Below are 114410 nucleotides of genomic sequence, written 5' to 3'. Positions count from 1 at the left end.
GGTCATGGCGAACAAGAAGAAGGTCAGCCGTTGGACCCCAGAGGACTATGCCTCCCTGAAGGTGTTCGGGTCCGGTGCCATCAAGCTGGCGGACTCCCAGGTCGCTCCCTTGGTCGCGCAGTCCCGCGGGTACTCGACGGTCGAGGACGCGGAGGGAGCCAAGAGCATCGCGTCGCTCGCGTACGCCGAGGAAACACAGAAGAGGGCCCTCACCCGACGGCTGACAACGATGACCCAGGACGCGAACGACTTCCTCGTGCTGCCCTGGTACTCCCTCGCTGCCGTTGCGTCACGGCAGACGACCGCTGACAGCGCCTGCACCCAGGTCCGTCCTGCTCGCCCCCTCATGAACGCGAAGACGAAGAAGGCGCCGAAGTACGAGCTCCTCGCCGGCCACGACTCCGTACTCGACGTCAACCCCGCCACACCACTCGAGTGGTTGACCGAGTCCCCGACGGTGTTGATCACCGAGGGCTGCATGAAGGGGGACGCGGCGCTCAGCGCGAAGCTGCTCGACGCCGGAATCGACCGGGATGCCCTGAGCGCGATCGCTGAGGGCACTCAGCACGAGGCCCGCCTCGCTCTGCAGGCGCTGATGACATCCCTCCCCCGGCGTGAGTGGGTCACCGTCATGTCCCTCGTCGGCGTCGGGAACTGGCACAAGCAGCCGGAATGGAACTCGGTACGGCTCACGAATCGCGATGTCTGGCTCGCCTTCGACGGCGACCTACGAACGAACCGTGCCGTCTGGGACCAGACGGAGCGCATGTGGGAGTTCATCCTCACCAGGAAGGGCGCGCCGAAGCTGCTCGACCTCGGCGGCGCATCCGCCGAGAAGGACGCGCTCACCTCCGGGTACGACGGCAAGGTCGGCATCGACGACTACCTTTCGCACGTCGGCACATGGAAAGACCTCGAGCAGCTGCTTGAGTCCGGCCTTCCGGGGGCACCTGAACGCACCAAGGGTGCCGGCGGATACCGGCCTGGTGACTTCCGCGTCACCGATGACGGGCTGTCCGTGGAGGAGTGCGTCAAGCGCACCGACGCGACCGGCGATACCGCGGTCATCTGGGAGCCTCGGCTGCCATATGGCGGCCGCGTCAAGCGCATCAGCTCGCTGCACGCCATCAGCGAGATCACCCCGACGACTGGCAAGGCGACGCCCCAGAACGTCATCCGCTCAGCGAAAAAGGGTCAGTGCGTCATCGAGATCAACTGGCGAGACGCCGACGGGGTCGAGCGCTCCGCGGAGATCACCGGCACGAGTGACCTCCTTCTGACGAGTCCCACGGACTGGAACCGCGCGAACGCGCACATCCCCGACGATGTCGCTGCTCTGCCTCGGTTCCCTCCTCGCAAGGGAGCGGAAGCGGACGGATTCCGTGAGGCTATCAAGGCCTTCCGTGCCGACGAGACGGAACGTGCCGACACGTGGGACGTGATGGGCTACGTACCGACGAGCAGTGGCTGGCCCGTGTACATCATCGGGAACCAGGTACTCGGCCGCACGCGTAGTGACGAGGCGAGCAACTTCCCCGGGGTGACTAACGAGGTCCTCGACGGCGCCTCGCGCTTCGGTGTCGTCGACACGTACTGGGAGCACCTGGAAGCCGAGGATCTGGACGGCTGGAAGGCTCAGATCCGCGCGGAAATCGAGACTGTGGTCCGCGCCTTCGTCGTCGAGTCGCCGTGGAAGGACCCTACGATCGGGCCGATCGCCGTCGCCGTCGGCCTCCGGGCGACAGCGCCAGCACAGAACGTCTGCAACCTCTATGTCTCGGGTGGCTCGGGCGCAGGCAAGAGCTACCTGGCGTCGTTCATCGCCAACTTCGTCGCCGCACCCGGTCGGGTCTTCACCGAGAACAGCCTCCCCGGCAGCGGCAATGACACCTTCGCGGCGCTAGAGCACAGCGTCAGCCGCACCCCGATCTTCTTCATCGACGACATCGCCCCGACAGCAAGCCGTCGTGAGCAGGAGAACCAGGCGAAGGCGATCGAGAACATCATCCGCGCGAAGACCAACGGAGGCGGCCGCCGTCGAGGAACCGCCGACGGCGATCAGAGGGCTGTGCAGCTGCCGCGTGCCGTCCAGGTGTTCACCGCCGAAAACGGTCAGACCACCCCGTCGATCCGCCAGCGACTGATCAACATCAACCTCGTCGCCGGGGACACCGACTCTGCACGTGCGAAGCACCTCGAGAAGCTGACGCGAAGTGACGACCAGCCACTGTCCCGGCTCACGGCTGCCATGATCCGGTTCTGGCTCAACGTCGACATCAACGAGACCGACCTCGCCCTGCGGGACGACATCCCGCTCGAGGGGCTCCGAACCTGGGCTGACCTGCACGACCTCGCTCACAACAGCATCGAGGAGGTCGCGGAAGATCTGGAGCGACGGTTCGAAGAGGAAGGCGCCCCAGGCGGAGTCGCATCGCGCCAGGCCCGCACATGGGCTGACATCCTGTTCACGCTCGACGTCCTGCTCGCGCTCGGGAAGTGGGCGGGTCTGAAGCATGACGACCCCGTCCTGCAGCCGTTCAGCGACACGAAGAGGCTTCGGACCTCCATCGTCCGTCGCGCACGGATCGATGTCAGCAACGCCCGGGCGGACACGATCGTTCACCGGCTCATGGCGGCGCTGCGTGACCTTCTCGAATCCGGGAAGGCGCACCTCGCACACCCGACCATCTCCGGCGCACGTCCAGTGGAGTCTGGAGAGAACGCCGACTGGCTCAACCGTTCCGTCGGCTGGCGAATGAACCCGCGAATCGACTCGTGGGAGCCACAGGGCGAGCAGATCGGCTACCTCGGCCGCGCGAAGGACGGGGACGAGCTGATCGCGCTGTTCTCCTCTCAGACCGCGTTCAACCTCGCTGCCCGGCACTTCCCAGACCTGATCCCTCAGGGGCAGCGGGCCACAGACACGTGGCGGCAGGTGTGGACCGAGGACGGCGGAGCATTCGTCTCGAAGGAGTGGAAGCAGAACGGCTCCCGAGACATCCAGGCCCGCGCCCGACTGCGTGGTTCCGGTGAGGACCAGGCGACCATGCGCGCTCTGGGGGTCCCCGTCCTGCTGAGCAAACTGCTGTCCATGGAGGACCCCGAAGCCACCGGAGAATGACGACGATGACCGTCTGAGGACACGACGCGTCCAGCACCGGGTATGCGCTCTGTGAACGCATCTTCCGGAAGGAGACGCCGTGGCTTTCGCCCATCTGCACGTCCACACCGAGTACAGCGCCCTCGATGGCCTGACTCGGGTCAGCGACCTGTTCCCGCACATCGCCTCGCTCGGACAGACCGCCGTGGCGACAACCGATCATGGGAACCTCGCAGCGTGCTGGGCGGCGCAGCAGCGCGCAGACGCCATGGGGGTGAAGTACATCGCCGGATGCGAGTTCTACCTCGCGATCGGCAGCCGCTTCGACCGGAACGTGCTGTGGGTCGACTCGGACGACAACAGCGCCGACGAGGACGAGGCCCGGCCCGATGAGGACACTGCGACCGATGACGAAGAGCGCAGCGAGGAGCAGCGCAGCGGCGCGGATGGCCGGAAGGCTCGACGGTACATGCACCTCACGGTGCTCGCCGCGACGTCCGCCGGCTGGGCAAACCTCGTCCGTCTGAACAACCTCGCCCAGGAGTCAATCTGGCAGAAACCCCGTATCGACTTCGATCTGCTCGCCCAGCATGCCGAAGGACTAATCGTCCTCACCGGATGCCTTGGCGGGCCGGTCCTGGGGCCGCTCAGTCGCCAGAGGGCCGCGGTCGAACGGATGGCGGAGCTCGAGGCTCAGCTGCAGGACGATGCCGCGAAGCAGGGCAGCGATGGGGCCCTGTCAGACGAAGAGCGAACGCAGCTGACGAATCAGCTGATCGACGCGTCCGCGGACGCGAACGCCGCACGCGAGAACCTCGAAGCCCTGATCGGCGCCGTCGGCCGCGAGAACGTATACGTGGAGCTCATGGAGCACGGCATCCCAGCCGAATCCCAGATCCTCGGCGACGCGGTCGCCCTCGCGAGGGAGTACGGCGTCGGCATCGTCGCCACCAACGACTCTCACCACACTCACGCAGAGGATGCCGATGCACACGCCGCCTGGCTGCTCGTGCAATCGAAGAGCACCCTCGACAACCCGAAGTACGCGTTCCACGGTGAGGGCTACTGGCTCAGGAGCGAGGAGGAGATGCGCGCCCTCCGCCCCGAGGACTGGTGGCAAGAGGCCTGCGACACCACACAGCAGATCGCTGACCGCTGCGCGCCGAGGACGCTTCCGACCTGGCGGAACCTCATGCCGTCGTTCGAGACACCCCCTGGCCACGACAGCAACCTGTCGTACCTGTTCCACATGCTCCGTGCCGGCGCGCACCGCCGCTACGGCGGGATCGATGCGGACACCCAGGCCCGCGTCCGCAGCGAGGTCGATGTCATCGCCGGCGCCGGCATGGTCGACTACTTCCTGATCGTGGAGGACCTCATCTCCTGGGCACGATCCACCCGTCCTGTCGCCCCAGGCGGTGAGCCGAAGAAGCCCATCCTCGTCGGGCCCGGTCGCGGATCCGGAGGCGGATCTGAGGTCGCGTACCTGCTGAACCTCACCCAGGTCCCGCCCCGCCCGAACGGTCTTCTGTTCGAGAGGTTCTACGAGCTCGGACGCAGCGAGCCGCCAGACTTCGACATCGACTTCCCGGAGTCGCGTCGCGACGAGGTGATCGAGTACCTCGGCCACCGGTACGGCCGCGCGAATGTCGCGTTCCTTGGAACCTTCATGGTCGACCGGACCAAGGCCGCGATCAAGCATGCAGCGCGCATCCTCTCGCTCGACGCCCTCGGCGCGAAGATGACCGATCTGGTCCCTCTGGTCAGCGCGAAGCCGATGGCGCCCGATGCGATGATGGACCCCGAGCAGCCCGCAGCAGCTGAGTATCGGCGGATGGTCGAGAACGACTCGAACGCCCGCCGGATCCACGAGTATGCGGCTCGGTTCCACGACGTCATCGCCGGCTACGGCATCCACGCTTCCGGCATCATCGTGTCGGCTGTCCCCCTCGCCGACCTCGTGCCGCTGCGCCGCTCAAAGCGGGGCTGGGTGATCCAGTGGTCCGGCACCGACGCCGAGCAGCTCGGCCTCCTCAAGGTCGACGTGCTCGGACTCCGTTCCCTGGATGTCGTCGACAAGGCCGTCGACTACATCCGCGAGTCCACAGGCGAAGACCTGGACTGGATGTCGCTGCCGGACCCAGCCGCAACGCACACCGGGGTTGAGGCGTCACGGGTGGCGGCCGCGTGGAAGGTCATGGCTGAGGGGCGCACTGCCGGCATCTTCCAGCTCGAATCCCCGGCCATGACGGAGCTCGCCATGAGCGTCGCCCCGAACAGCCTCAACGACGTCTCCGCACTCGTCGCGCTCTTCCGGCCCGGTCCGATGGCTGCCGGGATGCATGAGACGTACACCCGCCGCAAGCGAGGCGAGGAGCCCGTGGACTACCGGGTCTTCACCGCGGACCCGGCCGAGCAGGCGCAGATCGCGACGGTCCTCGGGGAGACCTACGGGGTGATCTGCTACCAGGAGCAGATCATGCAGCTCGGCACCGTCGTCGCGGGTATGGATGCCTCGGAGCGCTCGAAGCTCCGCAAGGCCGTCTCGAAGAAGAAGAAGGACATGATGGATGCGACCCGCGAGCGGTTCGTCTCCGGCGCCGTCGAAGAGATCCGGGACGCATCCGGCGCAGTCATCAAGATGGCGTTCGCAGAGACCACGGCGGTCACGCTGTGGGACATGATCGTGGGCTTCGCCGAGTACGCGTTCAACCGCGCGCACTCGGCTACCTACGGGCTTCTCTCGTACGTCACCGCTTACCTGAAGGGCAACTGGCCAACGGACTTCGCGGCCGCGACCCTCGCGGTGACAGACGGCGACCAGAAGCGGATTCAGATCCTCCGCTCGCTGCGGGAGGAAGGCGTTGAGGTCCTCCCACCAGATGTGAACCGTTCCCGCGCTGAGACGTTCCCCGAGCGTGCAGGCGCGATCCGGTTCGGGCTGTCAGAGATCAAGGGCCTGAACAAGGCGCTCGGTGGGCTGATCGTGACGGAGCGAGAGCGTTCCGGGAAGTTCGAGTCCCTCCACGACATCATCCGACTCGTGAACGTCCCCCGTGCTGACGGAGACAAGACGACTGCGGCAGCCGTGAAGTCGAACGACATCCGGAATCTGATCGACTCCGGCGCTGTCGACGCCTTCGGTCCTCGACTCGGACAGACGCTCACTGCAGCGGCGGCCGGGCTCGAGGCTTTCCCTCCTCCGCCGATGGAGTGGGGAGTCCTCGAGCGGGCCACTCGCCAGCGCGATCGCCTGCTGGTCTCCCTGGGCGAGCATCCGCTGCTTGCGCTATCCGACCAGGTCGACACGGTGACGATCCGAGCATCGGGTGCTTCCCAGTTCGATCGCAAGCCCGTGCGGGTCGAGCAGGTTCCGGACCGTCCCGGCGAGATCGTCCACGTGCTGGCCGTTCTCGGAGCGTGGTCGGAGCGTGCGTACTCGAAGGGCCGCATGGCGAACCTCCGAATCGACGGGATCGACCAGTCCATCCCGGGAACGATGTGGGACTCAGAGCTTGCCGAGCACAATCGCTCACCTCTGGCGCGCCCGCTCGTCGGTGACATCGTCACCGTGCACGGCAAGGTCCGGTACCGGGAGATCCTCACCGACCCTCGGGACCCCGACTCCGAGACGGTGAGCGTCAAGGAGATGCAGGTCTACAGCGTCCGGAAGGTCGACGTCACCGATCCGGCCATGGGATCCTTCCCGCCGTCTCCGTACCCCCGGATCGATTTCACCGCGCCGCCGGAGGCTGTACGGGAGCCGGTCGTCTATTCACCGCCGTTGTTCGTCGACGAAGAACCGGTGGCGCCTGCGGAACCCGAGCTTCCTTCGCCGAGCGCGGCCGGAATGCACATGCCGGTCGCCTCGCAGTCAGCCCCCGTGATGGTCCTCGAAGCACCGCAGACGACGGGCGTGTGGAGCATCGAACCCGGGATGACAGCCGGGGTGCCGGTCTCCGCAGGATGGGCGCCGTCTGCGGCGATCGCGAACGCTGGGGCCCTCATCGACCGAGCCTCCCAGCGAGAGCTGCTCGCGGCGCTGAAAGCGGCCCACGCCGCACACCAGGCCACCACGTACACCGCTTCCCGGGACGGCGATGCCGTGCTGGTGCTGCAGCTGGAGTGACGCATTTTGTCGACCGATGCCCGAGCTGATGCCTCTTATCAGGTAGCGGCGGCTTATCAGGAGGAACACCGCATGAGCATGCGAGACCCGTACACGCGACCAGCGACAGCGGACGACACCACGGCGTCCGCTGACGTCATCCAGGATGAACCCGCACGCGTCGCTTCGCCGTACGCTCGCCCCGCAGCGACCGACCAGCCGGCGGACCGAAACGAGCCGGCGGACCGAAACGAGCCGGCGTACTCGCCGCATGTAGAGCCGGTGATCCGGATCGATCACCGGCCCGCCCCTGACGGCACCGATCCCGCAGACGCGGCCAAGTACCGGCGCCCAGGAACCTCGGTCGCTGTCGAACGTCGCGGCAACCGGCGCTCGAGGGCAGAGCGAGGCGAACTCGTGATCGTCAGCTCCGGACGCGGCGGCGGCGGCAAATCCACAACCGCCCTCGGCCTCGCCGACAAGGCTGCGAAAGCAGAGCTGTCCTGCATCGTGATTGACGCGAACCGCGGCCAGCCGGACGTCCGCATCTACATGGCCATCCCCCGGTCGGCTCCCGTCCCGACGATCTACGACGCGCACGCGACGCAGGACGTGACCGCGGCCTTCATGTTTCCTGGCGACTACGCGACGTACCGGTCGGCGCAGGGCCTGAACACCCCCGACTTCGGGCTCGTGCTCGGGCCCCGCAGCGCTCAGCAGGCAGACCAGAAGTACTCGTCGCCGCGGGTCTACGGCGACGTGATCGATCATGCGCGGACGCTCGCGGATGTTGTCATCGTCGACACCCAGATGATGGAGCAGGAGCCCAGTGACCTCTGGCGTCATCTGTTCATTCCGCTGCTGCGTGCAGACGCATGGCTCGTCGCCGTCACGGACGATTCCCCTCCCGGCCGGTCGAACCTCGAAGAGCGGCTGCGCGCACTCCGCGAGGACGGTGTCGAATCCGGGCGGACGATGGTTCTCGCCAGCCACTACGCCGCGTACACGGACCGAGACGAGGCGCAGCTGAACCAGATCTACAGCGGACTCGGGTCCGTGATCGGCCACACCGATTACGACGAGAAGTATCGGCAGATGACCCACGACGGTCACCTGGATTCGAGCAACCCCGCCGTCTCTCCGGCCCTGAACGCCATCCTGTCCCGGGTCACGGGCCGCATCGACCTGTTCACCGAGCCCGACCACAGCCGGAACGGACTCCTCGGCCGGATCCGCCGCGGGAAGGGCCGCGCATGATTCTCCACCTCAGCGACCACGACCGCGGGCTGTTCCCCACCAGCGATACGCTCGCGCAGACCCTCACGCACGTCGCGAACGGTCACGCCGCGTCCCGCCTACTGGAGTCGGAGCACCCGACGATCGGACTGGTGGTCTCACTCCCCCAGTTCGCGAGGGCCGACTGGGCAGGGAAGACGAGCATCAACAGGGTGCAGTGGGGGTCCGACCCCGAGGGGGCCACCGGCACCGTCATCATCGTCCCACTCGAGACGGCGACCAGCTGCGAGTGGGTCATTGACGACACTTCGGCGGGGCGAACCACTGGCTCCGTGACCATGTCGGTGGATGGCATCTCAGGTCTTCTTCCGCCTCAGGCCGGCGAGGTCCCGCTCGCCGTCGTGCACGATGGCGTCAACGTCGACCGTGCACTGCGGCACATCGTCGAGCTCGGCTCCAAGGCACAGTTCGACCTCCTCTACAAACTCGGCCCCTACTCGAGGTCGGCGATCGCGACCGCATCCCGACGTATCTACCGCGACATCAACGACTCCGCCCCTGACGAAGGCGGCGACGTCATCGACCGCGCGGATGCGGAGCAGGTCCTGTCTCGGCTCATGTACGGCTTGGATGGCGAGACCAGCAGCGTCGTGATGCGGATGATCACTCGTGTTGCGACGACGGGGGCTGCGATCCGCACCTCCACGATGAAGTACATGGCCACGGCGATCTGGTCCGCAGCGGAGAGCATGGTGCGCTCGCACATCGGAGACCCGCCCATGGGCCGACAGTTGCGACGTATCGCCCGCGAGCTGAAGACCATCGACCCGCACCGGGTCCTGGAGACATACCGCGCGAACCACCCGAAGGCGCTGATCAGTGTGAACCGCGTCCAGGCAGCACTCACCGCAGGCGCCACGATCGGCACGCACAGCCTCGAACTTGACCAGCCGCGACCGGACGACAACTGGTGACGCGCAGCCTCGCGCCCCAGCGGAGAACCTCATGACGATGCCGAGCCTGAACTCAGCGAACCTCAGCCGTGCTGAAGCTGACCGGATGAGGGCGGAATGGCTCGTTCGTCTGCACACGGGTGAGACGACCGTGCCGGAGCTTATCCGGCGGTCCTGTGCCCCCGGCTATCACCCGCTTCTGAGGATCCCCCTGGTCCGCTTGCTTGCCGACCAGGACGGCTGGGGGCGAGCTCGAGCGTTCCGGGCGATCAACCGTTCTCTGGCTCTGCTCGGCAAGCCGCCGATCAGCAGAGCGGAGGCATCGCGCCTCCCGCTACAGTGGCTACTCGACGCCCGCTCCGGCGGACGTCGGTGCATGGCGCTGAGCGAAGCGGCGAGGCAGCAGACGCGGGAATCCCGCCCTTGGACGGGGTGGCCATATCTGCCGGAACCAGCGATCATGCACGAAGGGGAATGACAATGGCGACGGAACAGAACGACACGGAGCTGCGGGCCCTCCTCCAGGGCATCGCATCCAGCGCCGAGCCAGCACGCACCGTTCGCGTCAACGAGCTCATCGAACGTCTCGCCGCCGACCAGACGCTGGAAGTCTGGGGCCGGGCCATCGCCCGTCGCTACGCTTCCTCCGGCATCGACTGGGAAGACGCTACGAGCACTCTCACGATCGGGCTGATCCGCAAGCTGCACGATCTGACACCTGAGACGTTCAACGCCATCCGGATGCCGATCCTGTCGCGCCTGTACTACTGGGCGAAGGATGCCGTCAGCGACTGGGCCGATTCGTCGGCTGTCACCCTGGCCCAGGGGATGGTGGGGATCAGCCGCCGGCACCGTTCGGCGCAGAAGAAGCGGCAGGAGATGGTCGCCGCGCTCGGCCGCGAGGTCACGCCGGCGGAGGTCGTCGAGGCGTACAACTCCGATGTGCTCGCACACCGAACGAATGCGGCGAAGCAGGGCGAGATCATCGATGTCGGCGACGTGACCGGCGTGTACCTGCGCCGGGGCACGCTCGTCGAACAGCGCCCCGATGACCCGTATGCCGACGGAGACTGGTTCGTCTCCGAGGCCGACACCGGCGAGGAGGACCTGGAGACAGCGAGTGAGGTCGCTTCGACCATGCAGCTGCTTGAGCGGGACGCTCGCTGCCAGTTCGACCCACCGCGCTCCGAGACTGTGGTGCAGACGCTGCAGGTCTGGTCGCAGATCGTCCTCGCCGGGGAGACACCGTCCGCGAGGGCGGTGGCGAAGGTCATGCACGTCAGCCGTGACCGCGCCGGAGATCTGCTCCGAGATGTGAACGGGCTGCTCGAAGCGTTCCGCGAACGAGGCGCGGTCGACGCCTGACGGTCAGCGACGGTCGAACCAGAACCGGCCGTCGATGCAGATGAGCGCCGAGGTGCTCGTGACGGGACCGTCGGGGAGGAACGAGGTGATCCCCGGAATGTCGGCGCCGGCGGCCGTCCAGTCGAGGTGGTTCTTGAACGGCCACCGGTCGAGGAATGCTCCCGCATCCTCAGGGGTGATCTGCTCGGTGATCGCACGGGCAACGTCCGCGAGCTCGGTGAACTCTCCGAGGAAGGCCTGCTCTGCGCGCGCGAGCACGTTCCGGTCCACGGACGCCCCCGGGTAGATCGCGTCAAGGTACGCGACGAGAGCCGCGCGGGGGACCTTGTACGGCCGCCCGTTGAGGTCGAGCTCCGTCAAGGCGAGGGTGATCTCCTGTTCAGAAGTGCTCGTCATCTCGGAGCTCCTTTCCGTTCTCTGCGAGGAAGGCTCCGCCGACGACGACGGGCACCTCGGATGCCTGCGGGCCCGCCGATTCGTCGGCGGACTCCTCGATGGTGGCGAGCACGTGTCGCCAGTCCTCGTCCGGGGTCTCGGGCGGGCTTTCGCGCGTCGCCTCCGCCTCGCCCTCAACTTCCTCCGACTGCTCCACGCTCTGCTGAGTGCTGGCGTTCACGAACGCGAGGTGCATGACCTCCTCGGCAGCACCGAGTGCCGCCAGCGGGGCGAGAACGGCGATCAGGACGCCGAACCATGCTTCCATGCGGGAGAAGTCCCAATCCCAGAAGGCAGCTGCGTGTGCCGCGTTGAGGACCACTGACGCGAGCGTGTACGCCCAGAGCCGTCGCCGTGTCCGGCGACGGACCTTACGATCCTCGCCGCGAGACTCGTAGATGGCCAGGGCGAGGGTGTAGGTGACGATCGCCCCGTCGATGAAGAGCGGGGCGAGAGCCTGCACCCATCCGACCGCTCCAGCCCACCGACCGGAGTCCATGATCGCGACGTACGAGAACACGAAGCTCGCGACCATGATGACCGTGACGAGCACGATGGCGAGAATCGCCACCCAGAACCGATCGGGGCTGACGCGCGCGGTGCGATGTGGCCTGTTCTCAGACATCGGTCACCGCCGCGGCGATCTCCCCGAGGTGCTGAGCGAGGACTCGCCGTGCACGGTACTTCGTGGCCTTCTGAAGCCTGCTGGACGGGTAGGAGACCTTCGGTGCGGGTGCGGGGCCGAGTGAGACCCAGTCGACGATCTCGCCCGTCGTTGCGGTGACGAACTCGCCGTCCCCGATGTCGGCGAGATCCTTGATCAGCGCGGCTTTGTAGTCCGGGTCCACTTCCTCGACCGTGCGCACTCGCTCGGGAGCGTGCTCCTTCACCCAAGCGAGCAGCGCCTCCTGGTCGATGACACGCGGGCGCGAGCCGATCGTCAGGGTCACGTTGCCGTACTGGGACGGGATCGGGGTGGTCTCGGTGGCGCCGGCGAGCTGTTCGATGATCGCCTGCTTCTCCCAGTTCGCGCGCTCCTCGATGGCGTCGAGCAGTGCGGTCAGCATCGCGACCCTCTCGGCGCCCGTCATCGCCTGGAACCTTTCGGCTCCGACGAGCGCGGGCGGTTCGGTGATCTCCTTGGACTTGGTCATGATGCCTCCTTCATCTCCGCATACCCGGCCGAGGGCTCCGCGACCGTGCCACCGGCTTCAAGGAACCGCGGGAACCACTCGAGGCCGCGAGGATCCAGGAACCGTTTCGCGCGAGTGGCGGCCACGTAGGCGAGCCGGGCCTCCTCAGCACGCATCGGCTGCTGGATGCCCTTCTTTCTCGGCGGCTCGCGGAAGTCCTCCGCGATGTGCACCTGCGCCCATTCGAGACCCTTGGCCACGTGAGCGGTCGACACGGTCGTCCGCGCCTGATCGACAGGCACACAGGCGTCGATGGCCGCGACAACCTGGTCGGCGCCGACGCGGTCGACGAGGTCGACCAGGGGCTTCATATCCGCCCCATCGTCGCTGTCGGCGTGGACGCGGACGTCGGCCCACGTGTTGAACACGCTCAGTTCCGGGTGACTGGTCCAGCCACGCTGCTTCAGATCAAGAGCTGCCTGAGCGAGGCTCCGCAGCTCCTGGGACTTCTTCTCCCCCGCGATGCCGGTGTCCACACCTTGCTCCTGGGCGGTCACGATCTCTTCGATCGCCGCGGCGTTCGTCCGGGTGAGAACCGCATCCGGCTGTCGACCGGAACCTGGGGTGCGACGCCGGACGGTGGCGAGCTTGTCGGACCCGACGAGTCGCATGTCGTCCGGCGCGCCGAGGGCCTCCAGCCACATGTTCGCGTACTCGGCGATCGCGGGACCGAAGCGGAAGCTGCGGCGAAGCATAGTGCGCTCACCGCCGAAAGCATCCATGGCGTTGACCGCGCCCCGCCACTCGTAGATCTGCTGGCGGCGATCCCCGACCGCGATCACCTGGGCGTCCTGAGCAAGCAGCACCGCGGTGATGATGGGATCGGCATCTTGACAGTTATGCGTGACAATGCCGTCACCAACGTATGTTCGGTCAGGGTCGATAGTCATCGACCACACGTTGCCTTCGTGTGCCCTCCGCCCGACCCTGATCGGAGTCGCAGCTCCCCTGTTCCACTGTCCGTCTTGGGCAGCCATAACGTTCGCGTCCAGGACCAACATGCCGTCCATGAGATTCGACGCTCGGATCTCCCGCGGCCGCCAGTAGGTCAGGGAACGGAGCTCGCCCGTGCTTGCGAACGGATATCGAATGTCGCGACCGTGGGCGCGAAGTGCCTCGTCGGCACGATCGGAGTTGTCGGCGAAGTCCTCCCAGAACCTGTCAAGACGCTCCTGAGTCACGTCCAGGCGTCCAGCGCCAGAGATGAACCGAGTCTGCGGAAGCCCGAAACTGGCAGACGCATGCTCTTCGGCCAGTCGAGCTTCAGCACGAGACTCATGCAAGCTCAGAATCCAGATCGCTTCCGCCTTTTCCTCCGAGATTCGCGTTGCAAGTCCGAGCGGCATCGCGCGCCCCGACCAGTCGGCCGTCCGGGTTCGTGCGACCGTCCGGGGTCCGGTCACGCCGACGCGGTAGCTGTTGCCTCGTCGCATGAGGTAGACCGCGTGCATGCCGACGAAGGCGGGACCGAGGACGGCGATGCACCGATGGTTCGGGGTATACGTCGAGTGGAGCCCGGATTCCGTTTCGACCGTCACGAGGGAGCCAGTGAATCGGCGACTCGAGATGCCTGCGACCCGGGCGCCATGTGCCCGGAGCCGCCCCGTTCGGCTATAGGAGACGACGGTGTCGCCTTCTCGCAGAGATTCGATGGCGACGGATCGGATGCGGTCCGTGAAATGACCGTGCCCTGCGTCGAGGGCCCAGACCTGTGTGCCTTCGGGCTGGCATTCGTCGAAGAGCACGTAGTCCACTGGCAGTTGTGGTCGAGACAGTGCCCAGGTCTTCAGGTAGGCGTCGGGGACGTAACGGAGACGCCCGCCTGGGTCCTGCAAGTCTCGCCAGTACGTCTGAGCGAAACCGGCGATGGTTTCGCGGAGCTTCGCAGCTGCCGCTGGCTTCAGCTTGGGTTCCATAGTCGGGGGAAGATAGGCATTGTCAGCACTGACACGTGGATCCAGCGTGCGAAGAAAGGCATTGACCGTGTGCTGTGCGCAGGTCACGAGTTGCTGGCGGCTCAGAGCGCCAGGCAGCCCGTCACCATCTGCTGATGTCAGGACGTACTTATCCGTGATGCCGAGTATCTCCGCCTTCTCAGTCGGCTTGAGCGGTGGCTGCTTCCCGAGACGATGGCGCATTGGAACGCCATATTCGGCGTACGCCAGGGAGTGCATGGTCCGCGCGTTGACGCCTGTGCCTTGGAACCTGCGCTGAGCTTCTTGCGCGATGCTGCGGTTGAAAGCGGCATACAGGCCCCTGCGGTTCGGCGCGGCATCGGCCATGAACCTGAGGGCGGCGGTCTTGCCGGTGCCTGCGAGGGCTTCGACGACGACGTTCCCACCCGCTGTGAACAAGTCGACGGCGGCCTGCTGTTCTTCTGTCGGACGCACGGTGCCGGAACCTCCCAAGTTGTCTGCTTCGGCGACTGGTGCCGCTCAGATCGCACATACCCGGTGAAGCGGGACCGCGACGCCCTCGCGACCACGAGGTATGGAATCGCCAAGATGCCCGTCGCCCCGGCAATCTTCACCGCGCTCTCGCGTACATCGCTCCGATGTCTGAAGCTGGCGCTAGGGCGTCCGCATGGTCGACGTCAGCGCTCAGGCGCGCAAGCACGCCACAGACATCCGTCTCTTCCGGCGTGCTCTCTTCTCCGACTCTTCAGACTCCAGCGCATGGGTAAGCAGCGGAGCCCCTCAACTCATGCCCAGCCTTCGGCGCCTCGGGCCGATCAAGTCGGCGAGCGACCGCCACGCGGAGCTCGGCTCAGACGGCAGCATCGTCGACGAAGCGGCCTTCACTGCGAATATCAGCGCGACGATCGACGGCCTGCTCGAAGCAGCCAGCGTCGCTGCAGCCTGACGCCTGGCCCGGGCGCGACTCGAACTCGCGTTATGGTCGTCAGGTGACAGATGAACGTACCCGCGCTCACAGCGTCGTCGAGGAGGTGCAGGCGTGGACCGGCAATGCAGCGATGGCGGCGCTGGTGGCACTGGTGGAGCGGGTGCGCCCTCACGATGAGAAGCCGTGGCTGCAACTGAACGAGCAGCTTCCGGCCTGGCTCATCGAGCTACTCACCGCGCCGCGTGGACAGGCGACGGATCCGATCGTCCAGTGCCTGCTCAGCGTGATCGCAATCGAGAAGCGCGCTGCTGACAGCTTCGACTTCCGCGGCATCGATGGCAGCACGTACCGCGAGCGCTCCGAGGCTGCCAGCGCCGATTTCGACGTTGCCACTCGGGAGCGCGTGTTGGAGTACGCCGTCGCGCTCGGGCTCGTCGAGCCGACGCAGCCCGCTGGCGAATCGTACGACATGACGCTGGTGCTCGGCGGTGGATTCCGTTCGCCGCTGCTGCGGACGCGGTATGCCGCCCTGCTGGAGCAGGGCGGCACGGACCTCGGCGAAATCTATCTGCTCGGCAGCCCCCGCTTCCTGCTCACGAGCACGTTGGCAGAGGCCCCCATCACCTCGTCCTACGCGCCGAACGCCTCCGACGAGTTCGACCTGATGATCGCAGCGGCGATCGAAGAGTTCGGCTTCGTCGCCGGCCCGACCGTGTTCGAGTGCAGATGCACCGATGCGTCGACCATCTGTCCGCATTGGCTCCGTACGCACAGCGCCGACGGCGTGCCGCCCGCATACACGCACGAGCGGTCACTCAGTCTCTCCTCACCCGCTGGTCGGCACCGTGGCTCCGTGATCTCCGCGAGCACCAGCCGCCCACCGTACCGGCCGGACACTTCGGATACGTTCGCGCTGTGGGCTCGATGCGCAAATCCAACGCCTGGTGGACGGGCCCTCGTCGTGACGACTCAGGTCTTCGTCCCGTTCCAGCGTTTCGAGGGTCTCAGGCGGCTCTACCTCCCGCACGGGCTGCACGTCGATGCGGTGGGCTTCGGCGCTGATTGGGGCGACAGACCGCTAACCGCTGAATATCTTCTGCAGGAAGTGCTCTCGGCGATTCGGTCCGCGCGTCGACTGCTCGTCGATGCGGCCGAGATCCTCCTCGACCACTCCTGAAGCCTGCTCAGGTCCCCTGTTGCGGCGACTCCGTGTGCTGTTTCGCCCAGGTGAGCCACCGTCCGAAGTAGCCGCCGCTGTGCGCCTCGAACAGCGTGCCGACCGGCGACGCGCGATCGATCCTGTCGAGCCCACCGAAGTCGTATGACGCGTCCTTGATCCTCCGTGACAGCTTCTGATAGCCGACATCATCGATCGCCACGCGCGCGTTCCCAGCAGGGGAGAACTGACTGAGTTCTTCCACCTTTCGCAGCGCGATGGCGATCGATGCCCCGACATCCGGCAACGAGTTGCCCCGGAGGAAGGCGACCCATTGCGTGAGCTGGAGTACGAGGGGGAGGTTGTTCTCGGTGAGCTGTTTCGTCGTCACCAGATCCCGATACGCGATATCGATGCCCTCTGGCGTCGGGGAATTGTCATGCGCGGGTAGACCGAGCGCTCGCTGCATCGTGAACTCGGCGCACATGCACCGCAACCGGATCACGCGAGTCTGCACATGCCAACTGGCGTCTGCCAGGTAGCCGTCGCGATAGCGACTCTCGACGAGCGCCCCCATCTTGTCGAGCTCTGAGAGCGCACCGAGTGCGGCATCAGCCCATTGCATCGGCGCCCTGACACGTCGCACAATCGCCTGATTCACGCTCCCCGGCTTCTGCAGACGTGAATTACTCATGATCTGCTCTAGCACCTTCACGGTCGACCCTGCAGTCGCCAGGTCGAGTTGATGGCGGGTCTCGAGTTCGACCTGATATTCGCGACGGGAAGTCCCGTCGTCGAGCACCGCGTGACGCAGTTCGTGACGAGCTTCATCCAGGAAGACGAGCGACGCCTGCAGCGCGCTAAGCGTGTTGGATTTGCCGATTTCAATGCTGCGGTCGCGCATGAGGAACACCGCATACTCGACGCGAGCTTTGGACGACTCCTGCAACTGCGCGTCGAGCACGCTGCTCAGGCTCGGCCCCACCTTGCCGGCCGCGTAGAGGTGCACGCCATGATCCGCCAGCAGGATGGTGCGTCTGCTGTGCAGGTCGAGCGACGACAGGACGTCGTCGAGTTTCGCTCGATTCCTGGAGTAGGTATCGATGTCGGTGACGCCTGCACCTTGTCGGATGTCGAGCGACTGCTGAAAGAGGCTTCTCGCCTCGCGTGAACGTGCTGCCTGCACGAAGGGTGGGCCGTCTTGCGGCTGATGCTCCTTGAAGGATGCACCCTCCTTCTTGAGGAGCGCAGGAGCAGCCCGGGGGTACGCACCCCAGACCGACATGCGTTCCCGCAGGATGCGTGACATCGCCGCTTCCTGCCACTGCAGGACGACGCTGTAGAAGAAGAGGGCGGCGAGCGCCGCCTGAGAGCGCTGGATCGCCACGAGCTCTCTCGCCACATCGGTTCGCAGCACCGCAGGCGCGTACGCAAGGCCGCTTCGCAGGTCGAGTATGTCGTCCGCGAACCATTCGGAGGCGACCCTGTACGTCAGATGCTGCACGCGCGCCGTCGTTCCGATCCGCCTCGCTTCAGATGCCTTGGGTGTGACGTCGAGGTACGCGCGGTGCAATTCTTCCGCTCGTCGGCGCAACAGCTGCAGCGCCTGTTCCTGGGCGACAGGACCGGTTCCTGGGATTAGCTCCTCGCCGAGATACGCGGTCACCTCCCTCGTGAGCCATTCGCGCTCGGACTGCACTGGTGGCCATGCCGCTGGCTCATTCAGGTCCCACAGCGGCGCCGACGGAGATGTGCGATCTGACGGCTTCAGCAGCGCGCTCGGGGGCGCTGGGTCGTCATCATCACCCTGCACTCGGAATCCGCCGGCAATCGCCGCCACACACACCTTGTGTTCACGGTCCGAAAGACGTTGCCGCAATGCCGACTGCGTCGGCGATGCATCATCTGAAACGCCAAGCGCCTCGGTCCGCTCGAGCGGGTACGCATCGACGCCCCAGTACGCCCTGACAGCCTTCGACGCAGCTTTGCGCTTGTCCTGCTCTGACTCTGCACCAGGTTCTGGTGCGGTGTCCGCAGCAGCTTCGAAGCAGCGGACCAGCGCCTGGCGCGCTCGGTACAGGTAGTCGGGCCGCCACTGGTTCCGGTCGTCTCTGACGACGGCCTTCAGCGGTCCGAGCTCCTCGATGGTCCAGGTGCCTTCGCCGCGAACCATCCGTCGATAGCCCCGCGCCAGTTCGATCAAGTTCCCCACAACCACCACGGGTTCGCGTTCCACCGATCCCCCTCCCGGGTCTCCCTGCCGCAACAGTACTACGCAGCCCCGCAGCCCGATGTTCCCTGTACCAGACTTTCCCGCGCTTCGCTACTCGCACTGGTTTCTTCCTCCCGCAGGGCCGTCTCGGGGGTGGAAACCAGCGCCCATCGAGCAGCCGGAAGAACCCGAGCAAACTTGCGGCATTCCCCTCCACGGAGGGGCCACAACTCCACAGCGGAGGCGGGCTTCACCCCCGCCCAGGGGCTCCGAGGCATTGGGACCGAGAGGAGCCCCCCCTTCTCCCGTCCACACGCACGAAGTGCAGTACACCACCCAATTCGAAAGGAACGCACGTGACCCGCAACTCGAAGCCCCGCCAGCAGCGTCCACAGCGCAACGGCGCGCTCACCATCACCCGCCACACCCGCACCATCTGTGCTTCGACGGGCAAGCTTCGCCTGCGTGATTCACACCAGGCGGCACACGCCCTGCAGAGCGCCCGACGAAGCGCGGCCCTCGGGTTGTTCTTCGACGGACAGACCAACCGCCGCGAGGCGAGCTATTACAAATGCAATTCCTGTAAAGGCTTCCATCTGACGAGTGAGGTCTACCGCGACCCCGCCGAATGGGCCCGCTACTGCCAGGCCCGTTGGGAAGCGGAACGCGGCGCCGAAGCCGCTGCAGAAGCCGAACACACCATGCACCTCACCCGCACGCGCATCACGGCGATCGCTGCCGTGCACGCTGCGGCAGCACTGCGTGCCGCCTGATCGCATGCGATGCGCCCCCGCCCCTCCGCTGCGCGCGGATCTAAACCGAACCCGAAAGGAGGTGATCGACATGCCCCGCACACCGACCTTCGCGATGTACGTCTGTCGCGGCTGCGGCACTGAATGTGCCTACCCGAGCCGCTTCATCCGGTGCCCCTCTTGTGGCATCAAGTGGAGCTGATCGCTCCACTTCCCCGATCTGCCGGTCGCTCTCGGCGAAGACGCCGACACTGGCCGGCAGATCGAACTCGTCTCACCGCTCGTCTGCCCCACCGAACCGCAACCACCGAGAGGTAACTCGCCGTGAAGAATCCGTTCTCCCGCAAGCCGGTCAGCTCCGACATCCGCCCACTCGCGCTGACCGAGCAGTACGCCAAGCCCGACCGCTCCACCACGATCTCTAACCCTGATACGCGCATGCCGATGCCGCACAGCGCCAACCGGGTGGAACCGCATGCGTCAGCGGACCATTTCCGCGACCTCGTGCGCCAGAAGGTCGCAGCACTCGCCGCCTCGGGTGCCCTCGATCAGGACAACCTGCAGGCACTCTCGCACGAGATCGGCTCCTGGCACGCCACCTGGCGACAGAGGGTCGAGCAGGATGCCGTCAACCGCACCGAAGTCGCACAGCTGCTGCTCGCTCAAGCGGTGCAGGACAAGATCGTGTGCGCCGGCGAACTCACCGCAGCCCGCGCCAACCGCGCGGAAGTCGCAGATGCCCGCGGGCAGATCCTTCGCGGATGGGGTTTCACGCACCACGTGCACGCCACACCCGACAGCGTGCTCGCAACGCCGACACCGGTGATCGAATCACGCGTCCGCGCGGTCGCCGCACCAGAACCGGACAGCCCGTCGCCCGACGTCGAGACCACGGATTCCTCCGTGATCGACTTCCCGCTCACACCAGTCACCCGAGACCAGAACGGTCCCACCTTCGATTCCAAGGAGAACTTCGCGTGAACCGCACACCGACACCGGCGCCCGAGCGCGCCGAGTCCAACGTCGCAGCACCGAACCACGCCTCGCTCGCCGCAGCGACAGCCTCTCCCGCCGCGCGGGCTCGCGCACGCGGATGGGCTCTCGTCGTCCTCGTCTTCGCAGGCGGGATGGACACCTTCCTCGCCATCCCGGCGTTCAACGGCCTGTTGAGGGGCGAACCCTGGCAGTCCTGGATCTGCGCCATCGCGTTCGCCCTCATCTCGGTGAGCTCCGCGTACGCCGCTGGCGTGCTGTACAAGCAGAGCAAGCGACGGCTGAGCTTCGTGGCACTCGTGGCATCCGTCGTCATGGTGATCGCGCTCTGCATCCTTCGCGTCCAAGCAGCGTCGATCAACTCGTCGAGCACAGGCTACGAGGGAGGCGCCGCGCTGCACGACGAGGCCGCAGCCGAACTCGGCATCGCCTTCGTACTCGCGCTCGCGATGCTGGCGTTGATCGGGCTCGCGTGGATCGACGGGTTCAAGATCACCCTGGCCCCGGCGGAAGAGCTCTTCCGTGAACTGGAACAGAAGCTCGCCGCCGCGAACACCGAGGTCGCCGGGCTCGAAGGCGAACATGTGCGGCTGAACGAGAACCAGACGATCGCTGAACTCCGCCTTCAGCACCTCCCGGACGAGCGCAAAGAGGCCCTGCTCGGACTGCAGTCGTTTGCCGACGAGCTGCGCGAACTCAGCCGCACCGAGATCGTGATCCACCTCGGCAACCCGACGGCCACGAGCGGCCTCGACCTGCCGCTGACCGACACAGAAGAAACCAGCAACACCTCCTCACCGAACGAAGGAAACCAGCCGTGACCACTCCGAAGCTGCACCAGGCGGCGATGAATCTGCCGCTCGCAAGCCCTCTGCCGTACCCGCTCTTCCAGCGGCTCCGCGACGCCTGGATCGTCGGACGCCGCGACGGCCAGAAGAAGGCCGCCCACGATGTCACCGGCAGCGAGCAGCCCTCAGCATCGCTGCGCGGACTCGATGCCGAACTCACTGCTCGGTGCGAATGGGAACGTCTCGAGGCCATCCGCATCGCAAGCCCGCTGATCGACGAGCATCGCGAACACCTCACGGTGATCACGATGCTGAACCGTCAGATCATCGAGGCGAACGCCGAGATCGATGCCAGGTCTGTCACTGATCCCTCGGAGTACGACCGGGTTCCGAAGAGCGAAGCACACCTGACACCGGCGCAGCGCAAAGAGCGACGAGACCGCGAGGCGCGCAATGCCATCGCGCCGCTCATCGCCCGCCGCGATGCAAGCGATGCGCAGGTCAAGACGCGCGAGCTGCAGGCCGCCGAGATCGCCGGGATGCTCGTCACGCTCTTCGAGGCGTTGCAGACACGGGTGACCACCCTCGCGAACCACTACGAGCGGCGCGCTGCGAATCAGATCCGCAGCTACCTGCGCCGAGCGCCCGGCGACGCGGAGCACCCGCTCAACCGACGCGCTGCCTTCTCTCCGCCGGAATGGGCGTGCGAACCGAACCCGTGGCTTCCGGCGGAAGGAGGCCAGCGGTGAACCTCACCTTCCGCTTGCTCGCACTGCTCCTGGCCGGAGTTCTGCTCCTCACCGGCTGCACCGACAAGCTCGCCACGCAGGCGAGCGTCGACGGCAGCACGCCCGACGCGGTGGTCATCATCGCTGGCGCGCACGCCAACATGCCCGTCGCGCAGTTCCCTGTGGAGCTCGCGACGGTGCTCGAAGCGGCAGTCGGCGCGCAGTCTCCCGTCACGGTCATCGCGAACGACGGCACCCCCTCGGTGTCGTTCCAGCTCTCCGGCTACACCGTCAGCACGACCAATCCCGAGGCGATGCGCAACGACATCGACGGAGTGACCAGTCAGGTGATCAAAGCGGTGAAGAGCGTCGCCGCCGACGCGGACGGCAATGATCTCGGCGCGGCGCTCGCGGTGGCTCGCGACCAGCTCACCGCCAGCCAGGCTGTGACACCGATGATCATCGTGATCGACAGCGGACTCAGCGACCGTGGCTACCCGCTCATGACCACACCTGGCATCCTCAGCGCCGACACCAGCGAGCGCGTCGTCGAGGTCGCACAGGAGAACAGCTACCTTCCGATGATGCCGACGAACACCACCGTGACGTTCGTCGGGCTCGGCTACGGCGCCGCCCCGCAACCTGACATCACTCCCGCTCAGCGAGATAATGTGAAGAACGTGTGGCGCGCTTTCGTCGAGGCGAGCGGTGCCACTGCGGTGCTGATCGACAAGCCGCGAACCGGCGACGGACCGGAGACATCGTTCACCACCGGGATCGTCGCCGCCGATTCGTACGAGACGCTGTCGTTCACCACGACGGATGATGGAGTGGTGCAGGCGACCGTCGGCGCCGATGTGCTGTTCGCGAGCAAGAGTTCGGAGTTGAGCCCACAGGCCCAGGAGTCGCTGGAGGAACTGCGCGACTTCCTGGTCTCAACGCCTGGCTCGATCCTGATCACAGGGCACACCGATGCCACCGGCACCGACGAAGTCAACATCCCACTCGGCGCTGCCAGAGCGGAGGCGACGAAGGCGTGGCTGGCCGATCACGGCGTTGATCCGTCGCGCATGACCGCTGAAGGGCGCGGCTCCTCCGAGCCCGTCGTGCCGTATGCCACGACGCCTGAGCAGTTGCAGCAGAACCGCCGAGTGGTTGTCACGGTCACGCCGTAATCGCCGACCCTGCTACTAGCTCTTCGCCGCCGCGATGCGCCTGAGAAGGGTCCGCAGCGCTGCGGTGTCATCCTCGGTGAACTCGGTCATCGCGGAGGACACCGCAGCGTCGCGAACGGCGAGCGCTGCATCCAGCACGATCCGACCCGACGGCGTCGTCGTCGGGATCCGCCCCGCCGGTTCGCCGGGTCGTACAAGAGCGCCGGGACCTGAACGGTCAGCGCGTTTGATCGGCTCTGTGCGTGATCAAACCGAAACCCTGACCGAGGACAGGATCCATGCCGAAGACGCCTAACGAGATCTCCATCGAACCCGTATCCGAGGAGTATGTCGTCACGGTCGCCCGCATGCGCATCTCCTCTCCGAAGGCCAGGACCGGCTTGCTGAGCGCCCAGCACTTCAGGTAGGCCTCGGGGGGGTGTACGCGGCCGTCGTGAAGTCCGGCCCGGACGCCCATACGGGTTCGGCAAGTCCTTCCAGTACTCCTGCGCGAACTCCGCGATCGTGGCACGGAGACGTGCTGCTGCGGCGGGCTTCAGCTTCGGCTCGATCGTGGGTGGAAGGTAGGCATGCTCGGCGGTCACGACCTGTTCCATCGTCCGCATGAAGTCCATGAACGTCTTCGTTGCTCACATACCCGGTTCCAGAGCGTCTTCGCCGCCGACAGGCGAACCGTGTCGGGAGACAGCCGACACATTCAACTGGCGGAGATTTGAGGTCATCGCTGGCGGCTTTGCTTCGCGGGACGATGGCAGGATGGCAGAGTGGAGTACAACCCGTTTACCGCGCAGGTGCGTGAGCAGACCACGTTCATTGGCACCTTGCGTGCCGAGGCGGCCGAGCGCCGCGAACACCTCGACTGGTATGACAGCTTCGACCCACAGTCCGCGTTGCAGCACGCGGTAAACGAGGTTGAGCGCATTTCGCGGGAGCGAGCCGAGCTTCAGGAGACGCTCGATGACGCGCGCGCACGTATGCAACGTGCGCGTCCTCTGACGTGGTTTCGCCTGTACCCGCCAGCGTTGCTCGTGAAGCACGTGAGGGATTCCGGCAAGGAGTTCCACACATCGAAAGCCATCTTCACGACTAGTTCCGCGCGCATGCCGGAACTTGAGGCTGAAGACGCTCGCGCGATTGAGGCTGTTGCGAACCAGCGTGCGGAGGGTGAACGGCACGCCTCGTTCGACCGGCAGGCAGTGGTCGAGCGTCTGAGCGCGCTCGAAGCAGATATCGAGGCTAGAACACCTGGCCTTGAAATACTCAACGATCGCGAGGAACGCCTTCAGGAGAAGCTCGCGGAACCTCTGAAGGCGCTGACCAATGCTCAGGCCGAACTGCGGGAGTTAAGGCAGAAGGCTGATTTGGCACGTAGCTATCTGAATGATCTCGAGAACGCTCCGGATTCCCGGGCCAGAGCGAAGATCCACAGGAACTCGGAGACCGACCTCGGAGATGACAAACCTTCTCGGTTCATCGGCCAAACAAGGGGGAGGATAGTTCAGCTCGAGCGTCAAGTCCGGAAGCTGGAGGAGCGCGTACGAGGCATCGTGCGTCAAGGGACACTGGATGTGCAGACGCTAATCCTCGACGGGAGCAACCTCTGCCATTCAGGAGCCGAGAAGATCGGGCTCTTCGCGATAAGGGCACTCACGCCGTACCTCCTCGAGGGCAGGGAGGTGCAAGTCGTATTCGATGCATCGGTCGTCCGCTTGCTCAGCCTGAGTGTCGAACGGCTTGAGTCAGAGCTGTCAGATCTACAAGTGCACGTTGTCGATGACAAGGCGACCGCAGACAAGATCATTCTCCGCCTCGCGAGCGAACCGGGCTCCTACGTGCTCAGCAACGATCGGTTTGCGGACTACCCCGATATGCCCGCGGTCGTGGCGGGCAGAATCATTACCGTCGAGATCATCGGGGGACGCCGTGCGATTATCGATGACCTCGACATTGACGTCTCGTTCAGCAGGACTCGGTAGGGCTGCCAGTAGCCAGGTTTCTACCCGGGGAGCGGAGTCGGGACGCTACTGTCCGATGATGTCGTTGTAGCCGGTGTCCTCTTTGAGCTGCTCATACGTGTCAGGGAACTTCGTGCTGATCTCTTCTACGAGATTGTCACTCAGTTCTTCGTCGTAGTCGTCTGAGGCGTTGTTCGCGTGGAACATCTCCACTAGCGCGTCGGCGTACTCCGGATCATCTTCTCTGCCTACCATGGCTTCATCTTGCACCATGAGGTTGAGTTGGCGCACCCCAGAATCGCACAGCTCAACCGGATGTCTGAACGCCTAGATACGCTACCCACATGCCAGAGGTCACCGAGTACGCCAATTACCTGAAGAGCTACTACGAGGACGAGCTCCCGCGCGGGAGCGTGCTTCTCTTCAGCGATGCCTCCTTCGAGGAGTACGTAGAGAATGACCCCGATCCCATTCTTGTGGGTGACTGGCGGCTTGATGAGACAGAGCACGGGTACGCCTTGATGCTTAGTTGGGTCGGCAACGAGCGTCGCTACGAGTCGAGCATGGGTGGACAGCTACCGCCGTTCTGGTTCAAGGGGACTGAAGCCGACACCGGTGGAGATGCCCGCCTCTACCTGATGGGACCGTCGAACGAAAAGCCCGTCGAGCACTGACCTGTTGGCTATTTCCCAACGCCATTGCAACCGTCATTCTGCATCCGATGTCGGGGACCGCAGCTACGCTGACCGAGTGTGCCTCTTACGGTCTTGATCCCCGCGTTCACAGCTCTGAGTACCAGGATGTCGTCGACCATGCCGTGATCGATGCCCTCCGTACCTGGTCGGCGTCGAACGACGGGAAGACTCTGCTCCCCACCGGCATCAAGGCGCGAAACCTCAACCCCATCTTCACCGGCCTTTCCACGCTGACGCTGGGCTGGTGGGGCTACCTCGTCGACGGCGCGACAGCCCGTTTCCCCTCGATCAACACCAAGTCGGAGCGCCTGGCGACTGGCAAGGGACCGATCGGTTCCCGGGCTATCGTGCCGGCGATCTACTGGCGAGAGTTCCAGAAGCCGAACAAGGCCCTCCACCACCTCTTCTTGCCGGGAAACGATCTCCTCGGACTCGCCGCCGTCACCCGGCGCGGACGCACCGCGGACGGCCAGGAGTACACCTGCTATTCCCTGGTCATGCAGCCCGCAGCGGACCACATCTCGAACATCCACGACCGGATGCCGCTGCTCATCCCCGCCGGTTTCGCCGAGGAATGGCTGACCAGTATGGCTCCGGCCGGGCAGCTCATCGACGCTGCGCGTGGCGCATCGCAGCCGCTCGCGACCGCGATCGTCGGCACGAGGCAGGGAGCGGCCGCGGAGCCTCTCTTCTAGGCGACACACCGGGTATGTGATCCCCACGGAGGATCACACATGCCGCTCTCATACCCGCCCCTGAAGGCCGTGGAAGTCGATGGGGTCAAGAAGTGGACTGCTGTCTGCCGCACCTGCGGGCAGGACGTCGTCCGCGTTCCGCAGCTGGTGAAAGCCGCGGCCGAGGAAGCCCGCCGGGCTCACGGCCACGAGGCTGAATGCACGCGGGGTCAGCGATGACCAGTTGCACAGCCGATGACTGCGACCGACCGGTCTGCGCCAGGGGACTCTGCCGGAAGCACTATCTGCAGGCGTGGCGCGACCATAGCCTGACCGAACACGGTTCATCTCGCGCACCCCTCCCTGAGTGCCCGCCAGGCCCGATCACATGCACACCGTCGAGGGATGCTGGACCCATCATGGATGTCGCTGCTCCTCCTGTCGACACTCGCGCAAGATGGAGCGGCAGCGCAGGCGCTCCCGGCTCCGTGCGTACGGACGCGAGGATCAGATCCGCCCGCGCCGGGTGGACGCAGCACCAGCACGCGCAGTCCTTCAGCGCCTGCTGGACTCGGGGTTCGCGCTCGAGCGGATTGCCATCGCCGCCGGCGTGCCCCATTCCACGCTCACCACCCTCCGATTCGGACGTCGTGGCGCCGCCGGCGTTCATCTGAAGACCATCGAGGCTGTCGTCGCCGAAGCGCTCCTCCGTCTGGAGCCGCAAGCCATCTCGACCAGCACGGTACCCGCGACGGGGACCACGCGGCGGCTGCAGGCACTCGTGGCGACCGGGCAGACCCAGAGCACGATCGCCCAGCTCCTCGGCCGCAGTGTCGGCAACGTGTCGCCTCTCGTGCACCGTCGACGGCAGCTCGTGACTGTGGGCACCCACGACGCCGTCACGACGCTCTTCGACGCCATCTGGGATCAGCGCCCCGAGGGCCCGATGCACGATGCGGCACGCCGGCTTGCGGAACGCCATGGATGGCTGCCACCGCTCGCGTGGGATGATCCGGATACCGACCCCGAGCCTCCCGCTGTCGACCGCGACCCGGACCTGGTCGACGACATCGCCGTCGCACTGGCACTCCAAGGAGACGGGCCACGCTTGACCCCTGCGGAGCGCCGCATCTGCGTGAGGACCCTGTGGGCGCGGAGGTACTCGGACAATCTCATCGCAGCCACGATCCGCTGCGACGCGAAGACGGTCGGGCGCATCCGCGAAGAACTGGAACTACCCGCGTTCGACCTGACCGAACTCATCGAGCACCGCGCCGCTTGACCGCGAACCTTTCAGGATCGGGTCGACAGATCCCGGGGCCAATCGACGATCGTCGACTCGATGCGTTCCCCCGATCCCAGACGAACAAGTGCGGAAACTGCCTTGATTTTCATGGCGCCGCTCGCTTCCAACAGGAGCAGGGATTCGAGCATGATGAACCACTGCAGAGACCCACGTCCTGCAATCGCATTGGCAAGGGTGGGTTGCTTCCGGGGTAGTCGTTCCGCCCCAGAAACGGTACATCTTCCTCTTGCTCGCGGCCAGAGATTCCCACGCGAATCCGGAAGTCGATGGCATCCACTACGACGGGGAGAGTGCCGGTGTTGTTGACGTCTGCAACGAGCACGCGGTCCATCTTACGAAGATGAGGGTTCAGGTCGAGCACGGCAGGGATCGATTCGAGCCGGCCAGCCGTGACACCGTCGGAATGGGTCACCAATCCGCCTAGCACCGAGACGGAAATCTCGCGAAGAGGCTGGTGAGTTTGTGCGAACTCCTCAAGGATCGAAATCAGGGCTCCTTCGGTGAGCCGCGGCGCCAGCGAGTCGAACCCGTCTTCGACCTCGTTATCCCCCTTCCACTGGGTCAGTAGTTCGACCGAGTGTTTCTCCGGCTCGAGTCGGTCGATGAGGTTGTGGTGTGTCACGCACATCAACATCAGATTCGAAAAGGCGCGCCTCTCGTCATCGGTCATGGTCCCGTCGTATCGGGCGCTCTTCGGATTCGCTCCACGGATATGCGCGATCTGCACCCCGATGATGGCATGTCCATTCACGAGACTCATGATCGGAACCTCGCATTCCGGGTAGTAGCAGACCCCCTTCGAAAGTCGGAACAGGGCACGCTCAGTGCCGGTCTCGTAGTCGCTCGGACCCTTCGCCATCCTCCGATTGTCGGCCATGAGATACATACAGACAATCCGCTGGGCGAGACAACGTGCGAGTCAGCTCGGGGCTACGAACGGCTGTAGGTTTCGTCGAACCAGCGCACGAACGCCAGCGTGATCCCCGACTGCTTGCTGATCCTGTCGTGCACGGCCGCTGATCATGGACGGGAAGGAAGGTGATGGTCCCGGCGACGCTGGCTCCGCAGCCGCATGCGCACACACGGTCACCCTGTTCCTGGTAGGTGACAGGGATCCGGAAAGCGTCGACGGCCGTCCCGATGAGAGCGTCGTAGTCCGGGTCTCCCGCCGAGAGCACCCGTCCAATGATGGCCCGCTTGCCGCCTGGCACGTATTCGAAGTCACCGATCGCGACGACGACCTTGACGCGGCCTTGGTGGGAGAACGTCGCCAGCCGCTCGTTCCTCGAACGCTTCCCGAGCAGCCAGACTCCGCGGTTCTGCTCGTAGACGTCCTCTTCGCTGAGGTTCTCTGCCCAGCCAATCCAGGTTCGCCCCCAAGGATCGTCAGCTGGGTCGACGTCGTCACGGCGGTCGTCGAGCTTGAAGTTGATGGACATGAGCACCCTCCCGATAGATTGAATCCTTGTCGCCCCGCCGGGTATGTGGCTGGCATGACCGATCAGCTTGCTTCCGGCGCGAACGACCTCGACGCTGCCCGCGCGCAGATCATCGCTCACGCTCGAGCCGAGCGGACCCGCGAGATCATCGGATTCGTCCAGGACTTCGACCACCTCACCGCGGTGCGGATCGACAGCGAGATGGCTGCGCGTCATCCGGAGGAGGTCGAACGGCCGCACGGAATGAAGATCGTTGACGGCGAGATCGAGGTCTGCGACACCTGCGTGAACTCGGAGGGCAACCCCGTCGACTGGGATCAGGCTCACACCGCCGACGTCCCGGCCGGCGCTCTGACCTTCGAGCAGCAGATCGAGGCGGTCGACCGTGCCGACTGGCGCTCCCAGTACCGGACGCGCCCGTACCCAGGGGTCACCGGAGGCATCCCGGACAGGCAGTGGCTCACGGGCCTGCACGCCGAGGGCTACGAGATCGTGAAGCGAGTGCCCTCCGATGCCTAGGACTTCGGTGCGCTCGGCGCTCTGGGGCTTCCACCCGGCGTATCGGGGCAAGGACGGCTCCCCTTACCCGCTGAAGCTCGCGATCGGTTCTGAGCGTGCGTGCAACGGCGAACGAACTCGCCGCGAGAAGCAGGGCGGCTGGACGCTGGGACGGTACCGTCAGGGCGTCCCGCCGACGGGTTTGCGCCTCCAGTGCGATGAGCTGTATCCGGAGCGCTCGCGCCTCGGCGAAGCACGCATCTGCGCTCGGTGCGGTGCTCCGTACGAGCCCTGCTAAAATTCGCCGGGTCGATCCAGCATCGCTGCGAACAGCTCGGCGATCCCGTTCCTGACGTGATGAACTGCACCGAGTGCTACATGCGGTTAAAGAGGTCTAGGACACCTCGGTGGCTGGTGCGTCGCAGCCTCAGGGGGCGCGGTTCGTTCGCGTTCAGGATGCCTTCGCGAGATCAATGATCCACTGCGGGGTCGGGACGCGGCGTGCCTTGTTGCCGCGGACGACGATGCGCGCGGCGATTCGACGTTCCGCCTCAGTGGGGGCCGGCCGGCCGGCACGGCGCTCGAGTTCTTCCTTCGTCATACCGCACCTCCTTCGCGATGAGATCTGTCCCTCTGTAAAGAGTATCTCGCGTGCGGAACGGAAGTCTACATTCCCGGTCGCGTCGGCAGCTGCGTTTGCCTAACGTCAGAGCCGTTCTGGAAGCGGATCATCGGGGTGGAGGCCGTCCGCGATGAGATCCGCTTCCCCTTCGGCATCCGCGTCGCCGAGTGCATCCCGCTCAGCCTTCGTCCAGTCGTCTTCGTCGAGCCCATCGCCGAGTGCATCGAAGGTCACGGCGGCCGCGACCTCGCCGAGAAACGCCTTCTCCTCTCGGCGGGCGAGCCTTGAGCTCTGGAGCGCGTCGATCGCCGCGGCCCCTGCGGCCCGTTCACTCGCACTGGTGTCCGGATTGACGTAGAGGTTCAAGGCCCATTCGACCCGCTGCCACCATGCGTTGAGCCGAGACTGATGCCGCGTACCGGCGAAGGCCAAGGATGCCGCCACTACTGCTGCGAATCCTCCGAAACCTGGGCTGGTGAGCCAGCTGCTTGTCCACGGCCATCCGGCGTCGCGCCACCAGGGCCACAGGCTCTGCCACCATGCTGGAACGTCAATCAGTCCGAGCAGTTGCAGAACGACGATAGTCAGTCCCCCGGCCAGTGCGAACACAAGCAGGGAGATGACCGGATGCGCCGATACCCACGCCTTCACGGGTGAACCTCGAGGATGATCGGCACTGTCTGGCTCATGGCGCGGAGTCTAAGGGGCACGATCTGTTTGGGGTCGAGGTCGGCAGGTACGTTCTCGGGCTGATCGCATCTGCTCATACATCCAGCGTAAGTGCTTCTTGACGGCTTAATCCTGGCCGACGCGTCACGAGAATCCGGTGAAGTTGGCAACGGCGTCGGCAGCAGACCTCGACCGTGACCTGATCGTCGTGGGATCGCAAGCCCCGGCCCCTGGCCGCACTTCACGCCGCATGGACCATCTGGCAGCATTAGCCTCTCCGATGCGCAGCGACCGACCCTGCTGAGCGCGAGGAGATCTACCTCAGATCGATCCGGGTGTTACTCCTTCACGTAGCCCTTAGCGCCGTTGATGCTCAGTGCCGAGACGCACAAAGCATCTCCGTCGCCATTGGTCGTGACGTCGAACTCGACATCTTCTCCGAGGTTCCCGAGCACCTCTCCTGCCTCCGTTTCCTCACGGATGGAGTATTCGAGTCCGGAGAAGTCCCAACGATCTGGAGCACCGACGCCCAACTCGTAGCTGTCAGGATCGCTTTTCTCCCAGCCCCCCTCGCACAACAGCTCATTCGCCCGGTCCACGTCGGCGGCGATAAACGCGTTCGCCAGTTCCGTTGCGACGTCAGCTGGCGTGGATGGAGACGCAGGTGCGCACGCTGTCACGAGCAATCCGATGCTGAAAACGGCAGCAACGACTGCGCTGCTGCGTGTCGTCGATGTCGTCATGATGGGCCTCCTCAAGCTCCAGTCGCCGTGTTTGGGGCGATCTACTTGCTTGGAAACCTATACCCGGCCTGCAACAATCCGTTACAGACGGGCCTCAGTATGGCGAAACGACAGGCTCACCCGTTTCGTACCCGTCACGCTCATCATTGGCCTGAGCCAGGTAGCGCAGGCTGTCCACCACTTGCAAATCAGCCTCAGTCAGCGCCCGCTCGGCCCAGTTATCGGGACAGTAACGCTGCGCGATCTCGTCCAGGGTGAGTGGCTGACCATCGATCTCCGTCGTGTAGCGCTGAGCGAGGCCCCGACCCGAGGGGTCCTCAATCGACGCCCAGTAGCTTGCGACCGAATACGCGCGAAGTACCTGTCGCATGTGTCGCGGGGACACTTCGGACGGGTACTTCTCACGAAATTCGTCGATGAGCCTCTGACGCGACTCGACGTTGAGCGTCTGCGCGTCCGCACCGAGTTTCTTGTTGAGCATCCGCTCGGTCTTGGCGTTGCCTTCCTCGAATCGATGCCAGTTCGCTCGGACATAAGCGTCTTCCGCGCCATGCAGCCAGGTCCGGTACGCATGAGATGCATTTGACAGCACACGGTCGGAGATCGGCGATGACTCCCAGAACTCGATGTACGCCTCATACGAGGGGAATCGATCGGGTGGATATAGGAAGCTTCCGCTGGTCTCCTCAGCCAAGTTCCCCTCCGGATCTGTGAGGTGGCGGGTAGCGAACTCCCCGCCACGTCCGTTCGGCGCACCTGCCGGACGGCGGACGGTCTCGATTGCACTGCCCATGTTAGGCCTCCTCCGAAATCACTTGCGGCCTCCACCGTTGATCCCGCCACCGCGCATGCCGGACGCGAAGGCCGCACCCATGCGCTCTTGCTGAGCAGCCATGGCGGCTTCCTGCTTTGCACGCTGAGCCTCTTCAGCTGCAGCTTTGCGTGCCGCGGCCGCCTGTTGAGCCGCCCCCGCTTGTGCGGCGCGATACTCGGCGACCAGGCGGTTGTTCTGTGTGCGCTGCGTGAGCAGCTGGTGCGCCGAGCGGGAGCCGCGGGCGACGAACTGCGCACCACGGGCGGCGGCCTGGACGCCGCGGGACTGCGCGAAGACCTTGGCCTCGGAACGGATCGCGCCCGCGGCTACGGCGCCGGAGATGCCGGCGACGGGGGTGTTCCACGCGGTCGCAGCAGCCGAGCGGACGCCGAGTGCTGCACGGTTCGCGGCGGCCGCGGGGAGGTCGCGAACCGCGGCGAAGGCGCGGGCTGCGCCGGAAACGTTCTGTCGTCGCATCTGCTCGCGGTACGCATAGAGCCCCTCGGTGTTCAGCTGCTTCTCGCGCAGCTTCCCGGCGAGCTCCTCGTCACCGTTGTTCCGGGCCTGCTTGATCTGCTGGCGGAAGTCCGTGCGCAGCTCGCGGAGCCCCTTTCGAGAGTCCTTCCGGGCGAGTAATTCGCGGTAGGCAGCGGTGTCCCCGGCGGCAGTCGCGCCAGTGGTCTCACGCTTCCAGTCCCGCGCCGCGCGCAGCTCCTCCTGGCTTGCATTCACACGCTCACGCTGCTGCTGCGTCGCCTTGGCCTTGTCCGCAGCGACTTTCTGCTTGTCGGTCATTCCGGCGGAGCGCGAGTCCATGGCGCTCCGCCTGCCGGTCCCGCCCGTGCCGCCACGTCCGCGCCCCGTGGCGCTTCGGACCATGTTGGCCCCGCGCCGGAAGCTGTTCATCGCCGAACGCACACCAGCGAACGAACCGAGGCCGGAGCCGATACCCGCCATCGCGCCGGCACCGATCGCGCCGCTCGCGCCCGCCTTGCCCCATGCGGTCGCGCCGCCGACAGACACTGGCGATGGTAGCTTCAGCACCTTCTTGAAGAAGAAGTGCACGCCGACCAGGGCGATTACTGGCGCGATTCCGGTCCAGATCATCTGGAAGAACGAGCCGCGGCCGAACATCGTGTCGCCGATGAGGATCAGCAGGCGAGTCACGGTGACGACGAGCCCGATGATGACCGTGATCATCGACGCGAAGATCACCAAGCCGAGAACCTGGTTCAGAGCCTTCCCGATCCGCTCCTTGAACGGGGACTCGGACATCAGCGCCGAGATCAGTACGAACCAGAGGAGGAAGATGAATCCGGCAAGGGCGAGGTTCGCGAGGAACGAGATCAGGTCGACGTAACCGAACGAGGCGAGTCCGAAGATCGATCCGGCGACGTACGCTTGGGCTCCGCCGACGTTGCCTGCCGCCCCGACGCCGGTTAACGCTCGGAGGTAGTCGGAGACGGCCGCCGGATTCTGTGTCTTGGATGCCGCATCACTGATCCAGCCGCTGTCCCCGGAGACGTCAAAGATGTCCGGGAAGTTGTCGCTAGATCCCCCCTTCTGCCACTCCCAGCCCTTCTGGCACTCCTCAGGAGCGCTCTCTGTGGTGAGCTTCAAAGTGTCGTGCTCATACCCTGCCCACCCGTCTCGGAGCGCCCAGGTCACCTCGGGCCCGTTCACGGCTGTGGCCTTGCACGCGGCCCACCAGACCATCACCGCAGCGGTGTCGTTGTCCGATGACGGGTTGAACGGCGCGGCGAGGGAGACGTCACCGGAGCGCTCGGCGTAGTTGCCGGTGTAGGTCAGGAAGGTGCCGTCGCCGGTCTTCGCGGCGACCTGGTTCCGGAGCGCGTAGAAGGCACCCCACGGCGTTGCCTTCGTCGAACGGATGTCGAGGAGGTGGCAGTACGTCGCGTCTGCGTAGGGGTTGTTGTGCCCAAGCTGCGACCGCTTCCAAGTCTCCAGGCCCGTGGTCGCCCACATGGCATCCATCACTCGCGCGATCGTCTTCGCCTGTGCGCCATCGAGACGGGAGTTCCAGGTCGCCATCGTCTCGAGACGACCCCAGAGCGCGTCGTTGATCCCACGGCAATCGAACAGTCCTTCGGTGTCGCGATCGTTCGGCTGCAGCTGGCCGCCGATCCCCTCGATACCTGTGACGAGCGCGGTTGCGACGGAGTCGGACAGATAGGAGATTGAGTCGTTCATCGTCTTCACGACCCATCCCGGGGTGAGCGGCGATGGGCGGTAGGAGCCGTTCTCCTGGTCGACGATGGTGCCGGCGGCGTTGATCGTCATCCCGAACAGAATTCCGAAGATGATGAAGATCGATCCGACGCGTCGGAAGATCAGCCCAGCTCCCCGGCCGACTGAGCGGACGATCGTGACGACGATGAGGACCAGCACCAGCACGACGATGATGAGGACGGCAGGGTTCGAGGTGGGATTGCCGTCCATGCGGAACAGCGTGTCGACGAACGTGCCGCCTGCGATGTCCATGTATCCGCCGAACGAGGAGATCGCGTCGAAGCTGACCGCGTTCCTGGTGAGCATCCCGGTGAAGCCCCAGATCGAGTGCCCGGTGCTGAGGTACGGGGATTCGACGAGGTTCCTGGATGCCGAGTCGACAGCGTTCGGGATGGAGAAGCCATCGAACTTCGTGTAGAAGCCGCTTGCGCCGTCGTTCCATCGGGGGAAGATCCGGTAGGCGTTGTCATCGAAGGTCGCGAACGGGTAGGCCCAGGAGTTCTCCAGCCCGTACTCCCGCTGCAGCTCCTCGACGCCGGGGTCGTTGATCTCGGGACCGGCGGCGGGGACGACGCGCGTCGACTCGGAGCTCATCGTCGTAGGCGCGGCGGCTGCAGGTGCTGGGAGGGCGCTTCCAGTCAGCGGCAGCACAGCCGCGAGGGCGAGTATCATGGCGCCGAAGGCACGGCGGAGCCCGATGCGGGACGTCTTCGGCGCGGTCATGCGGGTCCTCCAGGTCACGTGCGGTATCGGGGTCGAGCGGCGTCGGGAGCGTTGATGTCGATCGGCGCCTCGAGCGGGATGACCGTCGGTTGGTGCATGACGAGCACGGGGTCCCCCATGACCTCGCCGGCGGCGAAGAGGGTGCCATTGCTGGCGTTGCGCTTGTCGAGGATCGCCTGCCAGTTCCGAAGCTTCATACCCCTCCGCTGGCGCCCCTCCCAGAGCGCAAGGCCGACGGTGACGGCGATGACCGGTGTGATCAGCGCGAACGGGCCGAGGAATGGCAGGAGCAGGAGGGTGGGGAACGCCGAGAGGACCAGCGACATGCCGATGACGACGGCGGTCCGCCTGCGCACTTCGAACGTCATGACCACCCAGCGCCGCTCGTCGTTCTTGCGTCGTCCGGTGAGGTGGGTGAGGTCGTAGACGTATGGCAAAGGCATCGGCGTCCGCCGTTATCCGCCGAGGAAGCCAGCAGCCCAGGTGACGATCGCGGACAGCACAGTGAGCAGCGCCGTGGCGACCAGCAGGATCACCGGGACGATCAGCTCCGGGCCGGCCATCAGTCCGCCGAGGACGACGAGGACGGTCGGGAACCCGCCGGGTGCCCCGTTGCCCTTGCGCTTCTTGTACAGCCAGACAGCGATGGAGACGATGATGATCAGGACACCGCCGGCGGCGAGCAGGATCCGCCAGCCTGCTGGCACCTGCCCCCACAGCATCGCCCATCCGGACAGCAAGTTCATGAGGTCCTCCTAGTTCGAGCTCTTATCCGTCCACCCCTGCGAACAGGGATCTGGGGTCGATGCGTTTTCAGCTCGCGGCGACGGCGACGGCTTCGGCGTGCAGGCGGTCGGCCAGGGCGGGGTGGCGACGGAGGGTGGAGGCGACCTTCTCGTAGCCGCGCATATCGATGTCATCCCCGAACGGTGCGAAGAGGGCCCGCTCCTCGTCGGTGGTGGCCTCACCGGACTCCCAGCGGTCGAGGAGCCCGAGTACGCCGCCGGGGGCGTTCGCGACCGTCTGCTTGAACTTGCGCGCCTGCCCGGTGGTGAGGACGCCTTCCTGGACCTGCGGTGCTCCGTCGCGGATCGAGACGAGACGCCAGGACTGCCGGCGCGCGTTCGCCTTCGTGGTCTTCCCGTTGTCGATCTCGTGACCGATCCGGGCGGCGAAGTCGTCGACCGCGTCGTGGCGGGGCTCGCCCTCCGGCGCCTCGATGAGGTCACCCAGAGTCGTCGAGCCGTCCGCGTTCACGGGAGCGTCGAGGCTGAGGGTCGACCGCGAACGGTGGAAGTCGTCCTTCGGGCGCTGTCCGGGCTTGAAGGACATCATGATGCGGTGCGCCTCTTCGTCGCGTTCGTTCTTGGTCATCCTGCGACCATTCGCGGCCTCGAATGCCGCCTCCGAAGCGGCGAGCTGGCGAGCAGCGGCGATGTCCTCGCTGCGACGGCCGTTCTGGTATGCAGCGCTGAACTTCGTCGCCCGGTTCCGTGCGGCCTGCTTGAAGTACGAGTCCTTCTGCGCGAGCTGGTCATCGATGTCGCGCTGGGACTCCAACATCTTCTTGATTGTGTCCTGCGCGATGTCCTCGGCGTTCGTCGGGTCGATCCGCCATTCGCGGGCGATGGCACCGGAGGTCTTCCCGAGGACGTCGACCACGTGCTCCCAGCGTTCCCGCTGTGCTGCACGCTCGGTGCGCTCCTGGGCGGCCTGGTCGATCTCTTCGATGGTGAGGGCGAGTGCCCCCTCGGGCTCAGTGCGGATGTGCCCGTCGAACCGTCCTGCAGTGTTGTGGATGTTGCCGTGTGCGTCGATGCTCATGAACGGCGCACGCCCGGCACGAGCGGGAACGTGGCCCTCAGGTCATCCGAGACGCCTCAGCCACGCCTGCAGACTCCGCAGGCTGGTGCCACGCCACGCGGGCGAGAAGACGAACCGATCGGAGACCAGGTCGCGCGAGAGGCGGTCTTCCGGAGCCGCGCTGCAGGATCGCGATCCCGGGGGTGGGTGATCTCGTCGAGCTCGAGCGAAGCAGTCACCGGCCGTGGCAGGGTGCTGTGCTCCCGCGTGAGGAACAACTCGATCCGAGCGCCCGGCAAGGAGAGTCTGGCGGGCTGGACCCTCTGTCCGGTCAGAGTCGTCCAGAGGGTCCGTGTCCGGGTTTCGTCCTACTCCCGACAGGGACCGCGGGCCTTGGTCAGACGGTCAGGCAGTTGCCGGGGTGGATATACAGAGACACCAGGCGGCCCGAATGAGCCGGGAGCCCTCGAAAGAACAGCCACGGGAATGAAGTAGTAGCTCTCTAGACGAGTCGTTAACTCTCTTCTCTCTCTGTGCAGCCCCTGTCCTGACCAGTCGGGAGTACGGCGAATCCCGGACAGACAGCATCTGACCGTCGTTGGGTGCGGCGAGCCCCGGGACCAATGGCGGCAAGGGATCGGCCCGACCAGGCGCGTCCCTGGCCACGCCTGGTCAGCGAGTCGATCACCACCGCGACCGGGACGGACTGAGTCGTCGTCGATGCGGTGATCGGGAACTCGCCCACGGCGAGGTGTTCGCAGGGGTGGACGGTATGAGCACCGCCCAGACGCAGACGCTTCGCCGGGACCGATTCCGCGGGGCCAGTGCGCCGGCACGAAAGGACCCGCACGTGAACCCCGGCACCGTCTCCCGGATCCCCTTCCTGACCGGTCCGGAGGACTGTCTGCTCCTGAACGAGGACCCGATCACCTTCCTCGAACGCTTCGACGCGTTCGCCGAGGCCTCGGCCCTCGACCCCGACCTGCTGCTGGCATCCCCGGTAGTGAAGACCCCTCTCCCCGTATCAGTGAAGTCGCAGCAGTGGCGCGAGCGCTTCGCGTCCGTCAAGCCCGAGTTCCTGTGGCATCCGATGATGTGGCTGCCAGAGCACCTCGCGTTCCGGATCCGGTACCAGTTCGACGACAGCTCCGAGCCTGAACTGGAGTCCGACGACGTCTGGGCGATCCGTGTGGGGCTGGAGCTCACCGCGAACGGCGTCTACGACCCCGACACCGGGACATGGCTGGATGTGCTCGCCTACCACGGCCTCGACAAGGACTCCCCCGTCGACCGGGCGCGCATCGCCGCCTGGATCGCCGGGGCGGCGGACCCCGTGCTCGACAGCATCGACCTGACCGCCCTCACCCTGAACCGCGATGACCCGCAGTGGTCGCTGCGGATTGCGCTTCAGCTCGCCGACGACCTCGTACCCGCGCAGTGGGCGATGACCGCCACGAGCATCATCGAGACGATCGAGACGATGCTGCTGCAGCGGGACACCGACGACGCCCTGAAACGGCGTCTGCTCGAGGTGATGTCGCAGGTCGCCGCCGTGATGCTCAAGAGCGTTCCCGCGGACCCGGAGACCGGACTCGACGCCGTGGACACCCTGACGATCCTCGCAGACGAGGCCGCCCACGATGACGCCGACGTCGACGCGCTGCTCGACTCGTTCTGCGACATGCTCGCCGTCATCGCCGCCGACTACTCCGTGCACGTGCAGGCTCTCGCCGAGCCGGCCGACGGCTGACCTGCCATCCCGGCAGCCCCGCCGGGCGTACTTCTCCCATGGCGACCACTGACGCTCTCGGGAACATCCACGACACACTCGGCCGGTTCGACGGTCACATCCGTACCGAACAGGAAGGGGCGCTGACCGCACCGGCCGCTCCGCCCATCGGCGAGACGTTGGAGAAGATCAGCGCGGCGGAAGCGCGACGACTGCTCCCCGAAGGCCAGCGCGTCCAGGTCCTCTACGTCCAGCGAGGGAAGCTCACCGACGGCGGAGACCCCATCCTGCGCACGATCGCCAAGCAGTCCCCTCATCAGATGATCCACGTCTCCGACACGGATGATCGCGGTAGCCACCTGCGCTGGGAGGGCATGACAGCGTCTCTCGATGAGTCGACCGGCGCCGTGGTCATCAACGACGACGAAGGCGTGCCGATGGTCGCCTACCTGCCCCTCGCCAGCGACGCCGACGCCATCGACGATCCCCGGATCGCGCTTCGCGTCCTCAACGACAAGGAGACAGCGACGGCCACGGACCGCCCCGCCGTCCTCGACGAGCTCGCCGGCTCCGAGGTCCTCGGCATCCGCCGGGCGGTCGCCGCAAACCCGCACACAACGGCCGCTACGCTCACCTACCTCGCGCAGCACGCCCGCGACGAGAAGACCCAGGAGCTGATCGTCCGCCACCAGAACGTGGACCGGCCGGGCCTCGATCATCTCAGCGCCAGCGAGCACAGGTCCGTCCGCTATCAGGTCGCCTGCCATCCTGCCGCTGACGCGCACGTTCTCGCTCCCCTCGCTCTGGACAAGGAGGGCTCGGTCCGGTGCGCGGCCGCCCGGAACGCGAACGCCACGCCCGCCATGCTCGAGCGCCTGTCCGGTGACAACGACCCCGACGTCCGGGCTGCGGTGGCAGGCAACTTGAAGACCCGTGCGGAGCTGCTCGACAAGCTCTCCCGTGGACACGGGATGGTCATGGCTCAGGTTGCGAAGAACCCGTCGACTCCCGCTGAGACGCTGCATCGGCTCTTCCAGGACACCTCCACTGGGAATCAGATGCGCGCGCTCGTGGCGGGCAACGCCTCCGCTCCAGCGGACCTCCGGTCGGCAGCCGTGAACGATGCCGACGACTGGGTTCGGGAGCATGCTGCCGGGAATGCTGCGCTGACGGAGACGGAACTGCCGCGGCTGGTTCGGGACTCATCACAACGGGTGCGTCGTGCATTGGCCAGGAACCGTGCTGCGGGCGCGGTGCTCCCCAAGCTCGGGCGAGACGCTGACGACTTCGTGCGTTCGACCGCGGCGAAGAACCCTGCGGCTTCGCCCGAGCTGCTGCGGTCACTGGCAGCAGACGAGTTCCACGCCGTTCGAGCCGGGGTGGCATCGAATCCGAACACCCCGCGCGACGTGCTGGAGCTGCTCGTCGATGACCTCAACCACATCGGCATGGCGGCACGCTCCGCGCTGAACTCCCGGCCTCAGGCGGAAGGATGATCATGGCGACGATCGATCAGGTGGGGAATCTTCACGACCATCAGGGCCGGCTCGACGGCCACCTGCGCTCGGATGCAGAATCGTCGCTGGCAGACGAGCCATCCGCCGCGACGTACGAGCCGATCGTGTACCGGATCCCGACGTCGCGGCTGGTTGCCCTGCAGGCGAAGCTCGACAAGCTGAACCGTCGTCTCGCGAAGGCCGGCATCGAAGAGCGATTCGCGTACGACGCGCGACCGCGGATCGTGCACGACGAGCGCACAGGAGCAAGCCACGAGACGAACGACGTCACGATCAACACCCCAAGGATCAGCCTCGGCGACTGGCGGTTCGACTCCATGCACGAGAAAGCCGCGAACGGGAAGGTGATCTCCCACTTCGCCGGCGACGCCGACCCACATGTCGCTGACGAGACGATGCGGTGCGACTACTGCGGGCACAACCGCGCCCGAACGAAGGTGTACATGGTCACATCCCCGAGCACTGGCGAGACCAAGCAGGTCGGCTCCAACTGCCTGGAGCTGTTCCTCGGCGTGAAGCCCGCCGGGCTGTGGGTCCTCGATGAGAGCTTCGACGCATCTGAGTTCGACGTCGACGACGATGATCTCGGCGCCCTCTACGGTCAGGACACCAGGATCACGCCGGGCGACAACGTCATGCTGCTCACCATGCGGCAGATCGAGCAGGACGGCGGGGTCTTCCTCTCGCGCGGCCGCGCGACCATCTACGACACCCCCACAGCGGACAAGGTGCTCGACTCGATCGAGCACGGAGCCGGCCGCGGGCACCTGGAGGCATCCGCCGTGGAAGCCGACGAGCTCCAGAGGCTGTACGCCTGGGTTGATGGGCTCGAGGGCGAATCCGAATACGAGCGGAATCTGCAGGCCGCACTCGCGCCGACGGAAGAGGTCGGCGGTGAGCGCTGGGTCGCGCGCAAGCACGTCCCCCTCGTCGCATCTGCGGTGTCGTCCTTCCGGCACCACGAGCAGCGTGAACGCGAACGTGCTGCGCGTGAGGAGCTCAAGGCCCGGGAGGCGGCCATGAAGAAGCAGGAGTTCCTCGCCCCCGTCGGCACGAAGCTGAAGGGGATGGACGTCACGGCGACGATCCTTTCCGCCCGGCTAGGACAGGACTATGGGTACGGCGCGCCACTGCATGTGAAGATGATCGACGACGACGGCCATGTCCTGTACTGGCGGTCGAGCAGCGGTATCGGCGGCTGGATCCAGACTGGCGAAGACGTTTCGGAGGGTGCGCACTGGTCACCCGATGCCGGCAGCCGCGTCGTCATCGCCTCCGGCACCGTGAAGGAGAATCGTGTCTCCGACTACGACGGCGACTGGGAGACCGTTCTGACGCGCGCGAAGCTGCAGCCGACCTCGGAGGACTGTGAGCAACTCGCAAGCGAGGCGCGCGAGGCACGTAACCGTCGGCCACCCGACAAAGCGGTCAACACCCGAGTTGAACGGCAGTTCTCTCAGGCCTGAGCCCGCACGAGCCGCTGTGTCGTCTGGTCGTACACGTAGTCGGTGATCTCGCCGGACATGATCATGGCGACAGCCTGATTGATGACGCCGCGAGGTACGACGAACCACTCGGACGGGTCGTATTCCCGGCCGTTTCTGTCGACCTGGGTCAGGTCGAGGCGGACGTCGGCGAATACCCGGTGCAACAGGTTCTCCAGTGCCGCCGCTTTGACGTTGTACACCCGGTAGTCAGCGACGATCTTCACCGGAGCCATCAGGTACGTCGGAGACGTCGACGCTCCCTTCACGCGCTGCTCGACACTCGTGGTCGAGAAGCCGATCTTGTGCAGGTCCTTGATGTTGGCGATCAGCGGGTCAGCGCTCATGGACTGCAGTACGTAGATGTGACCACTCTCGATGTCCGCGTTCAGGATGTCGCTCGCATCGTGCCCCGTGCGCGCCAGCACCTGCCCCTGGGCTTCGTACATGCGCGTCTGGAGACTTTTGTCGTACATGGCCGACTCGGTGCCATTCTCGAACACCAGGCGGAGGCGCTGCTTCTTGCGCGATTCGCCGCCGATCATCAGATCGACCTTTTCACCGACCTCGGCGACAAAGCACATGACGCCGTTGAGCACGAAGAACACGCCCTCGCGGATCAAGTCCATGCCCGTGAACGGCTTGAGCTCGTACGTGCCGTTCTGCAGCTCGGTGTGCTTGGCCTTGAACAGCGGCTCGAACTGCTCGAAGTCCTTCGCCTTCACTCGCTGCGCCACGGACTCGGCCGACTCAGGACGCTTGACGACGGGCAGGCCTGACACGTCGAGGATGCCGGACTCGTCCCCCAGCAGCTCGTCGAGGTCGTCGCTCTCCAGTAGGTCGTCGATGGACGCCGGCGCTTCGGGGGCGTCGAGCAGGCCGAACTCGTCGAAGTGCTTCACCGCCTCGGCCTTCGCCTCGTCGGCTAGAAACCCGTCCAGGCGCGCGCCGAGCTTGCGTTCGGCGATCTCGCGGGTCTGCGAGCTCGGCAGCCGCCCCTTGGCTCGCCGGAACTCGACGATCTCCAGGAACGCGCGCTCCAGGCGGTCGGACGACGTGAGCTTCTTAGCCTTCTCGGGCGCGACGAGCAGCTCGTCGTCGAGGATGTCGTCGAGGCTCAGAGGCACGTCGAACTCAGTCGCCTCGTTCTCGCTCATTCGACCACCGTCTCAGTCGCGGCCTTCTCCGCCTTGCGCTTGGCCGCGAGCTTCTGCAGGAACAGCAGGGCCGTTGCCAGGCGCTTCTCGGCGGGGTCCTCGGACCGGATGTCCGGGTTCTTGCCGTGGACCTGCTTCCACGTCTTGATCCTCGGGAACAGCGCGAGGGCCTCTTCCTCGGAGAACTCGATCTTAGTCGAGGAGATCGTGTCCTGGATCAGGCGCAGCACTGTGGGTGTGACCGACTTGGACAGCACTTCGAACGCTCGCTGGAACGGGTTCACCGAGTCGATGAGGTTGATGTGCAGCTCGTCGATGTTCACGAACTTCTCGGCCATCTTGATGAAGCGCTTGTCGCCGACTTCGCGCACCTCGCCGTTCTTGATCACCGAGTCCACGACAACCTGGTGGCGCACCTCCTCGACCTGCTCCTCGCTGAGGTCGGGGTACTTCTCCCGGATGATCTTGGGAATCAGCACCTTGTTGGTCGTCTCGGCGTCGACGGAGCCCGCGGCGGCACGGGCGAACGTGTCGTCTTGCAGGATCGTCGCCTTCAGGTCGTTCAGGTCCGTCGCGACGATCTGCTTCACTCGGTCGCTGGACGGCTCCTTGAAGCCTTTGATCTTCAACTCGCCCTTCTTCGCCGGCTCGTCGTCGTCGAACTTCTTCGTCTTGAAGTTGAAGTTCGGCGCAAGCACCTGCTCCATGAGCAACGATGCCGTGATCGCCTTCAGCATATTGTTCACCGATACTTTGACTTCGCCCTGCGAGGCGTCGGGCTCGGCGATGAGGTTCGTGAACTGCGCGTGCGACTTGCCGGGACTGTCGCGCGTCACTCGTCCGATGATCTGGATCACCTCGGTGAGAGACGCCCGGTAGCCGACGGTCAGCGCGTGCTCAGCGAACGGCCAGTCGAAGCCCTCCTTCGCCATGCCCAGCGCGATGATGATGTCGACCGCGTCGCGCTCCTTCGACGCGGTATGGGACAGGTAATGCAGCGTGTCGCCTCGCTTCTTCTGGTCCGTGTCGTCGACCAGGTCCGCGACCCGCACGACCTCGCCGGTGTCCTCGCGGCGCATGCTGATGATCCCCGTGTCCGGGTCAGTCGACTCGACGTGCCCGATCGCGTCGATGATCCGGCCGACCTCCTCGATCTTGTCCTTCGTGGATTCGCCTGAGTTCACGCTCGGGATGTGCACGATCGTTTTCTTGTCGAGGTCGAGCACCTCGTCGATCGCGTCCGTGTACCGGCCTTGGTAGAAGTGGTGCCCGATGCCCAGGGACCGCAGGTGCTCGTAGCCGTTGAGTTGGTCGTAGTAATTGAATGTCACCGGCGTGAACTTCGCTTCGTCCTCGGGCGACAGCACCGGCACCGAGTCCCCGCGGAAGTAGGACCCTGTCATGGCCACGATGTGCACGTCAGACCCGTTCATCACGTCGCGCAGCAACGCGCCCAGCCGCGAGGTCTCTGTGTCGGCCGAGACGTGGTGGAACTCGTCGATCGCCAGCACCATGCCGTTGAAAGATTCCGGGGTCAGCTTCTCGAACGCGAACCGCAGCGTCGCATGGGTGCATACGAGCACCGCGTCAGGTCCCTCGAGGAACTCGATGAACGCGTCGACCTTGCCCGCCGACGAGCCCGCGTCGCACAGGTTGTGCTCGTCATTGATCTCCCAGTCCGCCCAGAAACCGAACTTCGTGAGGCTGGTCGAAGAGAACGACGCACCGATCGAGCGCTCTGGAACTGCGACGATTACCTTCTTGCGTCCTTGGTTGTACAGCTTGTCGAGCGCGACGAACATCAGCGCGCGTGACTTGCCCGACGCCGGCGGGGCCTTCACCAGTAGGTGCTGGGCGTCGCGATGCTCGAAGACGCGCTGCTGCATCTCGCGCATCCCGAGCGCGTCGGTGTTCACCGACCCCTTCGTCTGCGCATAGGTGACGTCGACGATGTTCACAGGCTTATTGATGGCATTCATTTCGTAGTCCTCCGGGTCTTCATCGCCCGGGCCTTCGCGCCTTCCTCGGCAGTCATGCGCTCATACAGTGCGAAGAGGTCCGACAGGCGCTGCTCGTCGGTCTCATACGGCCTCTTCGAGTAGATCGAGTCGACCAGCGCATCGACCTCCGCGTGCGCGTCGCGGAGGTCCTGCGGCATCTTGTCGGGATCGTAGAGCTCGGCCAACGTCCGCTCGCAGTGGTACTCGCGGACGTCGAGCACCCGGAGCGCCGCGACCGTGAGCTTTTCCTTCGCCCCATCGGAGAGTGGAGGCACAGGAAAGTTGTTGTAAACGATCGAGTTGGAGTACTTATAGTTAATGCGCGATCGACCGGTGGTGGTATTCACCCAAGTCATGTGCATGCGTGAAGTGAGCAGTGCAAAGAGCCATGCCTGGGCGCCGTAAATCGTAAATCCAGTATTCGACGCCACAGATTCAGGGTCAAAATACCCAATTGGTATGTAATCCCTCAGACCTGAAGAGTTGATAGGAATGAAAATGGATTCAACCGACTTGTAGCGAATCTCAGCAAATTTATGGGCCGAGGTTGCCATTTTCCTAGTTGCCGCTCGACTGCTGCTCAGTCGATGCTCCCGCACTCTTTGCACTCGAGTCGCGATTTTCGAGATGAGAGTTACTTCTTGAGCATTGTTATCGTCGATCCAGAGGGCAAACCTATCGTCCCCTCCAATAAACTCATTCGCCCCAAGGAATCGTCTAACATGCTTCGCCGCTTCGGGATGTGCGCTCAGCAGTTCTGCGTGTTCCTTAGAGGTCAGAATCAGTGCGCCGTCATCATTTGGCATGCTACCCCACGTCATGGGGGGCAGATCTGAAATCGGTTCGTTCCTAGTGAGCACAAACACGTTTGCGCCGTCAGCAAGGTAACCATTGATATTGGATGCGGAGATTTGAAGGTCGCCGTCATAAATGTACTTCGGAGCATCGGAGCGTCGACGCAGCCCGATGACAGCGACAGTAACATCAGCATTCTTCTTAGCGTTGTTATCCCATTGGAACCCCGGGTAGGCAAAGCCGATTTCCAGGCCCTTCTCGAAGATCATGGGAAACATCAATCCGACATGCTCTCCCTGGGATACTGTCTTCGTTGTCACAAATGCGAGTTCCGCTCGCGTCTCGGAGATATACTCGGCACCCTTTACGAACCACAATGAGATGTAGTTCAAGTTCTTCGAATACTGGCGATCACCAAAAACGTACGGGTAGTCGGCCTTCTGCTCCGCATTCTGCTTCTTAGAGCCGTAATACGGGGGATTCCCGATCAAGTAGATTTCCGACTCGCGGTCATTCGGGCAGACGTTGTTCCAGTCCATCCGCGTCGCATTACCGGCCTTGATCTGCCCGGTCTCCTTCAGTGGGATCAGCGGGATCTCGACTCGGAACTTCTCGCGGAACTCCCTGTTCATCTGATGCTTGGCAATCCAGAGCGACAGGATCGCGACCTCGACGGCGAAGTCGTCGATCTCGATCCCGAAGAAGTTCTCGATGTTGATCCGTGAATCTGCCCAGAGCACCTCATGGGACGGGCTCAGCTCGGCTAGCCGCTCGAGGATCGCGTGCTCGAGCTTGCGCAGTTCCTTATAGGCGATGACGAGGAAGTTGCCCGAACCACAGGCGGGGTCGAACACTTTGATCGCCGCGATGCGGTCCAGCAGGCGGACCAGTCGACGCTCACTGTCCTGCGCCTCGTTGAGCTCGGACTTCAGGTTGTCCAAGAACAACGGCTCAATGGTCTTCAGGATGTTCGGCACCGACGTGTAGTGCTGACCCAAGTCGCTTCGAGTGCCTGGCGTAACGATCGCCTGGAACATCGAACCGAAAATGTCCGGATTGATGTCGCGCCAGATGAGCGTGCCCGAGGCGATGAGCTCGTCCCGCGCTTGTTTCGTAAAGCGGGGTACCACCTGATCGTCCTTGACCGCGAACAGCCGGCCGTTGACGTATGGGAAGTCGGCGAGGTGATTTGGCTTGCTGGCCGGCTCCGCGGTGTCCAACGACTTGAACAGGTCTGTCAGGAACTCGGCCATATCTGAGCCGTCGGGCTGCGTCTGGGAGCCGATCGCGTTCGTGAACTGGTTGTCCGCGAAGATGCCGGTGTCCTCGGCGAAGAAGCAGAACAGCAGTCGTGTGAAGAAGATGTTCAGCGAGTGGCGGCCGCGCTCGTCGTCGAAGATCCCGGGATTGGCCTGCAGGAGCTCGTCGAAGAGCTTGCCCATGCGCTCCGCAGCCTTGATGTCGGCGTGGGATTCTGCGACGTACTGCGCCTTCTCCATGCCCGCCCACGGCAGAAAGAAGGTGAAGTGCTGGTCGATCTCCCGGATCGGGAAGCCGATCGTCTCGTTCGTCTTCGTGTCGTGCGCGATGAGGTCGACGTAGTCAGTGACGATGACGAAGCGCGAGCTGAAGCGGACGACGGCTGGCGTCGTCTTGAGCTCTTCGATGGCCTCGAGCGGGTCGCCGGTCGTCTCCTTGAAGTAGACAACGTTCTTCTGCGCGATCTCAGTCGTCTTGTCGACGGCGACGTTCAGGGAACCGTTGCGCAGCCTTGTGACGTTGCCTTGGGGCTTCCCGTAGGCGAGAAGAAGATCGAAGATGAACTCTCGGTCATAGCTGTCGCGGCCGGCCAGTGGCGCAACGCGCTCCTCGATCGCCTTGAGGCTGAGTCTCGCCATACGGATGTCCTACCTTCACGCGCGTGCTGAGTCGGCAAGAATCAGCACTTCCCTGCGGGCAATTTGCCTCTCCCCTGAGGCAGGGCGTCGCATCGTGATCATCCTATCGGCGGGGTCATACAAGCCAGATCCAGAACCTTCGCCACGGGCAAGTTGGGTCATGAGTAAGTGTTCACACCGCGTGAGTCACCTGGGTTGGTCGACACTTGCGTTCCGGAGTCATCTGCCCTCGCCCTGCCTGCGGGTGATGACGATCTCGGCGTCGAGACCGAGGACGGCGCCGATCGCTGCGATCTCCCACAGCGTTGCGTGGGCCGTTCCTCGCTCGATCTGGCTGATCCGTCTCGGCGGGACCAATGCTAAGCGCTGTGAAAGGTGAGGTCGGGTCGGTGGTCTCGGCCATGATGGCACCATGGACTACGATCTCGCAAGACTCGGCCCGACCGAGTTCGAGCACATGGTGCAGGCGCTTGCTATAGCCGAACTGGGCATTAAAGTGTCGACGTTCGGCGCGGGTCGCGACGGAGGCAGAGAGGCAACGTTCTCTGGGCCCGTGCGTTACCCGGGCATCGGCGGTGACGAGCAGTGGAATGGCTACGGCATCGTACAAGCAAAATCGTTGCGTTTCGATGCATCACCGAAGGCTAGTGCGATGGCAATCTCGGCTGCTCTCACCTCGGAGCTCGATCGATTCCTCCCAAGTAATGGCGAGTCGGCCGAGCGCCGACCAGCGCCTGAGTACTACATCATCGCGACGAACGCTCGCCTCTCTCCCGTTCCTGAAGCCGGCGGACTCGACCTTGTCGAGAACGCGTTACGTACGCATCGGGTGGGTTTGCAAGGATTTGGAGTCTGGCACTATGAACACATCTGCCGACTCCTCGACCGGCACGACGGTATCCGCCGTACGTTCGCTGGATTCATCACACCTGGAGATGTGCTGACACAGCTGGCTGACGTGCTCAAGGGCAGCTCGGTGGAGTTGGGACCGATCCTTCGGGCACACGCGGCCACCCAGATCGCCGCACGCCAAGAGCTCAAACTGGACACGGGCGAGATCTCTGACGTAGCGAAGGTTCAGTTGAGTGACGTTGCGATCGATCTACCTGCCGTCGGGCAGCATGGCGTGGAATTGAACACGATCGAGCGCATCCTTCAGTGCGGGGACCGCTCGCTCCGACCGTCACTTAATGCGGACGTACCGTACGGATTCGTCGTAATCGGGGGGCCCGGTCAAGGCAAGAGCACCATTGGGCAGATCATCGCGCAGTCCTATCGCGTGGCACTGCTGGATGCGACGCGCTCCATATCCCCTCGAATCGATGCGGCAATCATGAGCACTCGGCAGAGGATCTCTGACATGGGTCTACCGACACCCCAGAACCGTCGATGGCCCGTCATGATCGAGATTGCGGCGTTCGCAGACGCCCTCGCGGGCAACAGTGAACTGACGATCGTGGAGCACATCGCGCGACAACTACGAAATCAGGCGGCATCCGTCACTGCCGGACAGTTGACATCGTGGCTAGCGGCCTGGCCATGGGTGTTGGTGTTCGACGGCCTGGACGAAGTGCCCGCCGTCGAGAGCCGAGCGGCGGTCATTCGCGCGCTGAATGACCTGATCGTCGAATCTCGGATGAATGACTGGGACGTTCTCATTGTCGCGACAACGAGGCCGCAGGGGTATGAGAATGAGTTCGGCGAGCTGAGCCCGGAACAACTCCGGCTGCGTACCCTCACACCGCATGAGGGCTTCGCATACGGCCGGCAGATCGTCGCGACGAAGTTCGCAGAAGACAGCGAACGCATTGCGGCTTTGACGAGCCGGTTAAAAGAGGCCAGCGTGCAGTCGCATGCAGCAAACTTGATGACGACGCCGCTACAGGTGTCCATCATGGAGTTCCTCATTGAGGAGCTTTTCGAAGTTCCCCGCACTCGCCACGAACTGTTCGACGGGTACTACAAGGCGATCTACTCTCGGGAGAGCCGCAAGGCAGGTCGCCTAGGACGAGTACTTCGCACGCACGAGGAACAGGTGGCCTGGGTGCATGAACGGGTCGCTATCGGCCTGCAGGCCAAGTCGGAGCGGTCGGGAGAGACAGTTGCCTCCGTACCCCATGACGAGGTAAAACGCCTCATCACGATGCGTCTGCAGGAGCAGCAGTATGTCGACGGCGACGTTAAGCGCCTGTCCGCCGAGCTCGATAAGGCCACACAGCAACGGCTCGTTCTGCTGATCCCCCGGGGTGAGAACCGGATCGAGTTTGAAGTGCGAAGCCTGCAGGAGTACATGGCCGCACGTTGGATCGTGTCGGGAGATACCCAGACGGTGCTTAGTCGGCTGACGACTCTCGCCCCGTCTTCGTATTGGAGGAACACATGGTTGCTGGCCGCGGGCCGCTTCTACGGCTCTCGACATCATGACCGGGATGCGTTCATCGAACGACTGCGGCAGCTTGACAGCGACTCTTTGATCGGAGGCTTCCTCGGCATCGGCGCACGGTTGTCGATCGATCTACTCGATGACAATTTCGCAGCCAGTGTTCCCTCGCACAGGCGTTCACTGCTTGCGTTGGCGATGACCCAATCCACACGCTGGCCCGGGCCCGAACTCAAGAAGCTGGCCCGGCTGGCGAGGGAAGCGGTCACCAGCGGAGACAAGGTGTCCGCGAGTCTTGTCCTGGATATCCTCGCGGACGGTGCCGCCTCTACAGGCCGAGCTCGACTTGGAGCGGTTTCTGTTCTCGATCATTGGAAAAATGATCGCGGCGAAACGGGCCGCTTCGCACGCGCCATCTCGTCGAAGCTCGACCTCGACTCTCGCACCCCCCTGAGCTTGGGAAATCGTGTGGGGATCGGGACGCAACTCGACGAGTACCGCGGGACCTACATTGTTCCTGAGCAGGATGCAATCTCCTGGTCGCGGGTGCAGAACGTGCTCGACGACATTAGCGTTCCGGATCGAACCCTTCTGGTGGAAGCGGTAGCACTGGGACGCACCGAGATCGAGTACAAGGCTGTGTCACAGACTGTCCTGGAAGATCCGGTCGTCCAGGAGATGCTGGTGAGTGTCGCCAACCAGGTCTCAATCGATCGAGCGGCAGCACCCATCATGCTGCGACGAATCCTGCTTACCGTGGTCCAGTCTGCTCCACGGGGACACCTATTAGGCGAGGAGGGAGAGAGCTTCCTCGGACTCTGAACGCAACTGCTGTAAACGCAGTCTCATGTGACTCCGGCCTTGGCCTACAGAGGTTCCGTTCACTGTGGGTTACGCCTTCGCACTTTCCGTCGGGTGATGACGATCTCAGCGTCGAGTCCGAGGACGGCGCCGATCGCTGCGATCTCCCAGAGGGCTGCGTGCGCGGTCCCGCGCTCGATGCGGCTGATCCGACCTTGCGGGACGGTCGTCGCAGCTTCCATCTGCCGCTGGGTGATGCCCTGAGCCTGGCGTTCGGCGGCCAGCGCTCTCCCGAGACCGGTGCGGTCGGGAGCCGGGAGCCTGAGGGCGTCGGTGATAGGCGAGGTGGTCTCAGGCATCGGTCTTCCGGTTCCAATCAGGGAGCAAAGTGTCCAGCAGCGCGCGACGCTCGGGGGTAAGGGCGACATTCCCCTTGCCTTCGGCTGCACGTCGGAGGTGGTTGAGGATCCTGTAGAGCCGGGGTTCGGCCTCGTCGATCACGGCACGGTTGTGCGGGTACTGCTTGTACCTCTTGACGAACGCCGCGATCTCGAGGATCTGCTCGTCGACGTCGCGGCGTGCGCCGCGGCCGCGCCAACCCGGAAGCACCTCGTCGAGCACGGCGATGCGTTCGGGAGTCAGGACGATGTCCTTCGTCGTTCCACGGTCGGCTTGTCGGATGCGCTGGAGGAAGAGGCCGAGAGAGCGGTCGTCCGCATCCGGCGTGTGCCGTGTCGGCATCTTGCCGTGCCGCGCGACGTACCGAGCGCACTCCGCCACGGTCAGCTCGAATCGGTCATCGGTCGTCGACATGCCCACCACATACCCGGTCCCGCCCGAACTGGCGAGTCGCCCTCGGGCGACATCCACAGCCCGGGGGCGACTCTTTGTTGGTCACCACATACCCGGTCTCAACCTGCGGCGTCCATCCGACGTGGTGTCTCCCCGCTCGCATCGCCGGTGGACAGCATCTTGAGCAGGCGGTTGGAAGTCACCTCTCCGACCGGTGGAGCCTGGTTTGCGGACTGCTTTGCGCATGCTCGGATCGCCGCGATCTGCTCCTGGGTGAATCCCATCAGATGTGCTCCCCTCAGTTCTGTCGAAGATCCGCTTTCTGGGTTCGTGGTGTCCATGCCGACCACATACCCGGTCAGTGTGTTCGGCGGGACCCCTTGAAATCAGTAAGCTTTCTCTCACCCCTTGTACGACAGTTGGGCCCGCTGACGGCGGTGAGGTGGCTGAGCCCACTCGCGCGCATGTCGTCGTTCAAGGCCGTCGTCACCGCGCGGGTGTCGCCCACCGCAAGGCCGGGCAGGAGGCCTGCTCCGGGCTCCGGCAGGCGTAGCGCCCTCTCGACGAACGTGCTCTTGATCGCGGCTGCCGCGGCGAACACACCGGATGCGGGGTCGACGATCTCGGCCTCGCTCGCGAAGATCACGAGAGCCGAGCGCTCCCCGGCCTCCGTGATCGATGACTCGCCCACCACCCGTATCCGCGCACCGAGATCGAACCCGTCGGCGGGGTCCACTCCGACGCGGACCGGGACCGTGGAAGGGGCTGCCCGGCCAGGCGGCCCGAGTGTCGTAGCCGCCGCCTCGAACCACAGCCGCCCGTCCCGTCCGAGCGATGCCGAGGAGGTGACCTCTGCCGACGACTCGATGACGCGCCCGGCCCATGCGCGGGCCTCATCCCGCGCGGGAAGAGCGAACCCGACGGACACGGCCGCACCCGCCATCGCCGACAGCACGACGATCGTGACACCGGCCTCGGCGCGCTGAGTGTTCTTGGCTCGCAGCCCGGAGCGGCTGAACACCAGCACACCTGCCGCGGCTGCCGTACACGTGCCGGCACACACCCACGCGAGTTCAGGCAACAGCACGCACAGCAGCGCGGCACCCCATACGGCTGCCGCCACAGGGAGTAAGCGCAGATCGCGCGCTCTCACACCCTGACCCCGTCGCGCAGTCCCTCGAGGAGCTTCTCGCCGATGCCGGGCACGGCCAGAAGGTCGTCGATGGAGGCGAAGCGACCGTTCTCCTCTCGCCAGGCGACGATCCGCTCCGCCAGCGCGGGTCCGATACGCGGAAGCGTCTCGAGTGCTGCCTGATCCGCCGTGTTGAGATCTATCCGCGCGTCGCCCGGTGGCGCTGCCGCCCCGTCGGGTGCATCCGTCATCGCGCCTGTCGCCGGCACGACGATCTGCTCCCCGTCTTCGACCACCCGTGCGAGGTTTACGGCGCTCAGGTCCGCATCGGTGGTCGTTCCGCCGGCAGCGGCCACCGCATCGACGACTCGCGCGTCGAGATCGAGCACGTAGAGCCCCGGCCTCTCGACAGAGCCGAGCACGTGCACGTACAGCTCACCGGTCGACGAGAGCCCCGGGCTCGCACCTGCTCCGGCGCCGGTGTCCGTGCCGGTGTCCGTGAGTGACACGGTTTCGACAGGCGCAGACTGACCACGCAGAATGCCGACCCCGACGGCAGCCGACAGCACGACGAGTGCCAGCACCACCGCCGCTCCCACGCTCAGGCGCAGACGGCGCCGGTGCGGAAGAGGTGCCTGGGGAGAAGCCATCCGGCCACGCTAGGAGACAACGATCCCCCGGTGGTGCGCAGTAGACGCCTACAGTGGACAACCTGATCGGACCATCCTCCGTGGAGAAGAGACGATCAGCCCTTGACGACGAAGCTCACGATCTTGGGAGCACGCACGACGACCTTGACGATCTCGCGGTCACCGATCGATCGGATCACACGCTCATCGGCCCGGGCCAAGGCCTCGAGCTCCGACTCGCCGATCCGAGCGGACACCTCGAGCTGCGCACGCACCTTGCCGCCCACCTGCACGACGGCGGTGATGGTGTCCTCGATCAGCAGTGCGGGATCGGCGGAGCGCCAGGTCACCAGCCCGACGGAAGGCTCATGGCCGAGGATCTCCCACATCTCCTCCGCGGTGTGCGGGGCGATGAGGTCGAGCATCACGGCGATCGTCTCCGCGGCCTCGCGCACGGCGGGGTCGCCGGCACCAGCGGCGCTGTCGATCGTCTTGCGCGTGACGTTCACCAGCTCCATCAGGCGCGCGACCAGCACGTTGAACTTCGTCTGCTCGACGAGCGCCGGCGCCTCGGAGAGGAGCTTGTGCGTCGCGCGGCGGAGAGCGGCGTCACCACCGTCGAAGACCACATCGACCGGGCTCGACACCTCCCCCGCGATGCGCATCGCACGCGCCAGGAACTTCTGGGCACCGGTCGTCGAGACGTCCGCCCAGTCCTTGTCGTCCTCCACAGGACCGGCGAAAGCGAGGCCGACACGCAGCGCGTCGGCACCGTGCGCGTCGAGCTCTTCCTGGAACAGCACCAGGTTGCCCTTGCTCTTGGACATCTTCTGTCCGTCGAGCAGGACCATGCCCTGGTTGATGAGATTCGAGAACGGCTCGGTGAAGTCGATCAGGCCCATGTCGAACAGGACCTTCGTGATGAAGCGCGCGTACAGCAGGTGCAGGATCGCGTGCTCCACGCCGCCGATGTACGAGTCGACCGGCGCCCAACGAGCCGCCTGAGCAGGGTCGAACGCGACGGTCTCGCTGTTCGGCGACAGGAAACGCAGGAAGTACCACGAGCTGTCGACGAACGTGTCCATCGTGTCGGGGTCGCGCAGCACGGGGTCGCCGGTCTCGGGATCGGTCGTGCGCACCCAGTTCTCCGCACCACCCAGCGGCGAGGTGCCCTTGGGCTTCAGGTCCAGCCCTTCGACACTCGGCAGCTTCACGGGGAGCTTGTCCTCAGGAACCGGGATGATCGTGCCGTCCTCGCCGTGCAGCATCGGGATCGGGGTACCCCAGAAACGCTGACGGGAGATGAGCCAATCACGCAGACGGTAGTTCTTCGCGGCACGACCGGTACCGGAAGCCTCCAGTTGCTCGATCGCACGCGCGATCGCATTGCGCTTGGAGAGCCCGTTCAGCGCACCGGAGTTGATCATCCGACCCTCACCCGTGAGCGCGATGCCGGTGGTGGCCGGACTCTGCTCCTCGAGTGCTGCACCGGTGTCGATCGGCACGCCCTCGTCATCGACCTCGATCACGGGCATCGCACCCGTGACAGGAGCCGTGGTGTCGACGACCACCTTGACCGGCAGGTCGAAGGCTCGGGCGAAATCGAGGTCGCGCTGGTCGTGCGCCGGCACGGCCATGACCGCGCCATGGCCGTAGTCGGCCAGCACGTAGTCCGCCGCCCACACCGGCAACTTCTCGCCGTTGACGGGGTTGATCGCGTAGCGCTCCAGGAAGACACCCGTCTTCGGACGGTCCGTGGACTGCCGATCGATGTCGGTCTCCTTCTGCACCTGCTCCAGATACGTCTGGAAACGCTCACGCACCTCGTCAGGCGCGCCGGCCGCGAGCTCCGCCGCCAGGTCGGAATCCGGAGCGACCACGAAGAACGTGGCACCGTGCAGGGTGTCGGGTCGCGTCGAGAACACCGTGACCGGCTCCTCGCGCCCCTCGATGAGGAAGTCGACATCGGCTCCCACCGAGCGACCGATCCAGTTGCGCTGCATCTGCAGCACCTTGTGCGGCCAGAAGCCCTCGAGCTGGTTCAGGTCGTCCAGCAGTCGATCCGCGTAATCCGTGATCCGGAAGTACCACTGCGTCAGCTTCTTCTTGACGACCTCGTAGCCGCAACGCTCGCAGCGCCCGTCGACGACCTGCTCGTTCGCGAGCACCGTCTGATCGTTCGGGCACCAGTTGACGGGGCTCTTCTTGCGATACGCCAGGCCGCGCTCGTACAGCTTCAGGAACAGCCACTGGTTCCAGCGGTAGTACTCGGGGTCGGACGTGTGCAGTACGCGGCTCCAGTCGAAAGAGACGCCGTACTGCTCGAATCCGACCTTCTGCTGCGCGATGTTCTGGTAGGTCCACTCACGCGGATCGGCACCCTGACGGATCGCCGCGTTCTCCGCCGGCAGACCGAAGGAGTCCCAGCCGATCGGGTTCAGCACGTTGTGTCCGCGGTGACGCCAGAACCGAGCCACGATGTCGGAGTAGAGGTAGTTCTCCGCGTGTCCCATGTGCAGATCACCGGAGGGATACGGGAACATCGCGAGCACGTACCGACGCGGCCGGGTGTCGTCATCGCCACCCGTGAGGAACGTGCCGTTGTCCGCCCAGTACTTCTGCCACTTGTTCTGGATGGCGTGCGCCGACGGGGTCTCGTCGTCGGCAGGAGCGGTGGACAGGTTCTCAGACAACGAACGCACGACCAATCTGGTGGAAAAAGCGGGATCAGTTCAGGATATCGGAACGCCAGAGGGCAGGCATTCCGGCGCCGAGTGCGGCGAGCGGCGCCCGAGCCTTGGTCGCGACCTCGGCCACCTCGGATGTGGCGACGGACCCCCAGGTGATTCCTCCGCCGGCACCGACGACGGCCTGCTCCTCATCGATCAGGATGCTGCGGATCACCATCGCCAGGTCGAGGGCGCCGTCGACGCCGACGTATCCGAAGCACCCGGCGTACACGCCGCGTGGCCCGCCCTCCAGCTCGTGGAGGCGAGTCATCGCGGAGAGCTTCGGGGCACCGGTCATGCTCCCCGCGGGGAAGGCCGCACGGAGCAGATCCCCGACTGTCGTCCCCTCGACCGCGACGCCGCTGACCGTACTCACCAGCTGATGCACGGCGGGATAGCTCTCCACCACCCAGAGTCCCTCGACACGGATGCTCCCCGCCGCGCACACCTGCGAGAGGTCATTGCGCATCAGGTCGACGATCATCACGTTCTCGGCACGTTCCTTGGGATCTGCGGCCAGTTCTGCGGCGAGCGCGGCGTCTGCGACGGGCTCGGCGCCTCGGGGTCTGGTGCCCTTGATGGGTCTGGTGCGGATGATGCCGCCCGCTGCGTGGAGGAACTGCTCCGGGCTCGCACTCAAGAGGGTGCGTCCGCCGATCCGCACGAAGCCCCCGTGGTGCGCGGGGGTCGAGGTGCGGAGGCGGTGGTAGACCTCGACGGCATCATGCGTGCCGGACACAGTGAAGCGGGTGGTCAAGCACAGCTGGTACGCGATGCCCTCGCGGATGAGCTCTCGGCAGCGTTCGATGAGTGCGGTGTACTCGCGCGGGTCGTGCCGTGCTTCGGCGACGCGCGTCAGGGGCCCGGTCGCCGTGCGGAACCGATCCTGGTTCTGGCTCTCCCTCGTGTACGCGGTGACCGCCGCTTCCCAGCTCTCCAGTTCGCTCTCAGCGCTGAGCGCCCAGACCCGTCGGTGCGAATGGTCGAAGGCGATGAGTCGCTCGGCGCTCAGCCATGCCCCATCTGTCTCGTCGCCCGTAGGGGACACGGATGCCCCCGCAGCCGCGGCGCCGCTCTCGTAGTCGAGCCAGCCCACCCAGCCCCCGGTGAACGGCGGCTGCCCCGGCGGCGGGGCTGCAACGTCGAGGCGGACGTCGCGCGGAAGCGTCGAACGCTCCCCTGTGCCGATGAAGCTCCATCCCGTCGTCGCATCCGCGCCGGCGTCGAGCCAGAAGACATCGGCGTTCCCCGTTTCGAGCATCGGGAACACCGACGACGGCTCCGTCCACTCGGGAAGGGGTCTGGCGCTCAGCAGTACAGGCACCTTGCCAGCCTAGGACCGGGCGGCTCCCGTATTCTCGTGGGGTGGACGACCTCCTGATCTGGCTCCTCGACACCGTGCAGTCGATCGACCCGGTCGCACGCACGCTCATCGCCGGGCTCGCCGTGATGCTGGAGACGAGCATCCTGATCGGTCTCATCGTCCCCGGTGACACGATCGTGATCATCGCCTCGATGGGTGTCGCCACTCCCCTGGAGGGCATCGCGATGGGCGTCGCCGTCGTGATCGGCGCCCTCATCGGCGAGAGCATCGGCTTCTGGCTGGGCCGCTGGCTCGGACCACGAATCCGCGTGTCCTGGTTGGGGCGCAAGATCGGCGAGCACAACTGGGTGCGCGCCGAGAACTACCTCGAGCGCCGAGGGGGCATCGCGATCTTCCTCTCCCGGTTCCTCCCCGTGCTGCACTCGCTCGTCCCCCTGACCGTCGGCATGAGCGAGTACCCGTACCGCAGGTTCCTGGCGTGGACGGCTCCCGCCTGCGCGCTCTGGGCAACCGCATACGTGAGCGTCACATCGCTCGCCGCCGGCAGCTTCCGCGAGCTCGTCGATCGCGTGCACTTCGCGGGCTACATCTTCGTCGGCGTCATCGCACTGTTCCTGCTCCTGGCGTTCCTCGGAAAGAAGCTGCTGCAGCGCCTCGAGGCCCGCCACCTGGAGGGGCCCGAAGCGGAGGCCGACGCCGACGTGAAAGACTGAGTCAATGGCATCGGCTCCCCCAGCCCCCCGGATCCACTGGTTCGCCCGACTCGAACACCGCCTCCATGTCTGGCGTGAAGGTCGTGCGCGCCGTCGTGGTCGTGTCGCGACGATCCTGCCCTTCCCCGGCTACGGCGGCCCAGGGTGGGTGCGCGTGGTCGGACGTGTGCTGATCGTGCCCCCGCAGCGCCGCACACGTCACGGCGAGCCGGCGAGTGTACGCGGGTGGCGCAGCTTCGTCGGTATCCCCGTGGGCTTCGCATCCGTCAGCGTGCATTTCGGTGACACCACGCATCAGGTGGCGGCCGACCGCGGTGGCGTGGTGGATGCCATGATCCGCGTCGACCTCGAACCCGGCTGGCAGACCTTCACCTTCTCCGTCGAGGGGCAAGCCCCCGTGGAGGCGAGAGCGTTCATCGTCGCCGAGGAGACCACGTTCGGTGTGGTCTCCGATGTCGACGACACCGTGATGGTGACGGCGCTGCCTCGTCCGTTCATCGCGTTCTGGAACTCCTTCGTACTCGACGAGCACGCCCGACTCCCCGTACCCGGGATGGCCGTGCTCCTCGACCAGTTGCTGCGACAGCACCCCGGCGCCCCCATGGTGTATCTCTCCACCGGCGCCTGGAACGTCGCCCCCACGCTGTGGCGCTTCCTCGGTCGCCATCTCTTCCCCGCCGGCTCCATGCTCCTGACCGACTGGGGACCGACGCATGAACGCTGGTTCCGCAGCGGCCGCGAACACAAGCTGACCAACCTGCGGAGACTGGCGACCGAGTTCCCACACGTGAAGTGGCTCCTGATCGGCGACGACGGGCAGCACGACGAGGCCATCTACAGTCAGTTCATGGACGAGTACCCCGATTCCGTCGCCGGTGTCGCCATCCGTCGCCTGCTTCCTGCCGAGGCCGTGCTCGCCGGTGGGCGCGCCGGACACGAGCCGCACTCCGAGGACACCGCCCCCTGGGTCAGCGCCGAGGACGGCGCGGGCCTTCGCGACCTGCTGGGCGAAGCCGGCATCCTGCACTGACATGCCCATCGCTCGCCAGGAGTGGCTCCTCCGCGAAGAGAAGCACCGTGAACGTGCCGACGAGCTCACCGCCGCGCACCGTGACAGGGCGACCAGGGCCGAGAAGCACCCGGTGTGGGACTTCCTCTTCACCTACTACTCGTACAAGCCGTCTCAGCTGCGTCGCTGGCACCCCGGTGCCGGTGTCGAGCTCGCGGAGGCCGTCGAGCGAGTCGAGTGGCGGTGGTACACGACAGGCAGCAGCGCGGACAGCGCAGTTCCCGATGCGGCGGCTTTCGGCACGGAGAAGGCAGAGCTGGCATCGCTCATCGAGAGGATGCTCCGCCGCACGGCGTCGCGTCCCGGACAGTTCGGGTGCTTCGGACTGCACGAGTGGGCCATGGTGTACCGCGCGGACGAGACCCGTCACTCGGTTCCGTTGCGCCTCGGGCGGGATGGAACCGACGCTGTGGTCGAGAACCACGACCTTCGCTGCACCCACTTCGACGCCTTCCGCTTCTTCACTCCCGAGGCCGTGCCCCGCAACCGCACCTCGTTGAGCAGGGACGAGCAGCCGCTGTTCGAGCAACCGGGCTGCCTGCACGCCGGCATGGATCTGTACAAGTGGGCCACCAAGCTGGGACCCCTCATCCCGGGTGAGCTGCTCCTCGATTCGTTCGAGCTGGCCCGAGACATCCGCCTCCTCGACATGGAGGCCGCGCCCTACGACCTCTCGCCCTGGGGCATCGTGCCCGTGCCCATCGAGACACCGGAGGGCAAGGCCGAGTACGTCCGCCGGCAGCGAGGGTTCGCAGACCGTGGTGCGGCACTCCGGTCGGCCCTGCTGGATGCCTGGCTCGGCGAGGGAGCCCGCGAGGCGGCCTGAGCGTCAGCCGACGGGCTCGCAGTCGTCGCAGGTCGCCCATCGAGCCGTCGCGGCAGCCATCTGCATGCGCAGCGCCACCACCCGCGTCGCTGCTTCTTCGAGCCTCTCGGCCGGAAGCGCGCCCGCATCGACCGCCGCCCCGATGCCTGCCGCCATCGCCCCGGCAGTCTGCGCGTCGGAACCTGCGATCATCAGCACCAGGTCGTTCCCTGCGGCGATCGCCGCCACGCCGTTCGCGACCGGATCGGCATAGGCGGGGTCTCCCGACGACAGCAGCATCCCCAGGTCATCTGTCACCGCCACCCCCGTGAAGCCGAGCTCTTCTCTGGCGATGTCGTGCCAGACCGGCGAGAGCGATGCGGGAAGCGGGTCGATCTCGGTGTAGGCGAGGTGACCGTACATGAGCAGGGAGGCCCCGGCGTCGATGCCCGCCTCGAAAGGCACGGCTTCCGTGGCACGCCATTCCTCCCGACCCATCGTGGAACTCGGGATCGCCCGGTGCGAGTCGCCGGGCGCGGCGCCGTGGCCGGGGAAGTGCTTCAGCGTCGAGGCGACGAACTGCTCCTGTGCGGTGGTCGCCGCCGCGACGCGCTCGGCGGCGGACGCGGAGTCGATTCCGAGTGCCCGGCCGTGGATGAACGAACCGGGATCGGACGTGTAGTCCGCCACCGTGCCGAAGTTCACCGTGATCCCGGCGCGTGCCACCAGGGCGCCCCGTGCGGAGAACGCCGCCGACGTCTCCGCGACCGGGAGCCCCTTCAGCGAGGTCGAAGCGGGGAAGCCGTCGTCGTGCAGTCGGGACACGAAGCCGCCTTCCTGGTCCACGGCGATGAACGGCGGAAGGGCGGGATCGACGGTGAGCGCGGCCGTGAGAGCCTGCAGCTCCGCTTCCGTCGCGGGGATGTTGGCGCCCATGAGGATGAATCCGCCCAGCCCCGATGCCATGTAGGCATGCAGGGCCACCGGATCGGTTCCCGCGACGTGTCCCATGACCACCGTCGATGCCTGCTCCGCGACCGACATCTCCGCCACCCGCTCTTCAGCGCGTTCCACGAACTCCTCGGAGGAGACGCCAGACGAAGTCTCGGCCGCCGCCGCGCGTATTGGCGTGTCCGTGAAGGTGGAGGAGGCTGTGGCCGGCGTCGCTGCGCACAGCCCCGCCATCGCGGCGAGCGCCAGGGCACCCACCCCGTACCTGCGGACCCGAGACGTCATGCTCGTCGCGGTGATGCAGAGGCGTCAGCAGGACAGCGCATCGGCGATGGGGTCTGCCGAGTCGGCGTCGCCGTTGCCGAAGCGGATCGTCCGACCGACCGTGCACGGTTCCTGCAGGGATGCCGCGATCACAGCTGCGACGTCGGCACGGGAAACGGCTCCCCGCCCCTCGGGATCGATCTGGATGCGTCCGGTCGGATCGTCGAACGTGAGAGTCCCCGGAGCGAGGATCGTGCCTTCGAGGCCGGTACCGCGCAGGTGCTCGTCGGCAGCCCACTTGGCATCGGCGTAGGGGAAGAACGAGTCGTCCCGCGGGACACCGTGGTCGGCGGTGGAGCCGAGCCACGACACCATCACGTACCGCCGGACACCTGCGCGCTCCGCCGCGTCCATGGAGCGCTGCGCAGCGTCACGGTCGACGGCATAGGTGCGCTCGGGTGACCCCCCACCCGCGCCGGCCGACCAGACGACGGCATCGTGCCCGCGGATGATCTCGGCGAGCGCGTCGACGTCCATGCTCTCGACGTCGGCGACCAGGGCTCTCGCCCCACCGGCTTCGACCTCGGAGGAATGCTCCGGGTTCCGGATCACCCCCGTGACCTCGTCTCCCCGTGCGGCGAGGAGCGGCGCGAGCAGCAGGGCGATGCGGCCGTGGCCGCCGAAGACGATGATTCGCGACATACCTTCACCCTACGCGCCCTCTCCGACCTCAGCGCGGGGTCTGGTCGCTGTCGATGACGAATGCCTGCGGATGGTCGGGGAGGTAACGCACCACGATCAGCTGGCCACCGGGGATGTAGGCGTCGCGGTCCGGGTACACGGCCGGGGTGAAGAAATTGCTCTCCAGCGTGTACTCGACGCCCTCGGCTGTCGTGAACGTCACCCATTCGCCGTCGAGGGTCGCCGCCGTCGGCCGTCCGTTGTCGTAGATGTACGCGCGGGTCACCGGAACTCCGATGAGGCTGAGGATGCCGATCACCAGGCAGGCGAGCATGACGAAAGCCAGGATCCGCGCCCCGATGCGCACGATCGCAGCCCCGGCCCGCCCGCGCGGACGCTGATCGGGGCTCAGCAGCCCTTCCCTCCGGCGGATCGCCCGCAACTCACCACCCGGCGCGGTTCCGCCGGCGGAGAGCGCGAACAGGCCGAGGATGGAGAAACCGGCGATGAACACCATCGCGTATCCGTGCGACGCCGGGAAGTTCACGAGCCAGATGAGGGTGTCCATCGGGTTCATCGTCCCGCCTCCTTCTCGATCGTCACCGCGACCGTATGCGGGTCCTCCCTCCGGTAGTACGCCCAGACCGGAGCGCCGACCTGCAGATGCGGGATGGCCTGCGGATACACGAACACGGTGGTGTCCGCCTCCCAGGTCGTCACGCCTTCCGGTGCCATCAGCACACGGAGCGCGAGCTCGCTCTGCCCTTCGCGACGTCGCCCCGTCGGACGGACCTCGAGCACGGAGGCCGTCACCGCGGTCCCGCTCGTGCGTGCGCGCACCTGTGACGGGTCGATCAGCCCCCGTTCGATCCTCCACTGGAGCATGGCGTCACGCACCGCGGGATCGGTGAGGTCTGCGAGCACCACGGTGTCCTGGTCGATGAGGCTGTATCGCACCGGCACGGGAAGTCCGACCTGCAGGGCGGACATGTCTGAGGCGTCGACCAGCATCCGCATCTGGGCGACGAACTCTTCCCCGCTGTTCGGGGTCACGCGGATGAACAGGTCGTACTGCGGCACATCGTTGACGGTCAGACCGGTACGGCTGACCTCGACGATCGTGCCGACACCGATCTGCGTCTCTCCGCGCACCGTCTTGCGACGCCCGAGGCCGGACAGCATGCCGCCGAAGGTCAGCAGCAGCCCCCAGGCGACGCCGATGAGGATCGGGGCGCCCAGGGTGTCCTCTCCGGCGAAGGGAAGGATCGAGTGTCGTTGATCGACTCCGAACAGGCCCTCGCCGACCCACACGACGAGCCAGGCGGAGAGCAGCAGCCAGACGACGAGGAACACGATGCGGAGCATGCTCTCAGCGTATCCAGGGTCCGATTCCCTCCCCCACCCGGAGGGTGTTCCTCGTGCGGAACGCCCTCCTCTACACTCGGGGCAACGACACCGCCCCGAGGTGTCCTCCGGACAGCAGGACGAAGATGCCCACACCGCTGATCGAGCGCGAGATCACCGCGCCTGTGTCTCTCACCACCCCGGACGGGGAACTGAACCGGGATGCGGTGGGCTGGTCACGCACCCCTGTCCACGACACCTCCGGCATCCCCGGGCGCGGACATTGGGGCCGCAACAAGCGGTGGGAGTACTGGAACGTGATGACACCGTCCCACATCATCGCGTTCACGGTGTCGTGCGTCGACTACATGTCGCTCCACGAGGTGTGGGTGCTCGATCGCGCGACCGGGCATGACATCGGCGCCACGGTGATCTCACCCGGGAGCCGAAGTGCGACGCTGCCTGCGTCGATCGGCGATGGGCCCGCGAGGGCGCGCACCCGTCGGATCACGATAGACGTCGATGAGAGCTTCGACGGCACCCGCCTGCGCGGGAGTGCACCTCGCGTCTCGTTCGACCTGCTCGCCGGTCGTCCCGCCGGGCATGAGGCGCTGGGGGTCGTCGTGCCGTGGCGCACGGGTGACGGCATTCCCCGGTTCCAGTACACGGTGAAAGACGTCGCCCGTCCGGCCAGCGGCACGGTGACGGTGGACGGCATCGCGCACGACGTACCCACGGGAAGCTGGGCGGTGCTCGATCACGGTCGCGGACGCTGGCCGTACCGGGTGCAGTGGAACTGGGCGGCCGCGAGCGGGGTCGTCGACGGACGCGTGATCGGACTGCAACTCGGCGCGAAGTGGACCGACGGTTCCGGGGCGACCGAGAATGCGCTGCTCGTCGACGGGCGACTGTCGAAGATCAGCGAGGAACTCGTGTGGGACTACGACCCCGGACACTTCATGCGCCCGTGGCACGTGCACGGAGTGAAGGCCGATCTCACCTTCACACCGTTCTACGACAAGCGCTCTCGCACCAATGCCGTGGTGATCGCCAGCTCCACGGACCAGTTGTTCGGCGTCTGGTCGGGCTGGGTGCTCGACGACACCGGGACACGGGTGCGCGTGGACGGCATCGAGGGGTTCGCTGAAGAGGTGCTCAACCGCTGGTGACGCGCGATTCTGCGGACTTCAGCGCGCGCTGCACGCCCTTCGCCGCGGAGCGACCGGCCAGATTCGCGCCGATCGTGCTCGCAGACGGCCCGTAGCCGACCAGCTGCACGCGAGGATCGCGGACGGCGGTCGTTCCGCGTCCGTTCCGGTCGAGCTGGATGCCTCCGGCAGCGCTGCGCAGATGCAATGGTGCCAGATGACCGATCGCGGGTCGGAAGCCGGTCGCCCACAGGATCACGTCGACCCGCTCGAAGCTGCCGTCGGACCAGCGCACACCGTCGGGTTCGATGCGCTCGAACAGCGGACGCCGGTCCGCGTAGGCGCCCAGACGCTCCGCTTCCCGCTCCTGCGGGCGGAGCATGAGTCCCGTGACACTGACCACGCTCTGCGGAGGAAGCCCTGCGGCGACGCGCTGCTCGACGAGCGCGACCGCTGCGGCTCCCGCCTCCGGGGTGAAGTCGTCGTCGCGCCAGACCGGTTCGCGGCGGGTGACCCACAGCGTCTCGGTGATCGGGGCCAGCGCGCCGAGGAACTGCACGGCTGAGGCGCCACCGCCCACGACCAGCACCCGCTTGCCGATGAAGTGCTCCGGTCCCGGATAGTCGACCGTGTGCAGCTGTTCTCCGACGAACGTCTCCATGCCGGGGAAATGCGGGAGGAACGGATGGGACCAGGTACCGGTCGCATTCACGATGGTGCGGGTCGTCCACTCCCCCTCCGCGGCTCGCACGGCCAGGAGACCGTCGCGGTCCTCCACCCGATCCACATGGACGGGGCGCAGCACGGGAAGTGCGTGCCTCCGCTCGTACGACGCGAAGTACGCCGGCACAGCCTCATTGGCGCGAGCACCGTCGCGGGCAGGAGGCGTGTCTCCCGGCAGCTCTGCAACGCCGTGCACGTCTCGCATCGTCAACGCGTCCCACCGATGCTGCCATGCGCCACCCGGGCGTTCGTCCGCATCGAGGACCACGTGCGAGATACCCAACCGGGACAGGTGGAACGATGCCGAGAGACCGGCCTGTCCTGCGCCGATCACCAGACTGTCGAGGATGCTCACGCCGGATCCAACACGCGACGCCGCGTGCTTGTTCCTCCGCGCCTTCTCATCCGCGCCCTCATCCGTCGTGACGCGCCCGGGATGCCCCCACCGATTGGTGCTCCCGTCGATTCGTGTAGTACTCTTTTCAAGTTGCTCCGGCTGGTCCGGAACAGCGTCTGGGCCTGTGGCGCAGCTGGTAGCGCACCTGCATGGCATGCAGGGGGTCAGGGGTTCGAGTCCCCTCAGGTCCACGAAAAACCCCTGGTTATCCAGGGGTTTTTGCGTTTCTGAGTGGCACCTTCTCGAGGTCACTCACGACTTGCTCACGTTATTTCGATCATCTCGGTGATGACGGATGGGTCATCGCACGCGTGACCGACGCTCCCGGATGCCCAGTGGCATTCAGTGTCAATCCGGGATACATCCCCAAATCCTGCCCATCGCCCTGCTGGATTCAGCCGACGCTCACGAGGTCACCGCGTGCTGTTGAACCCGTAGGGCCGAGTGCAGGTAAAACGCGGCTATCACCAGCGCCGCGACGCCGCCGACCAGCGCCAAGGTCCGATCGGGCACGCCGAAGGCACCCAACGACGAGGCGACTCCCTGGATCAAGAAGAAGGCACTGAGCAGAAGCGCACTGCCACGCGTGCTGGTCATCTTCCACCACGGACGCGGGGCATCGGATTCGCCGGCGCCCCTAAAGGTGCGCGCTGCGACGACGACGGCTGCCACGAGAGCCACGGTCGCCCACGCGAATCCGAGTTCGTAGCCGATGGCTGCGAGCGGAACCGCGGTGAGCGTGATCCCGACGACGAAGACGAGCAGGTACCCGACCTTGGCGGCCGGTGTCTTGATACGCATCATTTCCCTCCTGACTTACGGTACTGCCGTGTACGTCGTGTAGCTGCAGTAGTTGAACCCGCAGTTGTAGTACGTCACCTTGAGGCGCCACTTGTTCCAATACGCCTTCTCGACCTGGGCTGCGGGAGCGAGCCCCAAGCAAGCGATACTGGCCGGCCACGGAATCGGCGCGACGCTGCATGCGCTACTGATGCCCTTGAGCCCGTTATACATACTGACGACCTGTGCTTTACTGAGGTAGCTCACGTGCGTCGTGTACGTCGGATCAGCGACCACGGGATAGGTGAAGCTGCTGTCGTGGTCGACGACCTGCGTAAGGGTTTGGCCATTCAACTCGTAGCGCGTGGGAACGTCTTTTCCGGCCGCGTCCTTCGCCCACGGCGCTGCAAAGCTCCCCAAGACCTCGCCGGTCACGCCATCGATCACGGCTGCGCCACCGTCTCGCAGGACGAGACGCGAAGCGTCGGGAAGGTCGATCGGGTAGTCATAGCGCGTCGGTGCGGTTGCACTACCGATCACGGTCGCAATCTGCACCGAGCCGGTGTCGTGCACGAGAACGACGCTGCTTGACGAGTTGCCGTTGTCATATGTGACAGTTCCAGGAACCGTAGAAGAGGCAGCGCTGACCTCGTCGGCGAAGGGCAGCCCGATCGTCGCCAACCCATCACCCGTCGAGATCGAAACACCATCGGCGGCAGCCGCGGACACCTCGACCTTAAGTCGATTGATCATTACGGTGCTCTGCCCGCCTGCGAGCAGCGGGGTATCGATAGTTGCTGCGACATCAGCTGGGGCAATTTTCGCAACCACATCAACCGCGGATTCCTCCGCTGCGATCGCCGCCGGGGCAATCCACATAGCCGAAATCAGCACCGCCGCCCCCGCAGCGATTGCTCCGATAGCACTTTTGACCTTCATTGGTCTTGCTTCCCCTCTGGTCGCCCGCCCCTTCGGATCGTAAGTAGCACGTTACGCATCACATCCTCGGAGCGTCAATAGCAATCTTCGGTGCTCCGGTCCGTGTTGGCGGACCGTGTGGTTGCGGGGCACAGCGCTAGTTCTGGGACCTGGTGCGACTGCGCACGCTCCATCTCGCCCCGCCCCTCACGCGGGAGCATCGCACCATGAGCGGCCGCTGGCGGGACACGCGGTGCGACGGGTTCTTGCGAGGTGACGAGCAGTGGCGCAGATTCTGACGTGGCGACCCGTGGGAGCCAGCTGATGAAGGTTAGGAGGTCACGAGTTGCTCCCGCTGAATAGCCGAACCTGCGGGGTTCTTCTTCGTCTCACGGGACGGTGTGACATGATCGGCACGACGGGAGGCCCGATGACGGAGACACCTCTCGCCTACACCGACCGGGTGCGTGCGGATCGCGGATATCTGACCGTGAGCGAGCTCATCGCGGACGCGCGAAACGTCTTCCTCGACCCGTACTCCACGCTGGTGTCGGCACACGTTCGCATGGGCACGGGGAACGTGTTCTTCCCGCACGTCCGATTCGACGCCGGCCCCGACTCTCTTCTCAATCGCCCCGACTCGACGGTCACCGTCGGCGACCGGGTCCGTCTTCGCGGGAAGATCGATGTCGCCGGAGCCTCTCGTCTGGGAGACGGCTGCCAGATCCTCGGCGATGTCAGCGCGATAAGCGTCGACCTCGGCGGCGGAGGCAGCTATCGAGACGTCGATCCTGATCTGCGCGGCGCCGTGCTCAAAGGCCGAGGCCACGCCAGCCGCATCGTGCTGCACCAAGGGCACGTCATCAACGGCGACGGCGATTTCGCGGCGGCCGCCACCGAACGACAGGCGGTCTACCACCCCGTCCCGACCCGACACGCGATTCGGGTCGCTGAGGGTCGCCCCTAGCGCGCCCCTCCCCGAGCGTCAACCCGATTCTGCGTCGTCGACGCCCGTCCTACCGTGAAGCCATCTCCACGAAAGGACGCGACCATGTCGAACCCCATCATTCCTCCCCTGCCTCCGATCCTCCACGATGACGAGGCCGACGTTCCGACGAAAGACGTCGACGGCGAGCGTGTCCTCGACCCCGATGCCGACGACGCGCTGGTCGACAGCGCCGAAGCGGACCGCATCGCCGCCGGGGCCGACGAAGACGACACCCACGACGACTGAGCGCCGCGGGAACCGCCCCGCCACTGCTCTCCTCGACTCCGCCGACCCCGTCGACTCCCACCGCTCCGCCTAGACTTGCCTCATGGCACCGGTGGTGGCGACGTGGTCAGGAAGAGGCTCATCGAGCGTCTTCCGCGGTTTGCTGTCCGCCGTTCTCCTCGTAGCCGCGATCATCCTCGGACTCCTGGGGATGCACACCCTGAATCTGCACGGGACGCCATCCGCCGAGGCACCGGCAGCAGTCGCGATGCCGGTGAGCGACACCGCCACGACGCCCGCTCACCATGCGGCGGCTCCGCACGGCGCGGCGCAGGCTCACCCCTCCGGGAACTCGACGAACGCCGGCGACATGTCCTGTGCAGGTTGCGGCAGTGACGACCACGCCGGCATGGCGATGATGTGCGTACTCGCTCTGCTGCTCGCACTCGCGCTGGTCATCGCTCCCGGTGCGCTCCGGGCCTGGGCAACCACCGTCTTCCGGTCCTCTCCGACCGGGGCCCTCACCTCCCGCGCGCTCCCCCAAACCCCTTCGCTTCACGTTCTCTGCATCAGTCGCACCTGAGCGGCCGTCGAGCCCGCACCCCTCGTGCCCGGCTCCACACCACTCACCTTGCGCGCGCCGTCATCGGCGTGCGCGCGACGACTATGCGTATTGGAGAACACCATGAAGAAGATCCGTGCTGCGGTCACGACCGCACTCGCCCTGTCCACGGTCCTGCTGCTGTCCGGCTGCGCGACCGGCGACACTGACGGCTCGATGCCGGGGATGGACCACGGCTCGTCGTCGGCACCCGCCGGCGTCGACGAGGCGGACATCATGTTCACCTCGATGATGATCGTCCACCACCAGCAGGCCATCGAGATGAGCGACATCGTGCTCGCGTCTCCCGGGGTCGACCCGGCCGTCACCGCTCTCGCCCAGCGGATCAAGACCGCTCAGGGACCGGAGATCGAACAGCTCGAAGGCTGGCTCGACGAGTGGGGCGTCGGCTCCGACGATCGCGACGCGGGTGCGATGGATCACGGGGACGGGATGATGAGCGACGACGACCTCGCGGCCCTCCGCGCGGCCGACGGTGCCGAGGCCTCCCGACTGTTCCTCGAGCAGATGATCGCGCACCATGAGGGGGCCGTCGAGATGGCGCAGACCCAGGTCGACGAAGGAAGCGACCAGGAAGCGGTCGAGCTCGCCCAGACGATCATCGACGCGCAGACGGAGGAGATCCAGGAGATGAAGGACCTCCTCTCCTCTCTCTGACCCATCCCCGGGCCGGTGTCGGCGCCGCGCAGTGCGGCACCGGCCCTCCTCCGCACGAAGGAACCACGCCATGAACCTCCCCACCATGCCCGCCGTCGTCCACACGCTCCAGCGGCGTCGGCTGTCCGTCACGCTCGCCGCCCTCGCTGCCACCGGTATCGCCCTGACCGGATGCTCGGCCGGCGTGCAGACGACGCCCTCGCAGACCTCACCCTCGCAATCGGCCTCCACGCCATCGACGGACGCCGGCTCGGCGGCAGTGGCACAAGAGCTGCTCGCCGTACACGATCTGGCGGCGCTCGACGTCCGCGAGGTGATCGCGCGGCTCGAGGCGACGGCCCTCGTGGATCGTCCTGATGACCTCCTCGCCTCGGTAGAGCCCGACACGCTCGTGCTTCGAGACGCCAGGGGCAGAGAGGGCAGACTTCCCCTGCCCGACGACGCCGTCTACGTCTCGATCGCGCCGTTCCGCGATCAGACCCACGAGTGCCACTTCCACAGCCTCACGACGTGCGTGGGCGAGCTCGCCGACACGGAGGTCCGTGTCACCCTGACGACCGACGACGGGAGCATTGTCGTCGACGAGACCCGACGAACCCAGGACAACGGCTTCGTCGGCGTATGGGTGCCCCGCGGCCTCGAGACGACGCTGACCGTCGAGAGCCAGGGGCTGACCGGCTCCGTGCCACTGTCGACGACCTCTCCCGACGACCGCACCTGCATCACGGATCTCCAGCTGCGGTGAGCCGACCGACGACGCTCTGAGCTCGTCCTGCCGCCGCGTGGCATGAAGAAGCGCACCCCTCCGTGTACGGAGGGGTGCGCTTCTGCTGTCGACGTGCGGCCTGCTAGGTCGCGAGCAGCGGCGGCACGTGCGAGATCGAGATCGGACGCGTGGCCCTGCTCGACCCGCGCATCCTCTCGACGTCCTCCAGCACTTCGAAGGCCGTACCGTATCGGGACGCGAGGGGAAGGTCGCGAAGCCACGTGACCTCGACCTCGGTCTCGGCCAGTTCGTACACGCACGCCACCACATGGCGCGGATCGTTCGGCGAGTAACGGAGGTCGTTGATCACCCACTCCGACGCGGTGATGCGATTCAGTATGAAACGTGGATCCGGAAGTTCAGACATGTGCGGGCCCTCCAGGACTCTCTCTTCCTCAAAGAGTGCGCCACGGTTCGGCTCACGCAAAGCCCCTTGACACTGCTCGCGAAGGATGCCGCCTCGGGGTCAGGAGGCGTTCTCGGCGGCCTCGGCCGAGGCGACCTGCGCGCGCCACCAGGGTGTCTCGATGAATCCTCGCTTCATGAACACCAGTTCCATGGCCGCGTTCCATCCTCTGACTCCCTTGAGGTGCGCGATGGTCCCGGTGAGGAAGTCGTGGAGCGTCTCGGTGCTCGGCAGGATGATCTCGCAGTAGAGGGAGTTCTCCTCGAGCGCTGCGGCCAGGAAGCGCACCGAGACGTGCTGGGCGAGGGTGCGTGCCACCGAGGCGATCCGAGAGGGTTCCACCCGAAGGATGAGAAGTGTCTCGGCGCTCATGCCGAGTGCGGACGCCGGAACCATGGTCACGGTCGTCAAGCACCCGCCGTTGCGCATGCGTTCGTACCGGCGACGGACGCTGCTCTCGTTCATGTCCAGCTTGTCGCCGATCGACTGGAAGGAGGCACGACCGTTGTGTCGAAGCTCCTCGACGATCGCGCGGTCCGCGTCATCGAAGTGCGTGGGATCGCAGGTGTTCGGCGCGGGCATGTACGACTGCGGATCGCTCGCGGCTTCGGCGTGCGCGTCGTAGAGCTGCCTCCCCCAGTCGAAGCTCACCTTGTAGGTGTGCACGACCAGGTCGCTGCGCCAACGCTCGACACCCGGTATCGCCTGCAGGTCCGTGAGGACGTGCGCGTAGGTGGCGGAATCCCCCGGGATGACGACCTCGGCGAACACGTCGAACTTGCCGGTGACCAGCGTCACGAACCGCACGTAGGGCGAACCGATCAGAGCCTGCGCGACGCTCAGCTGGGAACCGGGCGTGCAGTTGATCCGGACGAAGAAGGTCTCGACATGGCCTTCACTGCCCAGCGTCGGAACGATCCCGACCCGCACCAGCCCCTCGGCGAGCAGCTGCTGTCCGCGTCGGGTGACCGTGGAGACGGCGGCTCCGGCGAACTCGGCGATCGACGTCCAACTCGCTCGGCCGTCCTGCTGCAGCGCGACGACGATCCGTCGGTCGAGGTCGCTCACTTCCCTCGTGAGATCGACGCTGCTCATCGGGTCGGCGGGTACACCCGGTGCAGGAACGTGCGCACGGTCTTCGTCCACGCCTCTGCCTCCTCGATCTGCGGGGAGTGCCCCGACTTCTCGAACACCACCATCTCGGAGTCCGGGATGAGATCGGCGATCGTCTGGCTACACGATACTGGCGTGATCCAGTCCGTCCGGCCCACGGTGATGAGTGTCGGCACACCGATCTCGGGCAGGCGCGGTTTGAGGTCGTAGTTCGGGAGGTTCACAGAGAAGGCGTAGTTGTGCGCGCGATAGCGGTACGGCGTCGCCTGCACCTTGCGCTCGGTCGCTTCCGGGTCGTACACGAAGTCGTACAGGGGCAGGATCTCGCGCCAGCAGTCCTTCAGGTCCTCGTCGTCGTGGACCTGTCCGACGTCGATGCGGTCGAACTTCTCCATGTCGATCGTGACACGGTCCGAGGCGAGGGCGTTCTCACGCGCCAGGTGCGCGTTGGAGTTGTCCGGAGAGGTGTCGCGCAGCACGATCGCCCGCACGCGCTCCGGGTATCGCAGTGCGTACTCCATGGCCATGAAACCGCCGTACGAGCCACCGGCGATCACGATCCTCTCCGCACCGATCCACTCCCGCAGACCGTCGATGTCCGCCGCCCACTGCTCGTGGCTGTAGGTGCCGAGGCCCTCGCTCGCTCCGCTGCCGCGCGCATCGAACACCACGACGCGGTATTCGTCGGCGAGTCGACCGAAACTGGCTCGCGGTTCGGCGCGGGACCCGAGGCCGGGGGCTCCGTGATGGGTGATGATGACCGGAGCGCCCTCGGGACCGAGGACCTCGACGGCCAGGTGGTTCCCGTTGATCTCGACCCATTCGTGGTCACTGGTGGCTGCGGCGAACTCCGGGGATACCGGCGGGGTGGATGTCATGTTCTCTGCTTCTCTCGGATTCCGTGGGTCAGAGCGCGATCGTGCACTCGTCGAGGCTGCGCGGGAAGGTGGTCAGGGGTTCGGCGCCGGTGGCCGTCACGAGCATGCTGTCGCTGATCCGGTAGCCGGCGTGGCCCGGCACATAGATACCGGGTTCATTCGAGACGACCATTCCCGCCTCGAGCTGCGTGGCGTCTCCGTCTTCCAGCCATGGCGCCTCGTGCATGCCGAGACCGATGCCGTGCCCCTGCCGGTGCCGGATGTACTCTCCGAGTCCGGCGTCGCGGATCACATCGAGGCACAGGCGGTTGGCCTCACGGCACTCGAGCCCCGCACGGATGGTCTCGCGACCGCGCAGCTGTGCCGCGTGGATCGCGTCGTGGTACCGCCGCTGCTGCGCAGTGGGTTCGCCCAGCACGAAGGTGCGCTCCCCCTCGATGAACCGACCGCCGACCGCGCAGCCCAGGGAGAGCATGAAGGTGTCGCCGGCCTTGAGACGGTTCACCGAGGGGAGCCCGTGCGGGAAGGCGGAATTGGGCCCTGAATAGACCAGTCCCCCGGCCAGCAGTGACGCGACGACGACATTGCGGTGCTCGGCGTACATGATGCCGGTGCCGGTCGCGGTGACGTGTCGCTCGAGCTCGGCCTCGGTCGGAAGATCTCCCCCGGCCGCGACCGCCGCCTGCACCAGCTGCACGCCGGCGTCGAGCATCCGGTCGGTGACACGGGCCGCTTCACGGTGCAGCTCCACCTCCTCGGGGAACTTCACGTAGCGGGCACGGGTGAGCAGCCCCGAGGCGACGAGATCGGCATCGGGCATCGCCTCCCTCGCCGCAGACAGGCGGGCGGACGGCATCGACGCCGCGAACCCGACCCGCCCGCGAGGTGAGACCGCACGGGCGAGCACTTCGAAGGGCGCGACGACGCCGGGATACTCGAAGAACGCGACCAGTTCCGCACGGGAAGACTGCGATTCGGCGTACTCGCGTTCCAGCTCGGGCAGCAGCATGACCACGCGGCCTCCCGCCTCGAGCCAGATCGCCACCGGACGCTCGGACGGGTGGTGGAAGAAACCGGTGAGGTACGCGATGTCCTCGGGGTGATCGGTGAGGAAGGCATCGAAACCCGCTTCGGCCATCCGCTCGCGCACCCTGGTCTGTACCCGGTCGAAGAACTCGGGCGCGAGACGCTGGTCGAACTCGGTCATCACGGACTCCTATCGGGCGAGGTGGCGCGGGTTGCGCGCGTCGTTGTAGGCGATCGAGAGCAGTGTCGCGGAGAGCACCAGGATGAGGATCGCGATCGAGGGGAAGAGCGTCAGCCACCAGGCGCTGACCATCGCACCGGCCTGCTGCGCCTCGTAGAGGATGCGCCCCCAGGACCAGGTCGTCGGGTCGCCGAGGCCGAGGAAGGCCAGTCCCGCGGCCGAGAGCACAGCCCGTGAGGCCGTCACCACCACGGAGACGACGACCACCGGGGTCACAGCGGGCAGCACGTGCTTGGTGATGATCCACACCGGAGACGTGGTCATCAGCCGCGACGCGTCGACGTAGGGCAGACCGACCACCGTGAGCGCTTGAGAACGCACGAGGCGGGTGACCTCCGGCCAGGAGAACGCAGCGACCACGAAGATGATGGTCGATGTGCTCGGCCCCACCAACGCGGCGATCAGGATCATGAGCGGCAGCACGGGGAGCGAGAGCGTCATGTCGACGATCACGCTGATGAAGCTGTCGAGCTTGCGGAAGTACGCTCCGAGGACCGCGATGATCGTGCCGAAGACGATCGCGATCAGCGAGGCCGCCACGGCCACCAGCACACTCTGCTGCGTGCCCCAGATCACCTCGGAGAACACGTCCCGCCCGAGAGCATCGGTGCCGAACCAGTGGTCACCGCTCGGCGGACGCAGTACGTCGGGTCCGTAGCTGGCCGGATACGGAGCGATCAGAGGCGCGGCGAGAGCCACGATCACGAGCAGGACCAGCAGTCCGAGGGAGATCATGCCGAGCGGGTCACGGCGGAACGCACGCCAGGTGTGGGCGCTCGCCCGCTCGCTGCCTGCAGCGGTCGGCTCACTCGGGGTCAGGGCCTCTGCGGAGGGCATCGGAGCGGTCATGAGGTCTTCACTCTCGGGTCCAGGTAGCCGTAGATGATGTCGGTGATGGTGTTCGCCACGACCACCGTGACGGCGAGCATGAGGAACGCACCCTGCAGGACGGGGAAGTCGAGCTGGGTGACTGCTTCGTAGATGCCACGGCCGATGCCGGGGTAGGCGAACACCGTCTCCGTGAGCACGGCGCCGCCGACCAGGAAGCCGAGCTGCAGTCCGATCAGGGTGGTGGTCGGGAGCAGGGCGTTGCGCAACGCATGCTTCCAGAGGATGCGGCTGCCGCGGATGCCGTTCGCCTTGGCGAGGAGGATGTAGTCCTCGCCGAGCGTCTCGATCAACGTCGATCGCATCGTCAGGACGTAGGAGCCCACCTGGATCAGCATGAGCGACACCGCCGGCAGGACGAGGTGCTGCGCGACGCTCAGATACCACTCGAAGCCGTAGGTGTTGTTGGTGTAGGCCCCACCGATCGGGAACCACCCCAGATTCAGACCGAACACGAACAGCAGCAGGATCGCGACGCTCGGCACGAACAGCGACTGCCCGGTGACTCCGAGCACCTGCACCGCCCTATCGACGAACCGTCCCTTGTGGGAAGCCGCGGCCACACCCAGCGGTACTCCGATGAGGATCGTGAGCACCAGCGCCGTGATGGTCAGCAGGAGCGTCCACGGCAACCGCTGCAGCAGGACGTCCGTGACCGGGATCGACTGTGTGAAAGAGATGCCGAGGTTCCCCTGCAGCAGCTGCCACATGTAGAGCCCGTACTGCACGATCAGGGGCTGGTCCAGACCGTACTGCTCGAGGATGGTCGCCCGGATGTCGTCCGTCATGTTCGGACTCGCCAGCGCCAGCGCCGGGTCACCGGGAAGCAGACGCAGCAGCAGGAACGTCACGGTCACGGCGAACCAGATCGTGAGCAGACCGCGACCGGCGCGACGGAGAATGAACGATGCTCGGGACACCCGGGCGACCTTCCTCGAGATTTCGGTGGTTGTTACTCGACCGGGTGCGCGCTCGCGAGCGAGAGCGGGTTCACGATCGAGAGCAGCTCGCTCGGCTTCGCGATGAAGCCGGCCCACTCGTCGCTGGCTGCGAAGAACAGGTTCTGCGTGTACATGATGTTGTCGTAGACCTGCTCATGGACGATCTTGTTCGCCTTGCGCATGATCGAGATCTTCTCGTCCTGGTCGAAGGTGACCATTCCCTCCTCGATCAGGGCGTTGAGGTCGGGATCGTCCACGTGCGTGTAGTTGATCGCCCCGCCGGGGAGATACGACAGCGAGAAGTTCGTCACCGGGTCGTCCATGATGGCGAAGTTGCCCGCATAGATGTCGTAGTCGCCCTCGCTTGTCATGGAGAGGTAGGTGTTGCGCTCGGTGCCCTGCAGCTCGATCGTGATGCCGGCTTCTGCCGCGCTGTCCTTCACCATCTGCGCCCACTGGCTGGTGACGCTGTCCTGCAGCGAGTAGATCAGCCGGAACGAGACCGGGAACTTCCCGCTCGCGTCCGCCGCGTAGCCGGCCTTCTCCATGAGCGAGCGCGACTTCTCGGGGTCGAACTCGTACTCCTTGACCGACTTGTCGTAGTACTTCGCGAGCACCGGCATCAGCGCACTGGAGCCCGTCGAGACGGCCTGCCCTTGCAGCACGACAGTGCGGATCGCGTCGTAGTCGACGGCATGGGCGAGTGCCTGACGGACCTCGGTCTTCGCGAGGTCCGGCCTGTCCATGTTGTAGACCAGGTGGGCGTAGCCGAGCCCCGGAGCCTCGATGACCTGCAGACCGTCGGTGTTGCCGAGCTGCTCGACCTGTGCCGGCGGCAGCGCGTTCGCGATCACATCGATCTCGCCGCTCTGCAGTGCCAGGATCTCGGTGTTCACGTCCGGATACACGCGATACACGACCTCGGCGGGTCCAGGGACGCCGCCCTTGACGAGCGGGTAGTCCTCGACGCGCTTCAGCGTGTAGTGCTGACCCACCTGGAAGTCGCTCATGATGAACGGGCCCATGCCCACCCATCCCCCGTCGCTGCCGTCGTTCGCGAACTCGGCGATCGATCCCTTCGGCTCGAAGACGTGCTGCGGGACGACGACACCCCAGAACCCGATCTCCTCGACGATGGACGAGTCCGGCTGGGTGAGAGTGAGCTCGACACGGGTGTCCGACACGGCTGTCGCGGTGTCGAGGTTGCCGAGCTGTCCGTAGAACGTGCCGGGGGCCTGATCGCGCTTGACCGCGTTCAGGGTCCACGCCACGTCTTCGGCGGTGAGGGGCTCGCCGTCGCTCCAGGTGAGGTCGTCGCGGATCTCGTAGAAGCCCGTGGTGTCATCCACGTAGCCCCAATCCGTGGCCACGTGGGCTTCCTTGCTGCCGTCATCGCTGATGCTCAGCAGGTGCGGATACATCAGGTTCGTGATCCACGAATCCGTTCTGCTGTTGCCGAGCACCGGGTTGAAGTTCACGACATCCGTCGTCGTGCCGATGCTGATCGTCTCGTCGCTCGGACCGGCGGAGCCGGACGACTCCCCCGGTTCCGGCGCGGACGGGGCGCACGCGGCGAGACCGACGGCGAGAGCCGCGGCCGCACCGAGGGCGAGGAACTTGCTGTACTTCATCAGACCCAGACCTCCTCGAGTACGCGCATGGTGTTCCCTCCGACGACGGCGCGAATCTCGTCGTCGGAGTAGTCGTGCTTCACAAGCCAGCCGATGATGTTGTAGAAGGCTTCGGCCGGGTTCTCGATGCCGTCGACGTACGGCTGCTTCTCGTAGTCGACGTTGGCGTGCGCCTGCCCCAGCGACAGGTTCGACGAGAACGCGTCGTGAAGGCCGACATGGTCCCCGAACAGCGTGTCCGGTCCGAAGCTCACGTGCTCCAGGCCCACCAGGTCGACGCAGTACTGGAAGTGATCCATCACTGACTCCAGCGAGTGCTTCGGGTGCTGGGGCGAGATGGTGGTGTGCGGAGCCGCCTCGATGCCGATCACACCGCCGCGCTTGGCGCACTCGATGATCGTCTCGTCGGTCTTCATGCGGTTGGTCGGCCACAGCCCACGAGCACCGGCGTGCGTGATGAAGACCGGCTTCGTCGAGTGGGCGATCACATCGAGGCACGTCTGGTCCCCGGAGTGGGAGATGTCGATCGCGATGCCGAGCTTGTTCATCCGCTCGACCGCGCGCTCGCCGAAGTATGTCAGTCCGCCGTCGCCCCGCTCCTTCAGTCCGCCTCCGAGCATGTTGGCCTCGGAGTAGGCGATGCCCATCTGACGCACGCCGAAGCCGTACAGCACGTCGAGGCGGTCGACCTCGTTCTCGATCATGGTCGACGCCTCGAGCGCGAAGATGTGCGCGACTCGGCCGGTCTCCGCCGCGTGGCGGATGTCCTTGATCGACTCGGCCTTGATCACGAAGTCCTGGTGCGCGAGGTCGGCCATGCGAACACCGAGGTCGAACAGCACGTCCTGGTACTTCCACCCTGCGTCGCTCGAGATGCAGCAGGTGCCGTCCATACCGTTGTCGAACACGGCCGTGAGTCCGGAACGGGCGAGACCCTGGTAGCCGGTGGGTTCGCGACCCTGGCGGATGTGGTCGCGTAGCTCGCCCATGTCCTCGGGGAAGACCTGCACATGCTCGTGCAGGGAGATCACGGTCTCCTCGCGGAGCAGGCGCTCGGTGCGTTCGCGCTGCGCATCGCTCAGGCCGAGATCGTAAGCCGGGACGCGGCCGATCTGCTTGGCGTAGCGGAATTCGCGGTAGTCCTTGCCGGCTTCCAGATAGTCGTACGCGGTGTAGCCGGTGTACCGGCCAGCTTGTTCGAGCACGGATGCGCTCCTTAGGTTCGATGATGCGGGTGTCCCACTCGGTCACCAAGCGGGAGTTTCCTCGAATCTGGAGGATTTCGGCATAGATGTCAACCTCTGTGATTATTTCCAGACAAAATGTTTCCTGTTCGAAACAATTCAGAGGCTGGAAGCTGGCATGATGGCACCCATGGAGAACGCACCCGCCCCCCGGAACACCGTCGTCCTGGACGTCAAGGGACTCACCGTCACCCTCACCGGCGAAGGCCGGCGCAACCGCGTGGTCGATGGCATCGACATCACCGTGCGCCGGGGCGAGGTCTTCGCGCTGCTGGGCGAGTCCGGATCAGGAAAGTCCATGACCGCCCGCGCGATCATGGGCCTCATCGACAACGGGGATGTGGAGGCGGACACCCTGACGCTCAGCGGGACCGATCTCCTCTCCCTCTCCGCCGAACAGCACAGGCGCCTGCGGGGTGTGCACGTCAGCCTGGTCATGCAGGACGCCCTTTCCGCGTTGAATCCGGTCCTCAGCATCGGCGATCAGATCATCGATCTGATGCGTGCTCACCGCAGCATCGGCCGGAGCGCCGCCCAGGCGCGCGCGGTCGAGCTGCTGGCCCTCGTCGGTATCCCCTCCCCCGACAAGCGTGTGCACGATTACCCGCACCAGTTCTCCGGCGGCCAGCGCCAGCGCATCCTGATCGCCATGGCGATCGCGCTGGACCCTGATCTCATCATCGCGGATGAGCCGACGACCGCGCTCGATGTGACGGTGCAGGCCCAGATCCTCGATCTGCTGCTCTCCCTGCGTGATCGACTCGGAATGGGGATCCTGCTCATCACGCACGACCTCGGTGTCGTGATGGAGGTCGCGGATCAGGTCGCCGTCATGCGCACCGGTCGCATCGTCGAAACGGGATCCGCCGACGTCGTGCTCACCGAGCCGCAGCATCCGTACACGGTGCAGCTGCTGAACTCGATGCCGCGAGATGTGAGCCCGGCGGCGCAGGATGCCGACACCCCGCCGATCCTGGAGGGACGCGGCCTCGAGCGCACCTTCCGTTCGGGAAGCGGGCGCCGTGCGCACCGGGTCGCCGCGGTAGCCGACGTCGACCTCGACCTCCGCCAGGGCGAGATCCTGGCGATCGTCGGCGAGTCCGGAAGCGGCAAGTCGACTCTGGCGCGGATGCTGGTCGGGCTCGACTCCCCCGATGCGGGAACCCTGCGCTACCGCGACCAGGATGTGACGAGAGGGCGGCTCCGCGATCGGAAGATCCTGCGGCGTGGGGTGCAGATGGTGTTCCAGGACCCCTACATGTCACTCAACCCTCGGATGACCGTGCAGCAGATCATCGCCGAACCGCTCGCCGCGACGCACTCGGGAACGCCGTCGAGCAGGCGCGAGCGCGTCGCCGAGCTGCTGGAACTCGTCGGCCTCACCGCCGAGATGGGTTCGCGTTTCCCGCACCAGTTCTCCGGCGGTCAGCGTCAGCGCATCGGCATTGCTCGGGCACTCGCACTCGACCCGGACGTCCTGGTGTGCGACGAACCCGTCTCGGCGCTGGATGTGTCGATCCGCGCACAGATCATCGACCTGCTGTGCGAGCTGCGGGAGCGACTGGGAATGTCGATCGTCTTCATCGCGCACGATCTCTCCCTCGTGCGGCACATCGCCGACCGCGTCGCGGTCATGTACCTGGGCGAGATGGTCGAGATCGGTGAGACCGAAGACGTCTACCTTCGCGCAGAGCACCCCTACACCCGGTCGTTGCTCTCGGCCATTCCTCCCCAGACACGCGCCGACCGGGGCATGCTCGCGCGCCGCACCCGAATGAGCGCGTGAACGCGGAGCAGCGCGGAGTCAGCGCCCCGGTCGCACCGTGAGGTCGGTGATCTCCGCATCGCGTGGAAGATCGAGCGCCGTGAGGATGGTCGTGGCGACCGCGTCCGGCGTGATGAACCGCTCGGCGTCGTAGTCCTGGCCCTCCTGCTGGTGCACGCGCTCCTGCATGGGAGTGGCTGTGCGGCCGGGATAGATCGACGTCACCCGCACTCCGTGCGCGGCCTCCTCGGCGCGCAGCGCATCGGCAAGCGCACGGAGACCGTGCTTCGACGCCGCATACGCCGACCACCCGGCGTTGGCGCGGAGGCCCGCTCCCGAGTTGACGAACACGATCTGCCCCTGTGACACGCGCAGGACGGGCAGAAGCAGGCGCGTGAGCTCGGCAGGGGCGATGAGATTCACGGCGAGCTGCTGCTCCCACAGCGCGGGAGCGAGATCAGCCACATCGCCGAGGTCGACGACGCCGGCGACGTGGACGAGCGCATCGATCCGCTCGGGCAGCTGCTGCTTCGACAGCGCCCACGACAGTCGCCCCGGCTGGGAGAGGTCTCCGACGAGGACGGAAGCTCCGGGAAGCGTCTCCGCGATCTGTCTGGCACGCCCGGCATCGCGGGCGAGCGCCACGACGTCGTCGCCGCGATCCAGGAGCCGTCCAGCGAGAACAGCCCCTATGCCGGAACCCGCACCGGTGACGAGGTGCGTTGACACGTCAGCCCTGGTCGGTGGCGGCAGGCACCGCCACGTCGATCGGAACGACGGGGCAGTCCTTCCACAGACGCTCCAGCCCGTAGTACACGCGCTCCTCCTGGTGGAACACGTGCACGATCAGGTCACCGAAATCGAGCAGCACCCAGCGGGCCTCCGCCCGACCCTCTCGGCGGACGCGCTTGTGCCCGGACTCGATCAGGCGGTCTTCGATCTCGTCGGCGATCGCGGCGACATTGCGCTCGCTGTTTCCGGTGACGAGCAGGAAGATGTCGACGAGCGGAAGCGGCTCGGAGACGTTGAGTGCGACGAGATCCTCTCCGCCCTTGTCGACGGCGGCCTGTGCTGCCAGACGCAGCATCTCTTCGGCGGTTTCAGGTGATTGCATCAGAACACATTCGTGGTGATGGCGATGATGACGACGACACCGACAGCGAGGGCAAGCCCTCCGGCGACGATCGCCAGGGTGATCATCAGCCGGTTGCCCTTCTCAGGCGCCGGCGGACGGATCACCTCGCCGGCGGGCTTGATGGTGCTGACCGCCGAGCTGGCGGCGATCGGCGTAGGCGACGACGCGGGGGGAAGCTCGCCGTCGATGAGAACGGCGTCGACATCCTTGCCGTCGGTGGTTCCGAGTGCGTGGCCCTGCGAACCCATGCCCTGCGGCAGTTCGTACGACCCCGTCACGAGGATCTCGCCGGTCGATGCGACGGGACCGGAGAGCGATCCCTCTCCGGGAGAGGGTGTGAAGATCAGCGCATTCGGCGCGGAGTGCTGGGAGCCGGTCGAGTCGCCGACCGTGAGCAGCTCATCGAAAGACGGGCGGAAGGGCGCGTGCGGGTCGGGAGCGTCTGCGAGCAGCCCCTCGCCGAAAGCGGAGTTGACGGTCGGGCGTGCGTCGCCGACGACCTCATCCCCGGCGTCGTCGACATCGGCGAGCACGTCGTCGGGATCCTGCTCGCCGGCGTCCTCTGCCTGGGCGGGAAGCCCGAGGGCCGCAGCCACATCGTCCTCATCGCCCGTGGACGCCGCCGTGGTCTCCAGCGGGACCTCGCCCACCGCGTCTGCGGCGACCGATGCCCGGACGGGCTCGACGGCGACGTCATCATCATCGTCGTCGTCGGCATCGCCCGGCTCTTCGTTGCGGGTGAAGTCAGGAACGCCCGACACGATCTCCGCGGGCGCGGCGGCGGCGTCGGAGGGGCCCGCTTCGGCGGGCTGCTCCGCTTCCCCGTCGCCGGCAGCAGCGACGCCGTCTTCCGAGGTGCCTTCCGGTGTGACCACCGGCACGGAGGCCGTGCGGACCTTCTCGAGCTCGCGCACCTGACGACGCGTGAGCGGTGCGTCACCGTTCGCGGCGTCGACGACCGGTGCCGGTGCGACCTCCACGGGGTCGGCGGCCCGAGGCAGCGGCGGCGCGGGGGGCGCGGCTTCCGCCGCGGCGGCGGCCTCCTCGCTGGTGATGACGGGGGTCGAACCCGTCAGACGGATCTCCCGCAGCTGCTTGCGCGTCAGCGGACCCTGCTCCTGGCGATCCGATGTACTCATGCCTTGCTCCGATACAGATGATGCTTCGCTATGTACTGAACGACCCCATCAGGGACCAGATACCAGACCGGCTGATCGTCGCGAACGCGTTCACGGCAGTCCGTCGATGAGATCGACAGCGCCGGCACTTCCAGTTGGCTGACGTTGTCGCTCGGGAGGCCGTCGGTGCTCAGGACATGTCCCGGGCGCGAGACCGCGACGAAGTGGGCCAACTCCCACAACTCATCATGGTCCCTCCAACTGAGAATTTGCGCCACGGCGTCGGCTCCGGTGATGAAGAAGAGGTCCGCATCCGGGCGATCACGCTTCAGATCGCGCAGCGTGTCGATCGTGTAGGTAGGCCCCTCACGGTCGATGTCGACCCGGCTCACGGTGAACTGCGGATTCGACGCAGTGGCGATCACCGTCATGAGGTACCGATGCTCGCTCGGCGAGACGCCCGACTTCTGCCACGGGTGACCGGTGGGAACGAACACCACCTCGTCGAGGCCGAAGGAGTTCGCCACCTCGCTGGCTGCGACCAGGTGGCCATGGTGGATGGGGTCGAACGTGCCGCCCATCACACCTATGCGCGGGGGGCGCGTGGTCGCAGCGTCGTTCATGGGGGCCTAGTGGCCGTGTCCCGCCTCGTGGCCGTCCTTGCCGTGCTGTGCGGCCCAGGCCTCGGCCTTGGCCGAGTGGCGGTTGGCGACGTTCTTGTAGGAGAAGGTCACCAGTCCGAGGAAGGCGAACACGACCGCAGCGATGGCTCCGAAGATCACCGTTTCGAGCGCGACGTTGCCGTGGTGCTCTGTTTCGGCAGCGGCCATCGCGATCTGTGCGACGAGGTTCATCCTGACTCCGTTTCGTGGCGTGCTGTTCGGGATCCTGTGAGGTACAGCGTCCCCCAGTCTAGCCCTCAGCTGCGGGTCTGCCCCGACCCACGCGCGAGCCATTTCGTGCTGGTCAGCTCTGCGACGCCCATCGGCCCTCGAGCGTGCAGCTTCTGGGTCGAGATGCCGACCTCCGCGCCGAAGCCGAACTCGCCGCCGTCCGTGAAGCGGGTGGACGTGTTCACCATCACGACGGCGGAATCCACCTCGGCCAGGAAGCGCTCCGCATTGCGCGTGTCGGTCGTGATGATCGACTCCGTGTGACCCGTGCTGTAGCGGCGGATGTGGTCGAGCGCCTCGTCCAGGGACTCCACGACCTTGATCGCGATGTCGAGGCTGAGGTACTCGGTCTTCCAGTCCTCCTCCGTGGCGGGGATCACGTTCGACATGAGGCCGACGACCATGTCATCGCCGTGGATCGCGACGCCCTCGCTCTGCAGCGCGCTGGCCACCAGCGGGATCAGACGCGGTGCCGCCTGTCGATGCACGAGCACGGTCTCCACCGCATTGCACACGCTCGGCCGCTGCACCTTGGCGTTCACGACGATGTCGCTCGCCCAGTCGTCCGGGGCGGTCTCATCCAGGAAGATGTGAACGTTGCCTGCCCCGGTCTCGATCACAGGCACGGTCGATTCGGTGACGACGGTCTCGATGAGGCCGGCACTTCCCCGCGGCACCAGGACGTCGATGAGCCCTCGCCCGTGCATGAGCGCCTTCGCGCCGTCCCGGCCGAAGTCGTCAACCGTCTGGATCGCCTCGGCTGTGAGCCCTGCACTCTCCACCGCCCGCCGCATCACGTCGACGAGCACGGTGTTCGACTCACGGGCGGCGCTCCCGCCACGCAGCACGACGGCGTTGCCCGACTGCAGCGCCAGAGCGGCGATGTCGACCGTCACGTTGGGCCGGGCTTCGTAGATCGCGCCGACGACGCCGAAAGGTACGCGCACCTGCTCGAGGGCGACACCGTTGGGCATCCGGTGGCCGCCGACGACGCGCCCGACCGGGTCACCGAGAGCGGCGACCTCACGCACGGCGGCCGCCAGTGCCGCGACACGCTTCTCGTCGAGACGCAACCGATCGATGAGTGACTCCCCGATGCCCTCCGCGCGTCCGCGGGCGATGTCACGACCGTTCGCCTCGATGATCTGCACAGCGGAATCGCTCAGCGCCACAGCGATCGCTTCGAGCACTCGCGCCTTCTCATCGCTCGTGAGCGCAGCCGTGGCGCGAGAGGCCTCTTTGGCGCGCTCCAGGCGCACCTGCGGGGTCTGGTCGGTCATCCGCCCAGTTTATGAGGTGGCCGGCTCGAACCAGGTCCCTATTTCGGCGCCGGCCAGGGCCTGCGCTACGAGGTCGGCGCTGGTGACCAGCACACCGATGCCAGATGCCGCGGCAAGACGGGCGGCGGAGACCTTGGTCGCCGCTCCCCCGGTGCCCACGCTGTTGACGACGGTCGCCCCGAACTCCAGGCCGGTGAGATCGGCGTTCGGCGCGACCACGTCGATCGGCTCGGCGCCGGGATCGGTCGGAGGCTTCGTGTACAGCGACTCGATGTCGCTGAGCAGGATGAGGGCGTCCGCCTCGATCAGCTGAGCGACCAGCGCACCGAGTCGGTCGTTGTCACCGAAGCGGATCTCCTGTGTCGCGACCGTGTCGTTCTCGTTGACGATCGGAAGCGTGCGCAGGCCGAGCAGGCGCTCCATCGCGCGACGGGCGTTGGAACGCGACGTCGGGTTCTCGAGGTCACCGGTCGTCAAGAGCACCTGGCCCGCGACGATGTCGAACGGACGAAGTGACTCCTGATAGCGGTACATCAGGATGTTCTGGCCGACGGCGGCCGCGGCCTGCTGGGTCGCGAGGTCGGTCGGACGAGCATCCAGCCGCAGGAAGGGGATGCCGGACGCGATGGCACCCGACGACACCAGCACGACCTCGATCCCCCGCGCGTGCGCCGCAGCCAGGGCTTCGACGATGACGGGGATCCGCCATGAGGAGTCCCCGCTGATCGAGGACGACCCGACCTTGACGACGATGCGGGACGCGGTGGCGAGGTCCGCGCGGGTGCGTGCTGTCACTCGCCGTCCTCGCGGTACGCGGCGAGACGCTGCGTCTCCACCTCGGCGCGGGCTTCGGCCTTCGCGTCCATGCGCTCGTAGTACTGCTCACGGCGCTCGGAGGTGGTCCGGCGTGCGTTCGGAGCCAGACGCGGGTCGGTTCCGCGCGGCGCGGCCATCGCCTCGGCGGCGGACGTCATGGTGGGCTCCCAGTCGAACACGATGCTGTCGCCCTCGCCGATCACGACGGTCGACCCCTGCACGGCGCCGAGTCGGAACAGCTCGTCCTCCACGCCGAGCTTCTCGAGTCGATCCGCGAGGTAGCCCACGGCCTCCTCGTTCTGGAAGTCGGTCTGCTGCACCCAGCGGACCGGCTTCTCGCCAAGGATGCGATACACGTTGCCGTAGGTGCCGCCCTCGACCCGGATGGTGAAGTCCTTCTTGGAACCACGCGGGCGGATCACGACGCGCTCCGGCGGTGTCTCGAGCGCCGCTTCGGCGCGGGCCTTCTCCACCAGCTCACCCAGTGCGAAGGTGAGCGGGCGCAGCCCCTCGTGCGAGACGGTGGAGATCTCGAACACGCGGAACCCACGAGCCTCGAGATCGGGGCGGACGAGGTCGGCGAGGTCGCGCGCCTCCGGCACATCGATCTTGTTCAGCGCGATGAGCTGCGGGCGCTCGAGCAGCGGAGTCTGTCCCTCGGGGACCTCGTACGCGCCGAGCTCGGCGAGGATGACGTCGAGATCGGAGATCGGATCGCGCCCCGGCTCGAGAGTCGCGCAGTCGAGCACGTGCAGCAGTGCGGAGCAGCGCTCGACGTGGCGGAGGAACTCGAGACCGAGCCCGCGGCCCTCGCTGGCGCCCTCGATGAGACCGGGCACGTCCGCGACGGTGTAGCGGAAGTCGCCCTGCTGAACGACGCCGAGGTTCGGGTGCAGGGTCGTGAAGGGGTAGTCGGCGATCTTGGGCCGCGCGGCCGAGATCGCGCCGATCAGGCTCGACTTGCCGGCGGACGGGTAGCCGACGAGAGCGATATCGGCGACCGTCTTCAGTTCGAGGACCACGTCGCCCTCGTATCCGGGCGTGCCGAGCAGGGCGAAGCCCGGTGCTTTGCGCTTGGGGGTGGCGAGAGCGGCGTTGCCCAGCCCGCCCATCCCGCCCTTCGCGACGACGAACCGCTCACCGGGGATGATCATGTCGATGAGGACTTCACCCGCGGTGTTCTTCACCACGGTGCCGACCGGCACGGGGAGCTCGAGCGTCTCACCCAGGAAGCCGGAACGGTGATCGCCCATGCCGGGACCGCCGTTGCCGGAGGACCGGTGCGGCGAGTGATGGTACGACAGCAGCGTTCCGGTCTGCGGGTCCGCCACGAGGACGATGTCTCCGCCGTCGCCGCCGTTGCCCCCATCGGGACCACCCAGCGGCTTGAACTTCTCGCGGTGCACGGAAACGCAGCCGTTGCCGCCCTTACCCGCACGAAGGTGCAGTGTGACGGTGTCGACGAACGTGACCATGTGCGGATTCCCCTGTATGTGAGTGGTGTTTCGGTGTGCAGATACACGGACGGGGCGAGCCGAAGCCCGCCCCGAACCGGATAACTAGTGTCGCGCTGTGATCACTCAGCTGCGGCGACGATGTTGACGACCTTGCGGCCGCCCTTCGCGCCGAACTGGACCGCACCGGCGGCCAGAGCGAACAGCGTGTCGTCGCCGCCACGGCCGACGTTGACGCCGGGGTGGAAGTGCGTGCCGCGCTGGCGGACGATGATCTCGCCGGCGAGGACCTGCTGACCGCCGAAGCGCTTCACGCCGAGGCGCTGAGCGTTGGAGTCACGACCGTTACGGGTTGAGCTTGCGCCCTTTTTATGTGCCATGTCCTGGTCCCCTCTGGCTTACTTGATGCCGGTGATCTTGACGCGCGTGAGCTCCTGACGGTGGCCCTGGCGCTTCTTGTAGCCGGTCTTGTTCTTGTACTTCTGGATGATGATCTTCGGGCCGCGGAGGTTACCGATGACCTCAGCCGTGACCTTGACCTTGGCCAGCGAGTCAGCGTCGGTGGTCACCGTGGCGCCGTCGACGAGCAGCACAGCGGCCAGCTCGATCTTCTCGCCCTGGGCAGCCTTGACACGGTCGAGCTGAACGATCGTGCCGACCTCGACCTTCTCCTGCCGCCCACCGGCGCGCACTACTGCGTAAACCACTTCATACCTGTTTCGTTGGGGAGCTCGCGGCTCCGAGATCTCACGGGAAGACTGTTGCTTGCATGCACCGTGGAACGGCGGGCGCGAACGCAAGGCTCTCCGCTTCGACCAACGAGGACGACGCGGCATACGCACCAAGGGACTACTTTACCGGATGCGGGTCGGTGTCGCAAAGCGAGGTGGGTCCGTGCATCGCGGCTCGCTCCATCAGCCCCTGCCCCACCGGCGCGGACCTAGGCTGAAAGGGTGACCGTACTCGTCGACGACCCGCTCTGGCCCGCCCACGGACGCCTGTGGGCGCACCTCGTGAGCGACGAGAGCCTCGACGAGCTGCACGCGTTCGCGCGCGAGAACGACGTCGCCGCACGCGCTTTCGATCTCGACCACTACGACGTGCCGGAGGAGATCATCCCCCGGCTCGTCGCCGCCGGCGCCCAGCACGTCGCGGGCAAGGAGCTGGTGCGCCGGCTGATCGCCTCAGGACTCCGAGTCCGCAGCCGCGACCGGCGCTGACGGCTCGTTGTTCACCGAGACGGGCGTGCCGGTGAGCGCCGCTGTGCTCACCCGACGACGTCCTCGTCCCTGACCCGGCGCCTTCGGCTCCGGGAGAGCGTCGAGGACGGAGTCGAGCAGCGCCTCGGCGGGAGACTTCGGGCCCTTGCGGTCGCCGCCTCGCTTCTTGCGAGCCTTCTTCGGACGATCGGCACCTGCGGGCGCTTCCGACGTGACGTCGGCCGCCTCGGCTTCCGGCGCCCCATCCGCCGCCGGAGCGATGGTGGAGGCGGCGATCTGCGCGAGGGCCGACTTCGCCCCCTCCGTGATGCTGTGGGTGACCGCGGAGGCAGCCGGAGCGCTCTGGTTCTGACCGTTCCCGTTGCCACCGCCGCCGCGCTGACGACGCCCGCTCTGCCCGTTGCCGCCGTTGCCGCCGCCGTTGTTGTTGCCGTTGGAGCGGTGCTTCACGACCGGGTCGTGGTGCACGATGACGCCGCGGCCGCGCAGACCTCGCAGGCCTCGCTGAAGGTCTCGAGCAGGCCGAGCCCCAGCTTCTTGCGCGTCATCTGCACGAGCCCGAGCGAGGTGACCTCGGCGACCTGGTGCTTGGTCCGGTCGCGGCTCAGGCATTCGATCAGGCGCCGCAGCACGAGATCGCGGTTGGACTCCAGGACCATGTCGATGAAGTCGACGACGATGATGCCGCCGATGTCACGCAGGCGCAGCTGGCGGACGATCTCCTCCGCTGCCTCGAGGTTGTTCTTGGTGACCGTCTCCTCGAGGTTTCCGCCCGAGCCGACGAACTTGCCGGTGTTGACGTCGACGACCGTCATGGCCTCGGTGCGGTCGATCACGAGCGAGCCACCAGAGGGCAGCCACACCTTGCGATCGAGAGCCTTCTCGATCTGCTCCGTGATGCGGAACGCATCGAACGGATCGGTCTCGTCCTCATACGCCTCGACGCGCTCGAGCAGGTCGGGAGCCACGCTCTCCAGGTAGGCGCGGATGGTCTGCTGCGCATCCTCGCCCTGGATGAGCATCTTGGTGAAGTCCTCGTTGAAGACGTCGCGGACGATCTTCACGAGAAGGTCGGGCTCCGCGTGCAGGAGCGCGGGCGCCTGCTGGTTCTCGACCTGCTTCTGGATGTGCTCCCACTGCGAGGTGAGACGCTGCACGTCACGCGTGAGCTGGTCCTCGGTGGCACCCTCGGCCGCCGTGCGGACGATCACCCCGGAGGACTCCGGCAGCACCTCCTTGAGGATGCGCTTGAGGCGTGCCCGCTCGTTGTCGGGAAGCTTGCGGCTGATGCCGTTCATGGAACCGCCCGGCACGTAGACCAGGTAGCGGCCGGGCAGGGAGATCTGGCTGGTGAGACGAGCACCCTTGTGTCCGACCGGGTCCTTGGTGACCTGGACGAGCACGCGATCGCCGGGCTTGAGCGCCAGTTCGATGCGGCGCGGCTGGTTGCCCGTCTCGACGCCGTCCCAGTCGACCTCGCCGGAGTACAGCACGGCGTTGCGTCCACGACCGATGTCGACGAACGCGGCCTCCATGCTGGGAAGCACGTTCTGCACGCGTCCGAGGTAGACGTTGCCGATCAACGACGCGTCCTGGTTCCGGGCGACGTAGTGCTCGACCAGCACGCCGTCTTCGAGGACACCGATCTGCGTGCGGCCGTTCTTGGAGCGCACGACCATCTTGCGGTCGACGGACTCGCGACGTGCGAGGAACTCGGCCTCGGTCACGACGGGGCGACGACGACCAGCGTCACGCCCGTCCCGGCGACGCTGCTTCTTCGCCTCGAGGCGGGTGGATCCCTTGATGGCCTTCGGCTCGGTGATGTACTCGACGACGCGCTGACGCTGACGCGGCTCTTCGCGCTGGTCGTCACCCTCGGAACCGCCACGGCGGCGACGGCCGCGGCCACGACCCGCAGGCTCGTCCTGCGACTGCTCGCGCTCGGCGATCCGGTCGAAGATGCGCTCGCGCCCCGGCTGCGCGGGGAGCGGGACGATCTCAGGCGCGTAGAAGTGCAGCTGTGTGGAGACCTGCGAGACGAACACCTCGGGAAGCAGACCGAGCGACACAGCAGTCACCGGACCCGGAGCTTCGGGAGCGGCCGGAGCTTCCTCCTCGGTGACGGTCGCCTCGACGGCGGTCGTCGACTGCGCGACCGACTCCTCTGCGGTGGCTTCCTCGACGACTCCGGCTTCCGAGAGCTTCTCCGCGACGGCGGACTCCCTCTCCGGCACCTCGAGCGCCTCAGCAGCAGCCTGGGCCTCGGCAGCCGCTTCCGCGTCAGCGGCAGCTTCGGCTTCCGCCTCAGCCACGGCATCAGCGACGGAATCGGCCGCAGCAGCGGCATCGTCGGCAGCAGCCGCGGCATCGTCCGCTGCGGCGTAGCCGGCGGCGACAGCATCGGCAGCGGCGTCCTCGGCCCGTTCAGCGGCGTCGGAGTTCTCGTCACCCTCGATCGACGGCTCTGCAGGGCCGTCGACATCCGGAGCGGTGGGCTCCGTCAGCTCTCCCGCGGCGTCAGCCGGGAAGTCGAGGGTGGGGGCGTTGTTGTCATTGTTCTCATCGGCCATCTCTGGCTTACTCCCTGCACGGGACACTAGGTGCCCCGTGAAATCTCATGCGGTACCCGCGGGTTCCGCGAACTCACTCGGTCTGCGACCGGCTCATGGCTCTGATCGCGTGGGGCATTGGACCCCGAAGTCTTCTCGACGCGTGTCGCGGCAAACGCCGTTCATCGCATCACAGGCCATTATCGCACCAAGTGGGTCGGTTCGCGGCATCCCGTCGTCCGCAGCGAGTTTTGTCCGGCCTGTTCTCGCCCCATCCATAGCAGGCGCTGGGATAATCCCCAGTATGAGCGAGCAGCGCACCCGCCCCGTCGTCTACGCCGTCTGGCTGATCATCGCGAGTGTGGTGGGCTGGTTCGCCGCATTCCAGCTGACGGTCGAGAAGTTCGTCCTCGCGGCCAATCCCGACGCCGTGCTGAGCTGCAACGTCAGCGTGATGATCCAGTGCGGGAAGAACCTCGAGTCGTGGCAGGGAGAGGTCTTCGGCTTCCCCAACCCGATCCTCGGTATCGCCGGGTGGATGGCACCCCTCTTCGTCGGCGTCGCGCTGCTCGCCGGTTCACGGTTCCCCCGGTGGTTCTGGCTGACCTTCGGCGCCGGCGTGACCTTCGCCTTCGGCCTCGTCTGCTGGCTGATCTGGCAGAGCATCTACGCCCCCAACCTCGGTGTGCTCTGCCCGTGGTGCATGCTCACCTGGTCCGTCACCATCCCGACCTTCTTCGCCACCATGCTGCACCTGACACGAAACGGCAGCTTCACCGGCAACGAGAAGGTGCAGGAGCGCGCGAACCGGCTGATGGCCTGGGTCCCGCTCGCCACGATCCTCGCGTACGCCGTCGTGATCCTCCTCGCTCAGCTGCGCGGCCTCGATCTCCTCGGCGAGGTCATCGGCATGATCTTCTGAGGCTGCAGCACGGAAAGAGCCCGTCCACCGAGATTCGGTGGACGGGCTCTTCGCATGTGGACGGGTTCTCAGTCGAACCAGATTCCCAGCTCGCGCGCGGCGGACTCGGGGCTGTCGGAGCCGTGCACCAGGTTCTGCTGCACCTTGAGGCCCCAGTCGCGACCGAAGTCGCCACGGATCGTGCCCGGTGCGGCGGTCGTGGGGTCGGTCGTGCCTGCGAGCGAGCGGAAGCCCTCGATCACGCGGTTGCCCGCGAGCCGGATCGCGACAGACGGGCCGGAGAGCATGAACTCGAGCAGCGGCTCGTAGAACGGCTTGCCCTCGTGCTCGGCATAGTGCTCGGCGAGCAGGTCACGGTCGGGCTCCACCAGGCGGATGTCGACGAGGGCGTAGCCCTTCGCCTCGATGCGGGCGAGGATCGCGCCGGTGAGGCCGCGAGCGACGCCATCGGGCTTGACGAGGACGAGGGTTTCTTCGGTGGCCATGTCATTCACTCTCTGTGTCTGAGATCTGCGTGGTCTGAGTCTCGGTCGAGGGCTCGACGGGGCGTCGTGCGTCCAGTCGGGCCCCTCCGATGGTCGCATACGCCCACATCCCGCCGAAAATCAGGACGACGAGCAGGATGGAAGGGACGAAGAACGCCGACAGCGCGACGAGAGCCTGGACGACCCACCCGGCGGTGAGCGCCCACGGCTTCGTGATCATCCCCGCGATCGCGATGCACGCGAGAGCGAGCACCGCACCGGCGACGATCGCCCACCACTGCTCGACACCGTCGGGGAGCTGGCGCAACCCGAAGATCGTGAGTCCGACGAGGAAGACCACGATCGCCTCGAACCCCAGCACGACGGGTGCGAGCTTCTGCACGAGGGTGCGCGGCGGGCGCGGACGACGCGCTGGTGCGGCATCGGCGCTCATGCGCGCCACCCCGCCTTCCAGTCCTCGTCCTGCGCCAGCGCGATCGCCTCTCCGGCGAGCACCACCGAGCCCGCGATGATCACCGCGCGTCGGTCGGAGGAGGCGGCCCACTCGCGCGCGGCGTCGGCGGCGTCGGCGAGAGAGTGGTGCACGGTCGCCCGCTGGCCGCTCTGCTCCACGAGATCGGCGATCGCATCAGCATCGCTCGCTCGATCCGAATCCGGAGCGGTGGCGAAGACGTGTGCCGCCCTCGGGGCCAGCTCGGCGACGATGCCCGCGGCATCCTTGTCGGCGAGCACACCGAGCACCAGACCCCACTCGTCGAAGTCGAAGCTGTCGTCCAGTGCCTGCGCGAGCGCCTTGGCGCCGTGCGGGTTGTGCGCCGCGTCGACGATCACGGTCGGCGCGATGCCGAGCAGCTGCAGTCGGCCGGGAGAAGTGCTCTCCTGCAGGCCCGCGGTGACGATGTCGGCCGCGATGCGCTGCGTGGCGCCCCCGATCAGCGACTCCACCGCGGCGACAGCGAGGGCGGCGTTGTGCCCCTGATGCGCCCCGTACAGCGGGAGGTACTCCTCGGTGTAGTCCCCCGCCAGGCCACGGATCGTGAGCAGTTGCCCACCGACCGCGAGTTTCTGCTCGGTGAGACCGAACTCCTCGCCCTCGAAGGCGATGGTGGCGTTGCGCTCCGCAGCCACCCGGCGCAGCACCTCGGCGGCCTCAGCGGGCTGCTGAGCGGACACCACGGCGGCGCCCTCCTTGATGATGCCCGCCTTGACCTCGGCGATCTCGGCGATCGTACTGCCGAGGCGGTCGGCGTGGTCGATGTCGATCGGCGCGAACACCGCGACGTCGCCGTCGGCGGTGTTCGTGGAATCCCATTCGCCGCCCATGCCCACCTCGAGCACGAGCACATCGATCGGCGCGTCGGCGACCGCGACGAATGCCAGCACGGTCAGCAGTTCGAAGAAGGTCAGCGGAGCGTCACCGGCTGCCTCGAGCTCGGCGTCGACGATGTCCACGAACGGCTCGATCTCATCCCACGCGTCCGCGACGGCCTCGTCGGCGATGGGCTCGCCGTCGATCATGATGCGCTCGGTGAAGCGCTCCAGGTGCGGACTGGTGAACAGTCCGGTGCGCAGATCGTGCGCACGCAGAAGGCTCTCGATCATCCGGGCCGTCGACGTCTTTCCGTTGGTGCCCGTGATGTGCACGACGCGGTACGTGCGCTGCGGGTCGTCGAGGAAGGCAAGGATCCGGGCGGTGCGCTCCTTGCGCGGCTGCACCCAGCGCTCTCCCGCTCGGCTCAGCAGTGCCTCGTAGACGGCATCCGCCCTGTCAGCAGCACTCATGCTCCCGCTTCCATCCTGGTCACGTCGATCGTGAAGTCGCCGATGTTCGCATACGTCCCGGCGGAGATCACAGCGGAGAACTCCGGCGTCGCGCTTCCCGCACCGGCGAGGACCGCACCGTGACCGAAGATCGAGTCGCCCTGCGCATCGATCACGAAGTACTCCTCGGCGAGGGTCTCCGCAGCGATGCCTGCCAGCTCGAACGCCGAGACCACGGCCGCGGTGTCCGCATCGTCCTGGAATCGGAGCACCAGCCGGATGCGGTCGCTCACGTCGAAGTCGGCGTTCTTGCGCGTCTCCTGCACGGCGCGGATCACATCTCGAGCGAGCCCCTCCGCCTCGAGCTCGGGGGTCGTCCTGGTGTCCAGCAGCACGAAGCCGCCGCTCGGCACGATGGCCAGAGCCTCCCCCTCCGGGCGGCCGGTCGTCTCGAGCACGAGCTCGTACTCCGACGGCTCCAGCGCGATGCCGCCGGCTGTGATGACGCCGGCTTCCTCGGTCCAGTCGCCCGCGCGTGCGGCCTGGATCGCCTTCTGCACGTCCTTACCCAGACGCGGACCGGCCGCGCGGGCGTTGACGCTGAGGCGGTGCGCGATGCCGTACTCCGCTGCGGTGTCATCGGCGAGCGCGACGAGTTCGACCGACTTCACGTTGAGCTCCTCGCGGAGGATGTCCTCGAACTGCCCGAGCGACGCCGCGAGAGGCGAGACCACGGTGAAGCGGGCGAGCGGGAGACGCACACGCAGCTTCTCCTTCTTGCGCAGTGCGTTGCCCACGCTCGACAGCTCGCGCACGGCGTCCATGGCGTCGCGGATCTCGTCCGCTGCGGGGAACTGCGCCTCGTCCGGCCAGTCGGTCAGGTGCACGCTGCGTCCACCGGTCAGACCCTGCCACACGCGCTCGCTGATGAGGGGCACGAGAGGCGCTGCGACGCGGGTGAGCGTCTCGAGCACGGTGTAGAGGGTGTCGAACGCCTCACGGCTCTTCGGGTCTTCCGTCACGCCCGTCCAGAAGCGATCGCGCGAACGTCGGATATACCAGTTCGTCAGCACCTCGGCGAAGTCGCGCAACCGCGCGGACGCCGTCGTGGAGTCGAGACCCTCCAGGTCGGCACGCACCTCGCGGACGAGGTCACCGAGACGAGCGAGGATGTAGCGATCGAGCACATCGGTGGAATCGGTGCTCCACTGCGCCTCGTAGCCGTCAGCTCCCGATGCATTCGCGTAGGTCGCGAAGAAGTACCACGAGTTCCACAGCGGCAGCAGGAACTCGCGGACCCCGGAGCGGATGCCCTCCTCCGTGACGATGAGGTTCCCTCCGCGCAGCACGGAGCTCGAGATCAGGAACCAGCGCATCGCATCGGAGCCGTCGCGGTCGAGCACTTCCGATACATCCGGGTAGTTGCGCAGCGACTTCGACATCTTGTAGCCGTCGCTGCCCAGGACGATGCCATGGCAGCTGGCCCCCGTGAACGCGGGACGATCGAACAGCGCGGTCGAGAGCACGTGCATGACGTAGAACCAGCCGCGGGTCTGGTTGATGTACTCGACGATGAAGTCAGCCGGCGCGTGAGTATCGAACCATTCCTGGTTCTCGAACGGGTAGTGCACCTGGGCGAATGGCATCGAACCCGAGTCGAACCACACGTCGAAGACGTCTTCGATGCGGCGCATCGAGCTCTTACCGGTGGGGTCGTCGGGATTCGGCCGGGTGAGATCATCGATGTATGGCCGGTGCAGGTCGACCTCACCCTGTGCGTTGCGCGGCAGGGCGCCGAAATCGCGCTCCAGCTCCTCCAGCGAGCCGTAGGTGTCGACGCGCGGGTACTCGGGGTCGTCGCTCTTCCAGACCGGGATCGGCGATCCCCAGTAGCGGTTGCGGCTGATCGACCAGTCGCGTGCGCCCTCGAGCCACTTGCCGAACTGTCCGTGCTTGACGTTCTCCGGCACCCAGGTGATCTGCTCGTTGTTGGCGAGCATGTCGTCCTTGATGTCCGTGACGCGGATGAACCAGCTCGACACCGCCTTGTAGATCAGCGGGTTCCGGCAGCGCCAGCAGTGCGGGTACGAGTGCTCGTAGCTCTGCAGGCGGATCAGACGGCCGTTCTCGCGGATCAGCCGTACGAGGGGCGTGTTCGCGTCCATCCACAGCTGGCCGGCGACGTCGGTGACGTTCGGGAAGAAGCGCCCGCCATCGTCGAGCGACAGGATCGTCGGGATCCCCGCAGCACCGGCGACCCGCTGGTCGTCCTCGCCGTAGGCCGGAGCCTGGTGGACGATGCCGGTTCCATCGCTGACGGTGACGTAGTCGTCCACCAGGATGCGCCAGGCGTTCTCGGTCCCGTAGGTCTCGGCGTCGGCGTAGTAGTCGAACAGCCGGTCGTAGGTCACGTCCTGCAGGTCGGCACCGCGCACCGTCGCATCGACGGCGGCCAGCGCGTCATCGGCACTCTCGTAACCGAGGTCCTTGGCATAGCCTCCGATGAGCTGCTTCGCGAGCAGGTATCGGTGGGCCGACGCCTCGACAGCGGCATCCGTCGTCCCCGCGGCCTGATGCACGTCCGCCGCGCCGTGAGGTCCGGCTGGCAGCACCACGTACTCGATGTCGGGACCGACGGCGAGCGCGAGGTTGGTCGGGAGAGTCCAGGGCGTGGTGGTCCATGCGAGGGCACGGACGCCGGTGAGCCCGAGCGATTCTGCCTTGGCTCCGGTCAGCGGGAAGGTCACCGTGACCGAAGGGTCCTGGCGCATCTGGTAGACGTCGTCGTCCATGCGCAGCTCGTGTGCGCTGAGCGGGGTCTCATCGCGCCAGCAGTACGGGAGCACCCGGTATCCCTCATAGGCGAGGCCCTTGTCGTACAGCGTCTTGAACGCCCAGAGCACGCTCTCCATGTAGCCCAGGTCGAGCGTCTTGTAGCCACGGTCGAAGTCCACCCACCGCGCCTGACGGGTGACGTAGTCCTGCCACTCGTGCGTGTAAGCCAGGACCGAGCTCCTCGCCTTCGCGTTGAAGACATCGATGCCCATCTCCTCGATCTCGGCCTTCTCGGTGATGCCGAGCTGCTTCATCGCCTCGAGCTCGGCGGGAAGCCCGTGCGTGTCCCACCCGAAGACACGATCGACCTTGTGGCCGGTCATCGTCTGGAAGCGCGGGAACACGTCCTTCGCGTACCCCGTGAGCAGGTGGCCGTAGTGCGGAAGGCCGTTCGCGAAGGGCGGGCCGTCGTAGAACACCCACTCCGGCGACCCCTCGCGCTGCGCGATCGACGCGCGGAAGGTGTCGTCCGCTTCCCAGAACGTGAGCACCTCCTCCTCGATCTGCGGGAAGCGAGGGCTGGGCGCGACGGAGTCGGCGGCGGGGCCGAAGGCGGAACGGGGGTATGTCATCGTGGCTCGCAGTGGTCGTCGTGGCGGATGCTCATGCGAGGACGACCCTCACGGACCGCGGTACCACCTCGCGTGCCGCGCCCTGCGGCGCGACCACTCTCACTGCGGCTGTGACGGGCCTGCCCCGCTCGGTTCTACTGAGCGCGGCCCGAAGGTCACGCCGTTCTTCCGAGAGCTCCCCGGTGATGGCCGGATCGATGCTCGTCCCACCAGTGTACGCGTGCCCACCGCTCCCCGGCGCATCGCCTTCCCGGATGGCGACCGCGCACGGCCGCGCGCGATGTCGTCGGCCCGCCCTACGCTCGGAACATGGCCCGCACCTCCGACTCCCCCGCGTCTCCACGCGTCACGGCGCCCGATCTGCCGCCGGTGCTCGAACCGGCTCGGGCTGCCCGCAGTGCCGACCTCGTCGCCGCTCGACTCGATCTGGCCGGTACCGTCGACCTCGCCTATTCGACGGTCGAGCAGTGCGCCGTGAGCGCAGACGCCGATGCCGTCGACCTCACCGGGGCATCGGTCGTCGACGTCGACATGTCGGGGGTGCGCATCGCCTCGCTGCGCATGCGCGACGCGGGTGTGCGGCGAGTGCGGATCAACGGCGGCCGCATCGGGACCCTCGACCTCAGTGAGGCGCATGTCTCGGAGCTCGACCTGCGCGATGTGCGCATCGACTACCTCAACCTCGGTGCGGCGAAGGTCACCGATCTCGAGATCACAGGGTGCGCCATCCGCACGATCGACATGCCGCGGGCCGAGCTCACGCGAGTGCGCTTCACGTCCACATCGAGTGACGAGGTGGACTCGCGGGGCATGCGGGCGAAAGACCTCGATCTGCGCGGGCTCGACGCTCTCGGCTACCTCGACGCCAACAGCCTGCGCGGTGCCACGCTCACCTCGTTCCAGGTGCAGCAGCTGGCACCCGTGCTCGCCGCGGGAATCGGCATCCTCGTCAAGGACTGACGGCGCCGCTCGCGTCGATCAGCTCTCTCGTGAACGGGTGCTGCGGTGCCGCGAACACCTCCGACGTCGGCCCCTGCTCCACGATCCGGCCGTCCTGCATCACCAGCACGTCATCCGCGACCGATCCCACGACATCCAGATCATGGGAGACGAGGATCATCGTCAGCCGGCGTTCGCGCTGCAGCCCGGCGAGCAGACGCAGCACCCGCTCCCGCACCGAGGGGTCGAGCGCGGAGACGGGTTCGTCGAGCACCAGCACGTCAGGATCTGCGGCGAGGGCACGGGCGATGGCCGCCCGCTGCCTCTGTCCGCCGGAAAGGACACTCGGACGTCTGCCGGCCAGTGCGGGAGCCAGGCCGACCTCGGCGAGAAGTTCGACCACCCGAGCAGGGCGCGCGGTGCGGGGCACACCACCGGCCTCCAGCGCTTCCTGCAGCGATCGACCGATCGTCCAGCGCGGGTCGAAGGCGCCGAGCGGATTCTGATGCACCAACTGCACCCGTCGCGGTGCGTTCCACTCCACAGCGCCGTTGTCCGGGGCATCGACACCGACGATCATGCGGGCGAGAGTGGTCTTACCCGATCCCGACTCCCCCACGATGCCGAGCGTCCGCCCGTCTCTCACGACGAACGAGGCATCGACGACCGCTGGCACGGTGCCGAAGCTCCGTGACACGCCGTCGACTCTCAGCACCGATGCGGAATCCGTCGGCGTAGCGGTTCGGGGTTCGTGGATCGTCGCGGCGATGAGCTGCTTCGTGTACTCGTGTCGAGGGTTCTCGAGCACATCGGCCACCGGACCGGACTCCACGACCACGCCGCTCCGCATCACCAGGACACGATCGGCGATCCTCCGGACCGCTGCGAAGTCGTGGCTGATGAACACGAGGGCCGTCCCCGCGTCGGTGATCTCACGCAGCAGTCCGAGGATCCGCGCCTGCACGGTGGCGTCGAGCGCGGTGGTCGGCTCGTCCGCCACGAGGACGGCCGGGTTCGCGGCGAGTGCGGACGCGATGAGCGCACGCTGCCGCAGACCTCCGGAGAGTTCGTGCGGGTGCTGTCGCGCGCGGCGCTCCGGTTCGGGCATCCACACGCGCTCCAGCAGCTCCCGCACACGTGTCGCTCGCGGCGCCCGCCCCCGGACGACCCTGTGGAGGAGGAGCGGCTCGGCGATCTCCGCCTCGATGCGCCGCAGGGGATCGAGGGAGACCAGCGCGTCCTGGGAGATGAGCGCGATTCCCGATCCGCGCACGCCCCTCCACGCCCGATCGGAGAGACCGGCGACATCCCTCCCGTCCACCACGAGCCCGTCCAGGGTGACGTCAGCGGCTGCGGGAGTCAGCCCCAGCAGGGCACGCGCCGTGAGGGACTTGCCGGCGCCGGACTCCCCCACGATCGCGACGCACTCACCGCGGTCGACGGCGAAGGACACGTCATCCACGACCTGCTTCCCGTCGAACGAGATGCGGAGTCCTCGAACCTGCAGTGCAGCGTTCATCCTGTCCTCCCGTCTGCGCGAGCCCGAAGGATTCGCCCGATGACGGTGGCCGAGACCACGGTCAGCGTGATCGCGACGCCGGGGAAGAGGGAGATCCACCAGGCCTGGCCCAGCACATTGCGGCCCCCGGCGAGCATCAATCCCCACTCGGGCGTCGGCTCTGAGGGACCCAAGCCCAGGAAGCTGAGTCCCGCGGCCGCGAGGATGCTCGAGCCGATGCCGATGGTGGCGAGCACGCTCAGCGCACCGAGCACGCCCGGCAGCACGTGCCTGCGGAAAGCGCGCCAGCGCGGGACGCCGAGGATGCGCGCGGCTTCGACGTGCTCGGTGACGCGGAGCGTCTGGGTCTGCACGCGCGCCAACCGGATGTACACCGGCAGGGCGGCCAGGGTCACCGCGATCGCGATGTTCACGGGTCCCGGTCCCAGCACGGCGACGACGACCAGCGCGACCAGGAACTCGGGGAACGCCATCAGCACGTCGTTCACCCGCATCACGGTGGTGTCGACGCCCCGCGGTGCGACCCCGGCGAGCGCGCCGATCATGAGCCCGAGGACCAGAGCCACCCCGGTGGCGAAGAGCCCGATACCCAGCGATCTCCCCGCGCCGTGGACCACCCGCGAGTAGACGTCGCGCCCGCTCTGATCGGTGCCGAAGAAGTGCTCCGCGCCGGGCGGCAGCAGGGCGGAGCGGACATCGGTCTGCAGTGGATCGTGCGTGGCGAGGACGCCGGGCCAGAGCGCCGCGAACACGATCACGGCGCTCACCACGATGGCCGACCAGAGGAGCACAGTCTGCGCGCGCCTCATCGGGTGCTCCGGTCACGTGCTGCCCTGATACGCGGGTCGATCAGGGGGTGCACGATCTCGACCAGCAGGTTCACGGTGACGAACACCACGGCGCTCAGGAGGATGATCCCCGTGATGACCGGAAGATCGCGGTCGCTGATCGCCGCGAGCGTCACGCGTCCGAGACCGGGTCGGGCGAACACGGTCTCGACCAGCACCGCTCCGCCGAGGACGGAGCCGGTCAGATAGGCGGCGAGCGTGACGGCGGAGGCTGCGCCGTGACGCAGTCCGTGCCGGAGCGTGAACCACGAAGGACTCGCCCCACGCGCGCGCACCGTCTCAGCGAACGGCATGCGCTCGGCTTGCACGAGGCCGTCCCGGAGCACCTGACTGAGCAGCGCGGCCACCGGGAGCGCGAGCGTCACCGCGGGGAGGACGATCGTGGCGGGGTTGCGGGCTCCGGAGACCGGAAACCACCCCAGTCCGAAGGCGAAGACGCTGAGGAGGACCAGTCCGATCCAGAACACCGGAGACGAGAGCACCACCAGCTCCACCGCCGCGGCGGCCGTGCGTCCTGCATCGCCGCGTACGAGGACGGCGACCCCGACGGCGAGCACGACGGCGATCACCAGTGCGAGCGCGGAGAGCTGTACCGTCGCTCCCAGCTGGCGTCCGATCACCTCTGTGACCGGCATCCGCAGCTGGTACGACTCCCCCAGGTCCCCGCGGGCCAGCTGGCCGATGAAACCGAGGTACTGCTCCCACGGCGGCCGGTCCAGTCCCAGGTCGGCGCGGATGCCGTCCTTGACCGCCTCACTCACCTGTGCCTGAGGTCCCAGCATCACCGACACGGGATCTCCGGGGATCACTCGGAACGCGAGGAATGCGACGGTGGCGGCGCCCCACAGGACGATGACGACGGAGGCGATCAGGCCGGCGATGCGGACGAGAGCAGCCTTCACCACCCGTGCCCTCCGCTCAGCCGGCGGTTCAGCCGACGGTCACATCGTAGAACAGCGGACGGCCGTACAGGTCGTACTCGACGCCCTCGACGCGGTCGCCGACGGCCGTGATCGCCGACGGGCTGTACAGCGGCACGATGGCGGTGTGCGTGGCGTTCCACTCCTGCAGCTGGGTGTAAAGCCCGTTCCGCGTGTCCTGATCGCTCGTCGCGACGGCCTGTTCCAGCAGCGCATCGATCTCGGGGTCGCTGACCTGTGAGGCGTTCTGGAACCCGTCGGTGTGCAGATGACTGCGCAGCAGGTCGGGGTCGACACCGGAGAAGCCCCAGTCGGTCAGGTCGAACGTCTTCGGCTCGTACTGCTCGTTGTAGGCGCCCGGTTCGAGCACCTCGCGCTCGACCTCGAAGCCGATCCCCTTGAGGTCGGACTGGATCGCGTTGGCCAGCGCGGCACGGTCGTCGGGAACCGGAGTCCAGGCGATCCAGCGCACCGAGAGGCGCTTGCCGTCCTTCAGGCGGATCCCGTCGGTGTCGCGGGCCGTCCAGCCGGCCTCGTCGAGGAGCGTGTTCGCCTCATCCTGGTCGAACGGCCAGCTGCCCTCGAGGGACGCGTCGTAGCCCGGAGTCGTCGACCCGAGGATGCTCCACGCCCGCGAGAACTGCCCGAAGTAGATCTCCTCCACCGCGGCGTCGATGTCGATGCCGCGGGCGAACGCCTGACGCACCTTCTCGTCGGCGAAGACTCCGTACTTCTCGTTCAGATACAGCGAGTACGGCAGACCCGGGTACTCGATCGAGTCGACCGTGACGCCGTCGCCGAGGTCCTTCGCGAGGTTCGGCGGGATGTTGCTGGCCAGGTCGGCTTCACCGCTTTCGACGACGCCCGCGCGCACAGACGCCTCCGGCTGGATCTCGACGCGCAGGGTCTCGAAGTTCGGAGCCTCAGCGTCGTGCGGGCCCCAGGCGTAGTCGTCGTTGCGGGTGTAGACGATCTCCTGGTCGGGCGTGTACTCGGTGAGCTCGAACGGGCCGGTGCCGACGGTGATCCCGGGGCCGCCCGCTTTGAGCTTGTCGGCCGACTTCTCCAGCACGGCAGGCGAGTAGAAGCCGAGCTGCGGCGTGCTCGCCGCCTGCAGGAACGGCGCGTAGGGCTGCGTGAAGGTCACCTTGACGGTGTGATCGTCGACGACCTCGGTGCCGTCGTAGAAATCGGCGCCGAGCATGCTGGCTGCCTGGGCCGACGCGGTCTCGGGGTCGACGATGCGGTCGAAGTTCGCCTTGACGGCGGCAGCGTCGAACTTCTCGCCGTCGGTGAAGGTCACGTCGTCGCGGAGCGTGAAGGTGTACTCCGTGCTGTCCGGTGAGACGTCCCAGCTCTTCGCGAGCCACGGGCTGAACGATCCGTCGTCCTCCTGGAAGACCAGGGAGTCGAGCACCGCCCGCTGCACCATGCCGGAGACATCGAGCTGGCTGACCTGCGGATCCATGTGCCCTGCGGACAGATTCGCGCCCTCGATCGACCACACGAGCTCCCCGCCCTCCCCATCGGCGCCGGGCGCAGCACACGCACTGAGTACCAGCGCAGCGGCGGCGGTGAGCGCCGCGAAGGGCAGGAGACGGCGCACAGATCTTGCGGGCATGACGGTTCCTCTGGACGAGCGGGTCGGGGTCCCTCCATCCTACGGCTGATTCTTGGACGGGGTCGATCTGCGCAGGCGACCCGTCACCGTGACGCTCGGTAGACTGTTCGGCACACCCCACACTCAGGCACGCTCACACAGTGCCGCATACATCGCTCGAGGAGACCTCCATGCCTGCTTCCGAAACGGCGCAGAACCCCATTCCCGACAAGCCAGCACTCGAAGGTCTCGAAGCGAAGTGGGACGCCGCCTGGGCTGAGCAGGGCACGTACCTGTTCGACCGTCTGCGCGCCGCCGAGCTCGGCCGTGAGGGCGTCTACTCGATCGACACCCCGCCGCCGACCGCCTCCGGCAGCCTCCACATCGGCCACGTGTTCTCCTACACGCACACCGACGTCAAGGCGCGGTACGAGCGCATGCGCGGCAAGACCGTGTTCTACCCGATGGGCTGGGATGACAACGGCCTGCCCACCGAGCGCCGCGTGCAGAACTACTACGGCGTGCGCTGCGACCCGTCTCTCCCCTACGACGCCGACTTCACCCCTCCCTTCGAGGGCGGCGACAACAAGTCGAGCCGGGCTGCCGACCAGCGGCCGATCAGCCGCCGCAACTTCATCGAGCTGTGCGAGCGCCTCACGATCGAGGACGAGAAGCAGTTCGAGGCCCTGTTCCGTCAGCTCGGGTTGAGCGTCGATTGGACGCAGACCTACCGCACCATCTCCGACGACACGATCCGGCAGAGCCAGCTCGCGTTCCTCCGCAACATCGAGCGCGGCGAGGCATACCAGGCCCTCGCGCCGACGCTGTGGGACATCGACTTCCGCTCCGCGATCGCGCAGGCTGAGCTCGAGGACCGCGACCAGCAGGCCGCGTACCACACGATCGAGTTCCCCTTCGCTGACGGCTCCGGCTCCATCGCGATCGACACCACGCGCCCGGAGCTCCTCCCGGCGTGCATCGCGATCGTGACCCACCCCGAGGGGCCGCACAAGCACCTCATCGGCACCAAGGTGCGCACGCCGTACTTCGGCGCCGAGATCGAGATCCACGGCCACCACCTCGCCCAGCCCGACAAGGGCACCGGTGCGGCAATGGTCTGCACCTTCGGCGATGTGACCGACATCATCTGGTGGCGCGAGCTGCGCACCACCGCCGGCGAGTCCCTGCCGAACATGACGGCGATCGGTCTCGACGGCCGCTTCCTCGCCGAGGCGCCGTCGATCGTCACAGACCCCGACGCGCGTTCCTGGTACGTGGAGAACGTGGCGGGCAAGACCGTCTTCAGCGCCCGCAAGGCGATCGTGGAGAAGCTGCAGGAGACCGGCGACATGACCGCCGTCGGCAAGCCCTTCCAGCACGCCGTGAAGTTCTTCGAGAAGGGCGACCGCCCGCTCGAGATCGTCTCGACCCGGCAGTGGTACATCCGCAACGGCGCCCGCGACGGCGAGCTGCGCGACCAGCTCCTCGCGCACGGAACCGAGCTGGCGTGGCACCCCGACTTCATGCGGGTCCGCTACGAGAACTGGGTCGGCGGCCTCACCGGCGACTGGCTCGTGTCCCGGCAGCGGTTCTTCGGCGTGCCGATCCCGCTCTGGTACGCGTTGGACGAGAACGGCGAGCGCGACTACGACCGGGTGCTCACCCCGGATGCGGCCGCGCTGCCCATCGACCCGACCACGGATGTCCCGGCGGGCTACACCGAGCAGCAGCGCGGGGTGCCGGGCGGGTTCGATGCCGAGGCCGACATCCTCGACACCTGGGCGACGTCCTCCCTGACCCCGCAGCTCGCGGGCGGCTGGCAGCGGGACGAGGAGCTGTGGCAGCTCACTGCTCCGTTCGATCTGCGCCCGCAGGGACAGGACATCATCCGCACCTGGCTCTTCTCGACCATGCTGCGCTCCACGCTCGAAGACGGCCGCACCCCATGGAAGAACGCCGCCATCTCCGGCTTCATCGTCGACCCCGACCGCAAGAAGATGTCGAAGTCGAAGGGCAACGTCGTCACCCCGGCCGACGTGCTCGACACCCACGGCTCTGACGCGGTGCGGTACTGGGCGGCCTCGAGCCGACTCGGCATGGACGCGGCCTTCGACCCGCAGAACCCGACCCAGGTGAAGATCGGCAGGCGTCTCGCCATCAAGGTGCTCAACGCCGCGAAGTTCGTGCTGTCGTTCCCGGTGCCCGCGGGCGCGCAGGTGACGCACGCGCTCGACGCCTCGATGCTCACGGCGCTCGACGGGGTGGTGGCCGAGGCGACCGCTGCCTTCGACCGGTACGACGCGGCAAGGGCGCTGGAGTTGACCGAGGCGTTCTTCTGGACGTTCTGCGACGACTACCTGGAGCTCGTGAAGGAGCGCGCCTACAACCAGAACGACGTGGGCCAGGCCTCGGCCGCCCTCGCGCTGCGTCTGGCGCTGTCCACGCTTCTCCGCCTGCTCGCGCCGGTGCTCTCCTTCGCCACGGAGGAGGCCTGGTCGTGGTTCGAGGCGGGCTCCGTGCACACCGCAGCGTGGCCCGAGAAGCTCGGCATCGAGGGCGACCCGGCCGTGCTGGCCGCCGCGAGCGAGGCGCTCATCGGCATCCGGCGCGCGAAGACCGAGGCGAAGGCGTCACAGAAGACCCCGGTCTCCCGTGCCGCCATCGCCGCTCCCGCAGCGAAGGTCGAGGCCCTGCGCGCCGCGGCGGACGACCTCCGCGCGGTCGGCCGCATCGCCGAGCTCGAGATCACCGAGGCGGAGGAGTTCGCGGTCACCGCGATCGAGCTCGCCCCGGTCGAGGCCTCCTGATGCAGCTCGGCACGCGCTGGGCCGCGGGTGCACAGCCGCCCGCCTCCGTCCCCGAAGCGCTGCGTCCCGCCATCGCCGAGGTCGAGTCCCAGGGCCTCACCGGCCACTGGACCCTCACCTGGCTGGAAGGGCGTGCGATCGCCGAGCTCGACGCCGGCTGGGAGGTCCTCCAGACCGCGTCCGGTGAGGTCGTCGCCCGCCCGTTCGCCGACTGAACCGGGCCCCGCCACCGGGACGAGACCCCCTGACACCCGTGCGGATATCAGGGGGTCTCGTCGCGCGGCCCCGGGCCACGACGTCAGCGGCGGGTCACTCCCAGTTGCGCGAGGGCATGGTCGACGGCACGGGGGTCCTGCCGGCGGGTCTGTTGTTCGCGCAGCAGATCGAGCGAGAGCTCACGCCGCTCCGCGCGATGTGAGATCCGATTCTCGACGTACGCCGTCAGCCGATCGGCCAGTCGGAGCAGCCGACGCTCGGTTCGCGTCGGTGCGACGAGATGGAGAGTTGCCGCGGTCATGATGCCTCCTCGTTGTCGACGGCGGGCGAGGTCGTGCGCGGGGTCGGCAGATCGAAGAGCTCGGCGCGGAGCGAAACCCGCCGCACGTCCGGCCCCTCCTGGCCCCGGTACCGCTCGATGGCGCTCTCGACGATGGCTTCGAGTTCCTCGCGAAGCGACATCGCCTGCTCCGGTGTCATGTCGAGGTGCGTGGTGATCGTGATCCCGACGTCTCGCCACGCTTCGGGGACCTCGGCCTGCGGTCGGTTCAGGTAGCTCATGAGGGTCTCGTGGCGGACGCGGAAGAACTCCGAGGTGACGATCTGCGCCGCGGCGCGGTTCGCCGGCGAGGTCATCTCATCGGGGCCGGGCACGTCTATGCGCCCCTTGGGCCGTTCCCACCATCGCTCCCTCGCCGTGCCTCGCCCCTCCACCTCTCGGATCAGGTCGTGAGCTGCAAGCGCACGCAGGTGATAGCTGGTGGATCCCGATGTCTCTCCCACGAGGGCCGCAAGGGAGCTGGCGGTCTGCGGACCTCGCGCCGCGAGGATGTCGAAGATCTTGACCCGCAGTGGGTGTGCCAGCGCCTTGAGCGCGCTGGCGTCGAGCGTCCTGACCTGCGTCTCGTTCGTCATGAATGCAAAGATACGCTTGCAAAGGGTTCTTTGCAAGCGTTTCTTTGCATGTGCTCAGTCGATTGCGTCGCGCGCGGCGACGAAGGCGCCGACGCAATACTCGATCTGCTCCGCCGTGTGCGCCGCCGACAGCTGCACGCGGATCCGTGCCAGGCCGCGCGGCACGACCGGGAAGCTGAACGCGGTCACGTAGATGCCACGCGCCTGCATCTCCTGAGCGATCTGCGCCGTTTTCGCCGCGTCCCCGAACATGACGGGGACGATGGGGTGTTCGCCCGGAAGCAGATCGAAGCCCTCCGCCGTCATGCGCTCGCGGAACAGCGACGCGTTCGCACGCAGCCGCGCCCGAAGGTCCGCGGACCCTTCGACGAGATCGAGGGCGGTCAGCGTGCCGGCGACGATCGCGGGGGCGAGAGTGTTCGAGAACAGGTAGGGACGAGAACGCTGGCGCAGCAGAGCCACGATCTCGGCGTGCGAGGCGACGTACCCGCCCGATGCGCCCCCGAGCGCCTTGCCGAAGGTTCCGGTGTAGATGTCGACACGATCGGCTACTCCGCAGAGCTCCGGTGTGCCACGACCGTTCTCGCCGACGAAACCGACCGCATGGGAATCGTCGACGAAGACGAGGGCGTCGTAACGGTCGGCGAGATCGCAGATCTCGGCGAGGGGCGCGATGTAGCCGTCCATCGAGAACACGCCGTCCGTCACGATCACACGGAATCGGGCGTCCGTTGCCGCCTGCAGCTGCGCCTCGAGATCGGCCATGTCCCGGTTGAGGTAGCGAAGCCGCCTCGCCTTCGAGAGTCGGATGCCGTCGATGATCGAGGCGTGGTTCAGCTCATCGGAGATGATGGCGTCCTCGGGTCCGAAGAGTGTCTCGAACACTCCCCCGTTCGCGTCGAAGCACGACGAGTACAGGATGGCCTCGTCCGTGCCGAGGAAGTCGGCGAGGCGGCGCTCCAACTCGAGGTGCTGCTCTTGCGTGCCGCAGATGAAGCGCACACTCGCGAGGCCGTAGCCCCACTCCTCCAGGGCCGTCGTCGCGGCCGAGAGGATGCGCGGATCGTCGGCGAGACCGAGGTAGTTGTTCGCGCAGAAGTTCAGCACGTCAGCGCCGTCAGCGGTGATCTCGGCGTTCTGCGGCCCGCGGATACCGCGCTCGCGCTTGGTCAGGCCGGCCTCCTCGATCGCCGCCAGCTCGTCCGACACATGCTTCTGAAAGGTCCCGTACATCACAACTCCGTCCAGTCGAGGATGATCTTGCCCGTTCCCGCCGATTCGGCGGCGGCGAATCCGCGTTCCCATTCACGAGCGGGGACGACTTCGGCGATCACTCGGCCGATGGCATCCCGCAGGGGCGCACTGGTCTGCAGCATCGCCCCCATGGCGTTCCACGTCTCGAACATCTCGCGTCCGTAGATCCCCTTGATCGTGAGCATGTGGGTGACGAGCTTGCCCCAGTCGATCCCGAACCCGGCACTCGGCAGACCCAGCATCGCGATACGCCCACCGTGGTTCATGTTGTCGATCATGGCGGGGAGGGCGGATGGCGCACCGCTCATCTCGAATCCGATGTCGAAACCCTCGCGCATTCCGAGCGCCTGCTGCGCCTCCCTGATATCGCGGACCGAGACGTCGACGACTTCGTCGGCGCCCATCCGACGAGCCATCTCCAGACGCGGTGCGCTGACATCTGTCGCGGTGATGAACCGCGCCCCGGCGTGCCTGGCGACGGCGATGGCCATGAGCCCGATCGGGCCGCAGCCGGTGACGAGCACGTCTTCTCCGACGAGCGGGTACGTGAGCGCCGTGTGGACCGCGTTGCCGAGCGGATCGAAGATCGCGCCGAGCTCGGGAGTCACCTCGGCGTGGTGCACCCACACGTTCGCCGCAGGGAGCGCGAGGTACTCCGCGAACGCACCGTCCCGCTGCAGACCGAGACCGATCGTCCGGATGCACATCTGCCGGCGCCCTGCCCGGCAGTTGCGACACGTCCCGCAGACGATGTGGCCTTCACCGGAGACGCGATCACCCACGGAGATGTCGTGCACGCCGGGTCCGACCTCCACCACTTCGCCGTAGAACTCGTGACCGGGGATCAGCGGGGCGGCGATCGCCGACGCCGCCCAGTCATCCCAGCGGAGGATGTGCAGATCGGTTCCGCAGATGCCGGTGCGCAGCACCCGGATGACGACCTCGTCGGCGCCGGCCTTCGGTTCGGGACGCTCGACCAGCTCGAGCCCCGCGCCAGGCGCGCCTTTGAACAGTGCTCTCATGCGGACAGTGCCTTCATGATCTCGATCACATCGCATCCACGGTTGTAGATCAATCGGCATCGTCTGCACCGTTCATGTAGTCGCCGCTAAACTGTTCTCGTGGAACTCCATCAGTTGCAGATCCTGAGAGAGCTCGGCGCCCTCGGCAGTGTGACCGCCGTGGCCGACGCGCTCCGAGTCACTCCTTCTGCCGTCTCCCAGCAGCTCGCAACCCTGCAGCGTGGTGTGCCGACACCGCTGACCCGCAGAGTCGGGCGCACGCTCGCCCTCACACCCGCCGGCGAAGTACTGGCGACTGCCGGCGCCGAGGCGATCGACGCCATGGCGGCGGCACGACACGCCCTGGACGACTTCGAGGGTTCTGCGACGGGAGTCGTGAGCATCAGCGGGTTCCACAGCGTCGGGCAGGCGCTGTTCGGAGCACTCGTGCGGGAGCTGTCGTCCGCAGCGAACGCGCCATCGGTTCAGCTCACGGACGAGGATGTCGCGCAGACGGATTTCCCTGCGCTCACAGCACGCTACGACCTCGTGCTCGCGCACCGCATGGAGCATTCCGAACCGTGGCCCGCGCAGGGTGTGCGCAGCCTCACCCTGATCCGCGAGCCCCTGGACGTGGCGGTAGCGGCCTCACATCCGCTCGCCGGTCGTGCCAGCCTCACACCGGCCGACGTCGCAGGAGAGCGATGGGTCACCAGTCGCATCGGCTACTCCCCCGACGACGTGCTCCGTGCCGTATCGGCGGTGGCCCATCGGCCCGTCGACATCCAACACCGCATCAACGACTACGGCGCGGTGTCGGCCGTCGTGGCCGCCGGAGGGGTGATCGGGATGCTACCGCGCTTCACCTCGCGCAGCGTCGACGACCGCGACCTCGTGCGCGTCCCTCTCGAAGGTGTGAGCACGCACCGGATGATCGACGTGCTCGCGCGGCCCGAGACACTTCGTCGTCGATCGGTCCGCGTGGTCGTGGAAGCCCTTCGCGGCGTGATGACGCGCCTGAGCGAGAGCGGGTCCTGAACACGCCCGGCGCGGTGGATAGGCTCGGAGGATGACCGACGCCACCAATCCGCTGCTGCAGCCGTCGACGCTTCCCTACGGGCTCCCCGACTACGCCGCGATTCGGCCGGAGCACTATCTCCCCGCTTTCCAGGCGGGTTTCGAGGAGCAGCTCCGCGAGATCGAGCGCATCACCGTGGTGCGCTCGATGCCCACGTTCGAGAACACCCTTGAGGCGCTGGAGCGATCCGGCGAGCTGCTGGATCGTGTCGCGCACACCTTCTACACGGTGAGTTCGGCCGATGCGACGCCCGAGATCCAGGAGATCGACGAGCAGCTCGCGCCGCTCATGGCAGCGCATGAGGATGCGATCACGCTCGACAGCCGGCTCTACTGGCGTGTGCAGCAGGTGTACGAGCAGCTCGACGCGCTGAACCTCGATCCGGAGCAGCGGTACCTCGTGGAGCGCCGTCATCGCGAGATGACCTTGGCCGGTGCGGGCCTCGACGACGAAGCGAAGGCGCGGCTGACCGCCATGAACCAGAAGCTGTCGACCCTGACCAACACGTTCGAGCGCAACCTGCTGAACGACACCAACGACCTGGCCGTGGTGTTCGACACGGCCGACGAGCTCGACGGATTGAGCGCGGGAGAGCTCTCCGCTGCCGCACGTGCCGCGACGGACAGGGACTTGGACGGAAAGCTCCTGATCACTCTCCCGCTCTTCACAGGCCACCCTGCTCTGGCGCAGTTGCGCCCGCGGGAATCGAGACGTCGCATCATGGCGGCCTCGCTCGCACGCGGGTCTCGCGACAACGCGAACGACAACCGTCCGGTCCTTCTCGCGATCGTGCGTCTGCGGGCGGAGCGTGCACAGCTGCTCGGCTACGACTCGCACGCTGCCGCCGTGACCGCGGATGAGACGGCAGGAAGCCCGGAGGCGGTCGAGCGGATGCTCCGACGCCTCGCCGGACCATCCGCGCGCAACGCCCTGGCCGAACGCGCAGCTCTGCAGACGATCGTCGACGAGACCGAGCAGATCCCGTTCCCGGTCGAGGCGCACGACTGGGCCTTTTACACCGAGCGGGTGCGCACTGCACGATACGACATCGACTCCAGCGCGCTTCGGCCCTGGTTCGAAGCGGAGCGCGTGCTCCAGGATGGCGTCTTCTTCGCGGCGACGCAGCTCTACGGCGTCACGTTCTCCGAGCGCGATGACCTCGCCGCGTATCACCCCGGCGCGCGCGTCTTCGAGGTGCGCGACGCCGACGGCTCGCCGGTCGGTCTCTACGTGCTCGATCTGTACACGCGCGATTCCAAGCGCGGCGGCGCGTGGATGAATGCGATCGTCAGCCAGTCGCGACTTCGCGGCACCGCTCCGGTCGTGGTCAACAACCTGAACGTGCCGCTTCCCGGAGAAGGGGAGCCGACGCTCCTGACGCTCGACGAGGTGACCACGCTGTTCCACGAGTTCGGACACGCTCTGCACGGCCTCTTCGCGTCTGTCACCTACCCACACTTCGCGGGGACGAACGTGTTCCGCGACTTCGTCGAGTTCCCGAGCCAGGTGAACGAGATGTGGATCCTGTGGCCGGAGGTCCTCGAGAACTACGCGCGTCACCACGAGACCGGCGCTCCACTCGATCCCTCGATCGTCGAGCGCCTGCGAGCGACCGAGACGTTCGATCAGGGGCACGCGACCAGCGAGTATCTGGCTGCCGCATGGTTGGACCAGGCCTGGCATCGTCTCGGCACGGATGCCGAGGTCGACGACGTCGCCGCTTTCGAGGCCGCCGCTCTGGCGGACATCGGTCTGAAAGACCCGACCGTGCCGACGCGGTACTCATCCACCTACTTCGCCCACGTGTTCTCCGGCGGCTACAGCGCGGGGTACTACTCGTACATCTGGAGCGAGGTGCTCGACGCCGACACGGTCGACTGGTTCCGAGAGAGCGGTGGTCTCACCCGGTCGAACGGCGACAGATTCCGCGCACGACTCCTCGGCGTGGGAGGTTCCAAGGATCCTCTCGAGGCATACCGCGACTTCCGGGGCCGCGATGCGGATATCGATCCGCTCCTGAAGAGGCGTGGACTGGCCGACTGAGGCGTGAGACGCTGAGCGCATGAACGCCTTTCGCGACGCCCCGTTCGGTCCTGCGGACCGCCTCGACCTCGAGTCCGTCCCCCTCGCCGTCATCCGCCACGAGGGTATCCGCCTCGCCGATCTCCCGGAGGCGTTCGACGCCGGCTACTCGGCGATCGCGCTCACCTTCGCCGGAGACGTGCTCGTCCCGACCGGCCCGGCACTCGCGGTGTATCACGGCGATCCGATGGGCGTCTTCGACCTGGAACTCGGCTTCCCCGTGCAGACGGCACCGGCGAACCCCATCCCCACCGCGAGCGGCCGCGTCATCGTCGCTTCGACACTGCCCTCAGGACCCGCGGTCGCGACCACGCTGTTCGGCTCCTATGAGGAACTGGGTGGCGCATGGGCCGCCCTCGTCGAGCGCGCGTCGGCGCAGGGGCTTCGTCCCGGGGGGATCTGGATCGAGATCTACGTGTCCGACCCGAGCGCTCCGGCACCAGAACTGCGTACGGACCTGATCATGCCGATCGGCTGACGAAATCCGTCACGCGCGGAGCCTCGTTCGGAGTCACCGTCCGAGCTGGTCCAGGGCTTTGTACCAGGTGAGCTGGTGGTAGCTCTGCGGGAGGAGGTCGCCGAGTCCGTCGAGCGACAGCACATGTACGACGATCGACTCGCTGTCGTCGAGAGACTGCTCCGCGACGCGCGCACACCCGCGCGCGAGGAATTGATGCACCCGGTTCGTGTGGTTGCCGAAATTCGCCCAGGTCGATCCGAGATCGATGAGATCGTCGGCGGCATACCCGGTCTCCTCGAGCAGCTCACGGCGCGCCGCAGCCTCCGGCGACTCACCAGGCTCAACTCCCCCGCCGATGGTGCCGACGGCCACGACGCCTGCACCGTGCCGATACTCTTCGACGACGATGGCGTCATCGTTCCGGTCGAGGGCGAGGACGGAGATCCAGTCCCCGTACTCCAGCACGTAGTACGGAGCGATCGACACACCGCTGCCATTCACGCACTCGTCGGCGTGGAGGCGGATCCACCGGTCGGCGACGAGCGTCTCGCGCGCCACCGTCTTCCAGGGAGCCGGCTCCGCGCTCATGCGCTCTTGCGCTTGCGCTCCATCATGATGGTGGGCGGTGCCCCTTCGTCGACGGCAGCGCGGGTCACGATGACCTTCGCCACGTCCTCGGCAGAGGGGATCTCGAACATGATGGGTCCGAGCACGTCTTCCAGGATCGCCCGAAGACCGCGAGCACCGGTCTTGCGCTCGACGGCGAGGTCGGCGATGGAGCGCAGTGCCTCTTCTTCGAACTCGAGCTGCACGCCGTCGATCTCGAACATCCGCTGATACTGCTTCACCAGCGCGTTGCGCGGGCCCGTCAGGATGTCGATCAGCGCATCCTGGTCGAGCGGTGACACGTTGGTCACGACCGGCAGACGCCCGATGAACTCGGGGATCAGC

General features: G+C 66.4%; 106 protein-coding genes, 1 tRNA gene and 1 pseudogene (1 of these 108 only partly in view). 41 read left to right on the top strand and 67 right to left on the bottom strand.

The window, feature by feature from the left end; translation table 11 throughout:
* Positions 1 to 4: 4 nt before the first annotated feature.
* The 5 genes from FFS56_RS03815 (at position 5) to FFS56_RS03795 (ending at position 10762) form a co-directional block, all read left to right on the top strand.
* A complete protein-coding gene (locus FFS56_RS03815; RefSeq protein WP_137772007.1) occupies positions 5 to 3121 on the top strand; it encodes a hypothetical protein in 3117 nt (1038 codons plus the stop codon).
* Between the two features lie 79 nt (positions 3122 to 3200).
* Positions 3201 to 7229, top strand: a complete 4029-nt coding sequence (dnaE, locus tag FFS56_RS03810; protein ID WP_137772008.1) for a DNA polymerase III subunit alpha — start codon at positions 3201 to 3203, stop codon at positions 7227 to 7229.
* A gap of 72 nt (positions 7230 to 7301) precedes the next feature.
* Positions 7302 to 8465 carry a hypothetical protein gene (locus FFS56_RS03805; protein ID WP_137772009.1) on the top strand — a complete coding sequence of 388 codons (1164 nt, stop codon included), beginning with the start codon at positions 7302 to 7304 and terminating at the stop codon, positions 8463 to 8465.
* A complete protein-coding gene (locus tag FFS56_RS03800; protein ID WP_137772010.1) occupies positions 8462 to 9418 on the top strand; it encodes a hypothetical protein in 957 nt (318 codons plus the stop codon). The genes FFS56_RS03805 and FFS56_RS03800 overlap by 4 nt, the downstream gene beginning before the upstream one ends.
* A 459-nt stretch (positions 9419 to 9877) precedes the next feature.
* On the top strand, positions 9878 to 10762 hold the full coding sequence (locus FFS56_RS03795; RefSeq protein ID WP_137772011.1) for a hypothetical protein: 885 nt from the start codon (positions 9878 to 9880) through the stop codon (positions 10760 to 10762).
* Positions 10763 to 10765: 3 nt separating this feature from the next.
* Here the strand turns inward: FFS56_RS03795 and FFS56_RS03790 are convergent, their stop codons facing one another.
* From FFS56_RS03790 to FFS56_RS03775, 4 genes are read right to left on the bottom strand one after another with little or no spacing between them, the layout of a single operon-like run.
* Positions 10766 to 11158, bottom strand: coding sequence for a hypothetical protein (locus FFS56_RS03790; RefSeq protein ID WP_137772012.1), 393 nt, complete (start codon positions 11156 to 11158; stop codon positions 10766 to 10768).
* A complete protein-coding gene (locus tag FFS56_RS03785) occupies positions 11142 to 11822 on the bottom strand; it encodes a DUF2637 domain-containing protein (RefSeq protein WP_137772013.1) in 681 nt (226 codons plus the stop codon). Before FFS56_RS03785 ends, FFS56_RS03790 begins: the two co-directional genes overlap by 17 nt.
* Positions 11815 to 12351, bottom strand: a complete 537-nt coding sequence (locus FFS56_RS03780; protein WP_137772014.1) for a hypothetical protein — start codon at positions 12349 to 12351, stop codon at positions 11815 to 11817. Before FFS56_RS03780 ends, FFS56_RS03785 begins: the two co-directional genes overlap by 8 nt.
* The gene (locus FFS56_RS03775) at positions 12348 to 14780 is read right to left on the bottom strand and encodes a 3'-5' exonuclease (RefSeq protein ID WP_171010991.1); all 2433 of its coding nucleotides are present in this window, start codon (positions 14778 to 14780) and stop codon (positions 12348 to 12350) included. The genes FFS56_RS03780 and FFS56_RS03775 overlap by 4 nt, the downstream gene beginning before the upstream one ends.
* Before the next feature lie 313 nt (positions 14781 to 15093).
* Between FFS56_RS03775 and FFS56_RS20415 the strand changes: the two genes are divergently transcribed.
* Complete coding sequence (locus FFS56_RS20415) at positions 15094 to 15252, top strand: hypothetical protein (protein WP_171010992.1); 159 nt, start codon at positions 15094 to 15096, stop codon at positions 15250 to 15252.
* 43 nt (positions 15253 to 15295) lie between these two features.
* The gene (locus FFS56_RS03770) at positions 15296 to 16411 is read left to right on the top strand and encodes a hypothetical protein (protein ID WP_137772016.1); all 1116 of its coding nucleotides are present in this window, start codon (positions 15296 to 15298) and stop codon (positions 16409 to 16411) included.
* Positions 16412 to 16418: 7 nt separating this feature from the next.
* Here FFS56_RS03770 and FFS56_RS03765 read toward each other — a convergent pair whose 3' ends face one another.
* Entirely contained in the window at positions 16419 to 18626 is a 2208-nt protein-coding gene (locus tag FFS56_RS03765) for a hypothetical protein (RefSeq protein WP_137772017.1), read from the bottom strand.
* A gap of 332 nt (positions 18627 to 18958) precedes the next feature.
* Here FFS56_RS03765 and FFS56_RS03760 point away from each other — a divergent pair, with 332 nt between their 5' ends.
* The 5 genes from FFS56_RS03760 to FFS56_RS03740 all read left to right on the top strand — a co-directional run bounded on the left by FFS56_RS03760 (position 18959) and on the right by FFS56_RS03740 (position 23038).
* Entirely contained in the window at positions 18959 to 19375 is a 417-nt protein-coding gene (locus tag FFS56_RS03760) for a hypothetical protein (protein WP_137772018.1), read from the top strand.
* Between the two features lie 303 nt (positions 19376 to 19678).
* Entirely contained in the window at positions 19679 to 20335 is a 657-nt protein-coding gene (locus FFS56_RS03755; RefSeq protein WP_137772019.1) for a hypothetical protein, read from the top strand.
* On the top strand, positions 20332 to 21168 hold the full coding sequence (locus tag FFS56_RS03750; RefSeq protein ID WP_137772020.1) for a hypothetical protein: 837 nt from the start codon (positions 20332 to 20334) through the stop codon (positions 21166 to 21168). The genes FFS56_RS03755 and FFS56_RS03750 overlap by 4 nt, the downstream gene beginning before the upstream one ends.
* Entirely contained in the window at positions 21165 to 21884 is a 720-nt protein-coding gene (locus FFS56_RS03745; RefSeq protein WP_137772021.1) for a hypothetical protein, read from the top strand. Before FFS56_RS03750 ends, FFS56_RS03745 begins: the two co-directional genes overlap by 4 nt.
* Complete coding sequence (locus FFS56_RS03740) at positions 21881 to 23038, top strand: OmpA family protein (RefSeq protein ID WP_171010993.1); 1158 nt, start codon at positions 21881 to 21883, stop codon at positions 23036 to 23038. The genes FFS56_RS03745 and FFS56_RS03740 overlap by 4 nt, the downstream gene beginning before the upstream one ends.
* A gap of 15 nt (positions 23039 to 23053) precedes the next feature.
* Here the strand turns inward: FFS56_RS03740 and FFS56_RS20905 are convergent, their stop codons facing one another.
* Complete coding sequence (locus FFS56_RS20905) at positions 23054 to 23176, bottom strand: hypothetical protein (RefSeq protein WP_283205796.1); 123 nt, start codon at positions 23174 to 23176, stop codon at positions 23054 to 23056.
* Positions 23177 to 23316: 140 nt separating this feature from the next.
* On the opposite strand from FFS56_RS20905, the gene FFS56_RS20900 reads away from it, so the two are divergent.
* Positions 23317 to 23445, top strand: coding sequence for a hypothetical protein (locus tag FFS56_RS20900; RefSeq protein WP_283205797.1), 129 nt, complete (start codon positions 23317 to 23319; stop codon positions 23443 to 23445).
* A gap of 357 nt (positions 23446 to 23802) precedes the next feature.
* Positions 23803 to 25014, top strand: a complete 1212-nt coding sequence (locus tag FFS56_RS03735; RefSeq protein WP_137772023.1) for a hypothetical protein — start codon at positions 23803 to 23805, stop codon at positions 25012 to 25014.
* A 45-nt stretch (positions 25015 to 25059) separates the two neighbouring features.
* Here FFS56_RS03735 and FFS56_RS03730 read toward each other — a convergent pair whose 3' ends face one another.
* Positions 25060 to 25248 (bottom strand): hypothetical protein, encoded by a 189-nt coding sequence (locus tag FFS56_RS03730; protein ID WP_137772024.1) that lies wholly within the window; start codon positions 25246 to 25248, stop codon positions 25060 to 25062.
* 89 nt (positions 25249 to 25337) lie between these two features.
* Between FFS56_RS03730 and FFS56_RS03725 the strand changes: the two genes are divergently transcribed.
* The 3 genes from FFS56_RS03725 (at position 25338) to FFS56_RS03715 (ending at position 27644) form a co-directional block, all read left to right on the top strand.
* The gene (locus FFS56_RS03725) at positions 25338 to 25667 is read left to right on the top strand and encodes a hypothetical protein (protein ID WP_137772025.1); all 330 of its coding nucleotides are present in this window, start codon (positions 25338 to 25340) and stop codon (positions 25665 to 25667) included.
* A gap of 143 nt (positions 25668 to 25810) precedes the next feature.
* The gene (locus FFS56_RS03720) at positions 25811 to 26383 is read left to right on the top strand and encodes an SOS response-associated peptidase family protein (RefSeq protein WP_249352939.1); all 573 of its coding nucleotides are present in this window, start codon (positions 25811 to 25813) and stop codon (positions 26381 to 26383) included.
* Between the two features lie 436 nt (positions 26384 to 26819).
* Positions 26820 to 27644 (top strand): hypothetical protein, encoded by an 825-nt coding sequence (locus FFS56_RS03715; protein WP_137772027.1) that lies wholly within the window; start codon positions 26820 to 26822, stop codon positions 27642 to 27644.
* Between the two features lie 109 nt (positions 27645 to 27753).
* Here the strand turns inward: FFS56_RS03715 and FFS56_RS03710 are convergent, their stop codons facing one another.
* Positions 27754 to 28428 (bottom strand): hypothetical protein, encoded by a 675-nt coding sequence (locus FFS56_RS03710; protein ID WP_137772028.1) that lies wholly within the window; start codon positions 28426 to 28428, stop codon positions 27754 to 27756.
* Between the two features lie 61 nt (positions 28429 to 28489).
* Positions 28490 to 29107, bottom strand: a complete 618-nt coding sequence (locus tag FFS56_RS03705) for a hypothetical protein (protein ID WP_137772029.1) — start codon at positions 29105 to 29107, stop codon at positions 28490 to 28492.
* Between the two features lie 54 nt (positions 29108 to 29161).
* Here FFS56_RS03705 and FFS56_RS03700 point away from each other — a divergent pair, with 54 nt between their 5' ends.
* Complete coding sequence (locus tag FFS56_RS03700; protein ID WP_137772030.1) at positions 29162 to 29626, top strand: hypothetical protein; 465 nt, start codon at positions 29162 to 29164, stop codon at positions 29624 to 29626.
* A gap of 430 nt (positions 29627 to 30056) precedes the next feature.
* On the opposite strand, the gene FFS56_RS20410 is transcribed toward FFS56_RS03700, so the two are convergent.
* The 8 genes from FFS56_RS20410 to FFS56_RS03665 form a co-directional block, all read right to left on the bottom strand.
* Complete coding sequence (locus FFS56_RS20410) at positions 30057 to 30206, bottom strand: hypothetical protein (RefSeq protein ID WP_171010994.1); 150 nt, start codon at positions 30204 to 30206, stop codon at positions 30057 to 30059.
* 105 nt (positions 30207 to 30311) lie between these two features.
* Positions 30312 to 30878, bottom strand: a complete 567-nt coding sequence (locus FFS56_RS03695; RefSeq protein ID WP_137772031.1) for a hypothetical protein — start codon at positions 30876 to 30878, stop codon at positions 30312 to 30314.
* Between the two features lie 356 nt (positions 30879 to 31234).
* Positions 31235 to 31639 (bottom strand): hypothetical protein, encoded by a 405-nt coding sequence (locus FFS56_RS03690; protein ID WP_137772032.1) that lies wholly within the window; start codon positions 31637 to 31639, stop codon positions 31235 to 31237.
* Between the two features lie 94 nt (positions 31640 to 31733).
* Positions 31734 to 32432 carry a hypothetical protein gene (locus tag FFS56_RS03685; protein WP_137772033.1) on the bottom strand — a complete coding sequence of 233 codons (699 nt, stop codon included), beginning with the start codon at positions 32430 to 32432 and terminating at the stop codon, positions 31734 to 31736.
* Between the two features lie 18 nt (positions 32433 to 32450).
* Entirely contained in the window at positions 32451 to 35426 is a 2976-nt protein-coding gene (locus tag FFS56_RS03680; RefSeq protein WP_137772034.1) for a hypothetical protein, read from the bottom strand.
* Between the two features lie 14 nt (positions 35427 to 35440).
* Positions 35441 to 35869: a hypothetical protein gene (locus tag FFS56_RS03675; RefSeq protein WP_137772035.1), complete on the bottom strand. Its 429-nt coding sequence runs from the start codon at positions 35867 to 35869 to the stop codon at positions 35441 to 35443.
* 12 nt (positions 35870 to 35881) lie between these two features.
* Complete coding sequence (locus FFS56_RS03670; RefSeq protein WP_137772036.1) at positions 35882 to 36172, bottom strand: hypothetical protein; 291 nt, start codon at positions 36170 to 36172, stop codon at positions 35882 to 35884.
* 67 nt (positions 36173 to 36239) lie between these two features.
* A complete protein-coding gene (locus FFS56_RS03665; protein ID WP_137772037.1) occupies positions 36240 to 37250 on the bottom strand; it encodes a hypothetical protein in 1011 nt (336 codons plus the stop codon).
* 751 nt (positions 37251 to 38001) lie between these two features.
* Here FFS56_RS03665 and FFS56_RS03660 point away from each other — a divergent pair.
* Genes FFS56_RS03660 through FFS56_RS03650 form a run of 3 tightly spaced genes read left to right on the top strand, consistent with a single transcriptional unit; the run spans position 38002 to position 41941 of the window.
* Positions 38002 to 38979 carry a hypothetical protein gene (locus tag FFS56_RS03660; protein WP_137772038.1) on the top strand — a complete coding sequence of 326 codons (978 nt, stop codon included), beginning with the start codon at positions 38002 to 38004 and terminating at the stop codon, positions 38977 to 38979.
* Positions 38980 to 39017: 38 nt separating this feature from the next.
* A complete protein-coding gene (locus tag FFS56_RS03655) occupies positions 39018 to 40454 on the top strand; it encodes a hypothetical protein (RefSeq protein WP_137772039.1) in 1437 nt (478 codons plus the stop codon).
* A 2-nt stretch (positions 40455 to 40456) separates the two neighbouring features.
* The gene (locus FFS56_RS03650; protein WP_137772040.1) at positions 40457 to 41941 is read left to right on the top strand and encodes a hypothetical protein; all 1485 of its coding nucleotides are present in this window, start codon (positions 40457 to 40459) and stop codon (positions 41939 to 41941) included.
* Here FFS56_RS03650 and FFS56_RS03645 read toward each other — a convergent pair.
* The 3 genes from FFS56_RS03645 to FFS56_RS03635 are packed head-to-tail and all read right to left on the bottom strand — an operon-like array spanning position 41932 to position 47809.
* Entirely contained in the window at positions 41932 to 43116 is a 1185-nt protein-coding gene (locus FFS56_RS03645) for a GIY-YIG nuclease family protein (RefSeq protein ID WP_137772041.1), read from the bottom strand. The genes FFS56_RS03650 and FFS56_RS03645 overlap by 10 nt on opposite strands.
* Positions 43113 to 45095 (bottom strand): DEAD/DEAH box helicase, encoded by a 1983-nt coding sequence (locus tag FFS56_RS03640; protein ID WP_137772042.1) that lies wholly within the window; start codon positions 45093 to 45095, stop codon positions 43113 to 43115. The genes FFS56_RS03645 and FFS56_RS03640 overlap by 4 nt, the downstream gene beginning before the upstream one ends.
* Positions 45092 to 47809, bottom strand: coding sequence for a DNA methyltransferase (locus FFS56_RS03635; RefSeq protein WP_137772043.1), 2718 nt, complete (start codon positions 47807 to 47809; stop codon positions 45092 to 45094). The genes FFS56_RS03640 and FFS56_RS03635 overlap by 4 nt, the downstream gene beginning before the upstream one ends.
* A 412-nt stretch (positions 47810 to 48221) precedes the next feature.
* Between FFS56_RS03635 and FFS56_RS03630 the strand changes: the two genes are divergently transcribed.
* A complete protein-coding gene (locus tag FFS56_RS03630) occupies positions 48222 to 51011 on the top strand; it encodes a hypothetical protein (protein ID WP_137772044.1) in 2790 nt (929 codons plus the stop codon).
* Positions 51012 to 51070: 59 nt separating this feature from the next.
* Here FFS56_RS03630 and FFS56_RS03625 read toward each other — a convergent pair whose 3' ends face one another.
* The 7 genes from FFS56_RS03625 to FFS56_RS03595 form a co-directional block, all read right to left on the bottom strand.
* A complete protein-coding gene (locus FFS56_RS03625) occupies positions 51071 to 51349 on the bottom strand; it encodes a helix-turn-helix transcriptional regulator (protein WP_137772045.1) in 279 nt (92 codons plus the stop codon).
* Complete coding sequence (locus FFS56_RS03620; protein ID WP_137772046.1) at positions 51342 to 51803, bottom strand: helicase associated domain-containing protein; 462 nt, start codon at positions 51801 to 51803, stop codon at positions 51342 to 51344. The genes FFS56_RS03625 and FFS56_RS03620 overlap by 8 nt, the downstream gene beginning before the upstream one ends.
* A gap of 98 nt (positions 51804 to 51901) precedes the next feature.
* Positions 51902 to 52123 carry a hypothetical protein gene (locus tag FFS56_RS03615; protein ID WP_137772047.1) on the bottom strand — a complete coding sequence of 74 codons (222 nt, stop codon included), beginning with the start codon at positions 52121 to 52123 and terminating at the stop codon, positions 51902 to 51904.
* Between the two features lie 17 nt (positions 52124 to 52140).
* The gene (locus FFS56_RS03610) at positions 52141 to 52905 is read right to left on the bottom strand and encodes a hypothetical protein (RefSeq protein ID WP_212742659.1); all 765 of its coding nucleotides are present in this window, start codon (positions 52903 to 52905) and stop codon (positions 52141 to 52143) included.
* 26 nt (positions 52906 to 52931) lie between these two features.
* Entirely contained in the window at positions 52932 to 53564 is a 633-nt protein-coding gene (locus FFS56_RS03605; protein ID WP_046749213.1) for a ComEA family DNA-binding protein, read from the bottom strand.
* Positions 53565 to 53659: 95 nt separating this feature from the next.
* Positions 53660 to 56245: a leucine--tRNA ligase gene (gene leuS, locus FFS56_RS03600; protein ID WP_171010995.1), complete on the bottom strand. Its 2586-nt coding sequence runs from the start codon at positions 56243 to 56245 to the stop codon at positions 53660 to 53662.
* A gap of 25 nt (positions 56246 to 56270) precedes the next feature.
* Entirely contained in the window at positions 56271 to 57596 is a 1326-nt protein-coding gene (locus FFS56_RS03595; protein ID WP_249352937.1) for an anthranilate synthase component I family protein, read from the bottom strand.
* A 41-nt stretch (positions 57597 to 57637) separates the two neighbouring features.
* Between FFS56_RS03595 and FFS56_RS03590 the strand changes: the two genes are divergently transcribed.
* From FFS56_RS03590 to FFS56_RS03580, 3 genes are read left to right on the top strand one after another with little or no spacing between them, the layout of a single operon-like run.
* Positions 57638 to 58309, top strand: a complete 672-nt coding sequence (locus tag FFS56_RS03590) for a DedA family protein (protein ID WP_046749215.1) — start codon at positions 57638 to 57640, stop codon at positions 58307 to 58309.
* 4 nt (positions 58310 to 58313) lie between these two features.
* Positions 58314 to 59339, top strand: coding sequence for a phosphatase domain-containing protein (locus FFS56_RS03585; protein ID WP_061015441.1), 1026 nt, complete (start codon positions 58314 to 58316; stop codon positions 59337 to 59339).
* Position 59340: 1 nt separating this feature from the next.
* A complete protein-coding gene (locus FFS56_RS03580; RefSeq protein ID WP_046749217.1) occupies positions 59341 to 60204 on the top strand; it encodes a hypothetical protein in 864 nt (287 codons plus the stop codon).
* Positions 60205 to 60207: 3 nt separating this feature from the next.
* Here FFS56_RS03580 and FFS56_RS03575 read toward each other — a convergent pair whose 3' ends face one another.
* The 4 genes from FFS56_RS03575 to FFS56_RS03560 are packed head-to-tail and all read right to left on the bottom strand — an operon-like array spanning position 60208 to position 63444.
* On the bottom strand, positions 60208 to 61419 hold the full coding sequence (locus FFS56_RS03575) for a glycoside hydrolase family 3 N-terminal domain-containing protein (protein ID WP_249352935.1): 1212 nt from the start codon (positions 61417 to 61419) through the stop codon (positions 60208 to 60210).
* Between the two features lie 24 nt (positions 61420 to 61443).
* A complete protein-coding gene (locus FFS56_RS03570) occupies positions 61444 to 62100 on the bottom strand; it encodes an SDR family oxidoreductase (RefSeq protein ID WP_046749219.1) in 657 nt (218 codons plus the stop codon).
* Positions 62101 to 62128: 28 nt separating this feature from the next.
* Positions 62129 to 62656, bottom strand: coding sequence for a hypothetical protein (locus FFS56_RS03565; protein WP_046749220.1), 528 nt, complete (start codon positions 62654 to 62656; stop codon positions 62129 to 62131).
* Positions 62653 to 63444 (bottom strand): hypothetical protein, encoded by a 792-nt coding sequence (locus tag FFS56_RS03560; RefSeq protein WP_046749221.1) that lies wholly within the window; start codon positions 63442 to 63444, stop codon positions 62653 to 62655. The genes FFS56_RS03565 and FFS56_RS03560 overlap by 4 nt, the downstream gene beginning before the upstream one ends.
* Before the next feature lie 125 nt (positions 63445 to 63569).
* On the opposite strand from FFS56_RS03560, the gene FFS56_RS03555 reads away from it, so the two are divergent.
* Complete coding sequence (locus FFS56_RS03555) at positions 63570 to 64592, top strand: DUF2804 domain-containing protein (RefSeq protein WP_137772048.1); 1023 nt, start codon at positions 63570 to 63572, stop codon at positions 64590 to 64592.
* Here the strand turns inward: FFS56_RS03555 and FFS56_RS03550 are convergent.
* The gene (locus tag FFS56_RS03550) at positions 64579 to 65649 is read right to left on the bottom strand and encodes an NAD(P)-binding domain-containing protein (protein WP_137772049.1); all 1071 of its coding nucleotides are present in this window, start codon (positions 65647 to 65649) and stop codon (positions 64579 to 64581) included. The two genes, FFS56_RS03555 and FFS56_RS03550, sit on opposite strands and share 14 nt — an antisense overlap.
* Before the next feature lie 160 nt (positions 65650 to 65809).
* Here FFS56_RS03550 and FFS56_RS03545 point away from each other — a divergent pair.
* Positions 65810 to 65882 (top strand) — tRNA-Ala (locus tag FFS56_RS03545).
* 214 nt (positions 65883 to 66096) lie between these two features.
* Here the strand turns inward: FFS56_RS03545 and FFS56_RS03540 are convergent.
* Both FFS56_RS03540 and FFS56_RS03535 read right to left on the bottom strand, forming a co-directional pair.
* Complete coding sequence (locus tag FFS56_RS03540) at positions 66097 to 66495, bottom strand: hypothetical protein (protein ID WP_046749223.1); 399 nt, start codon at positions 66493 to 66495, stop codon at positions 66097 to 66099.
* A 12-nt stretch (positions 66496 to 66507) separates the two neighbouring features.
* On the bottom strand, positions 66508 to 67410 hold the full coding sequence (locus FFS56_RS03535; protein WP_127012110.1) for a hypothetical protein: 903 nt from the start codon (positions 67408 to 67410) through the stop codon (positions 66508 to 66510).
* 409 nt (positions 67411 to 67819) lie between these two features.
* Between FFS56_RS03535 and FFS56_RS03530 the strand changes: the two genes are divergently transcribed.
* The 5 genes from FFS56_RS03530 (at position 67820) to FFS56_RS03510 (ending at position 70626) form a co-directional block, all read left to right on the top strand.
* The gene (locus FFS56_RS03530; RefSeq protein WP_127012109.1) at positions 67820 to 68356 is read left to right on the top strand and encodes a hypothetical protein; all 537 of its coding nucleotides are present in this window, start codon (positions 67820 to 67822) and stop codon (positions 68354 to 68356) included.
* Between the two features lie 84 nt (positions 68357 to 68440).
* On the top strand, positions 68441 to 68623 hold the full coding sequence (locus FFS56_RS03525) for a hypothetical protein (protein WP_046749225.1): 183 nt from the start codon (positions 68441 to 68443) through the stop codon (positions 68621 to 68623).
* An 82-nt stretch (positions 68624 to 68705) separates the two neighbouring features.
* The gene (locus tag FFS56_RS03520; protein WP_233437403.1) at positions 68706 to 69185 is read left to right on the top strand and encodes a DUF6153 family protein; all 480 of its coding nucleotides are present in this window, start codon (positions 68706 to 68708) and stop codon (positions 69183 to 69185) included.
* A gap of 102 nt (positions 69186 to 69287) precedes the next feature.
* Entirely contained in the window at positions 69288 to 69881 is a 594-nt protein-coding gene (locus tag FFS56_RS03515) for a DUF305 domain-containing protein (RefSeq protein ID WP_046749227.1), read from the top strand.
* Positions 69882 to 69951: 70 nt separating this feature from the next.
* The gene (locus tag FFS56_RS03510) at positions 69952 to 70626 is read left to right on the top strand and encodes a CueP family metal-binding protein (protein WP_046749228.1); all 675 of its coding nucleotides are present in this window, start codon (positions 69952 to 69954) and stop codon (positions 70624 to 70626) included.
* Between the two features lie 103 nt (positions 70627 to 70729).
* On the opposite strand, the gene FFS56_RS03505 is transcribed toward FFS56_RS03510, so the two are convergent.
* From FFS56_RS03505 to FFS56_RS03470, 8 genes are all read right to left on the bottom strand, one after another.
* Complete coding sequence (locus FFS56_RS03505; protein WP_046749229.1) at positions 70730 to 71014, bottom strand: hypothetical protein; 285 nt, start codon at positions 71012 to 71014, stop codon at positions 70730 to 70732.
* Positions 71015 to 71113: 99 nt separating this feature from the next.
* Positions 71114 to 72199 (bottom strand): Lrp/AsnC family transcriptional regulator, encoded by a 1086-nt coding sequence (locus tag FFS56_RS03500; protein ID WP_249352933.1) that lies wholly within the window; start codon positions 72197 to 72199, stop codon positions 71114 to 71116.
* Positions 72145 to 73044, bottom strand: a complete 900-nt coding sequence (locus tag FFS56_RS03495) for an alpha/beta hydrolase (RefSeq protein WP_046749230.1) — start codon at positions 73042 to 73044, stop codon at positions 72145 to 72147. The genes FFS56_RS03500 and FFS56_RS03495 overlap by 55 nt, the downstream gene beginning before the upstream one ends.
* Before the next feature lie 28 nt (positions 73045 to 73072).
* Positions 73073 to 74251, bottom strand: a complete 1179-nt coding sequence (locus FFS56_RS03490; RefSeq protein ID WP_046749231.1) for a Xaa-Pro peptidase family protein — start codon at positions 74249 to 74251, stop codon at positions 73073 to 73075.
* Positions 74252 to 74260: 9 nt separating this feature from the next.
* Complete coding sequence (locus FFS56_RS03485; protein ID WP_171010996.1) at positions 74261 to 75160, bottom strand: ABC transporter permease; 900 nt, start codon at positions 75158 to 75160, stop codon at positions 74261 to 74263.
* Positions 75157 to 76119 carry an ABC transporter permease gene (locus tag FFS56_RS03480; protein ID WP_046749232.1) on the bottom strand — a complete coding sequence of 321 codons (963 nt, stop codon included), beginning with the start codon at positions 76117 to 76119 and terminating at the stop codon, positions 75157 to 75159. The genes FFS56_RS03485 and FFS56_RS03480 overlap by 4 nt, the downstream gene beginning before the upstream one ends.
* Before the next feature lie 32 nt (positions 76120 to 76151).
* Complete coding sequence (locus FFS56_RS03475; RefSeq protein WP_046749233.1) at positions 76152 to 77771, bottom strand: ABC transporter substrate-binding protein; 1620 nt, start codon at positions 77769 to 77771, stop codon at positions 76152 to 76154.
* Entirely contained in the window at positions 77771 to 78976 is a 1206-nt protein-coding gene (locus FFS56_RS03470) for a membrane dipeptidase (protein ID WP_046749234.1), read from the bottom strand. Before FFS56_RS03470 ends, FFS56_RS03475 begins: the two co-directional genes overlap by 1 nt.
* Before the next feature lie 169 nt (positions 78977 to 79145).
* Here FFS56_RS03470 and FFS56_RS03465 point away from each other — a divergent pair, with 169 nt between their 5' ends.
* A complete protein-coding gene (locus FFS56_RS03465; RefSeq protein WP_164734092.1) occupies positions 79146 to 80801 on the top strand; it encodes an ABC transporter ATP-binding protein in 1656 nt (551 codons plus the stop codon).
* Positions 80802 to 80819: 18 nt separating this feature from the next.
* On the opposite strand, the gene FFS56_RS03460 is transcribed toward FFS56_RS03465, so the two are convergent.
* The 10 genes from FFS56_RS03460 to rplU all read right to left on the bottom strand — a co-directional run bounded on the left by FFS56_RS03460 (position 80820) and on the right by rplU (position 88183).
* Positions 80820 to 81509: an SDR family oxidoreductase gene (locus FFS56_RS03460; RefSeq protein ID WP_127012107.1), complete on the bottom strand. Its 690-nt coding sequence runs from the start codon at positions 81507 to 81509 to the stop codon at positions 80820 to 80822.
* Position 81510: 1 nt separating this feature from the next.
* Positions 81511 to 81894, bottom strand: coding sequence for a ribosome silencing factor (rsfS, locus tag FFS56_RS03455; RefSeq protein ID WP_046749236.1), 384 nt, complete (start codon positions 81892 to 81894; stop codon positions 81511 to 81513).
* The gene (locus tag FFS56_RS03450; protein WP_046749237.1) at positions 81894 to 83054 is read right to left on the bottom strand and encodes a hypothetical protein; all 1161 of its coding nucleotides are present in this window, start codon (positions 83052 to 83054) and stop codon (positions 81894 to 81896) included. Before FFS56_RS03450 ends, rsfS begins: the two co-directional genes overlap by 1 nt.
* Positions 83051 to 83656 (bottom strand): nicotinate-nucleotide adenylyltransferase, encoded by a 606-nt coding sequence (nadD, locus tag FFS56_RS03445; protein WP_021198523.1) that lies wholly within the window; start codon positions 83654 to 83656, stop codon positions 83051 to 83053. The genes FFS56_RS03450 and nadD overlap by 4 nt, the downstream gene beginning before the upstream one ends.
* Positions 83657 to 83662: 6 nt before the next feature.
* A complete protein-coding gene (locus FFS56_RS03440; protein ID WP_021198522.1) occupies positions 83663 to 83887 on the bottom strand; it encodes a hypothetical protein in 225 nt (74 codons plus the stop codon).
* A 65-nt stretch (positions 83888 to 83952) separates the two neighbouring features.
* Positions 83953 to 85206 (bottom strand): glutamate-5-semialdehyde dehydrogenase, encoded by a 1254-nt coding sequence (locus tag FFS56_RS03435; RefSeq protein ID WP_127012106.1) that lies wholly within the window; start codon positions 85204 to 85206, stop codon positions 83953 to 83955.
* A 9-nt stretch (positions 85207 to 85215) separates the two neighbouring features.
* Positions 85216 to 86001, bottom strand: coding sequence for a glutamate 5-kinase (gene proB, locus FFS56_RS03430; RefSeq protein ID WP_046749239.1), 786 nt, complete (start codon positions 85999 to 86001; stop codon positions 85216 to 85218).
* Positions 85998 to 87497: a GTPase ObgE gene (gene obgE, locus FFS56_RS03425; protein ID WP_127012105.1), complete on the bottom strand. Its 1500-nt coding sequence runs from the start codon at positions 87495 to 87497 to the stop codon at positions 85998 to 86000. The genes proB and obgE overlap by 4 nt, the downstream gene beginning before the upstream one ends.
* 101 nt (positions 87498 to 87598) lie before the next feature.
* Entirely contained in the window at positions 87599 to 87856 is a 258-nt protein-coding gene (rpmA, locus tag FFS56_RS03420; protein ID WP_028501603.1) for a 50S ribosomal protein L27, read from the bottom strand.
* An 18-nt stretch (positions 87857 to 87874) separates the two neighbouring features.
* On the bottom strand, positions 87875 to 88183 hold the full coding sequence (gene rplU / locus FFS56_RS03415) for a 50S ribosomal protein L21 (protein ID WP_028501602.1): 309 nt from the start codon (positions 88181 to 88183) through the stop codon (positions 87875 to 87877).
* A gap of 246 nt (positions 88184 to 88429) precedes the next feature.
* Here rplU and FFS56_RS03410 point away from each other — a divergent pair, with 246 nt between their 5' ends.
* On the top strand, positions 88430 to 88696 hold the full coding sequence (locus FFS56_RS03410; RefSeq protein WP_046749242.1) for a DUF4031 domain-containing protein: 267 nt from the start codon (positions 88430 to 88432) through the stop codon (positions 88694 to 88696).
* On the opposite strand, the pseudogene FFS56_RS03405 reads toward FFS56_RS03410, so the two are convergent.
* Positions 88661 to 91266: pseudogene (locus FFS56_RS03405) on the bottom strand (Rne/Rng family ribonuclease). The gene FFS56_RS03410 and the pseudogene FFS56_RS03405 sit on opposite strands and share 36 nt — an antisense overlap.
* Before the next feature lie 283 nt (positions 91267 to 91549).
* Here FFS56_RS03405 and FFS56_RS03400 point away from each other — a divergent pair.
* Positions 91550 to 92167, top strand: coding sequence for a vitamin K epoxide reductase family protein (locus FFS56_RS03400; RefSeq protein WP_046749244.1), 618 nt, complete (start codon positions 91550 to 91552; stop codon positions 92165 to 92167).
* Between the two features lie 68 nt (positions 92168 to 92235).
* Here FFS56_RS03400 and ndk read toward each other — a convergent pair whose 3' ends face one another.
* From ndk to ileS, 4 genes are read right to left on the bottom strand one after another with little or no spacing between them, the layout of a single operon-like run.
* Positions 92236 to 92652 carry a nucleoside-diphosphate kinase gene (gene ndk / locus FFS56_RS03395; protein ID WP_017830321.1) on the bottom strand — a complete coding sequence of 139 codons (417 nt, stop codon included), beginning with the start codon at positions 92650 to 92652 and terminating at the stop codon, positions 92236 to 92238.
* Between the two features lies 1 nt (position 92653).
* Positions 92654 to 93085, bottom strand: a complete 432-nt coding sequence (locus FFS56_RS03390; protein WP_218867904.1) for a DUF4233 domain-containing protein — start codon at positions 93083 to 93085, stop codon at positions 92654 to 92656.
* A complete protein-coding gene (locus FFS56_RS03385) occupies positions 93082 to 94434 on the bottom strand; it encodes a folylpolyglutamate synthase/dihydrofolate synthase family protein (protein ID WP_127012104.1) in 1353 nt (450 codons plus the stop codon). Before FFS56_RS03385 ends, FFS56_RS03390 begins: the two co-directional genes overlap by 4 nt.
* Positions 94431 to 97820 carry an isoleucine--tRNA ligase gene (ileS, locus tag FFS56_RS03380; protein WP_046749247.1) on the bottom strand — a complete coding sequence of 1130 codons (3390 nt, stop codon included), beginning with the start codon at positions 97818 to 97820 and terminating at the stop codon, positions 94431 to 94433. Before ileS ends, FFS56_RS03385 begins: the two co-directional genes overlap by 4 nt.
* 309 nt (positions 97821 to 98129) lie before the next feature.
* On the opposite strand from ileS, the gene FFS56_RS03370 reads away from it, so the two are divergent.
* Positions 98130 to 98780, top strand: a complete 651-nt coding sequence (locus FFS56_RS03370) for a pentapeptide repeat-containing protein (protein ID WP_127012102.1) — start codon at positions 98130 to 98132, stop codon at positions 98778 to 98780.
* On the opposite strand, the gene FFS56_RS03365 is transcribed toward FFS56_RS03370, so the two are convergent.
* From FFS56_RS03365 to FFS56_RS03350, 4 genes are read right to left on the bottom strand one after another with little or no spacing between them, the layout of a single operon-like run.
* Positions 98770 to 100278: an ABC transporter ATP-binding protein gene (locus FFS56_RS03365; RefSeq protein WP_127012101.1), complete on the bottom strand. Its 1509-nt coding sequence runs from the start codon at positions 100276 to 100278 to the stop codon at positions 98770 to 98772. The two genes, FFS56_RS03370 and FFS56_RS03365, sit on opposite strands and share 11 nt — an antisense overlap.
* Positions 100275 to 101087: an ABC transporter permease gene (locus tag FFS56_RS03360; protein WP_046749250.1), complete on the bottom strand. Its 813-nt coding sequence runs from the start codon at positions 101085 to 101087 to the stop codon at positions 100275 to 100277. The genes FFS56_RS03365 and FFS56_RS03360 overlap by 4 nt, the downstream gene beginning before the upstream one ends.
* Positions 101084 to 102031: an ABC transporter permease gene (locus FFS56_RS03355; RefSeq protein ID WP_127012100.1), complete on the bottom strand. Its 948-nt coding sequence runs from the start codon at positions 102029 to 102031 to the stop codon at positions 101084 to 101086. The genes FFS56_RS03360 and FFS56_RS03355 overlap by 4 nt, the downstream gene beginning before the upstream one ends.
* Before the next feature lie 25 nt (positions 102032 to 102056).
* Complete coding sequence (locus FFS56_RS03350; protein WP_127012099.1) at positions 102057 to 103667, bottom strand: ABC transporter substrate-binding protein; 1611 nt, start codon at positions 103665 to 103667, stop codon at positions 102057 to 102059.
* 170 nt (positions 103668 to 103837) lie between these two features.
* Here FFS56_RS03350 and valS point away from each other — a divergent pair, with 170 nt between their 5' ends.
* Together valS and FFS56_RS03340 are read left to right on the top strand one after the other, a co-directional pair.
* Entirely contained in the window at positions 103838 to 106453 is a 2616-nt protein-coding gene (gene valS, locus FFS56_RS03345; RefSeq protein WP_137772073.1) for a valine--tRNA ligase, read from the top strand.
* On the top strand, positions 106453 to 106668 hold the full coding sequence (locus FFS56_RS03340; RefSeq protein ID WP_046749254.1) for a hypothetical protein: 216 nt from the start codon (positions 106453 to 106455) through the stop codon (positions 106666 to 106668). Before valS ends, FFS56_RS03340 begins: the two co-directional genes overlap by 1 nt.
* 83 nt (positions 106669 to 106751) lie before the next feature.
* On the opposite strand, the gene FFS56_RS03335 is transcribed toward FFS56_RS03340, so the two are convergent.
* Genes FFS56_RS03335 through tdh form a run of 4 tightly spaced genes read right to left on the bottom strand, consistent with a single transcriptional unit; the run spans position 106752 to position 109860 of the window.
* Positions 106752 to 106970, bottom strand: a complete 219-nt coding sequence (locus FFS56_RS03335) for a hypothetical protein (protein WP_046749255.1) — start codon at positions 106968 to 106970, stop codon at positions 106752 to 106754.
* On the bottom strand, positions 106967 to 107584 hold the full coding sequence (locus FFS56_RS03330) for a helix-turn-helix domain-containing protein (protein WP_046749256.1): 618 nt from the start codon (positions 107582 to 107584) through the stop codon (positions 106967 to 106969). The genes FFS56_RS03335 and FFS56_RS03330 overlap by 4 nt, the downstream gene beginning before the upstream one ends.
* 54 nt (positions 107585 to 107638) lie before the next feature.
* Positions 107639 to 108817, bottom strand: a complete 1179-nt coding sequence (locus FFS56_RS03325; RefSeq protein WP_046749257.1) for a glycine C-acetyltransferase — start codon at positions 108815 to 108817, stop codon at positions 107639 to 107641.
* On the bottom strand, positions 108817 to 109860 hold the full coding sequence (gene tdh / locus FFS56_RS03320) for an L-threonine 3-dehydrogenase (RefSeq protein ID WP_046749258.1): 1044 nt from the start codon (positions 109858 to 109860) through the stop codon (positions 108817 to 108819). The genes FFS56_RS03325 and tdh overlap by 1 nt, the downstream gene beginning before the upstream one ends.
* 99 nt (positions 109861 to 109959) lie before the next feature.
* On the opposite strand from tdh, the gene FFS56_RS03315 reads away from it, so the two are divergent.
* The 3 genes from FFS56_RS03315 to FFS56_RS03305 are packed head-to-tail and all read left to right on the top strand — an operon-like array spanning position 109960 to position 113477.
* The gene (locus FFS56_RS03315) at positions 109960 to 110877 is read left to right on the top strand and encodes a LysR family transcriptional regulator (RefSeq protein ID WP_046749259.1); all 918 of its coding nucleotides are present in this window, start codon (positions 109960 to 109962) and stop codon (positions 110875 to 110877) included.
* Positions 110878 to 110908: 31 nt separating this feature from the next.
* Positions 110909 to 112960 carry a M3 family metallopeptidase gene (locus tag FFS56_RS03310; RefSeq protein WP_127012097.1) on the top strand — a complete coding sequence of 684 codons (2052 nt, stop codon included), beginning with the start codon at positions 110909 to 110911 and terminating at the stop codon, positions 112958 to 112960.
* 19 nt (positions 112961 to 112979) lie between these two features.
* The gene (locus FFS56_RS03305) at positions 112980 to 113477 is read left to right on the top strand and encodes a GyrI-like domain-containing protein (protein WP_052748812.1); all 498 of its coding nucleotides are present in this window, start codon (positions 112980 to 112982) and stop codon (positions 113475 to 113477) included.
* Between the two features lie 33 nt (positions 113478 to 113510).
* Here FFS56_RS03305 and FFS56_RS03300 read toward each other — a convergent pair whose 3' ends face one another.
* Complete coding sequence (locus FFS56_RS03300) at positions 113511 to 114047, bottom strand: NUDIX hydrolase (protein ID WP_127012096.1); 537 nt, start codon at positions 114045 to 114047, stop codon at positions 113511 to 113513.
* Positions 114044 to 114410, bottom strand: the 3' portion of a protein-coding gene (gene clpX, locus FFS56_RS03295; RefSeq protein ID WP_127012095.1) for an ATP-dependent Clp protease ATP-binding subunit ClpX. It continues 902 nt past the right edge of the window; 367 of the gene's 1269 nt are visible here — the last part of the coding sequence; its start codon lies off the right edge, out of view — the gene reads right to left on this strand; the stop codon is at positions 114044 to 114046. Before clpX ends, FFS56_RS03300 begins: the two co-directional genes overlap by 4 nt.

The organism is Microbacterium sp. Beta (genome assembly GCF_005502545.1).
Lineage (GTDB): Bacteria > Actinomycetota > Actinomycetes > Actinomycetales > Microbacteriaceae > Microbacterium > Microbacterium oxydans.
Note: the sequence above shows the minus strand (reverse complement) of the source record. Positions and strands in the feature narration are given on the sequence as shown.

What these genes read in the sequence shown, in the direction of transcription:
- rpmA (WP_028501603.1), bottom strand. Translation starts at nt 87,856, where the DNA reads ATGGCACATAAAAAGGGCGCAAGCTCAACCCGTAACGGTCGTGACTCC.
- FFS56_RS03680 (WP_137772034.1), bottom strand. Translation starts at nt 35,426, where the DNA reads ATGACCGCGCCGAAGACGTCCCGCATCGGGCTCCGCCGTGCCTTCGGC.
- FFS56_RS03340 (WP_046749254.1), top strand. Translation starts at nt 106,453, where the DNA reads ATGCAGCTCGGCACGCGCTGGGCCGCGGGTGCACAGCCGCCCGCCTCC.
- FFS56_RS03645 (WP_137772041.1), bottom strand. Translation starts at nt 43,116, where the DNA reads ATGAGCGAGAACGAGGCGACTGAGTTCGACGTGCCTCTGAGCCTCGAC.
- FFS56_RS03605 (WP_046749213.1), bottom strand. Translation starts at nt 53,564, where the DNA reads ATGGCTTCTCCCCAGGCACCTCTTCCGCACCGGCGCCGTCTGCGCCTG.
- FFS56_RS03575 (WP_249352935.1), bottom strand. Translation starts at nt 61,419, where the DNA reads ATGACGTCTCGGGTCCGCAGGTACGGGGTGGGTGCCCTGGCGCTCGCC.
- FFS56_RS03440 (WP_021198522.1), bottom strand. Translation starts at nt 83,887, where the DNA reads ATGAACCTCGTCGCACAGATCGCGATGGCCGCTGCCGAAACAGAGCAC.
- FFS56_RS03450 (WP_046749237.1), bottom strand. Translation starts at nt 83,054, where the DNA reads ATGAGTACATCGGATCGCCAGGAGCAGGGTCCGCTGACGCGCAAGCAG.
- FFS56_RS03585 (WP_061015441.1), top strand. Translation starts at nt 58,314, where the DNA reads ATGGCATCGGCTCCCCCAGCCCCCCGGATCCACTGGTTCGCCCGACTC.
- FFS56_RS03640 (WP_137772042.1), bottom strand. Translation starts at nt 45,095, where the DNA reads ATGAATGCCATCAATAAGCCTGTGAACATCGTCGACGTCACCTATGCG.
- FFS56_RS03560 (WP_046749221.1), bottom strand. Translation starts at nt 63,444, where the DNA reads ATGCTCCGCATCGTGTTCCTCGTCGTCTGGCTGCTGCTCTCCGCCTGG.
- ndk (WP_017830321.1), bottom strand. Translation starts at nt 92,652, where the DNA reads ATGGCCACCGAAGAAACCCTCGTCCTCGTCAAGCCCGATGGCGTCGCT.
- FFS56_RS03655 (WP_137772039.1), top strand. Translation starts at nt 39,018, where the DNA reads ATGGCGACCACTGACGCTCTCGGGAACATCCACGACACACTCGGCCGG.
- FFS56_RS03790 (WP_137772012.1), bottom strand. Translation starts at nt 11,158, where the DNA reads ATGACGAGCACTTCTGAACAGGAGATCACCCTCGCCTTGACGGAGCTC.
- FFS56_RS03635 (WP_137772043.1), bottom strand. Translation starts at nt 47,809, where the DNA reads ATGGCGAGACTCAGCCTCAAGGCGATCGAGGAGCGCGTTGCGCCACTG.
- FFS56_RS03725 (WP_137772025.1), top strand. Translation starts at nt 25,338, where the DNA reads ATGCCAGAGGTCACCGAGTACGCCAATTACCTGAAGAGCTACTACGAG.
- FFS56_RS03495 (WP_046749230.1), bottom strand. Translation starts at nt 73,044, where the DNA reads ATGACATCCACCCCGCCGGTATCCCCGGAGTTCGCCGCAGCCACCAGT.
- FFS56_RS03485 (WP_171010996.1), bottom strand. Translation starts at nt 75,160, where the DNA reads ATGACCGCTCCGATGCCCTCCGCAGAGGCCCTGACCCCGAGTGAGCCG.
- FFS56_RS03310 (WP_127012097.1), top strand. Translation starts at nt 110,909, where the DNA reads ATGACCGACGCCACCAATCCGCTGCTGCAGCCGTCGACGCTTCCCTAC.
- FFS56_RS03505 (WP_046749229.1), bottom strand. Translation starts at nt 71,014, where the DNA reads ATGTCTGAACTTCCGGATCCACGTTTCATACTGAATCGCATCACCGCG.
- FFS56_RS03370 (WP_127012102.1), top strand. Translation starts at nt 98,130, where the DNA reads ATGGCCCGCACCTCCGACTCCCCCGCGTCTCCACGCGTCACGGCGCCC.
- FFS56_RS20900 (WP_283205797.1), top strand. Translation starts at nt 23,317, where the DNA reads ATGCCGAAGACGCCTAACGAGATCTCCATCGAACCCGTATCCGAGGAG.
- FFS56_RS03365 (WP_127012101.1), bottom strand. Translation starts at nt 100,278, where the DNA reads ATGAACGCTGCACTGCAGGTTCGAGGACTCCGCATCTCGTTCGACGGG.
- FFS56_RS03670 (WP_137772036.1), bottom strand. Translation starts at nt 36,172, where the DNA reads ATGAACTTGCTGTCCGGATGGGCGATGCTGTGGGGGCAGGTGCCAGCA.
- FFS56_RS03780 (WP_137772014.1), bottom strand. Translation starts at nt 12,351, where the DNA reads ATGACCAAGTCCAAGGAGATCACCGAACCGCCCGCGCTCGTCGGAGCC.
- FFS56_RS03730 (WP_137772024.1), bottom strand. Translation starts at nt 25,248, where the DNA reads ATGGTAGGCAGAGAAGATGATCCGGAGTACGCCGACGCGCTAGTGGAG.
- FFS56_RS03555 (WP_137772048.1), top strand. Translation starts at nt 63,570, where the DNA reads ATGCCCACACCGCTGATCGAGCGCGAGATCACCGCGCCTGTGTCTCTC.
- FFS56_RS03685 (WP_137772033.1), bottom strand. Translation starts at nt 32,432, where the DNA reads ATGGGCAGTGCAATCGAGACCGTCCGCCGTCCGGCAGGTGCGCCGAAC.
- FFS56_RS03700 (WP_137772030.1), top strand. Translation starts at nt 29,162, where the DNA reads ATGACCGATCAGCTTGCTTCCGGCGCGAACGACCTCGACGCTGCCCGC.
- FFS56_RS03710 (WP_137772028.1), bottom strand. Translation starts at nt 28,428, where the DNA reads ATGAGTCTCGTGAATGGACATGCCATCATCGGGGTGCAGATCGCGCAT.
- FFS56_RS03630 (WP_137772044.1), top strand. Translation starts at nt 48,222, where the DNA reads ATGGACTACGATCTCGCAAGACTCGGCCCGACCGAGTTCGAGCACATG.
- FFS56_RS03465 (WP_164734092.1), top strand. Translation starts at nt 79,146, where the DNA reads ATGGAGAACGCACCCGCCCCCCGGAACACCGTCGTCCTGGACGTCAAG.
- FFS56_RS03330 (WP_046749256.1), bottom strand. Translation starts at nt 107,584, where the DNA reads ATGACGAACGAGACGCAGGTCAGGACGCTCGACGCCAGCGCGCTCAAG.
- rsfS (WP_046749236.1), bottom strand. Translation starts at nt 81,894, where the DNA reads ATGCAATCACCTGAAACCGCCGAAGAGATGCTGCGTCTGGCAGCACAG.
- FFS56_RS03665 (WP_137772037.1), bottom strand. Translation starts at nt 37,250, where the DNA reads ATGAGCATCGACGCACACGGCAACATCCACAACACTGCAGGACGGTTC.
- ileS (WP_046749247.1), bottom strand. Translation starts at nt 97,820, where the DNA reads ATGACATACCCCCGTTCCGCCTTCGGCCCCGCCGCCGACTCCGTCGCG.
- FFS56_RS03510 (WP_046749228.1), top strand. Translation starts at nt 69,952, where the DNA reads ATGAACCTCCCCACCATGCCCGCCGTCGTCCACACGCTCCAGCGGCGT.
- FFS56_RS03785 (WP_137772013.1), bottom strand. Translation starts at nt 11,822, where the DNA reads ATGTCTGAGAACAGGCCACATCGCACCGCGCGCGTCAGCCCCGATCGG.
- FFS56_RS03300 (WP_127012096.1), bottom strand. Translation starts at nt 114,047, where the DNA reads ATGAGCGCGGAGCCGGCTCCCTGGAAGACGGTGGCGCGCGAGACGCTC.
- FFS56_RS03390 (WP_218867904.1), bottom strand. Translation starts at nt 93,085, where the DNA reads ATGAGCGCCGATGCCGCACCAGCGCGTCGTCCGCGCCCGCCGCGCACC.
- FFS56_RS20415 (WP_171010992.1), top strand. Translation starts at nt 15,094, where the DNA reads ATGCCCAGCCTTCGGCGCCTCGGGCCGATCAAGTCGGCGAGCGACCGC.
- FFS56_RS03525 (WP_046749225.1), top strand. Translation starts at nt 68,441, where the DNA reads ATGTCGAACCCCATCATTCCTCCCCTGCCTCCGATCCTCCACGATGAC.
- FFS56_RS03705 (WP_137772029.1), bottom strand. Translation starts at nt 29,107, where the DNA reads ATGTCCATCAACTTCAAGCTCGACGACCGCCGTGACGACGTCGACCCA.
- FFS56_RS03350 (WP_127012099.1), bottom strand. Translation starts at nt 103,667, where the DNA reads ATGCCCGCAAGATCTGTGCGCCGTCTCCTGCCCTTCGCGGCGCTCACC.
- FFS56_RS03690 (WP_137772032.1), bottom strand. Translation starts at nt 31,639, where the DNA reads ATGACGACATCGACGACACGCAGCAGCGCAGTCGTTGCTGCCGTTTTC.
- FFS56_RS03335 (WP_046749255.1), bottom strand. Translation starts at nt 106,970, where the DNA reads ATGACCGCGGCAACTCTCCATCTCGTCGCACCGACGCGAACCGAGCGT.
- nadD (WP_021198523.1), bottom strand. Translation starts at nt 83,656, where the DNA reads ATGAACGACGCTGCGACCACGCGCCCCCCGCGCATAGGTGTGATGGGC.
- FFS56_RS03490 (WP_046749231.1), bottom strand. Translation starts at nt 74,251, where the DNA reads ATGACCGAGTTCGACCAGCGTCTCGCGCCCGAGTTCTTCGACCGGGTA.
- FFS56_RS03400 (WP_046749244.1), top strand. Translation starts at nt 91,550, where the DNA reads ATGAGCGAGCAGCGCACCCGCCCCGTCGTCTACGCCGTCTGGCTGATC.
- FFS56_RS03660 (WP_137772038.1), top strand. Translation starts at nt 38,002, where the DNA reads ATGAGCACCGCCCAGACGCAGACGCTTCGCCGGGACCGATTCCGCGGG.
- FFS56_RS03535 (WP_127012110.1), bottom strand. Translation starts at nt 67,410, where the DNA reads ATGAAGGTCAAAAGTGCTATCGGAGCAATCGCTGCGGGGGCGGCGGTG.
- valS (WP_137772073.1), top strand. Translation starts at nt 103,838, where the DNA reads ATGCCTGCTTCCGAAACGGCGCAGAACCCCATTCCCGACAAGCCAGCA.
- obgE (WP_127012105.1), bottom strand. Translation starts at nt 87,497, where the DNA reads ATGGTCACGTTCGTCGACACCGTCACACTGCACCTTCGTGCGGGTAAG.
- FFS56_RS03620 (WP_137772046.1), bottom strand. Translation starts at nt 51,803, where the DNA reads ATGTCGACGACCGATGACCGATTCGAGCTGACCGTGGCGGAGTGCGCT.
- FFS56_RS03615 (WP_137772047.1), bottom strand. Translation starts at nt 52,123, where the DNA reads ATGGACACCACGAACCCAGAAAGCGGATCTTCGACAGAACTGAGGGGA.
- FFS56_RS03530 (WP_127012109.1), top strand. Translation starts at nt 67,820, where the DNA reads ATGACGGAGACACCTCTCGCCTACACCGACCGGGTGCGTGCGGATCGC.
- FFS56_RS03675 (WP_137772035.1), bottom strand. Translation starts at nt 35,869, where the DNA reads ATGCCTTTGCCATACGTCTACGACCTCACCCACCTCACCGGACGACGC.
- FFS56_RS03795 (WP_137772011.1), top strand. Translation starts at nt 9,878, where the DNA reads ATGGCGACGGAACAGAACGACACGGAGCTGCGGGCCCTCCTCCAGGGC.
- FFS56_RS03360 (WP_046749250.1), bottom strand. Translation starts at nt 101,087, where the DNA reads ATGAGGCGCGCGCAGACTGTGCTCCTCTGGTCGGCCATCGTGGTGAGC.
- tdh (WP_046749258.1), bottom strand. Translation starts at nt 109,860, where the DNA reads ATGAGAGCACTGTTCAAAGGCGCGCCTGGCGCGGGGCTCGAGCTGGTC.
- FFS56_RS20410 (WP_171010994.1), bottom strand. Translation starts at nt 30,206, where the DNA reads ATGACGAAGGAAGAACTCGAGCGCCGTGCCGGCCGGCCGGCCCCCACT.
- FFS56_RS03435 (WP_127012106.1), bottom strand. Translation starts at nt 85,206, where the DNA reads ATGACCGACCAGACCCCGCAGGTGCGCCTGGAGCGCGCCAAAGAGGCC.
- FFS56_RS03515 (WP_046749227.1), top strand. Translation starts at nt 69,288, where the DNA reads ATGAAGAAGATCCGTGCTGCGGTCACGACCGCACTCGCCCTGTCCACG.
- FFS56_RS03475 (WP_046749233.1), bottom strand. Translation starts at nt 77,771, where the DNA reads ATGAAGTACAGCAAGTTCCTCGCCCTCGGTGCGGCCGCGGCTCTCGCC.
- FFS56_RS03305 (WP_052748812.1), top strand. Translation starts at nt 112,980, where the DNA reads ATGAACGCCTTTCGCGACGCCCCGTTCGGTCCTGCGGACCGCCTCGAC.
- FFS56_RS03805 (WP_137772009.1), top strand. Translation starts at nt 7,302, where the DNA reads ATGAGCATGCGAGACCCGTACACGCGACCAGCGACAGCGGACGACACC.
- FFS56_RS03625 (WP_137772045.1), bottom strand. Translation starts at nt 51,349, where the DNA reads ATGCCTGAGACCACCTCGCCTATCACCGACGCCCTCAGGCTCCCGGCT.
- FFS56_RS03800 (WP_137772010.1), top strand. Translation starts at nt 8,462, where the DNA reads ATGATTCTCCACCTCAGCGACCACGACCGCGGGCTGTTCCCCACCAGC.
- FFS56_RS03570 (WP_046749219.1), bottom strand. Translation starts at nt 62,100, where the DNA reads ATGTCGCGAATCATCGTCTTCGGCGGCCACGGCCGCATCGCCCTGCTG.
- FFS56_RS03580 (WP_046749217.1), top strand. Translation starts at nt 59,341, where the DNA reads ATGCCCATCGCTCGCCAGGAGTGGCTCCTCCGCGAAGAGAAGCACCGT.
- FFS56_RS03385 (WP_127012104.1), bottom strand. Translation starts at nt 94,434, where the DNA reads ATGAGTGCTGCTGACAGGGCGGATGCCGTCTACGAGGCACTGCTGAGC.
- FFS56_RS03540 (WP_046749223.1), bottom strand. Translation starts at nt 66,495, where the DNA reads ATGATGCGTATCAAGACACCGGCCGCCAAGGTCGGGTACCTGCTCGTC.
- FFS56_RS03565 (WP_046749220.1), bottom strand. Translation starts at nt 62,656, where the DNA reads ATGAACCCGATGGACACCCTCATCTGGCTCGTGAACTTCCCGGCGTCG.
- FFS56_RS03650 (WP_137772040.1), top strand. Translation starts at nt 40,457, where the DNA reads ATGGCGACGATCGATCAGGTGGGGAATCTTCACGACCATCAGGGCCGG.
- FFS56_RS03520 (WP_233437403.1), top strand. Translation starts at nt 68,706, where the DNA reads ATGGCACCGGTGGTGGCGACGTGGTCAGGAAGAGGCTCATCGAGCGTC.
- FFS56_RS03715 (WP_137772027.1), top strand. Translation starts at nt 26,820, where the DNA reads ATGGAGCGGCAGCGCAGGCGCTCCCGGCTCCGTGCGTACGGACGCGAG.
- FFS56_RS03815 (WP_137772007.1), top strand. Translation starts at nt 5, where the DNA reads ATGGCGAACAAGAAGAAGGTCAGCCGTTGGACCCCAGAGGACTATGCC.
- FFS56_RS03325 (WP_046749257.1), bottom strand. Translation starts at nt 108,817, where the DNA reads ATGTACGGGACCTTTCAGAAGCATGTGTCGGACGAGCTGGCGGCGATC.